The organism is Asticcacaulis sp. AC460 (assembly GCF_000495795.1).
Taxonomy (GTDB): Bacteria; Pseudomonadota; Alphaproteobacteria; order Caulobacterales; family Caulobacteraceae; genus Asticcacaulis.
This window is the reverse complement of the sequence record NZ_AWGD01000002.1, coordinates 1-115,343: the sequence shown is the minus strand read 5'-3', so window position 1 is coordinate 115,343 and position 115,343 is coordinate 1. Positions and strand designations below refer to the sequence as shown.

Sequence of the window (115,343 nt, the reverse complement as noted above, 5' to 3'; positions counted from 1 at the left end):
TCTGCGAAGCGGCCGAAGGCGGCGCCTGCGGTCTGACCTCGCTGAAGGCCGGCCAGCGTATCCGGTTGAAGGTGACCTCGCCTGTCGCGGGACGGCTGATCCTGATCGATCGCAATTCCGGCTTCCAGGTGGTTCAGGTCTTTCCGAACGCCTTTGCTTCGGATGCCGGTCGCGGTTTCATCGTCGCCAACAGTCCGGTGACCTTCCCGGACGAAACCCAGCCCTTCCAGATCCAGGCCCAGCCGCCCTATGGCGCGTCGCAGCTTCTGGCCATTGTGGCGCCGCCGGGCGCCAACCTGGAAGACTTCATCGCCTCGTCGCCGGTCAAGTCCAAGGGGGTCGAGGTGACCTACGAGCCGGGCTGGGATACGGAGACGGGGGCGGATTATTTCGCGGCCAACCTGGCCAACCAACTCAATGCGGAAATTTCCGATCTGCCCAAGGTGGAAGCCGATGCGCCCTTGCCGGGCTGGGGCATGGCGGTGCTGAACTATGAGATAAAGTAGCGGTGTGTTCGTATGCGCCGTGCATTGGCCGATCTCGACCTGAAGTGAGCAGGACTAACCCGGCCATACAGGGGAATTAGCTTGACGAAAAAGGGGCTGAAACCTATTTGCACTGCAATATGACGGGCTTTCGTCTGCCTGCCCCTGGAGTTTTTTATGGCCAAGTTCAACCGCGAGACCGTGCTGAACGTTCATCGCTGGACGGACAATCTGTTCAGTTTCCGCACCACGCGGGACACGGGATTCCGTTTTGACAGCGGCATGTTCGTGATGATCGGCCTGGAGGTCGACAACCGGCCGCTGCTTCGCGCCTATTCGATCGCCTCGCCGGCCTATGCCGAGCACCTGGAATTCCTGTCGATCGTGGTCGAGAACGGCCCGCTGACCTCGCGCCTGCAACACATCAAGCCGGGTGACGAAATCCTGGTCGGTCACAAGCCGACGGGGACCCTGTTGCTGGATAACCTGGATTCCGGCCGTAACCTGTACCTGCTGGCCACCGGCACCGGGTTGGCCGCCTTCATGGGCATCGTCCAGGAGCCGGACGCCTATGAGCGTTTCGAGAAGGTCGTGCTGATCCACGGCGTGCGCAATATCGCAGAACTGGCCTATCGCGACTTCTTTACCTCGCAGATCCAGAACGACGAATATATCGGCGAGTTGGCGCAGGGCCAACTGGTCTACGTGCCGACCGTCACCCGCGAGCCGTTCGAACGCCAGGGCCGGATTCCCGATCACCTGGTGTCCGATGCCTTCTACGACAGCCTGGGCCTGGCTAAGCTGGACCCGGCGCAGGATCGCGTCATGGTCTGCGGCAGTACGGCCATGTTGAAGGACCTGGCGGCGTTGCTGGAAGGCCTGGGCTTCGAGGAAGGCTCCAACGCCAAGCGCGGCCAGTTCGTCGTCGAAAAGGCCTTTGCCGATCAGACGCCGTCGCGTGCGACAGCGGCGGCTGAGTAAGTAAGAGGACCCCTCCGTCTCGACGCGCTTCGGCCCATAGGGGGCCTCGCTTGCTCGCCACCTCCCCATCTTCGATAGGGAGGAGAAGGAAGTAGGCATTTCAGCTCCCGGCCTTGTAAATATCCGGGTGATAGCGCTCCATCAGCGTGTCCGGCCGGGCAGGGGCGTGGAAGCCGAACTTCGCGTACAGATGATGGGCGTCACTGGTCGCCAGCATGAACCGCCGCAACCCTTGCAGGTCCGGATGGGCGAACACGCCTTCCAACAGCGCCGAGGCATAGCCCATGCCGCGGAATTCGCGTTCGACATAGACATCGACCAGGTTGGCAAAGGTGGCATAGTCCGAAATCACCCGCGCAAAAGCGATCTGCTCGCCGCCCAGCCATCCGCCGAAACACAGCGAATTGGCCATGGCCCGGTCGAACAGCTCGCGCGGAATGCCCTGGGCCCAGTAGGACTGGCCGTTGATAAAGGCGTAGACCCGGTCGAAGTCGATGCGGGACGGTTCGGTGATGATTTCGAATCTCATGTGGCGATCGGTAGCACAACCCGAAGGTTGACGGCGATGCCGAATTCCCGGACACTGTGACCTCCATGGAAACGGCCCTGTCCAGATTTTGTTCGCGCCTGACGGTTTTCTGCGCCCTGCTGTGCATGGCGGCAGCGCTGAATGTCGGCCTGGTGCAGGCGCAAAACACAGCCGTGAATCTGCAGCATCTGGTCCAGGGCGAGGTGCAACTGGGCCACGACCATGGGCTCCTGACCTGTGGCGATGGCCAGGATCACTGCGAGAGCGACCGCGACGGTTCGGCCCCTCATCATCACCACCATCAGGCCGGGGAAATGCCGACGGCGCCCTTGCCGCAAAACCTTCAGACGCAGGGTGTTGCCGCCTTTGCCCTGCTGACCCTGAAGCCCGGCACGACCGCCGTGCCCGCCGGCCTGAACGCGCCCACACCCGACCAGCCTCCGCGAGTCTGACCCGTCATCGACGGGGTGCGCCGCCCTCCGGCGCGTTCAGACATTTCGCGAGGACTTATGATCTCCTTCAAAGTGCGCCACAGGTGCGCCAAAACCATCGCCTGGCAGGCCGCCGGGCTAAGCTTGCTCATGGCTGTTCCGGCCCTGGCCGAGACCCTGCCGCTGTCCATGGCCCTGACCCGCGCAGCCCAGGCCGATCCCGCCGCGGACGCCACCTACCAGCGCCGGCGCGCCGCCGATGCCGGTGTCCGCCAGGCCGGAGCCCGGCTGAATCCCGCCATCGGCGTCGATGTCGAGGACGCCCTGGGCTCGGGCGCCTATAGCGGTATCGACCGCATGGAAACCACCGTCACCTACCAGCAGACCCTGGAACGCGGCGGCAAGCGCGACGCCCGTATCGCCTCGGCCTCGGCCCAGCGCGATCTGGTGACCGCCCAGGGACAGGTGCGGGCCTGGAACCTGATGGGTGAGGTCCACACCCTGTGGATCGAGGCCACTGTCGCCGAGACCGAAGTTACCCTGGCCGAAGAACGCCTGACCCTGGCCCGTGCCGCCCAGGCCGAAATCGGCCGCCGCGTCGCCGCGGCGCGCGATCCGCTGTTTGCCGGTTCCCTGGCCGATGCCGATGTCGCCAATGCCGAAATCGCCCGCGACCAGGCCAAGGCGAAGGCGCAGCAACTGAAGCTGCAACTGGCCGCCTATTGGGGCGGGGGTGCCGATTTTGAGCTCGCCCCGGCCTGGCTGGAGGATCTCAGTGCGGCCGGGGCCGAACCGGTCGTGATGGAAACCCCCGACCTTTTCCTGTTGCGCGCCCAGCAGCGCACGGCTTCGGCCGAGATCGCGGTGGAGACGTCGCGCAGCGTCCAGGACCCGACCCTGCAGGCCGGCATCCGTCACTATCAGGCGGACAATGCCTTTGCCTTCGTGGTCGGCGGCTCGATTCCGCTGGGCCGCTACAACACCAACCAAGGCGCCATCGAACGGGCCCAGGCCGAGGCGCAGGGGGCTGCGATCGATCTCGAAGCCGCCGGCCGCATCCGCGACCGTGAGATCGCCGCCAGCACGATCCGCCTGGTCAACCATGCCGCCGAGGTCCGCCGCATCGACAGCCAGGTCATCCCCCAGGCCGAACGCGCGGTCGCCCAGGTGCGTGAAGGGTTTGCCCGCGGCGGTTTCAGCTATCGCGACGTCATGGGCGCCCAGGAGGTGCTGATGGCCGCCAGGACCCGCCGGCTGGAGGTGCTGAAGGCTTTCCAGCTCGAACGCGCCCGACGAGAACGCCTCAGTGGCCAGTGGGTGGCTTTGCTGCCGGAGGTGGGCCAATGATCCGCCGCCATTTCATCCTGGGCAGCCTGGCCCTGCTGGCCGCCTGCGCCAAGCCCGCGCCCGAAAAGCATGAAGACGAACATGGTCATGAGGAAGCCAGCGAACACGCCGAAGACTCAACGACCATCACTGTCGCCGCCGCCCAGGCCGCCGGCATCCAGGTCGAAGAGGCGGGCGCCGCCACCCTGACCGACCGGCTGGACCTGTCGGGCCGGATAGAGACCACGCCCGAAGGCAAGAGCGAGGTCCGCGCCTGGTATTCCGGCCGGATCATGGCCATGACCGCCGAGCTGGGCCAGGCGGTGCGAAAGGGCCAGGTCCTGGCTCGGGTCGAATCGAGCGAAAGCCTGCAGACCTACGCCATCCCGGCGCCGATCTCGGGCATCATCGTCGAAAAGAACGCCAATGTCGGCGGCGTGGCCTATGAAAATCCGCTCTATGTCATCGCCGATCCGACGGCGCTGCACGCCGAGTTCTTCCTGTTCCCGCGCGATGCCGAAAAGGTCCGCGTCGGCCAGACGGTCGAGGTGCGCAGCCTGGACAAGTCGGTGCAACTGACCGCCAAGGTCGAGACCATCCTGCCCAGCACCGATCCGGCAACCCAGACGGTGATGGCCCACATCCACCTGCCGGGCAATGCCGGCGGCGCCTTCCGGCCCGGCCTCGGCATCGAGGGCAGCGTGCTCACCGGCGAACAGGGCGTCCCCCTGGCGGTGCGTACCGAGGCTGTGCAACGCCTTGAAGGCGGCGAGGTCGTCTTTGTCCGCAGCGGCGATGTCTATACGGCGCGCAAACTGACCCTGGGCCGGCGGACGCCGGAATGGATCGAGGTCATCGACGGGCTGCAAGCCGGCGAAACCTATGTCACCAAGGGTTCCTTCGTCATTCGCGCGGACATCGAAAAGTCCGGCGCCGGCCACGATCATTAAAGGGCGGCGCACATGTTGGAACAAATCATCCGCCTGTCGATCCGGCACCGCTGGATCGTGCTTCTCGCCGTGTTCGCCCTGTCGGCCGTGGGGGTCTACAACTTTCACCGCCTGCCGATCGACGCGGTTCCCGACATCACCAATGTCCAGGTCCAGGTCAATACCGAGGCACCGGGGTCTTCGCCGCTGGAGTCCGAGCAGCGCGTAACCTTTCCGATCGAGACCGCTCTGGCCGGCCTGCCGGGGCTGGACCATACGCGGTCACTGTCGCGCTATGGCCTCAGCCAGGTCACGGTCGTCTTCAAGGACGGCACCGACATCTATTTCGCCCGGCAACTGGTCAATGAGCGGGTACAGGCGGCGCGGGCGCAACTGCCGGCGGGGCTGGAGCCGCAACTGGGGCCGATTTCGACGGGCCTGGGCGAAATCTTCATGTACACGGTCCGCGCCAAGCCCGGTGCGGTCAAGGCCGACGGCACCGCCTACACGCCGGAGGATCTGCGCACCCTGCAGGATTGGGTCATCCGACCGCAACTGCGCAACACGCCGGGCGTCACCGAGGTCAACACCATCGGCGGTTATGAGCGCCAGTACCATGTCACGCCGTTGCCGGAACGGCTGGCCGCCTACAGCCTGACCATGAACGACGTGGTGGCTGCCTTGGAGCGCAACAACGGCAACCGTGGCGCCGGCTATGTCGAGCGCGAAGGCGAGCAGTATCTGGTCCGCGTGCCGGGCCAGGCTGAATCCATGGCCGACCTCAGCTCGGTCCTGATCGAGAGCCGGTCGGGCGTGCCGGTGCGCGTCGCCGACGTCGCCGACGTCGTCCTCGGCCAGGAGTTACGGACGGGGGCGGCAACCCAGGACGGCCAGGAAGTCGTCATGGGCACGGTCTTCATGCTGGTCGGCGAGAACAGCCGCACCGTCTCCAAGGCCGTGTCGGTGCGGCTGGAAACCGCGGCCAGGGCCTTGCCGCCGGGCGTGGTGGCCGAGCCGATCTACGACCGCACCAACCTGGTCGAACGCACGCTGCACACGGTCGAAAAGAACCTGGCCGAAGGGGCGCTGCTGGTCATCGTCATCCTGTTCGTGCTGCTGGGCAATGTCCGAGCGGCGGTGATCACCGCGGCGGTCATCCCCATCGCCATGCTGCTGACCATCACCGGCATGGTCGAAAACAAGGTGTCGGGAAACCTGATGTCGCTCGGGGCGCTCGACTTCGGCCTGATCGTCGACGGGGCGGTGATCATCATCGAAAACTGCCTGCGGCGGTTCGGCGAAGCGCAACATCAGCTTGGTCGGCTGCTGACGCGCGAGGAACGCTTCGACCTGGCCGCCCAGTCCAGCGCCGAGGTGATCAAGCCGTCCCTGTTCGGCGTGCTGATCATCACTCTGGTCTATGTGCCGATCTTCGCCCTGACCGGGGTCGAGGGCAAGATGTTCCACCCCATGGCCGCCACCGTGGTCATGGCGCTGACGGCGGCGCTGCTGCTCAGCCTGACCTTCGTGCCGGCGGCGGTGGCGCTGTTCGTCACCGGCAAGGTCGAGGACAAGGACAGCTTCGTCATGCGCGGCGCCCGCCGGTTCTATGAGCCGGTTTTGCGCGCCGCCATGAAGGCGCGGGTGGCAGTCGTTGCGGGCGCGGTCGTCCTGGCCGTGCTGTCGGGCCTGCTGGCGACGCGGTTGGGGGCGGAGTTTATCCCGCAGCTCGACGAAGGCGATATTGCCCTGCATGCGATGCGCATTCCCGGCACCAGCCTGACCCAGTCGGTGGCCATGCAGTCGGCGGTCGAGGCGAAGCTGCGCGCCTTTCCCGAGGTCGAGCGCGTCTTCGCCAAGATCGGCACGGCGGAGGTGGCGACCGATCCGATGCCACCTTCGGTCGCCGACACCTTCGTCATCTTGAAGGACCGTAAAGCGTGGCCTGATCCCCATGAGTCGAAAGCCGATCTGGTGGCGCGGATGCAGGCCGCCGTCGAACAGGTGCCGGGCAATAATTACGAGTTCACCCAGCCGATCGAGATGCGGTTCAACGAACTGATCTCGGGGGTGCGTTCAGACGTGGCGGTCAAGATCTATGGCGACGATCTCGACCGGCTGTTGCGCAGCGGCCGCGATGTCGAAAAGGTCATGGCAGCCATTCCGGGGGCAGAGGACGTCAAGGTCGAGCAGGTCACCGGCCTGCCGATGCTGCAGATCATCCCCGACCGGCCGGCCATGGCGCGGCTGGGGCTGAACGTTGCCGATGTTCAGGATGCGGTAGCGACGGCGCTCGGCGGCACCGAAGCCGGCCAGGTGTTCGAAGGCGACCGGCGCTTCGACGTGGTGGTGCGATTGCCGGAAGCCCAGCGCGGCCGGCTGGATGAGGTCGGCCGTTTGCGCATTCCGGTGCGCAACGGCGGGGGGCTGGGGTTTGTCCCCCTGGCCGATGTGGCACGGATCGAGATCGTCAACGGTCCCAACCAGATCAGCCGCGAGGACGGCAAGCGCCGGGTGGTGGTCACGGCCAATGTCCGCGACCGCGACCTGGGCTCGTTCGTCTCCGAGGTCCAGGACAAGGTGGCGGCGCGGGTCAAACTGCCGGAAGGCTACTGGATCGGTTATGGCGGCACGTTCGAGCAACTGACCTCGGCGGCGCAACGGCTGCAGATCGTCGTGCCGTTGGCCCTGTTGCTGATCATCGGATTGCTGTTCATGCTGTTCGGATCGTGGAAAGACGCGCTGATCGTGTTTTCGGGTGTGCCCCTGGCCCTGACTGGTGGTGTGGTGGCCTTGGCGTTGCGCGGTATTCCGCTATCGATCTCGGCCGGGGTGGGGTTTATCGCCCTGTCCGGCGTCGCGGTGTTGAACGGCGTGGTGATGGTGAGTTTTATCAGGTCATTACGTGCCGAGGGCAGGGGGCTGGACGAGGCTATCTTCGAAGGGGCGCTCACCCGGTTACGGCCGGTGCTGATGACGGCTTTGGTGGCGTCGCTGGGCTTTGTGCCGATGGCGTTCAATGTCGGTGCCGGTTCGGAGGTTCAGCGGCCCCTGGCGACGGTGGTGATCGGCGGGATTGTGTCGTCGACCTTGCTGACGCTGTTGGTGCTGCCGGCGCTGTACAGGTTGGTGCATGGAAGGCGGAGTAAGGCAAGGGCCGAAAAGCTCCCGCGCGAAGCGCCCTCAAATTGATCACGGGTTAGCAAAGTTATCGGCTTGTTGCGCTGTTCATCCGGCTTATCTGTGGATTGAAAAATAGGAGGTTTCAGGTACTCGGATGCCGGGTGACAATCCCAACCGGAATCGCAGCGGGACCTCGGCGAAAGGGTTGTCCACAGATAAGCCAGATAAGCCAGATGGACGGCGTTTCCCGAGATTTTTCTGATAGTTATGAAGCGTTAAGGCGCTTCGCGCGAACGCAAAATAAAAGCCGCCAGGCGATGAACCTGGCGGCTTTCGTGTTCAGGTTTTGAAACCCTTACTGGCCCTTGACGTTCAGGGTCTGGGCGTCCAGGTGGACGATCACTTCCGACACCGGCTCGGTGGCCGAGGTCGCCAGGATCACCTTGTAGTCACCCGCCTTGATGTTCCAGGTCTTGCTGGCCGAATCGAAGGTGGCCAGCAAACGCGGATCGACCGTCACCGTCGCCTTACCCGACTTGCCCGGCTTCAGCGTGATCTTCTCGAAACCCGCCAGGCGCTTGGGGGCTTCCCAGCCGGCATCGCCGACCGGAGAGACATAGACCTGGCCGACTTCGGCGCCGGCGGTCTTACCCGTGTTCTTGATGGTAAAGCTGGCGGTCAGCGACTTGCCCGAAGCCTGAGCCGACAGGCCCGACAGCTGGAAGGTCGTGTAGCTCAGGCCATGGCCGAAGGCGAACAGCGGCTTGGCGCCGCGCTTGTCGAACCACTTGTAGCCGATCGCCGCGCCGTCGATATTGTAATCGCTGTGCGGGTGGCTGTCGTTGTCCAGCTTCGGATCGCCTTCCATGATCGGACGCGGGGTCTGGTCCAGCGAGGCCGGGAAGGTGGCCGGCAGGTGGCCCGACGGATTGACTTCGCCGGTCAGGACGCGGGCGATGGCTTCACCGCCCGACGTGCCCGGATACCAGGCTTCCAGCACGGCAGCGACATTGTCGACCCACGGCATCACCACCGGGCCGCCGGTTTCCAGCACGACTACGGTCTTCGGATTGGCTTTGGCCACCGCGGCAATCAGGGCGTCCTGGCCGTCCGGCAGGTTCAGGTCCGGCGCGTCGATCGACTCGCCCGTCCACTGCTCGGCGAAGACGACGACGACGTCGGCCTTTGCAGCTGCGGCGGCGGCGGCGTTGACGTCCTTGCCGTCGAGATAGGTGACACTGGCCTTGGTGCGGGCCTGGATGCCCTTCATCGGCGACGACGGATACCAGGTCTTGGGACCCGGGAAGCCCTTGCCGAACTCATCGGCCACCGGCGACAGGCCGACCGGATAGACCTGGGAAGAACCGCCGCCCGACAGCACGCCGACATCGGCATGGGCGCCGATGACGACGATCGATTTGGCGGTCTTGGCCAGGGGCAGGACGCCGCCCGTGTTCTTCAGCAGGACGATGCCTTCTTCAGCGCCGGTGCGGGTGATGACGGCGTGGGCGGCGAAGTCGATCTTGTCGGCCTGATCACCCTTGGCGACGTTGTCGAACAGGCCGTTGTCGAACATGGCCCACAGGACGCGGCCGGCCATGTCGTCGATGCGGGCTTGGCTGACATAGCCGTTGTTGACGGCTTCGCGCAGAGCGCCTTCGAAATAGTTGGAGCGGTCGAAGGCCCAGCCCGACTGCTGGTCCAGGCCCTGATTGGCGGCCGGGATGGTCGAGTGGGTGGCGCCCCAGTCCGACATGACATAGCCCTTGAAGCCCCAGTCCTGCTTCAGGACTTCGTTCAGCAGGTACTGGCTTTCGCAGGCGTAAAAACCGTTGACGCGGTTGTAGGAGCACATGACCGAGCCCGGATCGCCGATTTCATAGGCGATCTGGAAGGCCAGCAGGTCCGATTGACGGCCGGCCTGGTCGTCGATCTTGTGGTCCATGGTGAAGCGGTTGGTTTCCTGGCCGTTGAAGGCGTAGTGCTTCATCGTGGTGATGACATTATTCGACTGGATGCCCTTCATGGCATTGCCGGTGATGACGCCGGCCAGGAGGGGATCTTCACCGCCGTATTCGAAGTTGCGGCCGTTGCGCGCGTCGCGCATCAGGTTCATGCCGCCGGCCAGTTGCACGTTGAAGCCTGACAGGAAGGCTTCGTTGCCGATCATGGCGCCGCCGGCGAAGGCGTTCTTCGGGTTCCACGAGGCCGCGGTGGCGATGCCCGAGGGCAGGGCGGTGCGCTGGCGCGGGGTCGGGCCGGTCTGGGTGGCGACGCCGACGCCGGCGTCGGTCTGCCACTGGGCCGGAATTCCGAGACGGTCTATGCCTGGCACGAAGCCGGCCGAGAAGGGCATGCCCTTTTCCGGGTAGACGTAGTTCTTGACGGGCGTCTTCTGCCATTGGTTGTCGGTCGAGAAGTAGCCGAACACCAGGGTCAGCTTTTCCGGCAGGGTCATTTCCTTCAGGACCAGGGCGGTCCGTTCGGAAGCGCTGAGGGAGGTGTTCATCCACGGACGGTTAGCCGTTGATTCGGCGGCGGGTGCATTCTGGGCGAAGGCGGCCGGGGCAATGGCGCCAAACGTCATGAGCGCGGCCAGGGCCGTGGTGGTTGCCAGCTTAAAGGCGTGACGGGACAGGGCGCCGTGGGCGGCGGACGAGGTCGAAGGCATCAGGAAACTCCCAATTATAATTGTGACTGCGGCACCGTGTTCGGCGCTCATGTTTAGGCGGCATAACTGGCTGGCCCTGTTATAGCCGAAATACGTCGCGTCCCAAGCGAAAAATGGTGCGGCCTTATGCCATATCTTTTTTATCCGGAAGGGGTTAGCTATCCGCATGACCGCCGCACACGCCCCTGCTCAATCAAACCAGGTCTCTGGGATGGACCCCAAGGACATCCGCTCCGTCATCATCGGCCTGATGATGGTGATGCTGCTTGCCGCGCTGGACCAGACCATCGTCTCGACAGCGCTTCCGACCATCGGGCGCGAACTGCACGATATCGAGCACCTGCCCTGGATGGTGACGGCCTATCTCCTTAGTTCGACCGTGGTGACGCCGCTGTACGGCAAACTGGCCGATATCATCGGCCGGCGGACCACCCTGCTGATCGCCATCGGGGTTTTCCTGGCCGGGTCGGCCCTGTGCGGGATGGCCGGCAACCTGTATTTCCTGATCTTCGCTCGCGCGGTTCAGGGCCTGGGCGGCGGGGGTTTGATGTCCCTGGTTCAGACCGTGATCGCCGATGTCGTGACGCCGGCCGAACGCGGCCGGCTGCAGGGCTATTTCGCCGCGGTGTTCACAGCCTCCAGCCTGGGCGGACCGGTGCTGGGCGGGGTGATGTCGGAATATCTCGGCTGGGCGTCGATTTTCTGGATCAATATCCCGGTCGGGTTTTTGGCTTTATGGATCGTCTATCGCGGGCTGATGAAGCTGCCGCGCTTTGAACGGCCGCATAAGCTCGACTGGCTCGGGGCCGCCCTGATGGCGATTGCCGCCGTGACCCTGCTGCTGGCCCTGGAAACGCGCGGCAGCCTGCTGGCCGGTGCGCCGGTGTGGGCGGTCTATGCCGTGTCGATCGTCTTCTGGCTGCTGTTCGGGTTGCGTCTGCGCCTGGCGGAAGAACCGCTGATCCCGACCGAGATCCTGAAAAACGGCGATGTGTTGCGCGCCACCCTGATGTCGACCATGGCCATGGGCGCCCTGATGGGGGTGGGGATCTATAACCCGCTGTACCTGCAACTGACCTTTGGTCTGAGCGCCACCGTGGCCGGCCTGTGCCTGGCGCCGCTCAGCTTGGGCGTGGTGACCGGCGCGATTGCCTCGGGCCGGATGATGTCGATGAGCAAGGGGCAGAAGTACAAGACTTTGCCGTTGGTGGGCCTGGCGATCGGGACGATGATCTATGCGGGGCTGGCGGTGTTTCCGCACAGCCTGCCGCTGTGGGGGTATCTCGGCGTGCTGATTGTCGCCAATGCGGCGGTCGGCACGACGTTTCCGGTGTCGATCCAGATCGTCCAGGGCGCGGTCGAACGCCATCAGGTCGGCACGGCCACGGGGGTGATGAACTTCTTCCGTTCGCTGGGCGGGGCGCTGGTGGTGGCGGTGTTCGGTGTGGTGCTGTTCGGCGAGGTCTATGCCGTGATGGGCACCGGCTTTACCGGCGACCTGTCGGTCCAGGTGCTGGATGGGATTGAAAATCCGGCGCTGCTGTTCCGGCCGATCTTTATCGGCGCCGCCATCGTCATGGGGGTGGGGCTGGCAGTGTTCTGGACGGTGACGGAAAAGCCGCTGAGGGCCCAGGATCAGCCCGTCACCCAGGCGGTCGAGGCTGCGGTGGAGCCATTGGAAGGCGCCGATTTGTCGGATACGCCGAAGCGTTAATATTTGGAGAGGCGGATTGCCTTTTCCGGGCAAGCGACGACGCACAGGCCGCAGGCGCGGCATTGATCGCCATGGACGACCAGGCCCTGCTTCCAGCCGTTGAGGGTACCCTTGACCTTGGTCATGAAACCCAGGCCGGTGCGCTGTTCGGGCGGCAGTATGCCCAGGTCGAAGACGTCATAGGGGCAGACATCGACGCACTCGGCCTTGCCGTCGCATCGGCTGGGGTCGATGACGGGCGTTATGACACCGGGGTCTTCGCTGCATTTGCTCATGATGCCGGTGTACACGCCTGATCACGATATGGCCATGCCCTTGAAATCCGGCCGTCAACGGACTATTTGTACAGACGGCGGGTCTTGCTGCGGCTCTCGTGTCAATCACCATATCCTTCTGACCTTAATCACTTAGAACGGGGACTGTCCCTGATCTGGCCCGTGGGCCTAATCACATGGTTCCCACCTGACTAGTCAGGTCTGAGAGGATTTTAACCGCATTGACACGGTTCTTTTGTGGCGCCGCCAACCTCTTTACAGTTGGCTGAATTTGACGCACCTTGTTGCCGGAACCTGGGGGGAACGGGGAAATGCGTTTTTATACGATGATTGCCGGGCTGGTGCTGGGCCTGACTCTGGGCCTGAGCCTGGCGCCGGATAGGGCGGCGGCACAATCCTGCGGCAGCGACACCCACTGCAAGGCCCTCAAGGAAAAGACCCGCCATCTCAAGGCGCGAAACCCGCAAACCGAGGCCGCGGCCGCCGCGCAGGCCGGCGATTATCGTCTCGGGCGCATGTTCCGCTATGGCGATCCGATCGCGATTGCCACCTCCGATTTGCCGGGCCTGCGTTGCCGGATCTGGCCGCGCAGCCTGGTCGGCAAGGAGCACGTCAGCGACGACGTCATCACGCCCGGCGAGGACGAACACGCCGAGGCGGTCTATGAGTTTCTGCGCCGTTACAACCGAACCCTGGTGGCCGCGCCGGGATTTCCTTACGCCGATGTCTGCTCGATCGAAGAGGCGGCGCCACAGGCCCGCTACACCGGCCCGGTCACGACGCCGGCCCAGGCCGCCCGCTCGGGCGATATCGCCCGGTTGGAAGTGCTCAATGCCACGCCGGAGGCGCTCAATGCGCCGGATGAACTGACCGTCACGCCAATGGGCTGGGCAGTGGACAATGAAGACGCCGCCATGGGATTGGCCCTGGCCGATCGCGGCGCCGATCCCAACGCTCTGGGGGGCTTCGATGGACGGGCGCCCGGCCTGCTGGGGCTGCTGATCCTGAAGGGCGACTATGACGGGGCGCGGCGGGTGCGTGACCGGGGCGGCAAGCTGGCGCCTGACACGGGCCTGTGCCCGGAGAGGGAAACGATATTCGATCTGACGGTGCTGCCGCCGTCGACCGGGGCGCCGGATCCCGACGCGGTCGGCGAGGTGGGGGAATGTTCGTGGGCCGGTCTGCTGTTGCGGCGCGGCCAGGTCGACCTGCTCGAACATCTGCTCAAGACCCAGGTGGCGTCCGACGACATCCACGGCATTCCCGAGGCGATCGACCGGGGCGATCTCTATGCCGGATTCTACCAGGCCTTAAGGGCCGGGGACATGGCCCTGGCCGGCCGTCTGTCACCCTATGTGGTGGAGTTGGCCGATGATCCGGGTTTCCTGTCGATCTGGCTGTATCGTCACGGCCAGGTGGAGATGGCGGCCGACAAGGCGCAGACCGTTGCGCGGTCCTCTGTCGAGGCGCGGTTGTGGCGCCGGGCCGTCGATGCCGGCCATCCGCAGGTCTTCGCCGAGCTTTTCGACTATGGTCTGCATCTCAACTATCTGACGGCCGAGCAACTGGCCGATTGCGAAGGCGCCATCACCGGTGGCGACCAGGCGGCGGTGTTCACTCTGTGCATCCGGTCGTCCTTCCTGCGCGCCGAAGGTATTCTGGCGGCGGTCAAGAGCGGCGATATCGACAGGTTCCGCCATGAGCTCGACATCAGTTCCGGCCTGAACGAAATCTACAAGCCGAGCCTCAGCACGATGGTTGTGCGCTATGGTACGGCCCAGATGCTGGACGAACTGAACCGCCGCATCACCTTGCCGGACAACTGGTCCATGCAGGTCGAACCGGTCGACGCCGGCCGGGGTGGTCACCGCGTCCCGCTGCGGCAGATGTACGACGCGCCGCTGAAGGCGGAGATCGATGCCTGGGTGATGCCGCGCATGGTGTATCCCGATCTGCCGTGGCCGTCGGTCGAACCCGCCATGGCGCGGGGCGACCTGGCTATGGTCCGGGCCATGGTTCGCTACAAATATCCGGGAGTCGTCTCCGACATCAGGCGGGGGCTGAATGTCGGCAACGGGCCGGACGGTGTCGTGCCGGGCTATCGCGACGTCTACCCCGATACCCACGACAGCGAACTGTATCCGAACGCGCCAACGCCGGAGCAGATGACGCTGTATGCTCAATACGTGCCGATCCTTGCCGAGGCTGGAGAGCCCAAGGGCTTGTGGGAGATTGTCGCCCACGCCTCGGCCATGGGGTGGAACGACGTCATCGTCCTGGCCCAGGCCAATGGCTTCGATGCCGTGCGCGACGGTACGCCGGAAATCTGGATGCGGCTGTTCAATTTCAGCTCGGTGTGCAAGCCATCGACGGCGGCGCTGCTGCTGAAGGCCGGGCTGCCGTTTCCCAAGGACAATACCAGCCGGACCTATGGTCACGTGCTGTACAGCGCGGTCGCCGTCTGCGCCGATGCGGAAACGGTGCGCGTCCTGGTGCGCGACGCGGGAATTTCCGTCAATGATGACCTGTTTGGAAGCGGCACCACGGCGCTGGATGTGGCGCGCCAGCGCGGGCGGACATCGGTCGAAGCCGTGCTCCTTGAGCTGGGTGGCAAGCCCGGCAAGGAGGTCTGGCCGCAAACCAAGGCGCAGATGCGGGAAGGGCTCGATCCCGACATCTGGGCCGGCGAGGATTAGGCGGTCACGGGCACTTCCCGCGATTTTTACTGAGATGCCACGGCAGGGGATGGAAAAAACATACAAAAGCCGCTAGAGAGCGCCGGGTTTTGCCAGAACGGCAGAATCGACGTGTACTGAGTGTATCAAAAGCGGAGCCGAACCATGTTGGAGCCTGACTGCATGACCATGGCGGATCCCAAGCCGCTCCTGCGCGCCGAAATGAAGCGCCGCCGGGCGCAACTGGCCGCCGCCAATCCGCTGGCCGGCGAACAATTGGCCGGGCGAGCGGAAGACACGTTCGAGGCCTGGCCGCCGCAGGGCGCCGTCATCGCCGGCTACTGGCCGATCCAGAGCGAAATCAATCCCTTCCCGCTGATGCAGATGTTCGAGGACCGCGGCTTTTCTCTCGCCCTGCCGGCCCTGGTGCCGGTGGACGGCGGTTACCGCATGATCTTCCGCATCTTCCGTATCGGCGACGAACTGGTTGACGGGCCGTACGATATTCGTCAGCCTTCGGACGACGCCCAAACCGTTGACCCGGACCTGCTGCTGATGCCGCTGCTGGCTTTTGACGCTGCCGGAATCCGGCTGGGCTATGGCGGTGGCTATTATGACCGCGCCCTGGCCGATCTGCGGTCGCGGGGGAACGTGGCCGCCTGGGGCGTCGCTTTTTCCGGGCAACAGCTTGCCGAAACGCCGTCCGAAGCGCATGATCAGCCGCTGGATGGAATTTTTACTGAAACCGGCGTCATCGCGACACACGCGTAACGCTTACCAGGCGTGGGGCAGCCCCCACCGGATTTGGACCTCGTATGCGATTTGCTTTTTTTGGTGACGTGGTGGGGCGCTCGGGACGGGATGCCCTCAGCGAATACCTGCCCGGCCTGCGCCGCCAGCTCGACCTCGAATTCGTCATCGTCAATGCCGAGAACGCCTCGGGCGGTTTCGGCCTGTCGGAGAACTCGGCGCGCCAGCTGTTCGACGCCGGCGCCGACTGCCTGACCCTGGGCAACCATTCCTGGGATCAGAAGGAAGCCCTGACCTATATCGTGCGTGAGCCGCGCCTGATCCGGCCGCTCAACTATCCGCCGCTGGCCGATGCGCCCGGCCGCGGCGCCAACCTGTACGAAACCCAGTCGGGCAAGCGCATCCTGGTGATGAACGCGCTGGGTCTGGTCCATATGGCGTCGATGGACGACCCGTTTGCCGCCGTCGACAAACAACTGGAAGCTTGCCCGCTGGGTCTGGCGGCCGACGCCATCGTCGTCGACATGCACTGTGAAGCCACGTCGGAAAAGATGGCCATGGGTCATTTCTGCGACGGCCGCGCCACCCTGGTCATCGGCACCCATACCCATGTGCCGACCGCCGACACCCAGATCCTGCCCAATGGCACCGCCTACCAGACCGATGCCGGCGCCTGCGCCGACTATGACAGCGTCATCGGCATGGACAAGGAAGAGCCGCTGCGCCGCTTCACCACGCGGATGCAGAAGGAACGTTACAAGCCGGCTTCGGGGCCTGCGACGGTGTGCGGCGTCTATGTCGAAAGCGACGACCGCACCGGCCTGGCCACGCGGATCGAGCCCATCCGCGTCGGCGGGCGGCTGAAGGAAGTGATACCTCAGGTGGCCGTGCTCGCAGGGGCGTGACAAACGCGTTTTGTCGCGCTAGACCACAGCGCAGCACACCTTCCTATCGAGATACCCATGGCTGGCCATAGTAAATTCAAAAACATCATGCACCGGAAGGGCCGCGCCGACGCCGTGCGGTCCAAGCTTTTCTCCAAGCTGTCGCGCGACATCACCATCGCCGCCAAGATGGGCATGCCCGACCCGAACATGAATTCGCGCCTGCGCCTGGCCGTCGCCATGGCCAAGGCCGAATCCATGCCCAAGGACAATATCGAACGCGCCATCAAGAAAGGCGCCGCCGGCGAAGCCGACACGATGGAAGAAATCCGCTACGAAGGCCGCGGCCCGGGTGGTGTCGGGATCATTGTCGAGGTCCTGACCGACAACCGCAATCGTTCCGCCGGCAATGTCCGTTCCTTCTTCACCAAGTACGGCGGTCAGCTGGCCGATACCGGTTCGGTCAGCTTCATGTTCGACCGGGTCGGCGAGATCAAGTATCCGCTGAAGGCCGGCGATGCCGACAAGATCTTCGAAGCCGCCATCGAGGCCGGCGCCTCCGACGTCGAGACCGATCCGGGTGACGGCGACGAGGACCTGGGCGGCCACACCATCTATACCTCGTTCGAGGACTTCAACGAAGTCGCCGAAGCCCTGGCCAAGGCGCTGGGCGACCCGCAGTCGACCGGTATTATCTGGAAGCCCCAAGCGCTGACGGCGCTGACAGGCGACCCGGTCAAGACGCTGATGAAGCTGCTCGACGCGCTCAATGACGATGAAGATGTCCAGAACGTCTACACCAATATGGACGTTTCCGACGAAGAGCTGGAGGCGTTAGGGGCGTAATTCCCGTGTGGCGCGATTAAGCGTGGCAGAAGGGTTACGCCGGCTGGGGCAATTTGCTACGGGCGTGGATTCCAGGCTTTGACTACCGCCTGAAATGTGCGAAGATGTTTGTTAACCATTTTGAGCACCACGTCCTTTGGGGGATTGCATGAAAGCGTCGATTTTGATCCTGGCCGGTATGTCCGCGGTTGCGGCCGTGGGCCTGACGGCTTGCGAAACCACCCCCCGCGAGCGGACCCGCTATGTCGATGTCCGCACCGAACGTGAGCGCGCCCAGCAATGCGTCGGCGCTTTCGAGCCGGACGGCAAGGCGCCGCAGGTCATGACCTACGACTCCAAGACCGGCACGGAAGTGCACATGAACCAGGACGGCCGCCGGGTGGATGTTACCGCTCAGAATGCGTCGGACAATACGGCCCTGGGGATGGGCGGCAAGGTCGGCGGCAAGATTCCGGAAGCCTGCACGGATGCCGATCCGCTGCCGGGCGCGGCCCTGCCGAAGGATCGTTCGTACAAGACGACCTGGAACTCGCAGAAATAAGCCGGTTGATCGGTTTGAGATTTGAAAAGCCCCGGAGCGATCCGGGGCTTTTTATTTTCAAGAAGGAAGGGGAACCACGGAAGGCGCGGAATTATCTCCCGCGCGAAGCGCCTTCCTACCGTTGGCGTGACTTGGCGCACCTGCATGAGAGCATCCTGAATTCCGTGTTTTCCGTGTCGCCGCGCAGCGGCCTCCGTGTGGTCCGTGTTCCTCTTAAAAACCTCAGACGGACCGGAGGCTTTTAAGAGGAACACGGAAAACACGGAAGCGCCGCCTGCGGCGGCGTGCACGGAAGTCACGGAATTCCGGGTGAAGATACGCCGGTGCACTACTCTAACCGTCAATAGATTAAGGCGCTTCGCGCGGGAGGTGCCGTCACCGGAAATCTGTTGCCCCTCCAAAGCAAAAGCCCCGGAACAGAGTTCCAGGGCTTTGCTCTCACCATCCGAAATCGAAAGCCTTACGGCTTGGATTTCAGATCGTTATAGGGAACCGGACCACCCGGCGCCGTCGTCGCGGCGCCATCGGTCATGGCCACGGTGGCCATGCGCGGCCAGAATTCATCGAACATGTACTGGTCGTTGGCATCGCCCGGCACGTCGAACTCCGAGCCACGATACCACGGCGTACACACCCGCTGCGACGGGTCGACCGTACCCCACTTCAGGGTCGGGCAGCCTTCGCCGTTCGGGTCGATCTGGTTGTCGACGGCGCGGATCTCGCCGGTCGCCGAAGCCAGGATACCGGCCGTGCGGATATTGGCGATCTGGTTGCGGCCGACAAAGGCTTCGCCGTCCTGGACGTCGATGCCGATCTCACTGGCGATGATGGTGTTCTCAATCACCCGGGCGCGGTTCAGGCCCAGCACGATGCCATGGTCGGCGCGCGCGATCAGGGTGTGCGACAACAGGGCCTCGCCGGAGCCTTCGATGCTGACGCCTTGCGAGAAGTACAGCACCTTCATGTCGTTCATGCTAAGGATCGAACCGCCGCTGTCGAGACGAATCTCGATGCCGGTTGCGCCTTCGCCACGCTCAAAGCCATGCCAGTCGGCCAGTTGCTGGACGCTGACGCCCTGCATCTGCGAGTCGCCGTCCAGAACGGCATAGATGCCGCCGGCGGTGGTCGCGATCTGAGAGTTTTCCGCAAACAGTGAGGCATTGTTGACCGCCAGGGCGACCGAACGGGTCTTGGCGATGATGTGCGAATTCTCGGTCAGGTTCAGACGGCCGCCCGACAGGTGGACGGCGGCATCATCGCCCTGATAACGGATCTGGGTGTTTTGGATCGTCAGCTCGGTGTTCGAGCCTTCGATGCCCGGCATGCCGCCACTGCGCGGCGCCGAGATATACATATCCTTCAGGATGACCTGATCGGCGCCCGAGGAAATGCGGATGGCCGATTCGCCCGGAGGCGCCACCAGGACCGGGATCTGCTGCGGGCCATAGCCCTGGCCGACGATGGTGATCGACTTCTTGATGTCCAGGCTGGCGACGCAGGAACGGTTCTTGGCCTTCAGGTACAGAACCCCGCCGGAGCGGATGCGGCCGACCACTTCCTCGACATAGCGCGGATTGGCGCGGTCGCAATCGACCGTGGCGTCGGCCTGGCCGCGGCCGTGATAGCCGTAACGGGAACCGCCCTTGTAGTGGCGCGGGCCGCAGGTGCGCAGTTGCGCATCCAGCAGCATGCCGAAACAGGGCTTCATATAGCCGCTTACCCCGGCGGCGCGGCTGTTTTCGTAGTTGCCCTCACCGGCAGCGGCCTGGGGCACGGAGACGGGCGCCAGCGCCATCGCCACGGCGGCGACAACGCCGAGCCCAAGGCCGGCTCTGACGCGGCCCGAAGGCGAGGTTTCACTGTTCTTGCGCATCCACATGCTTCTTTCCTTGCACCGCCCCGTCCTGCCGGACGGCAGCGGCTACGCTTCAATTACCGTCCGTGGCCGTGGCCGTCCGGATCGTAGGACACCTGGCTCAGGACTTCCTGCAGGCGGCTGGCCGAGGGACGGAAGCCCGAAAGGGCGGCGTCCAACTGCATCACGACCGATTCGGCCTTGTTCTGGTCGGCGACGCCTTGCAAACCCAGGTCGAAATAGGTCGACATGGCATAGCGCGCCTCGGGCGAGCCCTGCTTGTCGGCCTGCTTGTACCAGTAGAAGGCGCGGGCATAGTCGACGGGGACGCCGACGCCTTCGGAATACATGACCGCCAGAACCAGTTGCGAGCGGGAGTCGCCGTTGACGGCGGCCAACTGGATGGCGCGGACCTTGTCGCGGTTCGTCAGGACGGCGCCGCTGGGCTGACCCGTCATGCCACGCAGGGCATCGATCGTCTGTTTCGGCACGTCCTTCGGTTCGAAACAGGCCGTGTCGAGGATATCAAGATAGTCGAGCGCGCGGACGACATGGATGAAGGGCAGTTCGTCCATGCGCGACAGGGCATAGGCGGCGCCATCGTCGCGGACCGATTCGTCGGAGTGCGGCACGCCGCCCGGCGGGGTTTCCGGCGGGTAGAATTCGTAAGGCGCGACCCAACGCTTGGCCTTGGATTCGACGAACGAGGCATAGCGGGCACGGTCGGGGGCCGACTTTTCGAAGTCCTTCAGCAGCACATAGGCACTGACGTCTCCGGTTTCCGATGCCTTGTAATTATAGAGATAGGCGTCGACGTCCGACCGTTCGAACAGGTCGCGGGCGTTGGACAGCCCGTAGTTGGCGCCGCGCATATTGGCGCGGATGGCCTGGGAATTGTCTGCCGGCTCGCCCATCGGGCCATATTGTTTGTCGTAGAGCCTGCCCAGGGTGCGGAAGCCTTCGGCGCCCATGGTCGACAGGACGTAGGTGACGCGGTCGCGAACCTTTTCACGTTCGCCCGAGTCCATCATCGACAACTGGTCGTCCAGCATCTTGTAGGCGCGGGCACGCTCATAGGCGCGGCACTTGTCGAAGCGTGACGCCATGGCGCCGCCGCGCGGATCCATGGCCCGGCTCATCGGGACATAGCCTTCCGGATTGGTCAGGGCCATGGTCAGCCAGACCGACGATTCGACATAGTCTTCGAGATTCTTGTCGCTGGCATTGATGCCGGCGTAGCGGTTGGCCAGTTCCAGCTGGGCGAAGAAGTCGTTCTTGAAGCCCAGGTGGCGGTAGTAGCGGATTTCTTTTTCCTGGCCGCCGAAGCCGCCCTGCTGGAACATGTCGGCGGGACGCGGGCAGGCATAACCGCCGGCGGCCGAGTCCTTCTTACGCCACATGCTGTCCCAGGCAAAACCATCGCAACCGGTCAGGCTGACCATCAGGCACAGCCCGGTGACCACCGCAATCGCTTTGGATGCGCGTCCCTTCTGGCTCGCCGAACCTGGTTGTGCAGCCTTGCGGTGCATAACCGGCCCCTTCTGGTCACATTCTGACATCAGTAATCGCCCCGACAGCCGTCGGCCAATATGGTTAATACAAACTTGTGTTAAGGATTACGGTCACTGTCAAGCCAAGCCCCCCTTCAGGCCATGCAATCTTGGTGAGCGTTGCCGGATTGTCGCGAAAAACTAAGCGCGCCGTAAGTGCCCATATCCCAAACCCCGCAGGCGGACGCCCGCATTAGCATCATGCGTCATATCTGGGCGCTTGGCCAGAAAAAAGTGTTAATAAGGCGGCGTTAAGGTGCGCTTTCGCGCGGAGCGTGCTAGGACGCACGCGGCGGTTTGGCAAATACGCGTGCCAGGAGAATTCTACAGTGCATACCCCTTCGGCCCCTATGGCGGGCTATACGAAAAGCGAAATCTATCAGTATCTTATTCGGGACGCCCGGGCGATTCTCGATGAAGAACCCAACCGTGTCGCCCGCATGGCGACCGTGGTTTCCCTGTGTGCGCAGGCCTTTCCGGACTGGTTCTGGACCGGCTTTTATTGTGTCGATGAGGTTAAGAAGACACAGGGCGTCGATGAACTGGTGGTGGGGCCCTATACCGGGACTCTGGGCTGTCTGCGGATAGCGTTCGGCCGGGGGGTCTGCGGCACCGCTGCGGCCACAAAGACCACGCAAATCGTACCGGACGTCCATGCGTTTCCCGGACATATCGCGTGCGACTCGCGGTCCAATTCGGAGATCGTGGTGCCGGTTTTCGACGGTTCGGGTGAGTTGATTGCCGTGTTCGACGTCGACTCGGAACAGTATGACTCGTTCGACGAGACAGACCGGGATGGGCTGGAGTCGCTGATCGAGGTCGTGTTCGCGTCCTGAACCTGTCTTGGGGCGGCGCTGGCTGTAAGGTGTTCAACCACGGACCACACGGACTTCAGGATTTGCAGGAAGCCGCGGAGCGGCGTTAGAATTGTCCTGATCGGCATGCCCGGCCCGGCCGCCGCCCTGCCGTCGATTGCGCGGGCGGTGTGGGACCGCAAGGCCGTCGCCATACAGTACGAAAGCTGGAAAGGCACACGCGACTGCCGGCTGGGCCGAGGCGGCGAGGATGCGCCATGCGTCGGATCAGGATTTCGGCAGTTCGCGGATTTCGACCACGCCGCCGGCCTCATAGACCGGATTGCCGGCCAGGAAGGTTTGCGCCGCCGCCATGTCCGCCGCTTCGATGCGGATATAGCCGCCCAGGTGCGCCGCCATCGCCGGCACGTCGCCGCGCTTTGAAAAGCAGGCGCCGCCTCCGATGGCGCTGCCGCCGCGCATGACGCCGGCGGTGTTCAGCCGGGTAATGTAGGCATCCCAGTCCGCCGCCGTTTCCAGGCCGGCCGGCAGGGTATGCATCAGGAAAAGGAAGTCCGCCATATCAGCCCTTTCGCCTTGCGAATTGATGTCCCGTCAGTTAAACCGCCCGGCACTTTCCATCTATCGCAAAAAAGGTCCGTTCCGCACATGGCGCAGCAATATATCTTCCAGATGCAGGGCCTGACCAAGATCTACCCCGGCGGTAAGAAGATCTTCGAGAACATCTGGCTCAGCTTCTATTCCGACGCCAAGATCGGCGTGGTCGGGGTCAACGGCTCGGGTAAGTCGACCCTGCTCAAGATCATGGCCGGCATCGACAAGGAATTCAACGGCGAGGCCAAGGCCGCCGAAGGCACCAAGATGGGCTATCTCCAGCAGGAGCCGCATCTCGATGAGAGCATGACGGTCTGGGAAAACGTCATCTCGTGGTGCGAGGAAAAGAAGACGGTCGATCGCTTCAACAAGGTCGCCGAGCTGATGGGCGAAGAATATAGCGACGAACTGATGGAGGAGATGAACGCCCTCCAGGAAAAGATCGATGCCGGTGACCTGTGGGACATCGACAGCCGCATTGAAATGGCCATGGACGCCCTGCGTTGCCCGCCCAACGATTCAGGCGTGACCAAGCTGTCGGGCGGTGAAAAGCGCCGCGTCGCCCTGGCCCGTCTGCTGCTTAGCAAGCCCGACATGCTGCTGCTGGACGAACCGACCAACCACCTGGACGCCGAATCGGTCGCCTGGCTGCAGCATCACCTGGAAAGCTTCCCGGGCTGCGTCATCCTGGTCACCCACGACCGTTACTTCCTGAATCAGGTCACCAAGTGGACCCTGGAACTGGACCGCGGCAAGGGCGTCCCCTACGAAGGCAACTATTCCGGCTGGTTGGAACAGAAGCAGAAGCGCGTCGTGCAGGAACAGTCCGAGTCCGAAGCCCGCCAGCGCGCCCTGACCAAGGAACTGGAATGGGTCCGCTCCGGCGCCAAGGCGCGCCAGGCCAAGTCCAAGGCCCGTCTGGCCGCCTATGACGAGATGGTGCGCGAACAGGAAAATTCCCGCGCTGCCCAGACCTTTGCCACCATCCAGATTCCGCCTGGCCCGCGCCTCGGCAACCTGGTGCTGGAAGTCACCGACCTGGAAAAGGAATATGGCGACAAGGTGCTGTTCAAGGGCCTGACCTTCCGCCTGCCGCCCAACGGCATCGTCGGGGTTATCGGCCCCAACGGCGCCGGCAAGTCGACCCTGTTCAAGCTGATCACCGGCCAGGAAAAGCCCGACCAGGGCACCATCCGTTTGGGCGAGACGGTGAAGCTGGCCTATGTCGACCAGTCGCGCGACGACCTGCAGCCGGATCATACCGTGTGGCAGGCCATTTCCGGCGGCACCGACATCATGGTGGTCGGCAAAAAGGAAATCAATTCGCGCGCCTATGTCGGCGGCTTCAACTTCAAGGGCGGCGACCAGCAGAAGAAGGTCGGCCTGCTGTCGGGCGGTGAACGCAACCGCGTCCACCTGGCCAAGACGCTTGCGGCCGGCGGCAATGTCATCCTGCTCGACGAACCGACCAACGACCTGGATATCGAAACCTTGCAGGCGCTGGAAGAGGCGCTGGAAGAGTTCGCCGGCTGCGCCGTGGTCATCTCCCACGACCGCTGGTTCCTCGACCGCCTGGCGACGCACATCCTGGCCTTCGAAGGCGATTCTCATGTCGAATGGTTCGAGGGCAACTTCGAAATGTACGAAGAGGACAAGAAGCGGCGCCTCGGTACCGACAGCTTGATCCCGCATCGGATCAAGTTCCAGAAGTTCTCGCGGTAGGCGCTGACGGTCTGCAAGCCGTCATCTCGCTGCGATCCGATGCTCACGTACTCAAGTACGCTCCGCTTCGGTTCTCGCGAGCTAACGCCTTTCGACTCGTCATCCCCAACCGCTGCTACGGTGAAAAAGAAGGCAAGCGCTGGTCGAAAGACCGGCGCTTTTTTATTCGAATCCTTCCACGCGATGGGGCTTGAAAGCCAGACGCAGAAGTTTTTCCCGGTCCTCGGGCACTGCGTCTCCCCTGGCGATATAGTCATCGACGGCTTTCATGGCGGCTTGCGCAAAGGGGCCGGACTGCGGAAACACCGCAGACTCGTGCTGTCGGGGACTCAGTTGTTTCCACCGTTCCAAGACGGCTTCGATGAGTCCGTTGAGATGCGGGTTCAGCAGTTCGTTCGTGGTATAAATGTAGTCCGGCGGGAATTTGGCGCGTAGGAGGATTTGGCTCATGATTGAGAGCCCGCCTATGTCCATATGCAAGGTCAGGCCGGTGTCGCTGGATGAGATATCGAAATAGGATGTCATGCGCCAAGGCTAGGGCTGCGGGGTGAAACTGGCAAGCGTTCGGAAGAGACCCGGTCAGAATCGTGTTACGTGATGCGAACATCAGGATATGGAGTTCATAATGGCTGAAGCTCCCCAGACGGCGGCAACCCGCAATGTCGAGCACGAGCAGGCTCTGTGCCAGGCCATAACCGCCGGCGTTCAGGTTATCATCCGCTATGACAATGGCAAGAACGACCGGACCTTCGAGCCCTTCGCCGTCTATTACACGGCGAAGGAACGGACGCGGGTCAGCGTCAGCGGTGTCCAGGTTCGCGACTCCGCCAAGCCGAACGGGCCGTCCACGCCCCAGGCCTTCGACGTGGCGAAGATCACCCGCATCACCGTCACCGGCAAAAAGTTCAGACCCGACCCGCGGTTCACGCCGACCGACCGGCTCTATGCCAACGGTATCCTCTGCTATTTCAAGATTAAATGACGTCCGCCTCTTGCGGCGCAACATAAGCGTAACTACCTCGGTGACAGATTGACCGGAGAGTCCTGCATGTCGCACACGTCGCTGTTTTCCCCCTTTGCTTCGAAGTCGCTTGAGCTCGACAACCGCATCGTCATGGCGCCGATGACGCGCAACTTTTCACCCGGCGGCGTGCCGGACCAGGCGGTCGTCGACTATTACCGCCGCCGTGCCGAATCCGGCGTCGGGCTGATCGTCACCGAAGGCACGGTGATCGAACGCCCGGCCTCCAAGAACGAAGCCAATATCCCGAACATCTATGGCGAAGGCCTGGCCGGCTGGGCGAAAGTCGTCGAGGCGGTTCATGCGGCCGGCGGCAAGATCGCGCCGCAGATCTGGCACACCGGCGCCGCCTTTGGCCGCAATCCGCAGTGGCGTCCGACGCCAATGGATACGCCGTCGGGGATCAGCCTGTCGGATGAGGCGGTCGGCGAGCCGATGACTGAGGCCGATATCGCCGACACCATCGCCGCTTTCGGGCGTGCGGCCGGCGATGCCAAACGGCTCGGTTTCGACGCCATCGAACTGCATGGGGCGCACGGTTATCTGATCGACGAATTCTTTTGGGCCCACACCAACCGCCGCACCGATGTCTGGGGCGGCGCGACAATCGGCGAGCGTACCCGCTTTGCCGTCGAGGTGCTGAAGGCCGCCCGCGCTGCCGTCGGTCCGGATTTCCCCATCATCATCCGCCTGTCGCAGTGGAAGGGCGGTCACTGGGACAACAAGCTGGCCGCCGATCCGGCCGAGATGGAAGCCTGGCTCCAGCCCTTGGTCGACGCAGGGGCGAATATCCTGCACGCCTCGCAACGCCGCTTCTGGGAGCCGGAGTTTGAAGGCTCCGACCTGAACTTCGCCGGCTGGGCCAAGAAGGTCACCGGCGTGCCGACCATCACGGTCGGTTCGGTCGGTCTGAATGGCGAATTTATCGCGGCGTTCGGCGGGGCGGCATCGGAGCCGCAGTCGCTGGATGAGTTGCTGCGGCGGCTGGATCGCGGTGATTTCGACCTGGTGGCCGTCGGCCGCGCGATACTCAATGATCCGGAATGGGTGGCCAAGGTGCGCGACAGCCGCCATGACGACTTGAAAGCCTTTAGCCCGGCGGCATTTGCGACCTTGTACTGAGACTGAGGTTCTCGAAAGGCACGGACAGAATTTCCTCTCCCCGTCAAAAACGGGGAGAGGAAAAAAGGTTACAGCTTGCGCAGATGCGTCACGCTCTCGGCCAGCGAGGTCAGGATCGGCTTCTTGTATGGGGCTTCCTGTTCGACGAACCAGGCCTTGACGCCGACCTCCTTGGCCGCCGCGAAGACTTCGGCCCACTTGACCACGCCCGCGCCGACCTCGACCGAGCGCCAGCCCGAAGCTTCTGCCGGATCCTGGATCATGTCCTTGATGTGCAGCAGGTCGACCCGGTCGGCATATTTGCGGATGGTCGCCGCCGGATCGGCACCGCCGACCGCCACCCAACCGATATCCAGCTCCAGGCGCAGTTGATCCGCCGGCGCCGCCGAGACCAGGATGTCTTCACCGGTCTGGCCACCGCCCAGGTCTTTGAATTCCATCGGGTGGTTGTGATAGGCGAACTTCAGGCCGGCCGCCTTGACCTTGGGCGCCATCTTGTTGATGTGGTCGGCGTTGAACTTCCACTGGTCGGCGTTCATGGACTCGGTCATGGCCACGACCCAGTCCTTCTTCGGATCGAAATTGGCGCCCGGCTTGGGTGACGACGCCACCAGCCATTCTGCCCCCAGCGCCACGGCGTCGGCGATTTCCTTGTCGAAACCGTCGATCAGCTTGGACATGTTGGTGTGGGCCGAACGGATCTTCAGGCCGGCATCCTCGATCTGCTTGCGGTATTCGGCCGGCGAGGCGCCGCGCACACCGGCGGTCTCGATCAGCTCGAAGCCTAAGTCCTTGATCGCCTTCAGCGTGCCAGGAATGTCCTTGTCCAGTTCAGCATTGACCGTCCACAGCTGGATGCCCAGCGGCCAGGAGGCGGTCAGGCCGGCAGAGGCCGGCGCCGGATTATCCTGGGGCTTGCTGCACGCGGCCAGCCCACCAAAGGCCATAGCGCTCAGCAGCATGCCGCGGCGCGTCGTTTCGAACCTGAATGTCATGAAATGATCCCTGCAACACTTGTTTATGCTTTATGCGGGGATTTTTGTAATCGATTACAGAATCTCTGTCAAACCAGGTTACTTTTCAACCGTCGCCTTGTGCAAACTCTTTTCGATGCTGCCCAGCAAATCCTGCAGCGCTTCGAGATACAGCGGCTTGACCAGGTGATGGTGGAAGCCGGCCTCGGCCGTCAGGCGGCGGTGTTCGGCCTCGCCCCATCCCGTCTGGGCAATAAAGACCGTGTCCTTCAGGTCCTGGTCCTGACGCAGCAGGCGGCACAGGTCATAGCCGCTCATCCCGGGCAGGCCCAGATCCATCATGATAACGTCGGGACGATAGCCCTTGACGTCCTCGATCGCCTGTTTCGGCGACAGGGCCAGACGGTAATCGTAGCCCAGCATCTCGACCAGCCATCCTGTGGTCTGGGCCAAAGCCTCATTGTCCTCGATGATCATGACCCGCATGACCGAATTTCCGCCGGAGCCATCAGCCATGGCGGTCCCCATTTCTGCCTAGGTGTTGTGTCACTTTGCTTGCCCTGTGCGCCCAAAAAATCTTCCCCGGCGCCAGAACACAATGAATTTTTTATAATAAGGGTTAAGCGGCGTTCGGCCTAAAGTTTTGTAAAAAAAAAGTAAGTATGATTTTTCTCGTCGGTCAGCCGATCAAATGTCACGCGGTTCGCCGGCCTCGTTCAGCACGCGATTGAGCAGGTCCAGACTCACCGGCTTGGTGACGTGATGGTCGAAGCCGGCATCGAAGGCCTGGCGGCGGTCGCTTTCCTGGCCCCAGCCGGTCTGGGCGATGATGACCAGGTCGCCGCCGCCCGGCAGGGCGCGCAACTGCCGGCACACCTCGTAGCCGTCCATACCGGGCATGCCGATGTCCAGCAGCACCACGTCGGGCTGTTGTTTCCGCGCCGCCTCCAGCGCCGCGAGGCCGCTGTTTTCGACGCGCGGGCGATGGCCGATCAGCTCCAGCATCCACCGCGTGGTGTCGGCGGAGTCGGTATTGTCGTCGACGATCAGCACGTCCAGCGGTTTCGGGCTGGCCTCGGCGTCGCGACCGTCGGGGCGCGCTTCACCCGGCTCGGGCGCCATCGGCAGGCGTACGGTAAAGGTGCTGCCCTGGCCCACGCCATCGCTGGAAGCCACGGTGGTGCCGCGATGCATTTCGACCAGCTTCTGCACCAGGGCCAGGCCGATCCCCAAGCCGCCCTGGGACCGGTCGAGGTGCTGGTCGACCTGGGTGAACAGTTCGAACACCTTGGGCAACATGTCGGGCTCTATACCGACGCCGGTGTCCCTGACGCGGATTTCGATCCGTCCTGCGCTTTCGGTGACGCTGAGCGCGATCTTGCCGCCTTGCGGGGTATATTTGGCGGCGTTGTTGAGCAGGTTTGACACGATCTGGGCCAGACGCGTCAGATCGCCGTCGACCCATAGCGGTGTTTGCGACATCTCTACGGTCAAGGCGTGCCCGCCGGCGTCGATCAGCGGCTTGCTCGCTTCCAGCGCGGCGGCGATCGCTTCCTGGACGGCGACGCGCTCCAGGCGCAGGTCGATCTTGCCGCGGCTGACCCGCGACACGTCCAGCAGGTCGTCGATCAGCCGGACCAGGTGGGTCAGTTGCCGGTCCATCATGTCGCGCACCGAGTCGGCGCGTTCGCCGTCGGGCGACATGCGCAGGATCTGCAGACCGTTGCGGATGGGGGCCAGGGGGTTGCGCAGCTCATGTGCCAGGGTTGCCAGGAACTCGTCCTTGCGCTGATCGGCCTCCTTCAGCGCGTTGGCGTATTTGCGGCTTTCCTTGAGCAGGCGCAGGTTTTCCTCGGCAAAGGCCTTGAGGTTGTCGCGCTGGACGGCGATCTGCTGGCGTTGCAGGTACAGCTCGCAGAACACCGCCACCTTGGAGCGCAGCACGTCGGGCTCCAGCGGCTTTTCGAGGAAGTCGACGGCGCCGGCCTCATAGCCGCGAAAGCGGCGGGTCCGGTCGGTGCTCCCTGCCGTCAGGAACATGATCGGGATGCGGCGAGTGCGCTCATTACCGCGCATCAGCTCGGCCAGTTCGAAGCCGTCCATGTCCGGCATCATGACATCCAGCAGGGCCAGGGCGACATCGTGCTTAAGCAGGATTTCCAGCGCCTCGTTGCCGGAACGGGCCGTCAGCATGTTCAGGCCTTCCCGCCGCAGCAGGGCCTCCAGCGATTTCAGGTTCTCCGGCCGGTCGTCGACCAGAAGCAGGTTCACCGGCGTGACGGTGGTCAGATGGGTCGGCATGGCAGTCATGATACCCCCGCGCGGTGAAGCGCCAAAAGATGGTCGGCAATCGCGTCCAGTGATAGGACGTGGGCATCCGGGACCGCTCCACCCGCCGCGCGCGGCATGTCAGGCGCCCGGGCCTGGTCCGGCGACTGGATGATGGCCTGGCCGCCGGCGGCGCGCACGGCCTTCAGCCCCGCGGCGCCGTCTTCGTTGGCGCCGCTGAGGATGACGCCGACCAGGGCAGGGCCATAGGCGTCGGCGGCGGTTTCGAACAGGATGTCGATGGCGGGACGCGAAAACAGCACGGGTTCCTCACTGGACAAACTCAGGCGGCGGTCGGTTTCGACCAGCAGGTGGTAGTCGGAGGGGGCGAAATAGATGGTGCCGCGTTCGATCGGCTCCTTGTCGTCGGCCTCGCGCACGTTCATAGCGCACTTGGCATCGAACAGGTCGGCCATCAGACTCCTGCGGTCGGGCGGCAGGTGGATGACCACCATGACCGGCAGGGGATAGTCGGCCGGCAGGCGCGGCAGGATGGCCGACAGGGCTTCGACCCCGCCCGCCGACGCGCCGATAACGATAGCTTCCGCCGGATGGTCCTGGGTGACGGCCTTCTTCATGACAGGTCCCGCTTCTGGTATATGCGCTCCTCGCGCGCGAAATCGGAGAAGGCTTCGGAATGGTGCGAGAACCGCAGGGTTTCCTTGGCGCCCAGGCCTAAGAACCCCTTGCGGATCAGCGACGACTTGAACAGGCCGATGGCGCGGTCTTGAAGGGCGCGGTCGAAATAGATCAGGACGTTGCGGCATGAGCACAGGTGGGTCTCGGCGAAGACCGCATCGGTGGCCAGGCTGTGGTCGGAAAAGACGCAGTTCTTGCGCAAGCTTTTGTCGAACACCGCCGCGCCATAGGCGGTGCGGTAATAGTCCGACAGCGACGACTTGCCGCCCGACAGGCGGTGGTTCTCGGTGAACAGCTTCATGCGGTCCAGGCTGTAGATGCCGGCCTCGGCCTTTTTCAGCGCTTCGGGATTGATGTCGGTGGCGTAAAACAGGGTGCGTTGTTCCAGGCCTTCCTCGCGGAACAGGATGGCCAGGGAGTAGAGTTCCTCGCCGCTGGAACAGCCGGCGACCCACACCTTCAGCGACGGATAGGTCATCAGGTGCGGAATGACCTTTTCGCGCAGCATGCGGAAATACTGCGGGTCTCGGAATAGCTCGCTGACCTGGACGGTCAGAAACGGCAGCAACTGCGCCATCAGTTCCGGTTCGTGCAGCACGCGGTTCTGCAGGGCCGAGATGGTGGCGCAGCCGAAGGCAGCCTTGGCCTGGTTCAGACGGCGCTTGATCGAGGCCATGGCATAGCCGCGGAAGTCGTAGTGATACTTCTGGAAGACAGCCTCCAGCAGCAGACGGATTTCGATCTCGTCTGTCCGCCCCGCCGGTTCATGTCCGCCTGCGTTTACTTCGGCATCCATACCCGCACCAGCGATACCAGCTTGTCGACATCGAGCGGCTTGGCCATGTAGTCATTGGCTCCGGCTTCGATGCAACGCTCCTGATCGTCCTTCATGGCCTTGGCGGTCAGCATAATGACTGGCAGCTTCTTCCAGTCCTTTTTCTCGCGAATCTTCTTGGTCGCCGTCAGGCCGTCCATCTCCGGCATCATCACGTCCATCAGCACCAGGTCAATGGCCTGGCTCGGATCGCCCTGGACGCCCTCCAGCACCTCCAGCGCCTCGCGGCCATTGCGGGCGATCGACATGACCGCGCCCAGGGGTTCGAAGATGTTGGTGACGGCGTAGACATTGCGGACATCGTCCTCGACCAGCAGGATGCGGCGGCCTTCCAGCATGGCGTCGCGGTGCTTGGCCTTCTTGAGCAGTTTTTGCTGTTCGGGCGACAGCTCCGACACCACCTGGTGCAGGAACAGCGTCACCTCATCCAGCAGGCGCTCAGGCGACTTGGCGCCCTTGATGATGATCGAGCGTGAATAGCGGCGCAGGCGCTGTTCGTCGTCATAGGAGATGTCGCGCCCGGTATAGACGATGACCGGTGGGAAGGCGTAGGCCTCCTCCTGCGACAGGGTCTCCAGGAGCGAATAACCCGAGGCGTCGGGCAGGGACAGGTCCAGAACCATGCAGTCAAAGGTCTGTTCCTTGAGCTTTTCCAGACATTCGGCGGCGGTGCCGACGGCGACGCATTCGACGTCCTGGGACTGCAAAAGCTTGCACATAGCCTTGCGCTGAACCTCGTCGTCCTCGACGATCAGAACATGGCGCATCTGCTGGTCCAGGCGCGCCTCCAGGCCCTTGAAGGCGTCGACCAGTTCCTCGCGCTTGACCGGTTTCAGCATGTAGCCAACGGCGCCCAGGGACAGGGCGGTATGGGCATAGTCGCCGGCGGAAACCACGTGGACGGGGATATGGCGGGTGCGGACGTCGCGCTTCAACCGGTCCAGAACCGACAGGCCCGAGTGGTCGGGCAGGCCAACGTCCAGCACGATGGCCGACGGCGTATATTGCCGCGCCGTTGCCATGGCGTCTTCGGCCGTATGGGCGACCAGGCACAGGAAGTCGAGATCGTGGGCCAGGTCGTACAGGATGCGGGCAAAGGCGGGATCGTCCTCGACCACAAGGATGCTGCGGGCGCCGGTTGTGATCTTGTCGCGGTCGTCCTGGACGCCGGGTCGCGGTTTGATGGCGGTCGCCAGGTCGACGACGGGCTGAGGCAAGACGGCCGGTTGCGGCGCCGGTGCGACCCGGGTGTCGATGTGGTTTTCGACGTGGCCCAAGTCATAGGCCAGGGGCAGGGACAGGCTGAAGGTCGAGCCACGGCCCAACTGACTGATCACCGAAAGCTTTCCGCCCAGCAGACGCGACAGCTCACGCGAGATCGACAGACCCAGTCCGGTGCCGCCGTACTTGCGGCTGATCGTACCGTCGGCCTGGCGGAAGGCGTCGAAAACCTGGTGCTGATGCTCCGCCGAAATCCCGATTCCCGTATCCTTGACGGCGAAGACAATGCCATCGCTTTCCTTCAGTATGGCCAGTTCGACGGTGCCGTTCTCGGTAAACTTGCAGGCATTGCTCAGCAGGTTCTTGAGCACCTGTTCCAGGCGCTGGCGATCGGTGGTGACGGTTTCGGGTACGCCTTCGCCCAGGCGGGCGGTCATCTTCAGCCCCTTCTGGTTGGCGATGGGGGTGAAGACGCGCTCCATATCCGAAGCTAACCGTTTCAGCGACACGCTTTCCGGATGGATCTCCATCTGGCCGGCCTCGATCTTGGACAGGTCCAGGATATCGTTGATCAAAGCCAGCAGGTCGTTGCCCGACGACTGGATGGTGCGGGCAAATTCGACCTGTTCCTCGCTGAGGTTGCCCTCCGAATTGTCACTGAGCAACTTGGCCAGGATCAGCGACGAATTCAGCGGTGTGCGCAGTTCGTGCGACATGTTGGCCAGGAAGTCGGACTTGTAACGGCTGGACTGTTCCAGTTCGCGCGCCTTCTGGTCGACCTCGTCCTTGGCGCGGCTGAGGTCGTCGCGCTGGGCCTCCAGTTGCGCCGCCTGTTCCTCCAACTGGGTATTGGTCTGTTCCAGTTCGGCCTGCTGCTGCTCCAGGCGGACATGCGATTCCTTGAGGGCGCGGCTTTGTTCTTCCAGCTCTTCGTTGTTGACGCGCAGTTCTTCGCTCTGGCTCTGCAGTTCTTCCGACTGGCGCTGGGTCTCTTCCAGGAAATTCTGCAGGGACGCGCGGTAATTGGCCGACCGGACGGCGACGCTGATCACCTCGGACGCACGCTCCAGCAGTTCGGTCGTGGCCGGCGGATAGGCATGCAGGAAGCCCAGTTCGACCACGGCCTCGATCATGCCGTCGGACTTGGCCGGCAGGATGACGACATGGCGCGGCCGCCACTGGCCCAGGGCGGCGCCGGCGGTCAGGTGGCTGTCGGCGATGTCGTTGACCACCATGATGCTGCCCTCCGCCACCGCCTGGCCCAGCAGGCTCTGGCCGCGGCTGAAGCTTGCCGGCACATCGTCATCGACGGGGACCCCGTAGGTCGCGACACGCTTGTAGGTGCTGCCGTCGGCGGCATAGAAGGCGCCTGCATGGGCTTCGGTATATTTGGCCAGGTTGGCCAGGGCGTTCTTCGCCAGCTGATCCACGCGCTGTTCGCCCAGCAGGGCGGCGCTCAGGGACGCCTGGCCGGTCTGCAGCCAGTCGTTGCGGCGGCGCGCGGCGGCGGTCCGGCTGATCAGCCACGTGATCGCGATGGACAGAATGACGCCGATGATCGACGAAATAACAACACTGACGACCGTCGTGATATAGGCCTGCTGGCGTTCGCCGATGCGCTCTTCGCGTTCGCGCCGGGCTTCCGCCTGCATGTCCGCGATGAGCGTGCGGATCGAGTCCATCGACGCCTTCCCGCGATTGGTCTTGATGGTGAGAACCGCGGCCTCTTCACCCTGTCTCTGGTATTCCCCGATGACCTGGGCCAATTCCGCAAGGCGCACGTCGATACGCGCCCGCAGAAGGTCCATCCGGTCCTTTAATTCGGGGTGGTTGGCGACCTGACGCTCAAGCGTGATGACCTGTTGTTCCAGCGCCGGAATGGCGGAATTGTAAGGCTCAAGATAGCTGGGGTCGCCGGTAAGCACGAAACCCCTTTCGCCTGTTTCGGCGTCCTTCAACAGGGACAGGGTGTTGTTCAGCGCCTGGATTGTGTCGTGAGTGGCGGTGACCTGGGTGATATTGCGGTTGAGATTGCTGAGACTGGCGTAGGACACGAGGCCACTGACGACAAAAAAGACAGCAATCAGGGCGAGACCAAGAGAAATCCCGAGGTCGCTACGAAACTGTCTTTCGGCCGCCGCCTTCTTCCAAAATGTCATATGATCTCAGTCCCCATTATCCAACCGGCCCACCGCATTGCGGTTTGCCGACGATTGACCCTATGGACGGTACCATAAGCATCCAATAAGGAGCGCGCAGGGCCGTATAAGGTTTTAATAAGTCTACGCTTTTTTACTGACGTTCGGCGGCGTCGGCATAACGCCTTGCCAGGATGCTGCACACGATAAGCTGCAATTGGTGGTACAGCATGATGGGCAGCATGATCATGCCCATGGCCGGGTGTCCAGCAAACAAAACGGCGGCAATGGGCGCGCCGTTGGCCAGGCTTTTTTTCGATCCGCAGAAAACCGCGGCCACCTCGTCCTCGCGCGGGAAGTGGAAAGCCCGGGCGGCGAAGCGGGTGGCGGTGAGAACTATGGCCAGCAGGGCGGAGACCATGAGAAGAATGCCCAGCAGAACCAGGGGATTATACTGCGTCCAGATCCCGGCCAGGGTCGACTCACAGAAGGCGGCATAGACGATCAGCAGGATCACTGTGCGGTCAGCCTTGGTGATCCAACTCTTGTGGCGGGCGATGATGTCTTTCAGCAGCGGGCGGAACATCTGGCCGGCGGCGAAGGGGAGCAGCAGTTTCAGGGCGACGTCGAGGATGGCGGGCAGAAGCGGCAAATGCTGGCCTGTGCCGGCGCTGACGACGATGGAGACCAGGAAGGGCGTGACCACCATGCCGATCAGGCCCGACAGGGTGGCGTCGAACACGGCGCCGGGGACATTGCCTTTGCCCAACGCGGTCATGGCCACCGAGGACGAGATGGTCGACGGCAAGGCGCAGAGATAGAAGAAGCCCAGCCGGACATCCTGGGGCAGGAAGGCCTGGGTTCCGAAAAAGACGGCAAACCCGATGGCCGGGAACAGCACGAAGGTGGCGGCATGAACGAAGAGGTGCAGCTTCCAGTTGGCGGCGCCGGCCTTGACGGCGTGGGGCGACAGGTTGGCGCCGTGCAGGAAGAAGACCAGGGCGATGCCGATCTGCGTGACGATATCGAGGTGCAGGATCCCGCCCTTGGCGCCGAACTGCGGGAGCAGCAGCCCCAGCACCACGGCCCCCAGCATGGCGGCGACAAACCCGTCGAGTTTTAAAAACTTCATCCAGTATTCCCACACGGAGCCGCACGCACCCTCCTCCCTACGAAGTGGGGAGGCCGGGTGAGCAAGAGCGTATACGCTCGCAGCGCAAGGAAGCGGTGGAGGGGGATTCTGTAGACGTCGCCGCCGCTCGGCTTCCGTATTAGCTCAATTCTGGCTGATACGGAACGGGCACGACTGCCGGTAAAGATACCCCTCCACCACTTCCTTGCACGGCAAGGGCTATACCCTTGCTCGCTCACCCGGCCTCCCCATGAGATGGAGAGGAGAAGATCAGATGCTCCCCTTAACTTCGGGTGCGATTCTGCAGCTAACCGTAGTTGCCGATGACTTACAAAAAGTTATTCGGCCAGATCATCGTCCGCCACATATGCGCCACCGGCGAACCATCGAACCCCAAACCCTCTTTCGGCGTCTTGAAATGCCGGCCGATGATGTCGTCGAACATCTCCAGATCCGGCAAGGGGCCGTTGTCGAACAGATAGGTGTCGTAGATGGTCACCTGACGCGACGCCATGTACCAGCGATGCCCGCGGGCGAGTTCTGCATCACGACGAATATACTCCGGCGGCACATAGTCCGGACCGAAGAAGCGGTTGTAATTGTCCGGATAGGGATAGCCGTTCGGCTCATCGGCGAAATAACGCAAAGCCTGGTGATACTGCACCGCCCAGGCGACCTTTTCGCTGACATAAGGCGCGATCATCTGGGCGCCCCAGTAGCCGTGATCCGACCGGATCAGGCAGGGCAGCGAAATATCGTGCAGCAACACGGCCAGTACGACATCCTCGTCCAACCCGGCCTCCAATGCCTTCTGGGCCGAGATCAGCAGATGCCGGCCGGTCACGCCCAGCTCCAGCAAGCGATAACGGAAGAATTCCTGTAAGGTCGGCGCCGAAGGCATACGCGGCAGGGCGGGATTATCGCCCATCATAAATACCGCGCCGGTCGCCATCTGCTTCAGGCCTTCGGTCTCGAAATCGGGCAGGTCGGTGCCCAACTGGCCCACGGCCGCCGGCACGATGATCCGCCGCCGCCCCGATTGCGGAAAGTCGTCAAGTTCACACATTCAGCCCGTCACCCTGGCGCGGCATGCCCCGAATCCTATGGACACAAAACCGTCGGCGGTACAACGCCCGGCCAGCCAGACCTCGTCGCCGTCCTCCAGGAAGCGGCGCATCTCACCCGAAGGCAGGTCGACCGGCACCTTGCCGCCGTGGCTCAGTTCCAGCAGGCTGCCAGCCTGGTCCGGTTGCGGGCCGGACAGCGTACCGGTGCCGAGCAGGTCGCCGGTGGTCAGGTTGCAGCCATTGCTGGCATGATGGGTGACGATCTGGGCGGGGGTCCAATACATGGCGTCGCGTGCCGAACTGCGGCTCAACACGTGCGGCGCCAGGCCTTGGTCGCGCATGGCGGCGGTCTGGATATGAACCTCCAGCGCCACGTCATAGACCGTGGTCTCGCCGCGCAGATAGGGCAGGGGCTCCGGGTCGCCGTCGGGGCGCGGCAAGGCAGGAACGCGGAACGGTTCCAGAGCCTCCGCTGTCACGACCCAGGGCGAGACGGTCGAATGGAAATTCTTGGCCAGGAAGGGCCCCAGAGGCTGGTACTCCCACGCCTGAACGTCGCGCGCCGACCAGTCGTTGAGCAGGCACAGGCCGGCGATATGCGCTTGCGCTTCGTCCAGCGGAATGGGCCGGCCCAGGTCGTTGCCGCCGCCGATCCACAGGCCCAGTTCCAGCTCGAAATCGAGCCGTTTGCAGGGACCGTAGACCGGCACATCGCTGTCGGCGGGCTTGGTCTGGCCGTGGGGGCGGACGACCGCCACGCCGGACGGCCGAATGCTGGAGGCGCGGCCGTGATAGCCGATCGGTACATGCTTGTAGTTGGGCAGCAGTGGATTGTCCGGCCGGAACAGAGCTCCGACCGCGCTGGCGTGGTGGATGCCGACATAGAAGTCGGTATAGTCGCCGACGCGCACCGGCAGATGCAGGGTGCAATCGGCGGCGCGGTACAGATAGGCTTGCGCGACCGCACGATACTGCGGATCGCTGAGCAGTTTCGACATCTGGCGGCGCAAAGTTTTGCGCAGGGCCGGCGTGCCCAGAACATCGGCGAGATCGCGCGGCGCTTCGCCGATCAGACCGGCCTCGGCCAGGGCTTCCAGTTCGATGATGTGGTCGCCAATGGCCACACCGGGGCGTGGCGCTTCGTCGGCCGGGCTGAACAGGCCGAACGGCAGGTTCTGGATCGGAAAGTCGTTGTGACCATTTGCGTCGGCCACCCAACTGGTCAGGTTCGGATTGTGGGTCTCATCGATCAAGGGAGTTTCGCTTTCTCAAATCCGCCCCAGCAGGCGTCATAGTCCTTTTGCGCCGTCGTTGCGGCCATCGTGGTGGGAACCAGCACCCAGCGGGTTTCAAACATAAAGGCCATGGTGTCGGCGATGCGGTGCGGCTTCAACTCGGCGGCCACCGCCTTGGCGTAGCTGTCGCGGTCGGGGCCGTGGGCGTTCATGCAGTTATGCAGCGAAGCGCCGCCGGGGGCGAAGCCTTCGGCCTTGGCGTCGTACTGGCCTTCGATCAGCCCCATGAATTCGCTCATGATGTTGCGGTGGAACCAGGGCGGCCGGAGGGTATCCTCGGCCACCATCCAGCGCGGCGGGAAGATGACGAAGTCGCAATTGGCCGTCCCCGGCGTGTCGCTGGGCGAGGTCAGTACGGTGAAGATCGACGGGTCGGGGTGGTCGAAACTGACCGTATTGATCGTGTTGAACCGGCGCAGGTCGTAGCGATACGGCGCGTTATTGCCGTGCCAGGCGACGACGTCGAAGGGCGAATGGTCCAATGTTGTCGTCCAGAAATCTGCCATGAATTTCTGCACCAGGATATGCGGGCCGTCGATATCTTCGAAGGCGGCCACGGGCGCTTCGAAATCGCGCGGATTGGCCAGGCCGTTGGCGCCGATCGGCCCAAGATCGGGGAGACGGAACGGCGCGCCGTAGTTCTCGCAGACATATCCCCGCGATGGGCCGGTGACTTCGACCCGGAACTTCAGCCCGCGCGGGATGACAGCGATCTGCAACGACTCGACCTCCAGCACACCGCATTCCGTCATAATGCGCAACATGCCCTGCTGGGGCACGATGACCATTTCGGCGTCAGCATTGAACAGGACGCGGTCCATGCTGCGGGTGGCCGTGTACAGGCTGATGACGACGCCCGCCTGCGTGGCGACGTCGCCGGTTCCGGCATAGGTCGCCATTCCGTCGAGAAAGTCATGCTCGCCCTTGATCGCCACCGGCGACCAGCGCAGCCGGTTCGGCGTGACCGCGTTGAAGAACGGCGCGCTTTGCCAGCGTTCCGCTGTCTCCATCTGCTGAAACGGCGGATGCTGGGCGCTGGGGCGCAGGCGGTAAAACCAGGTGCGGCGATTTTCGCTGCGCGGCGCCGTAAAGGCCGTGCCGGAAAACTGTTCGGCATAGAGCCCAAACGGCACATGCTGCGGCGAATTACGCCCGACAGGGAGGGCGCCCGGCACCGCTTCGGTGGCGAAATGATTGCCGAAACCGCTCAGATAGGCCGCCATGATGTCCTCCGTTGCGCGCAGCATAGTATCATATGAAACTGTTTTCCAGCCTTCAATTGCCTTGACTCACTGTTCCCACATAGTATGGTTTCTTCATAATAAATGGGATAAACACCAGGGACCGTCCAGATGACCATAGAGCGTTTCGTCGACGCCCACATACATCTTTGGCAGATTCGGCATCTTTGGCAGCTCTCCCACATTCGTTATCCGTGGCTGACCCCGCCGTTTTCGGACGATGGCCCCAATGGTTCCGTCGAATCGATCGCCCGTGACTACCTGCCGGCAGACTATCGCGCCGATGCCGCCGGTTTCAACGTCACCAAGACCGTCCATATCGATGCCGGCGCCCATCCCGGCGACGCCCTGATGGAGACGCGGTGGCTGCAAGGTCTGCCCGGCGGTCCCGACGCGATCGTCGCCTTTGCGGCGCTGAACGACCCTGACGTCGAGCGCCTGCTGGCGGCGCATGTCGAGAGTCCCAAGGTGCGCGGCATCCGCCATATCCTGAACTGGCATCCCGATCCACGCCTGACCTATGGGCCTGACAACCTGTTCGACGATCCGCAGTTGGCCAAGGGCTATGCCTTGCTTGCCAAGTACGGGTTAAGTTTCGATCTGCAAATCTATCCGGTCCAGATGCTGCAGGCCTATGAGGTGGTGAAAAACCATCCCGACATCCTGGTGATGATCAACCATATGGGCATGCCGGTCGACGGTGTCGAACCGTGGCGCACCGGTATGCGTAAGCTGGCGGAATTGCCGCACGTGGCAGTCAAGATTTCCGGTCTCGGTTTCATTGACCGGAACTGGACGACGCAGAGCATCGCGCCACTGATCCAGGAAACCATCGACATCTTCACGCCGGCGCGCGTCATGTTCGCCAGCGACTTCCCGACGGATAAGCTGTTCAGCGGCTATGCGCGGCAATTGACTACCTACGATGAGCTGACGGCAAAGTTCAGCCAGCAAGAACGGGACGCCATGTTCGCGGCGAATGCGGAACGCTTATACAGGATCTGACAACGATATGACTCCAAACCCCTTGGTGGGCGTGATCTATCACTGGCTGGGCGGCCTCGCCTCGGCCAGCTTTTACGTGCCCTACAAACGCATCAAACTGTGGTCGTGGGAGATCTTCTGGCTGACCGGCGGGATCTTCTCGTGGCTGATCGCGCCGTGGCTGTTCGCCTTCTTCATGACCCAGGACTTGGGCGGCGTGCTCAGCCGCACCCCCCAGGACGAGATCCTGAAGTGCATCGCCTATGGCGCTGCCTGGGGCGTCGGCGGGCTGACCTTCGGCCTGACCATGCGCTATCTCGGCCTGTCGCTGGGCATGGCCGTGGCGCTGGGCCTGTGCACGGCGATCGGCACCTTGGGCCCACCCATCGTCACCGGCGAACTGGGTGAACTGGCGGCCAAGCCCGGCAGCCTCTATACCTTTATCGGCGTCGGCCTGGTGCTGGTCGGTATCCTGGTCGTGGCCCGCGCCGGCCATTCCAAGGAAAAGGAAATCCCCGGCGAAAAGGAAGGCCTGGAAGAATTCCACCTGGTTAAGGGCCTGCTAATCGCCATCCTGTGCGGCGTGATGTCGAGCTTCTTCGCCTTCGGTCTGACGGAAGGCGACCAGATCAAGGCCCTGACGGCGGCGGCCGGGACCGGCCCGCTGTGGGTCGGCCTGCCTGTGCTGTGCGTGGTGCTGATCGGCGGTTTCCTGACCAACTTCATCTGGTCGGGTTACCTGATCCTGAAGAACAAGTCGGCCGGTAACTGGATCGGCAAGACGCCGACCGGCGAGAAGGTGCCGCTGCTGCCCAACTACCTGCTGGCAGCGTTTGGGGGGACGCTGTGGTACTTCCAGTTCTTCTTCTACTCGATGGGCGAAAGCCAGATGGGCGCGTTCGGCTTCTCGAGCTGGACCCTGCACATGGCGTCGATCATCCTGTTCTCGACCCTGTGGGGCTTTGCCCTGAAGGAGTGGAAGGGCACGTCGTTCAAGACCCAGGCTCTGGTGTGGCTTGGGATCGGCTTGCTGGTCGGTTCGACGGTGGTGATCGGCTACGGCAATTTCGAAGCCCAGAAGGCGGCGGATGCGGCGGCGAAGGTCGTAGCGGTAAAGTAGGAACTCTTGTCCTTCTCCCTCTCCCCACTTGAGGGGAGAGGGTAGGGGTGAGGGGTTGGTTCGGCCAAAAACTGTAAAAGTTGAACCTCCTCAACCCCTCAGGCTCGCCGCCCGCCCCGTCGCATTCACTTCGTTCCGCTCTCGTCCTCTCCCCTCAATGCCTGCCGGCGAGGCTGGGGAGAGGGAAATTTGTGTTTACCCGGCTGTCACGTCATCCAAGATTTGTTCCAGCCTCTCATCCCGGGCCGTCGTCAATGCCACCCGGTCCAGCACCAGTCCGCGCACATGCCGTGCCCATAGCCCCCAGGCTGGCGTCACCCCGAACATCGACGGTTCCGGATAAGCATCGGCCAACTCGCCGGGCATCTCCACAGGCAAGCCCCCGCCGCGATAGCTCAGCCGCACATCCTGCAGCACCAGATCCTCGACGGGATGCCCGGGCAAACCCATGATCATGGCGCAGTAATCCGCCAGCACATCCTCAGCCGTAAACCGCCGCACCGTCACCCGCCGGATGCCTCCGGGCACAGCCCCTTCCGGCGCGCGCAACCGGGCGCCGACGCGCAGAAACAACGGTGCCGTCGTGACCTCCTGCAAGGTGACATCCTCGACCGTGACATCCTCGATCACCCCGCCGTCGACCGTCTCCAGCGCCAGCCCGCGCGAACGCTCGAAACGGCAGTCGCGGATGGTGATCCGCCGAAAATCCCCGCTCGACTCCGTGCCGATCTTGATCCGGCCGGTCACCCGGTCGCGGTCCGGCGAGAGTTCCTGCGTCCGGCCGAAGGTCCCGTCCACCATCGTCCCCGGATCATAGCCCGACACGACACAGCCCTCGATCAGCACATCCTCGACCGCCCGGCGCTCGCCCAGGGCAAACGACGACTTCAGCACAATCGCATCGTCATTGGGTGTATTGACCCGGCAGCCGCGCACCACCACCCGCTTGCAGCTGTCGATATCCAGCCCATCACGATTGGTGTCCACCGTCAGGTCCTGACAGACCAGATCATCGCACCCCGTCGCCAGCAGGGCAAAATGCCCGCCGCGCACGATGGTTATTCCGCGCAACACGACATTGCGGCAGCGTTTCAGCGAAATCGCCTTGTTGCCCAGACCCTGCATGGCCGAGACTTCGGGCGCCAGTTCAGCCATGACCTCGGCCGACAGCCCGCGCATCGAAAGCGGAAATTCACCGGCCTGCTTTTTCCACTGTGAGCCCGGCCCTTCGCGCGTCAAACCGGCGCCGTCGATCACGCCCTCGCCTTCGATGACGATATCGCGCAGGCCCTCGCCCCAGATCAGGCTGTTGCGCCAGTGCGAATGGCCGAAGTCCTGGTACAGGTCGAACGGATTGTCCTCGGGCAGGTCGTAGCCCTTACCGGGCGCCGCCTCCAGCACCGCACCGGCGGTCAGGTGCAGGGTCACGCCGCTGACCAACCGAAGGGAATAGCTGAGATAACGGCCGGGTGGAAACAGCACGGTACCGCCGCCGGCACAGGCCTGGACGGCGGCATTGATGGCGTCGGTATCCAGGGTGACGCCGTCGCCGGTGGCGCCGAAGTCGCGGACGTTGCGGATCATGCCTTCTTGCGGCTCCGGCCCCACAGGCGCTCGAACTTGAAGCCCGTCAGGTCCTCTACGATCCGCTTGCTATCCTCCGATTCCGGTTCGGTTTCACCGGCCCGCAGACGCTCGACCTCATGGATCAGCACGGCGTGGGTCCTGGCATTGAGGCGGAAATTCCAAGACGCCCAGGCCCCCAGGGCCATCATCAGGATCGGGCCGAAGATGATGACCAGGACGATGGTCTGGATGGCCAGCGGCGTCTGGGTAACGAATTCGGTGGCCTTCTTGGGCGTGGCGACATAACCGCCGGCATTGATCAGCCAGCCGGTGACGATCAGGGCCCCCGATTGGGCGAATTTGCGCGTGAAGGTCATCACGCCGGCAAAGATGCCTTCGCGGCGCAGACCGGTGGCGGCTTCATCGATATCGGGTAGGTAGTTATAGACCGACCATGGCACGAAGTTCAGCGTACCGCGGCCCAGGCCGGCCAGGATGATTGGAATGAACAGCCAGAACAGCAGGACCAGGCTGAGCGGATTGGACAGGAGGTTCAACACATTGCCATTGAGCGGCGCCAGGGCCTGCGCAAACCCGGCGGGCTGGATCAGATAGAAGACCCCGAACAACAGCACCGCGACGGTGACGAAACCGGCGGCAATGCGGTAGGCCAGGGTCGGCCCGGTCCGGATGGCCACCTGAATGGCGATGATGACCGAGATCAGCTGGGCGAAATACATGGTCATCATCAGGGCGCCGATCAGGGTGGTCGCTTCCCCAATGGACACCGCCGCGCCCGCCGTCAGCACGGTGGCGACGAAGATCGGCAAGGCCGTATTGAAGATGTCCTGCGACAGGTAGCCGCCGAGATAGATGCTGATATGCTGACGGAAAGCGCGGATGCGCAGGGTCGAGAACAGGTCGCCGAACATCTTGAACGGGATCAGCAGGGCGGCTTTCAGTGATGGCGGCGCCGGCGTGTGCGCCAGTTCTTCGTCGCTATAGGGCCGCTCCCACGAGAAGATGATGACCAGCACGACGACCAGTGAGAACAGCACGCCGAAAATGGCGGCCATGATCAGGAAGACATGCGGCGAGCCTTCGCCGGCCAGCATGGTGGTCAGGATGGGCATGAACGAGGCGGCAATGGCTGAAGTCTGGGCGACGATCATGCGCGCGCCGGCGAACTTGGCCTTTTCCTTGTAATCCTTGGTCATTTCCGCGGCCAGGGTTTCCCACGGAATCAGGAACATGGTGTAGACGAATTCGAAGAAAATAAAGGCCAGCAGATAGTACCAGAAGGTCTGGCCGGTGACGAACAGCAGGGCGAAGCTGGGCAGCAGCGGCACGGTGATCATCAGGAAGATCTTGCGCCGGCCGATCTTGCGGCCGATCCAGGTGTGGCGCAGATTGTCGGAAATGTAGCCGATCAGCGGGCAGGTGATGGCTTCCAGCAGGCGGGGCAGGCCCAGGATCAGGCCGGCCTCACCGGCGTTGAGCCCGCAGAAGGTCGTGAAGAAATAGAACAGCCAGCCGGTAACGACGGCCTGCGCGCCGGCGCCGAGGAGATCACCCGACCCCCAGCCCCAGTAATTGACCCAAGACGGCTTGCGCGCCTGCATGACGGTACTCCCTGTAAACCCCCTCTCCCCGTTTACGGGGAGAGGGTAGGGGTGAGGGGCTTCCTTCCGGCGCATAGCCGTCGTCGGAAGGCCCCTCACCCGATCGCCTTCACTTCGTTCGGCTCTCGTCCTCTCCCCTCAAGAGGGGAGAGGTAATTCTTATCAGATAAACCGGTGCGTAAACTCACCCAGCGCCAGCAGGGCCATCGACTGGCCATACGGCATGCTGGTCAGCGGGATGTCCTTGTATTCCTGGATGGTGTTGAACACCGGCGTGCCGAACGAGGTCTGCTGCAGCTCGCCGTCATCCGAGATATGGCCTCGCACGGCCTTGACCGCCTTGATGCCCATGGCCTCGTAGGACTTGTCGATATAGCCCTTGCGCACCGCCTTCAGGATGCCGAAGGCGAAACCGGCCGAGGCCGAAGCCTCCTCATACGACGTCTCGTCGTCCAGGATGGTCCGCCACAGGCCCGACGGCGCCTGGTATTGCGCCAGGGCCTTGATCTGGGCCTCCAGGGTCTCGACCAGGAACAGGCGCAGGCCATCTTCGGCAGGCAACTCCAGCAGTTCGATAAATTCCGGAATGGCGATCGTCACCCACGAATTGCCGCGCGCCCACAGGGCATTGGCGAAGTTGTGCCGGCCGTCGAAGGTCCAGCCGTGGAACCACAGACCCGACTTGCGGTCGGTCAGATATTTGATATGCAGCATGAACTGCCGCTTGGCTTCCTCGACATAGTGCGGCCGGTCCAGCAGCAGGCCGATCTTGGCCAGGGGCAGGACCGACATCATCAGGGTATCGTCCCACATCTGCTGGTTATTGACCGAGTTGAAGACGATGTGCTGAAAGCCGTTCTCTTCGGTGCGCGGCAGGCCGTCCATCAGCCATTCGGCCCAGATGTCGAGATAGGGCAGGTAGGTGGTGTTGCCGGTGCGCTCATAAAGATAGGCGAGGGTCAGGAACGGCGCCATGGTGTTGATGTTCTTCGACGGCGTGCCTTCCTTGAAGCGCGCCTCGAACCAGTCGACCATGATGTCCCAGGCGGCTTCGTCGCCCGACACCTCCCAGTGCTTGTAGATGCCGTACAGGCCGACGCCGTGCGTCCATTCCCAGCCGGCCCAGCCTTTGGTGTCGATGACGCGGCCGTCGTCCAGGTGCAGCAGGAACTGACCGGTTTCGTCCTTGATATTGACCAGGTTGTGGATCAGCCGGCGAATGGCGTCATCATAGTCGGCGCGGGTGGCGCCGAGCGAAGCAACATGGTGGGCAAGCAAGGACATCGGAGTCAGCCTATCTCTGGTTTTTACTGGGTTGAGGGACGGGTTCCACCGGCACGCCGCCGCGGACATTACGCAGCACGACCAGTTTCACGGGTTCAGGGGCGTTCTGCGGCTTGCCGTCGGTGGTGACCGCGAACGTCAGGGTGTTGTCGCCATTGGCATTGAGAATGCCGGGCGGCAGGATGAAGGTCTTCTGCGGCCCGATGTGCGACAGGAAGTTGCCGACATGCCAGCCGTTGACGAAGATCAGGATGCGCGTCCGGTTGACGGTGCGCGGCACATCGGGATCGCCGAAGACCAGGCCGATCTGGGTGTCGTGGTCCTTGGGCAGGTCCAGCTTGAAATTGGTCCGCAGCCAGTAGGTGCCCGGTCCCGGCGGATCGTCGTCGAAGGTACCCGCTTCCCATCCCGTGGTGTCGGCGAACGGGGCGACCGGCAGGTACCAGCCCTCGCGCTCACCGTACAGGCCGCCGTTGTTCATCGGCCCGCGCACCAGGTCGGAAATGAACTCGCCGCCCTTATTGCCCTGAATCTTCCAGTTAATGCGAAGTTTCCCGAGCTCGACCGAAATCAGCCCGCGCGCTTCCTTATGCTCATCATCGGCGCCCAAGTCCCAGTTGTGCGCATTATTGCGCACCATGATTGAGACCGTGTGCTCACCGGGACGCAGGGCGGGGATATAGAGGTGCGACTTCATCGTCGTCTTGGGCCGCGCCTCTCCGGCCGTGCCCTCGCGCTCGCCGATGAAGCGGCCGTCGATCCACACCTGGGCCACGCCGGCCGGGCCGCCATTCCAGGTAAAATTAAGGGTTTCCGGCGACTGGCCCGTCACGCGGAACTTGCCGCGGTACCAGACGTCGCCGTGGTGAAAGCCGTAATCGCTCATGGCCAGGACCGGCGCGCCCGGGGGCGGCTGGGTATCCAGGGTGGCGGCGGATTCCTTCAGGTCGGCGACGCGCCACTGGCTGTCGTCGAACTTCGGATCGGCTTCCTGGGAGTCCTTGCGGCGAACCCATTGTAATTCCATCAGGTTGGGCACGGAGGCCTCCTGGGGACCGGCCAGGCCGGTGGTCCACAGGGCGCCTTCCATGACCTCGAACTGGGCCGGCTGGCCGTTGAAGGTCAGGGTCTGGACCGGTTTCGGCGCCCAGATCTCGATCGTGCTTTCCTTTTCGGTATCGCCGGTCAGGTGCAGGGCGCCGTTGTCGAACTTTGCGGTTCGGATGAGGGCGTTGCTGCGTTCCAACACCGGTCCGTCCGGGGTGTCCTGGCGCCAGAAGGTCTTGGCGACCTCGTCCTCGGCCAGCAGCAACTCCAGGCGTTCGTTCGGGGCCGTCTCGATGCGCACCCGGTTCATGGCGGCATGGACGTAGTTCAGCCGCAGGGTCTTGGTCTTGGCGTCCCAGACGTTGGTGACATTGCCGCTCAGGATCGTGACCTTCGGCTTTTTCGCAAAGCGCAGCACGGTTTCGCCGTCCTCGCCGCGTGGGCCGTAGAACAAAGCGATATCGCGGTCGCCTTGGCGCAGGTGGGTCTGAAGCTGCGATGTCGAATAGACGACATGCTGGCGTTCCAGGGCATAGTCGGCGACCAGCAGCTTGGCGTCCTGGCCGTTGAGGCGCAAGGTGCCCTGCTGCGGCACGCGGAAGGTACCGTCGCGGGTGGTCAGGTCGAAGCTGAACGGGTTGTCGCCGAATTCGTCGGTCGGCTCGTGGATGGCGAAGATCAGGTCGCCATGCTCTTGCGGGCTGCGATTGTGGTACAGCTTCACCTTGGGCGAGGACGAGGTCAGAACCTCCGCCTTGTCCATGGCGCCCAGCAGCGGTTCGGCCGCCTGGACGAACTGGCCCATCTGTTTCAGGGTATATTGCTTGTCGCGCAGGCCGCGGGCTTCGTCGATGCCGGCGCCGTAGTCGTAGGAAGTGTAGACCACGCTGGCCGGGGTCCAACCCCAGGAGGTGCCGCCGAAGGCCATGTAGATCGAATGGATCGACAGGCCGTTGATCAGGCTGCTGCCGAAGAAGGTCTTCACATACTCGGAACCGATGCGCTTCGAGGTGCAGTCATAGCTGCCGATGCTGCCCCAGAAGTCGAACCAGCCGCTGCCGATTTCGGCGGCAAACCCCGGCGTGTTGGGTGAGGTCAAGGCGCCGATCTTGACGGGGTTCTTCGGATCGGGCGCGGTCGCGCCTTCCGGAATCTCGGCATACATGCCCCAGTTGGGCACCTTATTGGGCTTGCCGATGTCGTGGGTATTGGTGCAACCGCCGCCGGGATAGCCGTCGAAGGCGTAGATGTCGACCGGACCCGGCACCGACCACGGCGTAGACGAATTTTTCGGCGTCCAGTTGGGCAGGCGCGACTGGGCATTATGGAAAATGGGCACGGTGATGCCGTCCGCCTTGGCCTTGTCGTACAGGTGCTGCATGTAACGCTGGTGCGTCGGGGTGGTCAGGCCCAGCTCGTTTTCGATCTGGTACAGGATGACCTTGCCGCCGCCATTGGTGATCTGGTGGCGTTCGACAATGGCATTGATCTGGGTCATCCACTGGTCGACGTCCTTCAGGTATTCGGGATCGTCGGTGCGGGCCAAAGCCTTCTGCCGCGCCAAATAGCCTGGGAAGCCGCCCATGGTCAGTTCGGCGTTCACATAAGGACCCGGCCGGATGATGACATACATGTCGAGCTCTTCGGCCATCTCGATGGCGCGCTCGATGTCACGGACGCCGGAAAAGTCGTACTGGCCCGGCATGGACGAGTGGTAACCCCAGTCCATATACAGGGCGACGGTGTTGAAGCCCGAGGCCTTCATCTTCTGCAGGACATCGCGCCACAACGACGGCGACGGCAGGCGGAAGGGATGGAATTCACCGGCCCAGACCATGGTGCGCTCACCATCGATCATCAGCGAGTGCTTATCCCAGGTAATCTGCTTGCCCTTGACCGAAGGCGCGGTGGCGGCCTCGACCGTGGCGGTCGGTTCGCTCAAAACCGTGAAATGGCGCACGGCGCCGGAGACGCCGCCCAGTTCCTGGCGCGGGGTCCAGGTCTTCAGCCAGTCGTAGCTGTCGGAATACCAGTAGCGTTTGGTCAGGTAGTCGTCGAAATAGATGCGAAAGCCAGGCTTGCCGTCCTTGTCCTTAATGGAAACCAGGGCGGGGCCTTCGATCCAGTCGCCCCAGCCGGCCCAGTTGCCGCGCCGCAGGACCTTCCACGGGCCGGTCAGCTTGTCGGCCGAGACCAGTTCGAGGGTTTTGGTCGTCTCGTTCTTGGTGACGGCGACATAGGTCTCACCCCACGGAATGGTGAAGGTGTCGATATAGTTGCCTTGCAGGCCTTCCATCGGCACGGGCGTGTCGAACTTGGCTGTGGCCAGGTCCACCGCTTTGATCAGATGGGCGCCGAACGGGCCCTTGGTGCCGCCCTTCGACAGCGACACGACGACATAGATGCTGCCGTCCTTGTCGCGATACCATTCCGGCGCCCAGGTGTTGGTGACGCCCGGCAGGGTGACTTCGGCGTCGCCGACATGGTCCCAGGTCTTCAGGTCGCGGCTGCGCGCCACGCCCATGCGGTTGCCGTCCCACGCCGTGGTGTAGACGATATAATAATAGCCGTCGGCGGCGTGCAGCAGCGACGGATCGCGCAGCAAACCCTTGGCGGGCTTGTAGGCGTCCATGTTGAGCGTGGTGAATTCGATGCCGTCATAGGACTGGTACAGGCTCATCCGGTCCTGGGACGTGGCGTCGAAGGCCGACATCAGGAAGGTCGTGTCGCCGCGCCGGCTGACCACCGGGGCGGCCGCCTGGGCGTCGGTATTTCCCTGGGTCTTGCGTTCGTTCTGCGCGGTCAGGCCGAAGCTATCCATCACCGCATCGCCGGTCGTCGGAGTCTGTTGCGCGTACGCCGGGGCCGACAGCAATCCGCCCACCGCTGCGCCCAGCAGCAGGACCTTGCGCATCGGACGGCCGGAACGGGATTGCATGCACCTCACCTGAACGGAATCGCCGCCCTTTTGCGAGGCCGGTCTTGCCGGCAACTTGGCATTGACAGCCCGGAAGATCAATGAAAAAATATCATTATAAGTCACAATCGAGCACAAATTCAGGCCTCCGTGATCAAAAACAATCAAACTTTTGGGATTTCGCTGGCGGTGTGTGTTTTCACCCTTGTGGCGTCAACCGCACTTGCCCAGACTACATCCATGCCGCAAAGCTTTACCCTGTCTTCTACTGAACGTCTCGCCTATGACGCGACAAAAGGGCAGGGATATGTCTCAATCGCGGGCGGTAACGAAGTCGCCTTTGCGATCGCCGCAGCCCCGGGGGATTACCGGGTCACGGCCACGGTTGGCGCCGGGCGTACCACCCTGTGGGCTGAGGATCGCCGGCTGGTGACCGGACCGGTGGTGGTGCCGGCGGGGCAGACACGTGATGTCAGCTTTATCGTCAATGTGCGCAACGCGATCATGGCGACCGCCGAGCAAGACGCGACCAAAGCGCCACGCGTTGGTTTGAGGGGGGATGAACCTGACGGCCGGAACTGGGACGACATGCTGACGGTGTCGGCGTCGGGTCCGGACAAGGCACTGCTGGCATTGAAGGTTGAGCCGGTCCAGGTCCGACGGATTTTGCTGGCCGGCGACAGCACGGTGTCGGACCAGGCGGGTTCGGACTTCGCGTCGTGGGGCCAGATGCTGCCGCGTTTCGTTGGTGGCGATGTCGTCGTCGCCAACCATGCCCGTGGCGGCGAGACCATGAAGTCGTTCGTGACCTCGCTGCGTTGGGACAAGCTGCTGAGCGAAACCCGCGCCGGCGATATCGTCATCATCCAGTTCGGCCATAACGACGAAAAGAAGCAGTGGCCGCGGACCTATCTCGGCGCGGACGGCGCCTATGGCGCGTACCTGGCGGCGTTTGTCGCCGAGGTGCGGCAACGCGGCGCGCAGCCTGTGCTGGTGACGCCGGTGGCGCGGCGGTTCTTTGAGAACGGCAAGATCAGAAATACGCACGAAGGTTATGACGCGGCTGTGCGCGACACGGCGCAAAAGCTGGGCGTGCCGGTGATCGATCTGACGGCTTTGTCGACGTCGTTTTATGAAACGCTTGGGTCGGAGCGATCGGCCCTGGCCTTCGGCAATCGCGGCCAGGACAAGACCCATCATAACGCTTATGGCGCCTGGGCGATTGCCTGTCTGGCGGCGGGTGAACTGAAGACGCTGGATCTGGGGTTGGTGATCGATGCGCCGGACTGCGCACCCGCTCCGAAAGACTTCGAAATTGGCGCCGGCGACTGGCCGCTGATGCGCACACCGGAACAACCGAAACAGGCGGCTGAGCCTGTGCCGGTGAAGTAAGTAAGATACCCCTCCACCGCTCCGCGGTCCCCCTCCCCACTTCGTAGGGAGGAGAGGAAGGGAGTGGTGTCAACGATTGGAGATTTATCTTGGAAACCATCGCCTTCACCATGCAGCTCAAGCCCGGCTTCGAAGCCGAGTACCTGAAGCGCCACGACGAGATCTGGCCGGAGTTGTCGGACCTGCTGCACGAAACCGGCGTTTCCGACTATTCGATCTTCCTGGACGAAAAGAGCCTGACCCTGTTCGGCGTGCTCAAACGTACCGAAAACCACACCATGGACGACCTGCCCAACCACCCGGTGATGAAACGGTGGTGGGCGCATATGGCCGATATCATGGACTCCAATCCGGACAACTCGCCGGTCGTAACGCCGCTGAAGTCCGTCTTCTACATGGCCTAAACCATCTTGCCTTCACACGGCGGGCGGGCTTAATGGCAACCCCTCTGATGGAGATGCTCATGACTCGCCCGCTATGGACCTTTGACGAACTGGCCAAGGCCACGGGCGGCACCCTGACCGGCGTCGGTGGCATCACCGAGGCCAATGGCATCAATTTCGACAGCCGCGGCCTAGAAGCCGGCGACGTCTTCCTCGCGCTGCAAGGCGCACGCGACGGCCACGACTTCGTGCCCCAAGCGTTTCAAGCCGGCGCGGTCCTGGCTGTCACCCGCCGGCCGATCGATGGTGGCGCCTGCCTGCTGGTGCCCGACGTGCAAAAGGCCCTGGAAGACATCGCTGTCTTCGCCCGCAACCGCGCGCCCGATGCCCGCCGTGGCGCCGTCACCGGCAGCGTCGGAAAGACCAGTGTCACTCAGATGGTCATGCAGGGCCTGCAACAGGCCGGCCGCGCCCACTCGGCGATCAAGAGCTTCAACAACCATATCGGCGTGCCCCTGACCCTGGCCCGGATGCCGGCCGATACCCAGCGCGCCGTGTTCGAGATCGGCATGAACCATGCCGATGAAATCACGCCGCTGTCCGAGTTCGTCGCGCCGCATGCCGTGGTCATCACCACGGTCGGCGCCGTCCATACCGAAAACTTCCCGGATGGCGAGGCCGGTGTCGCTGCCGCCAAGGCCGAAATCTTCGACGGCCTGGTCCCGGGCGGCCTGGCCATTCTCAATGCCGACAACCGCTGGTTCGAGTATCTGAGCACGAAGGCACGCGGTTCCGGCGCCCTGGTCGCGGCCTTTGGCGAAAGCGGTGGCGTCGACGCGCAACTGATCGAACACCGCGTCAATGGCGACCGCGCCTCGGTCGCCGCGCGTTTCCATGGCCGCGATATCGTCTTCAGCCTGTCCCACACCGGCCGTCACCAGGCGGTCAATGCCCTGGCCGCCCTGCTGATGCTGGAGGCGCTGGACGTCGACCTCGACACCTCCCTGCTGGCGCTGGAATCCTTCGCCACGCTGGAAGGACGCGGCCGGGTGATCACCAAGCCGTTCAAGGGCGGCGAACTGACCATTATCGACGAAAGCTACAACGCCAATCCGGTGTCGATGACGGCGACCCTGGCCAGCCTGGGCCAGCGCGAGACTGCCGGCCGCAAGGTGGCGGTGCTGACCGACATGCTGGAACTGGGCGTTGACGAAGCCGCCCAGCATGCGGGCTTGGCCGAAGCTGTGGTGGCGTCGGGTGTCGACAGGGTCTATCTCGCCGGGCCGCTGATGCAGAACCTGTGGGATGCCCTGCCAAGCGGCTTGAAAGGCGGCTATGCGGCGACGGCGGCCGATCTGCTGCCGGCGGTCACCGACGGGTTACAGGCCGGCGATGTGGTCATGTTGAAGGGCTCCAACGGGTCGAAAGCCGGCCTGATCGCGAGGGCATTACTGGCGGGGTAGGGCGTTTCCCACATATGTGAGCCGCTTCCCTCACGCCGTGCTTGAGCCCAAGGCCCCTGTGCGATAAGGGGTGTCAAACGGCGCACCCGGGGAAAGTGAGTCGCAACAAGCCGCTCTTAGACGGCGTTCACAAAGGCGTTGAATGTTTTATTTCCTGTATGAGCACGTCACGGCATCGGGCGAGCACTGGCCGCTGATCAATCTGATGAAATATCAGACGGTGCGCATCTTCCTGGCCATGATCACGGCCATGATCGTGGCCGTCGCCATGGGCTCACGCTTTATCCGCTGGATGCGCGCCAAACAGGGCAAGGGTCAGCCGATCCGTGAGGACGGCCCGCAAAGCCACCTGCTGACCAAGAAGGGCACGCCCACCATGGGCGGACTGATGATCCTGGCCGGCATCGCCGTCGGCACCCTGCTGTGGGTCGACCTGCATTCTGTCGCCGCCTGGGTGGTGTTTGGCGTGACCATGGCTTACGGCCTGCTGGGCTTCATCGACGACTATGCCAAGGTGACCAAACAGACCTCGGCCGGCCTGTCGGGCCCGCAAAAGCTGATCGTCCAGGGGCTGATCGCCGTCGCGGCCGTCGCCGCCCTGGTCTATCTGGCGCCCCAGCATCCCGACGCCCTGCCGGGCCTGAACACCACCCTGACCTTCCCGATCGCCAAGAACTTCATGTTCAATCTGGGCCTGTTCTACCTGGCCTGGGGCGCTTTTGTCATCGTCGGCGCGTCCAATGCCGTCAACATGACGGACGGTCTGGACGGATTGGCCATCGTGCCGGTGATGATCGCCGCCGGCGCCTTTGCCCTGATCGCCTACCTCGTCGGCAACTACAACTTCTCCAACTACCTGATCATCCATTTCGTGCCGGGCGCCGGCGAAGTGGCGGTGATCTGCGCCGCCATCATCGGCGGCGGCATGGGTTTCCTGTGGTACAATGCGCCGCCGGCCAAGATCTTCATGGGTGACACGGGTTCGCTGGCCCTGGGCGGCGGCCTGGGCGCTGCCGCCGTGGCTATCAAGCACGAGATCGTCCTGGCCATCATCGGCGGGCTGTTCGTCATGGAAGCCCTGTCGGTCATGATCCAGATCGGCTATTTCAAGCTGACCAAGAAGCGGGTCTTCCTGATGGCGCCGATCCACCACCATTTCGAAAAGCTGGGCTGGGCGGAATCGACCGTGGTCATCCGCTTCTGGATCGTCGCCGCCATGCTGGCCATGGTCGGCCTGGCCACCCTGAAAATCAGATAATCCGGAGCTATCGCCGTGATCCCCGTCAAAGGTTTTGAAGGCAAGCGTGTCGCCATTTTCGGCCTGGGCCGGTCGGGCCTGTCGGCAGCGCGGGCGCTGAAAGCCGGCGGCGCCGAGCCCGTGCTGTGGGACGACAAGGTGGCTTCTACCGCGGCGGCCATGAAGGAGGGCTTCACGGTCGAGGACCTGAAGAAAGCCGACTGGGCCGAGTTCGATGCCCTGATGTTGTCGCCGGGGGTGCCACTGACCCATCCGGAGCCGCACTGGACGGTGAAGGCAGCCAAGGCTGCCGGCGTCCAGGTGCTGGGCGATATCGAGCTGTTCGCGCGCACTCTGGCGCGGTTCCCGGCGCGCAACCGCCCCAAGACCGTGGCCATCACCGGCACCAACGGCAAGTCGACGACCACGGCGCTGATCGGCCATATCCTGAAGTCGGCGGGCAAGAACGTGCATGTCGGCGGCAATATCGGTATCGGCGTGCTGGACCTCGAAGAGATGCAGCCGGGCGCCGTCTATGTCATCGAAACCTCGTCCTACCAACTGGACCTTTCGCTGACCTTCAAGCCCGATGTGTCCATCCTGATGAACCTGTCGCCGGACCATCTGGACCGGCACGGTGGCATGGACGGCTATATCGCCGCCAAGAAGCGTATCTTCATGAACCAGGACAAGGGCCAGACGGCCGTCATCGGCGCCGATGACGACTATACGGCCGACCTGATTTCACAGATGCGGGTCAGCCATCCGGTCAAGCTGGTCGCCATCTCGTCGCGCCGCGTGGTCGGCGATGGTGTCTATGCGCTGAACGGTGAACTGTATGACGCGACCGGTGAGCGCGCGCGGCATATCATCGACCTGAAGTCGGTGCGCACCCTGACCGGCCGCCACAACTGGCAGAACGGCGCCGCGGCCTTTGCGGCCTGCAAGGCGCTGGGGCTGACCAATGAGCAGATCGCCGCCGGCATGCGCTCCTTCCCGGGCCTGGCCCACCGCATGCAGGAGATCGGCCGTATCGGCAAGGTCCGCTTCATCAACGATTCCAAGGCGACCAATGCCGATGCCGCGCGCCAGGCGATGTCGAGCTTCGACAAATTCTACTGGATCGCCGGCGGTAAGGCCAAGGCCGGCGGCATCGACGAACTGCGCGACCTCTATCCGCGCATCAAGCACGCCTTCCTGATCGGCGAAGCGGCGGAGCTGTTCGAAAAGACGATCGGCAAGGCGGCACCGTGCACCCAGTCGCGGCTGCTGTTCACGGCCACCGCCCAGGCCTATGCCGAGGCGGAGAAGTCGGGGAAAGAAGAGATTGTGCTGTTCTCGCCGGCCTGCGCCAGTTTCGACCAGTTCACCGATTTCGAAGCCCGCGGCGATGCCTTCCGCGATGCGGTCAATGAGATCGCCAAGTCGGTGGCCGTCGCCGGCGTGCAGGATATCGGAGCTTAAGATCGGGGTTCATAACCGATTGTAATATAGGGTGTATTGGCTGAATTTTCGTTGTGGCTTTGCGACCAGGTCAGCATGACTAGCAGGTTGTCAGCTATCCATTTGCATTTGTAAAGCACGCTGACGTCCGGATAGGGGCTGATGTCGCCGCATTCCGTTGGCTGACCGTATTGCGATGTGAGCACCCCTTTCAGGAGCTGAGACCGAACCTCGTTGACCGCCATCGACGGTTTCGCTTCGATATTCAAAAAAATGCTGTAAAGAGCGCCGTCTTTGAAAAAGAAGCGTGCCTCGGACGGATAACTTTCAACGTCTATTCCTGACAGGTCCAGAATGGTAACTTTCTTCTCCGGGTTGGATGGTCCGACCTTGGCGGCAGGGAACTTCTTCTGGGTCGCAGCCATGCTGTCGCCGCGTACGGCTTCACGCCACAGGGTCTGGGCGCCCGCGGGGCCGGCAAACGGGGCCACAAGCGCTGTCGCCAGTATCAACCATTTCACCATCCGCATGCGCCGCCTCCTGAAGTTGAAGCCCGCAAGCTGCCACGTGTTAGCTGCAATGAAAAGGGTTAAGGTGCTGCAAATTTCGTCGCCCAGGCACCCGGCTCGTCCGCCATCTCCAACTCCAGCGTCCCGCCCTTGACGATTTCCTTGTGGGTCAGCCAGGCGCGGTCGATCGGCTTGCCGTTCAGTTTTGCGCCGACGACATAGAGGTTCGTTGCCGACGTCCCCTTGGCCACCACAGTAAAGGTCTTGCCGCCCTCCAACTGGATCGCGGCGCTTTCGAACACCGGCGAGCCGATATAGTAGAAGGGCTGGCCGGCATTGGGATAGAGCCCGATGGCATTCCACACATACCACGACGACATGGCGCCGGAATCGTCATTACCGGGCAGGCCGCGCGTGCCGGTCTTATAGCGCCCGGACATGATCGCCCGCACGCGCTCCGCCGTCCGGTCGGGGCGGCCGGCGTGAATGTAGAGGAAGGACGCCAGGATATCCGGCTCATTGCCCTGGTCGTAGTGATGGCCGTCGAAGAACCGGTCCAGCCAGGCGACAAACCCGGCCTCGCCGCCATTGACCTCGATCAGGCCTTTGACGTCATGCGGGACATAGGTCGAATACTGCCAGCCCGAACCCTCATAGAAGGGATGATCCCACCAGCCGGCGGTCTTGTCGGGATAGGTGTAGTCGCAGCGGTAGTTCTCCAGCCACGCCCCGTCGGCATAACGTGGCCGGATACACTGCAGGTCGGAATCCCACAGGTTGCGCCAGTTGCCGGCCCGCTTCAGATACTTGGCGGCATCGGCCTTGTGGCCCAGCTTCTGCGCCACCACGCCTGCGACGTAGTCGTTATAGGCATATTCCACCGTGCGCGATCCCGACCGCGCCTCGCTCAGCGGCATGTAGCCCAGCCGGTCGTAGTCGGCCAGAACCCGGCCGACATTCATCGGGTCGGGGCTTTCGACCTCGGCGTCCTTTTTGATCGCCTCATAGGCCAGGTTGACATCGAACCCGCCGAGATCCTTGACAATGGCGTCGGCCAACAGGACGTCGCCGTTCGATCCGCCCTGGGTCAGGCCGTTGCCGCCGGCGGTACGCGCATCGGGCAGCCAGCCGGTGTGCTTGTAGGTATCCAGCAGCGACCGCACCATGCCGCGCTGGCGGTCGGGCTGGATCAGGGTCATCAACGGATGCATGGTCCGGAAGGTGTCCCAGATGGCGTAATAGTCCTCGTAATGCGGCTCGTCCGAGCTCCACCAGACATTGTCACCCGAGACGTCATGCGGCATCGAGTGGCTGCGGTAGAGGGCGGAATAGAAGACCTCGCGCTGGGCGTCCGTGCCGCCGGTGACTTCGATCTTCGCCATGGCACTGGCCCAGGCCGCGCGCGCGGAATGATGGATCAGTTCGAAGTTCCACCCCGGTGCTTCGTCGAGATTGTATTTCGCCTTTTCGATGCTGACAAAGGAGACGGCCAGTTTCATCTGGACATCGGTATCCGACGCCGTGTCGAAACTCAGATAAGCCCCCAGGCGCTGCGAACGGTCCTTGTCTTGGTCGCCGCCGTCCTTCACGCCCACGCCTGGAAACAGCGCCGACTGGCCTTGACTGGCCGTCCAGATACCGACGGCAGCCGGCTTGCGGTCGACCACGGCATGGAAATATAACTTGTAAGGATTGGCGTTCCAGCCGCCGCGAAACGATGCCCAGCCTGAAATCGAGCCGTCGTCATTGACCTCGACATGGCCGCCCGTGGCGTGCGGTCCACCGCCCATCAACTGCACCGACGAGGTCACATCGATCAGGATGTTGCCCTGTCTGTCCTTCGGGAAGGTCAGTTTCTGGAAGCCGCTCATCCGTGTGGCGGTCAACTCGACCTTGATCTGGTCTTCCGGCCGGTTGCCCAACAGCACGGTGTAAAGACCCGGGGAGGCCTGTTCGTCATGGCGTTGATAGGCCAGGTTCCGGGGATTGACCGGGCCTGTCGTCGGCGTGACGCGGAAATTGCCGTACTTGGAATTGCCACCCGTGCCCGACACATGGGTGTAGGCAAAACCCGTCACCGGCGACCAGCCGTCATAGCCGTTGGTATCGCCCTGGGTGGTGTCGGGGCTGAAATTGACGAAGCCGAACGGCACGGCCGCACCCGGCACGGTATTGCCGCCGCCTTCGGAGCCGAAGAAGGGATCGGCGATTTCGACGGGTGTATCGGCGACGGCCGGGGTCACCAGGGCCAGGGCGAACAGTGCAGCGGTCCATATCTTCATGCCAGCCTCCCGAATTTCGTCCGACTTTAAGCGGAACCGGCGGTTTGGCAAGTATCGCCCGGTAGCGGGTTGCTTTTCCGTTACCGCCGCGCCGCCGGGTTAAGGCAATATTAACCGTGATGGGTTGAATCCTGACCCTTGGCTGTTCGTGTACTCAGGTTGCGTTATGACCCAGGCCTATGCCCACCCCTTTACCCGGACTGACCGTTCGCCGACCGCCATGTGGTGGTGGACGCTGGACCGCGTCACCTTGGCTCTGGTCCTGATCCTGCTGATGCTGGGCTTTTTCTTCTCGTTTTCGTCCAGCCCGGTCGCAGCCCCCCATACCGACCCCTACGACGCCTTCTATTACACAAAACGGCATTTTCTCTTTGCCATCCTGACCGCGGCCGGAATGATCACCGTGTCGATGCTGTCGCTGAAGGGCGTCAAACGGGTCAGCGTGCTGGTCTATGCCGGCGCCATCTGCATCATGGCGCTGCTGCCGGTCATCGGTCACGAGGCCAAGGGCGGCACGCGCTGGCTGAACTTGGGGCCGATCGCGTTACAGCCGTCGGAATTCCTCAAGCCGGCACTGATCGTGCTGATCGCCTGGATGTTCTCCGAAGGCCAGAAGGGCAAGGGCGTTCCCGGCGTTACCGTTGCCTTCTTCCTCTATGCCGTCGCCATCGGCCTGCTGCTGATCCAGCCCGATGTCGGCCAGTCGATCCTGATCACCTGCGTCTTCGGTGCCTGTTTCTTTATCTCCGGTGTGCCGTTCCGCTGGATCATTGGCATGCTGGCCACGGCGGGCACCGGCCTGGTCGGGCTGTTCTTCATCCAGCCGCATTTTCGTAACCGCCTGCTGGGCTTCTTCAATCCTGACGCCGACAGCGGCTACCAGGTCAACAGCGCCAAGGCGGCCATCGCCAATGGCGGCCTGTGGGGCGAGGGCCTCAACGAAGGCATCATGAAGAAGCGTATCCCCGACCTGCATACCGACTTCATCTATTCGGTGGTCGGCGAGGAATACGGCCTGTGGCTGACCCTGATCCTGATCGGCATTTTCGGCTTTTTGATTGTGCGCGGCCTGCTCAAATCCATGGCCATGCAGGATCCCTTCCGCCAGATCGCGACCTCGGGCCTGTACATCATGCTGGGGACACAGGTGCTAATCAATGTCAGCGTCAATCTGGGCCTGATCCCACCCAAGGGCATGACCCTGCCGTTTATTTCATACGGGGGGTCCTCGATGCTGGCTATGGGGCTGACCCTCGGCTTCATCCTGGCCCTGACGCGCAAACGCCAGGAAGAGATTCCGCAGGACGATCCGACGAAATGGTGACTCGACTCCGATAGCGGCGTAAGATGACGCTGTTATCTGTGGGAGGATATCGCCATGACTGCCTTCAATGCCGTCCGTTTCAAGGTCAAGCCGGGCCGCGAGGACGACTTCCTCGACGCCCATCGTACCACCGTCGCCGACTGGCCGGGGCTGCGCCACGCCAATATGATCAAGACCGGTGAGGGCACCTACTGCATCATTGCCGAATGGGATAGCATGGACGCCATGGCCGGCGCCCGGCCGCAGATGATCGCCACGCTGGATTCCTTCCGCGACACCCTGGAAACCCTGGACAATGGCGGCGTTACCGATGCAGTGTCGGGAACCGTGGTCCTGCCGCTGAAATAACCGCCGACCGATTGCGGCGGGCCGCGATTCACGGCTACAAGATCGCCGTACCCGTTTCGCGAGACACAAAGTGGCCAAAGCCCCCAAACCCCGCCGCAAGGCCTCGTCCTTTTCCGAAACACCGCTGGCCGTGGTGGCCGCCGGCGGTACCGGCGGGCACATGTTCCCGGCCGAAGCGCTGGCGCGCGAACTGATCGCGCGCGGCTGGCAGGTGGTGCTGGCCTCGGATGCCCGCGGCGCCGCCTATGCCGAAAAATTCCCGGCCATCGAACGGCTGTCGCTGGAAGCTGCCACGTTCAAGGCCGGCGACCCGATCGGCATGGCCCGCGCCGCCATCAAGATCGCCATGGGCACGATGCAGGCGCGCAAGGCGTTCGCGCGGCTGAAACCCTGGGCGGTCATCGGCTTTGGCGGCTATCCGTCCTATCCGGCGCTGCTGGCGGCGCTGGGGCGCAAGGACGTCACCCTGATCCACGAACAGAATTCCGTACTGGGCCGCTCCAACCGGCAACTGGTCAAGAAGGTCGACGCCGTGGCCTGCGCCTTCCCGGTGCTGCGCATGGCGCCGGAGGAACTGGAAGGCAAGGTCCAGGTGGTCGGCAATCCCGTCCGGCCGGACATCCAGGCTCTGTACGAAGAGCCCTATCCCGCCGTCGAAAAGACGATCCGCATCCTGGTGACCGGCGGTTCCCAGGGCGCCAAAATCCTGTCGGAACGGGTGCCTCAGGCCCTGGCGTCATTGCCGATCTCGATCCGCATCAATCTCCAGGTCGAACAGCAGGCGCGGGCTGAACAGGCCGAGGCCGCCGTGAAGCTTTACCAGAACGCCGAGATCCATGCCGAGGTCTCGCCCTTCTTCTCCAACATGGCCGAACGCCTGGGCCGGGCCCATATTGTCATCGGCCGGTCGGGGGCTTCGACCGTGTGCGAACTGGCGGTGGCCGGCAAACCGGCGATCCTTATCCCATTGAAGATCGCGGCCGACAATCACCAGACCTACAATGCCGAAGTGCTGAAGGAGGCCAAGGCCGCCATCGTCATCCCGGAGGACGAGGCCACGGTCGAGCGCCTGGCCGAAGAGATCCGGACGATGATCGAAGGCGCCGCCTTGCTGCCTATGCGCGCCAAGGCCGCCAAGTCCGTCGCCCGGCCGGATGCCGCCAAGCTGCTGGCCGATCTGGTCGAACGCACGGTCGAGAAGGTAAGGCGGGCGGAAGTCTAACCCTCGCCTCGGTATCCGGGGAATCGGCGCTGACGGGTTATAATCCGTTATTGTCGGTGCTGTCTTTCAGTTTTACGCACTGGTCGAAATTACGCAACTCGTAAGACAAACTAATATAGGTATCTGACAGACTGGCGCCCTCTGCTGACAGCTGGATGTCGGCAATCTCATTTGAAGCGTCGAGCGGAACTGACCAAAACGAAGCTAATGTCCTTTCGTTCTTGTCGAGTGAGGCGGCAAAATCTTCACTGTCCTTCCAGAGAGCACCACTGGACAGAAAATCGTAGTCTTTGGGTTGTCCATATTTTTGGCTGAGCGCGGACTTCAATTTGTCGTAGGCCGATCGAACGGAAGTGCCGTAGCGGTCGTCTTCATAAGTTTTTCCTATTGCAAGAACCTTGCAGACACCGGTTTGCGGCGTAAGGACGATCATATAGCTTTCGAATTCTGAGTTGGGCTGGGGAACAGATATGCTGTAGGCCTCCCAGGGGGCGCTCATATCGTGCTTCTCAACGACTTTCAGATCTTTGACCTGAGCGCCCATCTTTATCCCGAATGGTCCCGCGAAAGCGGCCGTCGCTGCCAGCAACACGCTGGTCGCAGTGGCGGCTGCCAAGATAACTTTCCGCATAATCCCAAAACCCTCCCTATGCGCAGGACAAAAAGTGAACAAAAGATCCAGCTAAAGTCAAGAACAATCTCAGGATGTTGTCACCAGCCTGGTCCTGACCCTTATGGAGATCGCTAGCGATACAATGGTCCTGAACGAGGACGAGGCGGCCAAGTCCGTCGCGCACTCGGCGCCGGAACCCGGACATCGTAGGATTTGACCGGGCCGGAGTCGTCGAAAACCTCGACGACCGTCAGCTTCTTTAGCGGTGTTCCCATTTTTACACCAAAGACACTATCTGCGGCAAAGGCTGGAGTGCCCACTGTCAGGCATGCCACAATCATCCAAACGCGGATCCTGATCATCACCTTGCCTGCTAATCACCGTTGCGGAAAAATGAATATTGGAAAGCTTTCTGTAGATGTTCCCGCCGGTTAGCGGCAGGCTTTGGGGGCATTTTTGAAGTCATACTTCAGCACCAGTTGGGTCTCTGACTCGCTGGAGGCCTGGACGGCCAGCATGATGTTCAGGATATTTTCCGCACCAGGTTTGCGGCTGCCGAGCCACATCATGTAGACGTCCCGCTCTTCGTGAAGAACCGAGGCGGCGAAGTCGGCGTCATCCTTCCAGACCGCACCGGCTTTGAGCTCGTTCTGGCTGTCCATAGGCATGCCGTATGTTTCTGCCAGGGCCCGGGAAAGCCTGTCGAAGGCCGCCATGACCTTCTGTCCGTCGTGATCGTCCTTATAGGTCACGCCTACTGCGAGAATATTGCAAACCCCGGCCGTCTCCGAGACGCTAACCATATAGAGCTCAAACTCCGGGTCGGGTTGTGGAACTGTGACCAGCGCCTCCTTAACCAGACCGGAGACCCCGATCACCTGCTGGACCTGAAGATCCTTAAGCCGCGTACCCATCTCGATGCCGAAGGGCCCGGCCAGTGCGGCGTTGGCGCTCATCAGAATGGTCGCAGCCGCTATCATAAGTGCCTTGTACATCCTGTTCTTCCTCACATTAAAGGCCGCTATTATCGCTCTGCTCGGCTATCTGGTTGCACTTATCGTAGTTCTTGAAGCCATAGGCGATCGTCACGCTCGTGGTGTCGTCGGCATTGGAACTGATCATCATGGTGACCGAATTCATATTTCCCGGCCTTTCGTCAAGCCGCCATCCGACGGCCACGACGCGTTCTTTCCGGTAAATCGATGCTGCAAAATCGCTGTCCTTGTTCCACAGGGCGTCAGGGAGCAAAGCGTACTGGTCCGAAACGGGGGGACCATACTTCGTGGTCAAAACCGACTTCAGTCGTTCGTAGGGGGGACGAACGGCGTTTCCGTATCTGTCATTATCGTAGAGCCGGCCGAACCCGACGACGGAACATACGCCCGTCTGCGTCGTCAGGGTGACGACATATCTTTCGAATTCCGAATTGGGCTGGGGCGCCGTGACGTAATAGGTCTTGACGGGGCCGGACCCGTTCATCAGGTCCGGGTCTTTCAATTGACTGAGCGGCGTCCCCATCTCGATGCCAAAAGCACCGGCAAAAGCCGGCGTTGTAACCAGACATCCGACCGCCATCGCGAACAATAACTGTTTTAACACTTCAGCTCCCCTCGTTCTCTATGTGGTGCAAGGAACCAGGCCACGGAAGGCGATGATAATCATAACCCCTTATCGCCGGCGTCGGGAACGGATTCATCCAGGCACTGACTGAAGTTTTTCATCTGATAGTTCAGGATGATATATGTGTCCCGGCCTTTTGGTGATCCGGCGATCAAAGCGATGCTTTCGATCTGTGATGCTGGGTCGATGCTGTCCCAACCGCTTGACAAATGACGCTGGTACTTGCTCAGCGAGGCGGCAAACTGGTCATGTCCGGTGAGCACGGCGCCATCGTTCAGACCCTCAAGGGTATCCGTGGACGGGCCGTACTTCCGGCTGAGAGCGGTCTTCAACGTCGTGAAAACGGCGCTGACCCTGGCGCCGTCCAAATCATTCAATTGCTTATGTCCAAAAGCGGTGATGACGCAGACTCCCGCTTTTTCCGTAAGTTCGACATGATAGTCGGAAAATTGGTCATTGGGTATCGGCGGTATAACGCCGTAGGTTTGTACGGGGTTATCGCCGCTAATTGGCTCTTTCGGTGAAAGGGCGAGATCCTCGAGCCTGGTCCCCATGGCGATACCGAACGGGCCGTCAGCAGCCCATGACGGAGCCGTCATCATCAATCCGACTACGACCGCCACTCCCGCCTTGTGCAACATTACCATCCACCCTTGCTGTTGTGGACAAATCATGAACACGGGGCGCGGGCCTTGTCAACCGCATCTTCGGGTTGAATGTCACTTACGGCTTGCAAGTTGAGACGCGCTGTGGAGTCGTGAGGCCTGATCGAGTCGGGATGAGGTGGTGAGTATGACAAATGACGGTCTGACACGCGGGTTCATGCAGAGGGTGGGCTTTGTCATCCTGGCGGTGGCGGCGACCTTGCTGGCCTATCACCTGATGAACCTTTGGGTCCTAATCTTCGGCGCCATCGTGATCGCCGTGGTGCTGCGCGGCATCGCCGAGCCTTTGATGAATGTCTTCAAGCTCAATGCGCCCCTGGCCGTTCTGGCCGCGGTCCTTCTGGTCGTCGGCGTGGTCTTCACCACCTTCTATCTGTTCGGCCGCGATATCGTCGCCCAGGTCCAGATCCTGTCGAAACAACTGCCGGTCGCGTGGGCCGAACTCCAGACCCGCCTCGAAGCCGCAGGTCTCAATGACGAGGTCCAGGCCCAGATCGATGCCCTGGGTGACCAGGCGGGCGGTGTCGCCTCCAAGATTCCGCAACTCGCCGGCAATCTCCTGTCGGGCGTGGCCAATTTCCTCGTCGCCCTGATCGCTGGCATCCTGCTGGCCATTCACCCGGCCATGTACCGCGACGGCATCGTCTTCCTCTCCCCGGAAAGCTACAAGCCGCGCGTCAAGGATTCGCTGAACATCGCCGGCAAGGCGCTGCAGCTGTGGTTCCTGGGCCAGTTCATCTCGATGATCGTCGTTGGCGTCATGACCGGCGTCGGCCTGTGGGTCATGGGTGTGCCGTCGGCCCTGGCGCTGGGCATGATGTCTGGCCTGGCCCAGTTCGTTCCCATCGTCGGTCCGGTGATCTCGGCCGGTCCCGGCCTGCTGCTGGCCAGCGCCGCGGGTCTCGACAAGTTCCTCTACGCCCTGGTGCTCTATGTCGGTGTGTCGCAGCTGGAGAGCAACCTGATCACGCCGGCGGTGCAGAACCGCATCTCGTCGGTGCCGATGGTCCTGACCCTGTTCGCCGTGGTTGGTTTCGCGGGCCTGCTGGGGCCGGTCGGCATCCTCTACGCCATGCCGCTGACGGTCGTGCTCTACACCCTGGTCATGCGTTTCTACAAAGGCGAGGACGTCAGCAAGAAGGAAGAGCAACCCGGATCGGGGCCGGAATCGGCGCCGAAGAAACCCCGGCGGCGCGCCGGCACCTGACGTTCACGCACAATTATCTTTCCCTTCGCGTCAAGTTTTGTTAGGCTCGACCCAACAAGATAAAATGACCAAAGGGAAACGCCGTGCTCGGATTGATGATGGATGGGCCTCTGCTCATTTCCGCCGTACTCGACTATGCCGCCAAGTATCATGCCCATAAGGAGATCGTTTCCCGCAACGAGGATTCGAGCCTGCACCGGTACACCTATGCCGATGCCGGGCGGCGGGCGGCAAAACTGGCCCACGCACTGAAAAGGCTGGGTCTGCAGCCGGGCGACCGGATCGCCACCCTGGCCTGGAACAATTACCGCCATTTCGAGCTCTATTATGCCGCGCCCGGCGCCGGTTTCGTCTGCCACACGGTCAATCCGCGCCTGTTCCGCGAACAGATCGAATTCATCGTCAATGACGCGAAAGACCAGTACATCTTCACCGATCCGTGCTTCGCGCCCCTGGTCGAGGCGATGATCCTCAACCTGCCGTCGGTCAAGGGCGTGGTGGTGATGGGCAGCCGCGACCAGATGCCGGGCAATATCCTGCAGCGCGCCCTGTGCTACGAAGATCTGATTGCCAATGAGCCCGACCATTTCGACTGGCCGCAGTTCGACGAACGCACGGCGGCCGGCCTGTGCTACACCTCGGGGACGACGGGCAACCCGAAGGGCGTGCTCTATTCGCACCGCTCGACCGTCTTGCATGCCATGGGCCTCAACCAGCCGGGCCTGTTCGGCTTCACGCCGGAAGAAACCGTCCTGCCGGTGGTGCCGATGTTCCACGTCAATGCCTGGGGCGTGCCCTATGCCGCCGCCCTGGTCGGGGCGCGGCTGGTCCTGCCGGGACCGCGGCTGGACGGACCGGGGCTGCTGGAGATCATCCGCGGCGAAGGGGTGACCATCTCGGCGGGCGTGCCGACCATCTGGATGAACCTGCTGAACCACTGCGACCAGGCGGGTCAGTCCGTGGCGCCGCTGCGCCGCGTGGTCGTCGGCGGCGCGGCCTGTCCTCAGACCCTGATCGAACGCTTCGCTGCCCACAAGGCCTTGGCTGTCCATGCCTGGGGCATGACGGAAACCTCACCCCTGGGTTCGGTCAGTGTCCTGTCGTCGAAACAGGAGACCCTGGACGCCGACGACCGGATGAAGCTGATGCTGAAGCAGGGCAGGGCGCCCTTCGGCATCGAGATGCGCATCACCGGTCCGGACGGCAAGGGCCTGCCGTGGGACGGCGTGGCGCGTGGCGAGCTGGAGGTGCGCGGACCGTGGATCATCTCGGCCTATTTCAATAATGCCGAAAGCGACCAGTTCACGGCCGACGGCTGGTTCCGCACCGGCGACATCGCCACGATCGACGGCGACGGCTTCATGAACATCGTCGACCGGTCCAAGGACGTCATCAAGACCGGGGGCGAATGGATCAGTTCGATCGAGCTGGAGAATTTGGCGCTGCAGCACCCCAGCGTGCGCGAGGCGGCGGTGATCGCGCGTATGGACTCAAAGTGGAGCGAACGGCCGCGCTATATCCTGGCCCTGCACCCGGGCAAAACCATCACGGGGTCTGAGTTGCGTAAGGTGATCGAACCCCATGTCGCCAAATGGTGGATCCCGGAGGACTACATCGTGGTCGATGAGATCCCGCACACCGCGACCGGCAAGATCCTGAAGACGAAGCTGCGCGAACTGTATGGGATGGAACATCACCCCCAGGCACAGAAGCTTTAAACGATCCCGCCGGCCAGTTCGGTGCGCGCCTTGCGGGTGTCGGCCTTGTGGGCGCGGTAACCGCTTTCGCGATAGGCGGCGATCGGGTCGATCGCCCCGCCCATCCGCACCCGCGCCATGGCCAAGGCCGCGCGGACATCGCTTTCAAACGCCAGGCGCAGGCAGTTGTGTGCCATGATGACGTCATTGTCTTCCTGATAGGCGCGCATGGCGTCGCGGTCGACGATCAGCGCCTTGACATAGGCGCCGGCGATCGCCCGCGCTGAGTTCAGCAGGCTCTCGATCGGGTCGGTGACGTTGTGGGTCTGGTCCATCATATAGGACGGGGTAAACCGCGTACCGGTACGTTCTGCGCGCTTTTCGGCCGAGACCAGTTCGTTGAACACCAGGAAGAGCTGGAATGGATTGATCGAGCCCGAATCCAGGTCGTCGTCGCCATACTTGGAATCGTTGAAGTGGAAGCCACCCAGCTTGCCGAACTGCGACAGGCGGGCCACGATCATCTCGATATTGACGTTGGGCGCGTGGTGGCCCAGGTCGACCAGGCACTGCGCCTTGTCGCCCAGGGCTTGGGCGCACAGGATCGAGGTGCCCCAGTCCTGGATGACCGTCGAATAGAAGGCCGGCTCGTACATCTTGTGCTCGATCAGCAGCCGCCAGTCGTCCGGTAGCTGGCCATAGACCGTGCGCAGGCTTTCGAGATAGCGCTCCAGCGTGTCGGTGAATTCGACCTGGCCCGGGAAGTTGGAGCCGTCGCCGATCCACACGGTCAGCGCCTTGGAGCCTAGCTTCTTGCCTATATCGAGGCATTCCAGGTTATGTTCGATCGCCTGTTGCCGCGTCGCCAGTTGCGAATGCGACAGGGAGCCAAACTTGTAGGACCGCTTCTGGCCGGTCTGGTCCTGGAAGGTGTTGGAATTGATGGCGTCGAAGCCGATGCCGAGCGTCTGGGTATACTGGCGCAGGGCTTCGTAGTCGTCGCACTTGTCCCACGGAAAGTGCAGGGACACCCGCGGGGTCAGGCCGGCGAGCTGATTGACGACGGAGCAGTCCTCGACCTTTTCGAAGACATTGGTGGGTTCGCCGGGCAGGGGGAAGCGGGCATACCGCGTACCGCCCGACACCATACCCCACGATGGCAGGCCGACGGAAAAGGCCATCAGCTTTTCGACCAGGTCTTCGATGTCGATATTGACGCGGACCAGACGCGCCGCCAGGGCGTCATAATCGGCCAGATGCGCATCCATCAGTTTCGCATTAGCGCGCGCGATAACTTCCTGAGGTATGGTCGCGATTTTTCTGTCGACTGCCAGAAAACCCATCTGAATCCACTCCCGTTACTTTGTCTGTTTTTCCAGACCATCGCGCGAAGTCGGCTTTTCGTCAATTCAACTGCTTATCATGGTTGCGCTACCATGGGTACAGTCCGCGTGGACCGTTACAGATATACGACAGGATTTGGTTAACGCAGCAAAGGTTTGCCTAAGAGAGCAGCCGGTGAAAGAGGCCGTCGGCCATTTCGACGGTGCGGGTATCGAAACGGTCGGTCTGGGGTGGGCGGGGTGGCTTGTTGGCCAGGACCCGGGTGATCAGTGCGTCAAGAACCGGCTGGCGCGGCAGGCGGTCCTGCTCGCCCGCCGCATGTTTCAGCGCGAAGAGCTGCGCCATGGCGGGACGCTCGTCCGTCAGGTTCAGGCCGGCGCACAGCGACGCCACATCCATCGGCGGCAGGTCCTCGCGATCCCGCAGCCACAGCAGCATCAGGACGGGACGCAGGACGTAGCAGTAGCGCTTGATTTTAACGCTGTCTTCGTCGCCGATCTGTTCCCACGCGCCGCGCGCCAGCCGGTCGTAATGGTAGGCGTAGGCCGCCGGATCGGCGGTGGCCTTCACGAACCAGCGGATATCTTCGCGCAAGGCGTCGTCGCCGGCGTAGAGGATGGGCGAAACCAGCCATTCGTGCAGGATGGGATTGGAATTGATGGCCAGCCGCAGGGCCTTGCGCAGGTCCCAGCCGTTGAGGTCGAACGGCACGCCCAGGGTTTCATCTTCGACGAGCGGTGTTTCGATAACGTCGCGATAGTCGCGCACGGACAGGTATTGTGCCTGGGTGCGGGCATAGACGAAGCGGATGTCATAGTCGCTATCAGCCGAGGGAAAGCCCCAGGCCCGGCTGCCGGATTCGATGGCGAACAGGATGCGCACCTGCCGCTCGGCTTCCAGTTCGGCCAGCCTCTGGCGGATATAGGCTCGCGCCTCGGCGGTCACGTGGGAAGGGACGATCATGCCATCACCACCCGGCGATACAGCGCCGCCACGAAATCGTCGGCCCGGCCGGCATCGGCGCTTTCCGGAAGATCGGTGCGCAGGGCCGCCGCTTCGACGTCGGTCAGCAGGGTTTCGATCTCTTCGGCCACAACGGCGTAAGGGATCTCGCCGCATTTGATCGCCAGCAGGTGGGCCGCATTCGGCCGCGGGAAGGTGATGTGGCGGGTATCGAGGAACTCGATCGCCTGGTCTGCGATGCGCACGGCGTGGGTCATGGCTTTCCAGTCGACGCCCTGATTGTCCTCGGCGGCGCGGGTGCGGGCGCCGAACTCATCGAACAGGGTCTGGGCCAGGGTTCGCGCGCCCTTGATCGAGGCCGAGAAGATCGCCTTCTTGCCGGCGATGTCGAAATAGGTGGCCGGACTGCCGTCGGCATGTGGCAGGACGACGATGTCGAGCAGGTCATGGGCGGCGGCCAGGGCGCGGATTTCGGCTTCTGCCGTGCCCAGCTTGGCGTTGGCGCCGTAGGTCTCTTCGATGGTTTTCAGTCCGTCCAGCGCCAGGCGCACGGCGGCGAGACGCGCACCCTTGACGCCGTATTTGCGCGCCTGCTGGCGGCAGTAGCTGACGAAGGCCGTGGTTTTGCGGCTGAACAGGTGCGGCGCCAGGGCTTTGATCTCCGCCCAAACCGGATCGGGCGGCGACAGCAGCATATCGTCAGGCGCGAACAGCATGTCCAGCGCCACGGTCTGGCCGTCGGCCAGCAGGTCGAGGAACTTGGCCGGGCTGTAGGCTTCGAAGTCGGTATCGTCCGACGTGTTCTTTTCGCCGCGTGCCTTTTCGCGGACGATATTAACCGACGGCCTGACCCTCTGCAGCAGGATATCGCGCGCATCGGGCAGGTAGACGGCCTTGATGTCCAGGTCCGATTGCGGTGTCGCCGTGCCGTACAGGTGCGAGCCGAACTTCATTTCCACCAGAGTTTTCATAGGCTTCCTCATGCCTCAACGCGCGTCAAAAAGCCAGAGTTCCTTGTGGTGCAAGCTACCTATCAAAGCTTACTATCTTTTAATGTGATAGTACCTTGCGTTAAAAGGTAGCTTGTTTTATACACCCATCAACGCCGGGGATGTTCCCGGCTATAACGGATGGAGGGCCAATGCCTGAAACCATAGACATTCAAATGAAGAAAGGCGTGCTGGGCCTGTGCGTGCTGGCGGTGCTGGCACGGGGCGAAAGCTACGCCTATGAGATTGCTTCGCGTCTGTCCGATGCCATCGGCATGGGCGAGGGCACGATCTACCCGCTGATGCGGCGCATGCAGACGGACGGCCTGGTCGAGACCTATCTGGTCGAAAGCACCGCCGGTCCGTCGCGCAAATATTACCGGCTGACCAAGGCCGGACACCGGGCGCTGGAAGACCAAAGTGCGGAATGGCGCGGGTTCACCGACGCCGTCGACGCCCTGTTGGACCCGCAGCCGATTGCCCCTCAGGAGGCCTGAATAGAATGACGAAAGAGCAATTCATCGAACGGCTGCGGGCGGGCCTTATCGGCCTGAAAGCCGAAGCCATAGCCGACATTGTCGCCGATTATGAGGCGCACTTTGCCGATGCCGCCGCCGCCGGCCGCAGCGAGGCCGAGGTGGCCGCCGCCTTAGGCGATCCGGGCCGCCTGGCCCGCGAGCTGAAGGCCGAGGCCGGCATGAAGAACTGGGAATCTGCGAAAACTCCGTCCGCGGCTGCGGGGGCGGTTCTGGGAATCATCGGGTTAGGCGCTCTTGATATCCTGGTTCTGCTGCCCATCCTGGGTGGGGTCGTGGGGGCGCTGATCGGGGTGTTTACCGCCGCGATCGGCATCTTCATCGCCGGTGGCGTCCTGTTTGCCGCCGGACCGTTTACGCCGCTGCCCGGCGGGGTGGCTGCCGCCATGCTGGGCGGGGTCGGCATCATGTCCGGCGCCGCGGCGCTAGGCGCCTTCACCGCTGTTCTCAGCGTCTGGCTGGTCAATGGCCTGATCTGGTACGGCCGCCTGCATTATCGGGTGCTCAAGCCCGCGCTCGAAAACTGATTTCGGATTGGGAGGAATTGATCATGATCCGCACGCTTTTACTTATCACGGGCTTCGGCACCGCCATCGCCCTGGTCTGTCTGACCGCCGCCGCCAGCATTGCCGGCCACGACATCAGCAATGGCTACAGCATTTCGTTCAGCGAGAACGACAACCACATTGGCTTCCGCAAGGACCAGGAGGTCAAGACGGAACCGGTCGAGACGCGCACTCTCACCTGGGCCGGCGGCGAGGTCCTGACCATTTCGGCGCCGGTCGAGGTGGTCTACACCCAGGGGCCGACCGTGTCGGTTTCGGCAACGGGGCCGAAGTCGCTGCTGGACCGGCTGGCGCTGGATAACGGCCGGCTGTGGTTGAAGGACGGCCCGGGGGTGGTCAAGACCATCAGCCTGAAGCTGAATGAGCACGGCCTTGATGTCGACGGTGGTGACGATTCGGTCCGGGTGACGATCACGGCGCCGTCGGTGAAGCAATTCGAAGTGGCCGGGGTCGGCGACCTGACGATCCATGGCTATGACCAGCCGAAGCTGGACCTGCGGATTTCGGGCGCCGGTGAGGCCGAGGTGTTCGGCAAGACGGCCGCTCTGGAGCTGGATATTTCCGGCAATGGCGACGCCAACCTGGAGTCGCTGAAGGCCGGGGATGCGGACATCAGCATCAGCGGCGCCGGGGATGCCGATATCGCGGCGACCGGCAAGGTGTCGGTGGACGTGTCGGGAATGGGCAATGTCACGCTGAAGACCAAGCCGGCGAGCCTGAGCACGGATATCTCCGGCGCAGGTGAAGTCACGCAGGAATAAACTTATGGGGTCGAGGGGTCTGCGCCCCCTCGCCTTTCCTTTCCAATAAAAAGAGCCCTCGCCCCTCTTCGGGGCGGGGCTTTTTTATTGGATAAGAAGAAGATGTGGGGCCGCAGGCCCCACGCCCCATAAATTACTCCTGTGTTGCCTTCGGCTGCCGCCAGATCAACCGCGCGATGATCATGATCGGCGGAATCACCACCCAGCACCATTGCGACAGGCGAATCTCGCCGAGACCGGCCAGATAGACACCAACAGCAAACCCGATCCCTGGCCCAATTCCCTGGATCGTCCGGGCCACCAGTTCCCGTCCACTCATGGGCGCGACCAGCAGCTTGCCGCCGCCACGCGACACGACCAGCATCATCAGAGTCAAGGCCACGGACGAGGCCGCATTGACGCCCCAATAGATCTGCCACGCCGCGCCCAGTCGGACATTCTCACCAAGGACCGAGGCTGCGAACGGCGCCACCGACACAGTAAACAGGAACAGCAGGTTCATAATCGCAGAGGGCCAGTCGAATTCCTTCAGTTGGCGCGTCACCCGCATGTGGATCGACCACCACATGCCGACCAGGGCGAAGCTGACCGCATAGGCGAAAAGAACCCTCCCCAGATGGGCGATCCCGTTCCACAGTTCCGCGCTGGTCTCGCGCTCCGCGCCCACGGCCTCGACCACCGGTGCGTGCAGCTCCAGCACCATGATGGTCAGGACGATGGCGAAGACCGCGTCCGAAAAGAACAGCATCCGGTCGACCATGCGGCCGTCATGACCGCGCGCATTGCTTTCGTGATGTGACATACCACTCCCCAGAAAACCCAATGAATAACCAGGATTGGAAACTATAGCGGGCAGGGAATTTGTCAAACCAGGTTATTCGGCGAGGCTAGCCCTGCGTACCCGCTAACTTTTCCGCTTGATCATTGCCTTACGCCAGGGCGCCCAAACGGGTAGCGCGATTTTGCACGTCCTTGCCTACCCTTCTCCCGTCACTATCGCGTCAAGGAGTACGCATCATGGCTACCACTGGCTACAACAACTCGACCGAAAACGGCAACAGCACGGCGATCATCGTGCTGGCCCTGGTCGTCCTGGCAGCGCTGATCATCGGCGCCGTCTATTTCATGAACAACCCGGTCACCACCACAACCTCGACCACCAGCAACACCACCGACCGCACGGTGATCGAGCAGGTACCGACTCCGTCGGTTCCGGACAGCACCACCAATCCGCCGGCCCAGACCGTTCCGGCGACGGAACCCGCCCCGACCCCGGTTGAGCCGGCTACGCCGGCCCAATAAGGCGGCGAACCTCGAGATCGGAATAGACCGCTTCCAGCGGCGCCATCTGTCGAAAGCCCACGCTGCCCTTGCGCGGCGTGGGCTTTTTGCTGTCGTCCGCCCAGGTGAGGACGGTCAGGTCGTTGATGCTGAAAATCACGCCGGCTGTGGTTTTGACGAGTTTCATCCGGTAGGGCTCGCGCGTCATGTCGGCAATGTCGGGCAAGGGATCGGCGCCCTGGGCCAGCAGTTCGAAGCCCGGCGCCCGGCGCAGGTTGCTGACGTGGAAGGCGCGCTCTTCCGGCCAGCGGCGGCGGAAATAGGCGATCTGGAGCGCGGCCACATCGGACTGGGTATACTGGTCGTAGATGCCGGCGCGCGGTTTGAGCGAAGGGGCGAGAATGTGTTGGCCATCGACTCCGCCGGCGGCGAAGAACAGGATGGCCAGGCCAGGCTCGACTAGAGGGCGGAATTTCCAGGTGATGGCGACGTCGCCTTCGAAGACTTTGGGGTTCCAGAAGACGAAGTTGGACGCCTGGCCCTGGTCGGGGGCAAGCTTGTTTTTCAGGCGCATCCTGCCCGTGTCGAAGTCGACCGAGGCCTCGCCTTCCATCTTCCAGTTGGCGATGTCGGAGGGCTTGCTGAGCGGATTGGCGTAGATCAGGTCGCTGTCCATGGCGTGCGCCGGGAGGGCTGCGGCCGCGGCTCCGGCAATCAGGACATGGCGACGATCCAGCATCAGGGTGACCTCTGTAGGGGACGGTCAGTGATAGCCGACAAATTTGTTGGAGGATAGCGCCCTTGGAACGTCTATCCAGACCTACTTAATTTCCACCCGCGTACCCAGCGCAAAGGCGCCCAGCGCTGCATCCCATGTCTGCCCTTTGGCTGTGTTATCGGCATTGGCCAGGCGGATCGCATAGCGCGTGTCCGTCCGGATGCGGCTGTCCGCGTCCGGCAGGGCCAGCAGGACATCATAGGTCCCAACAGGCAAATCCGAAGGGATGGTAAAGTTGAGGGTCTGAGACGTTTCCGCGCCCGGCAACCAACGGCGCGGATCGCCGCCCGTGGTTTCGATCCGGCGAACCGTCGCACCGTTGCGCAACAGAATTTCGATTGGACGCGGATTGTACAGGCGCGCCCAGCCGGCATCGCGCACCGCGATATCGACCGTAAGGGCACTGCCGCGGGTCGCTGTGGCGGCATGCTCAGCGCGGGTCAGGGCGAAACGGTAACCCATGTTGCGGCGGACTTCCGCCATGCAGCCGTTCTTCGTCCATTTGTCGTGAAACAGTCCGCGATAATAGCCATCGTTCAGGTAGGTCAGGTTGAAACGCGCACCTTCGGATAGAATGTCGCTGCAGGCGGTGCGTGGTGTCGGCGAGGCTTCGTCGGCCGGATTGCAGGTTTCACCGCCGAACGGGGCCAGGTCGCCCTGAGCGTCGTTATAGGCCTGTTGCGTGGCCCGGGTGGTGGCGTCTTCGTCATAGGTGCCGACGTCGGTCTGGCTGGCCAGGAAGCAGTCGTTGTGGAAGCCCGCGCGGAAGTTTCCGGTCAGGGCTGCGTCGAGCGCGGGCAAGGTCGGGTACCAGTCGTGGACATAAGGCGGATAGCGGAACTGGATGAACCGCGTCGAAGGCACAGCGTCCAGCAGCGCGTCCTTGATCGCTGTGCGATTGGCCGGCGAGGTCAGGTCGTTCGACGAAGTATGCCATTCACCCCAGGCGCCGATAAATCCCGCCTGGACGAAGGCAATGACGTCGGCATTGTTGTGGAAGATGGGTTTGAGCTGGCTCAGGTGACCCAGCGCGCGCGACAGCGAGGCATCTTTGGCGTCGCGGTATTCGGTTTCGCCACGCGGATAGTTGTAGGTGGCGCGGACGATCAGCTTGATACCGCCGGCGCGCGCCTTGGCGAAAGCGGTTTCAAGACGGTTGAGAAAGGCCGGCGGGAGGTCGCTGTCGCGGTAGGCTTCCAGGTTGATCCTTGCATAGACCAGGCGGTAACCCTGCCCGTAGGCGTCGGCGATATAGGCCGCGGTGAGTTTGTCCAGGTCCGTGGGCGCGGCTTCGTAAAAGCCGCGTTCCGGATTGGCGAAGTCGGTGTCGGTGGCGGTGAAGGTTGTTGTTACAGTCGTAGGCGCGGTGGGCGGCGCCGATTGTGCGGAGTCCGTGCCGCCACCGCAGGCGACCAGGGTCGAGGCGAGCAGGATCGAGAGGCCGCGCAGGCGTTTTAGAGACGTGAGTTGCATCGGGCTTTCGTCGTTAAAAAGGAAGGAAGTCGCCCCACCACCACATCTCACGCGCTGCGCCTTCGGCGGGGCGCGTTCGTGCGGTCCCCCTCCCCGCGAAGAGCGCGGGGAGGTATCAGATTAAGATCAGAACCTGTAGCTGGCGCCGATCTTGAACGAACGGCCGTAGCGGTAATAGCCCTGCGGTAGCAGCGGGTTGCCGTTGATGCTGTAGGTCTGGGCCTCGTCCAGAAGGTTCTGGCCCTCGATGGTGATGTCGAACCGGTCGGTGATCTTGTACGACGCATGCCCCGTCACCCAGGTGATTGGATCGGCCTCTTCGTTGTAACCGCCGCCCAGCACATTGGTCGCCGTCACGAAACCGTCCGTATGGTCGGCCGACAGACTCAGCGACACCGGACCCTTTTCATAGAAGACACCCAGCGAATAGACCGACGGCGCAATGCCTTCCAGCGGACGTTCCTGATCGCCGACCCAGCTCTTGGACCAGTTGCGGGTATATTGCGCCCGCAGGCCGAAGCCGTTCTCCAGGAAGTGCTGCAGTCCGATTTCGAGGCCGTTGACCTTGGCGTAATCGCCGTTGATCGGCCGGCTGACATTGAACAGGTAACCCGGCACGCCGATATCGACGCCGGTTTCCCAGCTGCTGGTGATCTGGTCGGTGATCTTCTTGTGGAAGCCGGCGATGTTGAAGATCGAGTTCTTGCCGAAATACCATTCCAGCGAGACGTCGAACTGGTCGGCCGAATAGGGTTTCAGCTCGGCATTGCCGCCATAGACCTGGGTGAATTCACCCCACGACACGCTTTCGGTCGTGCTGGTCGGGGCCAGCATCTCGACCGACGGCCGCGCCATGGTCCGGGCGGCACCCAGGCGCAGGCGCAACTGTTCGGTGATTCGGTAGTTCAGGTTGGCCGACGGCAGGATGTAGGTGTAGTCATTGTCCTGCTCGACCACCGACGGATCGTCATAGACGGCGGTGTAGTTGAAGGCGCCGTTCTCGATGATCTCCAGGATCTCGGCGGTCCAGGCCTGGGCATGAGTCTTGGTCTGGACGATGCGGACACCGACATTGCCGGTCCAGCGATCGGCCGCCAGGTTGGCCTGGACATAGCCCGACCAGGTCTTTTCGGTGACGCGGTAGCTTTGCAGCGGGTTCCACACCGGGGCGGCGGCGGCATATTCGTAAGGGTCGCCGTCCGGGCGGATATGGCCGTCATAATCGGCCAGGGCATCCTGATAGGCCTGGATGTCGAAGGCCAGGAAGGTGCGCGGGAAGTTCGAATGCACCTCGCTCATGAAGTTGGGCAGGGTGAAGCTGTGCGAGATGACATTGCCCAGGTCGCCGACATTGATGGCGTTGTCGCCGGAATAGTAGTCGGCACCGCCGGTCAGGCCGTTATTGACCAGGTCGCGCGTCTTCTTGCGGTCGGTCAGGTTGACGCCGAACTGCAGGTTCTCGAACCAGCCCTTGCCGGCATACCAGGTGCCGGCGAACGACGCGCCGTTGATCTCATCGTCGATATTGTCGCCGGCCAGCGAGAAATAGTGGGTGTTGAAATCCTCTTCCGAGAAGGCGCCGCTGGCCAGGCCGGCGCTTAGCTTGCGCCCGTCATCGAAATTGACCTCGACATTGGGGACGCGGTCACCGGTCAGGCTGATATGAGCGCTGTTCGGCTGGTTCATGCGCAGAACGACATAGCTGTCCTGGCCGCCGGAATGACGCTTCGAGGTCGAACGGTAAAGGTCGCCGGTCAGGGTCAGGGTCTCCGACAGGTCCCATTTGGCGTTGACGCCGAACAGGTCGGTTTCGACGACGCGGTAGGAGGTCTGGTTCAGCAACTCCGGGTTCATCCGCATCTCAGGATCGGGATTGTTCATGTCGAAAGCGGTGACGATGCCGTCCTCAATGACCATGTTCGACCAGCGGCCCGGGGCGTACAGCGGATAGTAGGACTGCTGATAGCCGACCTGGGGCGAGTCAAGCTTGGTTGTGAGGCCGTCGATGGTCAGGCGAAAATTGTCGGCCGGACGCCATTCGAACTTGCCGGTAAAGGCGGTGCGCTTCTTCTGTTCCAGGATAGAGCCGACGCGGAACTGGCCCGGGCCGATCAGGCCGTATTCGTCCTCGTCCAGCACGCCGTTGTCGTTGGGGTCGATCGAGCCGCCCCAGGCATTGCCCCACATCCAGGTTTCGTCGGTCGGATCGGCATTGCGCGTCCAGCCGCCGTCATTGCCGGCGACATCGGTGCGGTCCTCGCGTTCTTCCAGGACGACACCGAACAGGACGCCCATGGTGTCGTTGTTGAAGGTGGTGCTGTAGACGCCCGACAGCTTCTTGCCGTCCAGTTCCGACATCCCGTTACGGTCGCCTTCAAGGCGGACGATGCCGTGCTGGCCGCGCTTGTCGAAGGGGCTGGCCGAACGCAGGTTGATCAGGCCGCCGATGGCGCCTTCGGTATTGGCGGCCTCGGCCCCCTTGATGACGTCGGCGCCGCTGATCACATCGGACGGCAGGACGTCATAGGCAAAGTCGCGGCCGGCGCCGTCAGTGGCCAGGATACGGCCGTTGAAGGTCGAGAGGGTGTATTCAGGACCTAAGCCGCGGACGCTGACCTTCTGGCCTTCGCCGCCGGCGGTGCGTGAGATCGACACGCCGGTGATGTGGCTGAGCGAGTCGGCGACGTTGTCGTCGGGGAACATGCCCAGTTCCAGGGCGCTGATGGAATCCTGCACCGTGGTGGCGTCGCGCTTGAGCTTGACGGCGCGGGCAACGCTGCCGCGGACGCCGACGATAACGACTTCGCTATCGGCGGTCTCAGGGGCTGTCGGCTGCGTTTCTGCCTGGGCGAAAACGGGTCCCGCGGTCAGCAGGGCGGCTATTCCGGCGCTGGCCAGTGCGGTGCGGCGGAGAGTTTGACGACGGGACATGTGCGATCCTTTTCCACAAGGTGTTCAATCGGCTGGCTTTTTTGCTTTTCTGACGTCGAAACCTGGCAATACGTTTCGATTTCCACCATTACCGTTTCAAAAGCGTAACATCACTTTCGCAAAATCGTCAAATCGAAACTTAACGAAAGTAACAATGTGGAATAGGGGCGTTGCATAAATGCCGTCCGCACAAGCGGCCGGGGCGTTGGCAGGAACGCGAAAACGTCGCAATGCAGGAATGATGGTTTACTTGCTCATCCGGCGGCGCGAGGGCAGCTTGTCCTCGGACTCGAGATAATGCACCACGTCTTGCTCGGGCATGGGTCGGGCAAAGTAGTAGCCCTGGACATGGGTACAGCCCAACTGTGTCAGGGCCTCCAGTTGCGCCGCCGTCTCTACCCCTTCCAGAACGCAGGCCAGATCCATGTCGGCGCACAGGGCGCTCAGCGACTTGATGATCTTGTGCGACACCGGATTGGTGGTGACGTCGGCGACAAAGCTGCGGTCAACCTTGATCTTGTCCAGGGCCAGGCGGTGGACGTGACTCAGCGACGAATAGCCGGTGCCGAAATCGTCCAGTGAAATCCCGACGCCCAGGGCCCGGAAGGCGATCACTGCCGCGCGCGCCTGCTGGAAGTCGTATGAGATCGAAGTCTCGGTAATCTCGAAATCGATCCGTTTGGGTGATACGCCGCTGCGGTTGACGAGGGCGATGATCTGGATGACGCTCTCGGCCTGGGAAATATCGTGCGCCGACAGGTTGAACGAGATGCGCACGGTTTCGGGCCATTGCGCGGCTGCCCGCAGCGCCTTGCCCAGCAGGACCAGGGTCAGGCCGCGCACCTGGCCGGTGCGTTCGGCCACGGGGATGAAGTCGCCCGGGCTGACGGCGCCCAGGGACGGGTTATTCCACCGCGCCAGGGCCTCGAAAGTTGACGCCCGGCCCGTGCGGATATCGACGATCGGCTGGTAGACCAGGGACATCTCGGCTTCGAAATCGGCCGCCTGCAGCGCCTGTTCAATGACGCCGTGGCTGCGGATCTGGTCTTCGAGGCGGCTGGAAAACACCGTGACCTGGCCGCGGTGATTGCGCTTGGCGTGGTACAGGGCGTAGTCGGCGCGCTCGAACAGCGATTCCGGGGTGTCGGCTGCGTCGGGATAGATGGCGACGCCGATCGAAGCGCCCAGGGCGGCATGGCTGCCGCCGATGGCAAACGGCAGACGCACCGTCTCGATCAGGGCCGAGCCGAAGGCTTTCAGCCGCTCCTCGGTCGGGGAATCGTTCATGATAAAGCCGAACTCGTCCCCACCCAGGCGGGCCAGGGCGACGCTGTCGCCGCCGGTCTTGCTGAGCCGCCGGCCGACTTCGCTCAGGACCTTGTCGCCGGTCATGTGGCCGTAGGTGTCGTTGACCGGCTTGAAGCCATCCAGGTCGATGATGCCGACGGCGAAGCCCGTGGCTTGCGCGGCGGCCTCGGCATGGCGGCGTTCCAGCTCGGCGAAGAACCAGCGCCGGTTGGGCAGGCCGGTCAGGGCGTCGAGATTGGCGATGCGGAAGTTTTCGTCCGACAGCCGCCGGGTCTCGGCCTGGGATTCGACCAATTTCGCGAAGTCGCGCGAATAGACGAGCAGGATCATGATCATCGCCACGGACACCAGAGCCAGGTTGACGGCGATCGCCTTCAGACTGCCATGGCCCTCCAGGAAGAAGAAGAGGATGAAGGGGCCGTTGGCGAATAACGTCACCGAAAGGGCTGCCGGCCGCAGATGCATCAGGCAGAAGACGCAGCCGATAACCGTCAGGGCCATACAGAACACGACCTGGCCGCGGGCGTAGGCGTCGCCGTAAGGGTACAGCAGCAGGCCCCAGATTGTAAAACCAAAGGTCAGAAGCGCCGCCAGTTGTGAGGTGGCGCGCATATGCTTGATAATGAAGGCATCATCGAAGGTTTTATTGCGCGCCCGCCACCACCACAGGCAGCGCACGCCGCACAGGGTACACAGGGCGGTCGGAATATAGACGGCCAGCCAGGCCGGGGCGAATTTGGTGAAGGTCCAGGCGGCGGCCAGGGAGTTGGTCGTCAGGATGAAATAGAGCAGCGGGATCTGTTTGGAAAAGGCATCGAACTGCGCCCGGACCAACGGCATGTTGTCGGTCGGGACGCGGAACAGATTCAGAAAGGCAACGAAATGACGCTTCAAACGCGGATCCGGGCAGGTTAGGTCATGTCGGGGAAGCCTATCAGTCCAGCGTAACTATTCGGTTAGTGACCGGTGATATTTTCCGCCTTCAAACCGCCGGATTGCCGTGGGACAAACCCATGGGCGTGGGGAGAGTCCATAATGCGAAGCCTTGTGATTTTTTGGCTTTGCGTATGGCTGGCCGGCGCCGTCCCTGCCCATGCTGGCGACGGCTATACCCGGGTGACGGTCGATCCGGCTAAGGATCATCTGAGCTTCCACTGGAAGGACGCCAAGGGCCGTCGCATCGGCTCGCTGTCGGCCCTGGACGCCCGGGTGAAGGGGCAGGGGCGGACCCTGGTCTTCGCCACCAATGCCGGGATTTTCGCGAAGGACTTCACGCCGCTGGGCCTGTTCATCGCCGACGGCAAGGTGCTTCGGCCGCTGAACACGGGATCAGGCGGTGGTAACTTCTTCCTTCAGCCCAACGGCGTATTCTATGTCGACGGTATGGGCGGTCACATCGTCCGCACCCAGGCGTTCAAGCTGACGCCGGGGATTACCCTGGCGACCCAATCCGGGCCGATGCTGGTCGAGAAGGGTGCGATCAACAGCCAGTTTGCGGTCGATTCGAAGAACAAACTGATCCGCAGCGGGGTAGGGATCAATCACGATGGCAAGTTGGTCTTCGCCATCTCGAACGGGCCGGTGAGCTTCTACGACTTCGCGGGTTATTTCCGCGACACGCTGGATTGCGACGATGCCCTGTACCTGGATGGGGTGATTTCGCGCATGTACGCCCCCGCCCAAGGCCGCCGCGATTCCGACGACGACTTTGTCGGCATGATCGCCGTGACCAAGTAGTTAAGCCGCCAGATTATCCATCTCGCGCTTTACCTTCTCCGACTCCGCCTGGACATCGGCGAAGGTCGCCGACATGGTGTCCAGACTGTCGTTGATGTCGCGCACGGCGCCGACGGCAACCTGCATGTTGTGGGTGATCTCATGCGTCGCCGCTGTCTGCTGTTCCAGCGTCCCGGCCACCGAGGTCACATTGTCCAGAACCCCGGTCAGCGACTCCGAAATCAACCCCAGCGAACCTACCACTTCACCGGTGACCGACTGCATGGTGGCGATCTCGCTGGCGATGGTCTTGGTCGAACTGGCGGCCTGGTTGGCCAGGTTCTTAACCTCCGACGCCACCACGGCGAAGCCGCGGCCGGCTTCGCCCGCCCGCGCCGACTCGATGGTCGCGTTCAGGGCCAGCAGGTTGATCTGTCCGGCGATATCCTGGATCAGGGTGACGATATTGGTCATGGCGGCGGCCGACCGGTCCAGCGCCCCGGCCGAAGCGCTGGCCGTCTCGGCGTGGCGGAAGACACCCTCGACGCTGCCGCGGGCCTGGCCCATGCTGTTGGCGATGTCGCGCACGCTCTGGCTCAGCTCCTCGGCGGCGGCGGCGACCGAATTGATCATGGCGCCGGTATCGTTGGAAGCGGCCGCGGCGGTGCCAGCCTGGCGGGTTGCGCCCGAGATGCGCTCGACCACGGCGCCCAGGTTCTTGTTCAATTCGGCGCTGCGGTTGCGGCGCTGGACGCTCTGAGTGATGTCGGTGGCGAACTTGACCACCTTCACGACCATGCCGGTATCGTCGAACACCGGATTGTAGGTCGCCTGGATATAGATTTCCCTGCCGCCCTTGCCCAGGCGTCGGTATTCGGCGGCGCGGTATTCGCCCCGGCGCAGCGCTTCCCAGAAGGCGCGGTAGTCGGCGGACGCAGCATAGTCGCCATCACAGAACAGGCTGTGATGGCGGCCCTTGATTTCGTCGAGGCGATAACCGACCGCCTTCAGGAAGTTTTCGTTCGCGGTCAGGACCTCGCCCTGCGGCGTGAACTCGATCACGGCCTGTGCGCGGTTGATGGCGTCGACCTTGCCGGCCATATCGAGATCGCGTGCCTTTTGCGGGGTGATGTCGGAGGCAAACTTGACCACCTTGACCACGCGCCCGGAACGGTCACGGATGGGGTTATAGGTGGCCTGCAGCCAGATGACCCGGCCGCCCTTGCCGAAGCGTTTGAAGACATTGGCGGTGAAGTCCCCGCGCGCCAGGTCGTCCCAGAAGGCGCGGTATTCGGCTGAGGCGGCATAGGCGGGATCGCAGAACAGGCTGTGATGGCGACCGGAAATCTCGTCCAGGCTATAGCCGACCGCCCCCAGGAAGTTGCGGTTGGCCGTCAGGATACGTCCGTCCGGCGTAAATTCGATGACGGCCTGCGACGCGTCCAGGGCGTCGAGAACAGCATGATCGGTTGAGTCTGTCTTCTTGAAAAACATACGCTTCTACCTTTCCAAGACCCAATTGTCTGCGCAATGGATGGCGGGTCATGGTATCCCTCAGACACAGGGATCGCGCTTTTAGGTTAATAAGCTATTTATTGAAGTTTTCGTGATTTGGCTTAATTGGACAGCGAACGGCTTAACCTTAAGACTCGTGCTGCTTGTGAAAGATGACATCGCCGCGTATCTGATGTTTAGACGTCATATAAAAGGTAATATGTGAATAGAAAAAAATTTCTCCGCAGGAAATGCCTTCGCGAAGATTGAACACCTATTACGGAAATTCTCCGGTAGGTAGAAAGCGGCTTACCTTGCGGCAAGGTTGTTGCGCCGCAATAATACCGTAACTTTCGGTTGTATTTATGGCTTTGTCCGTACCGGCGGCAATGCATTGCATAGATCCAGCGCACCGGCGGCCTTGACGAAGAAGGCGCCGCTGCGATTGGCCCGCGCCGACAGCCAGGCATCGAAGGTCGGCGTGTCGCTGTCCAGGATCTGCCAGTGCGGTTGGTCGCCGGCGGGCAGGTCGGCAGCCATGCGGGCCGAGACGATCTTTACCCGTTCGGCATCAGTCTTGTAGAAGCCCAGCGCCTCTGTGCCGCGGGGGCGGGCGGTCAGGTGTTCCACGCCGGAGACAATGCGCCCGACCACGGCCAGGTTGCGGTCGAGATGGCGTGGGGCGTGGCCCATGATGGTGTAAAGCTGGGTGGCCGAGCCGGTGTCGGGCGCGACGTCGCGCGCCACGCCGATCAGGCTGTAGCAGTGGACCAGCCAGCCGGTCTTGCCGTCGCTCGCCACCGGCCATGAGGCGATGTGACCGGCCTGTTTCGCATAGGCATCGCGCCACGGCAGGGGCTTGAACTTCTGACCCTTCAACGGCCACTCGTATTCCGCCGGCGGGGTTTCGTCGATACCTGCGGGCTTGGTCGGATCCTCGTCCGGACGGCCCCACTGGACGACATAGTTGTCCTGGACGCGCAGGATGACGGCACCGTCGAAATAGCCGCTGCGCACGAGCTGGCGGATATTAGCGACGTGGACGGGCGCGAAGTCGGGCGCCAACTGGTAGATGACCTGGCCGCCGTCGGCCAGCGTCATGACCACCAAGTCCTCGGCGGGAATATTGCGCCAGGACGCCGCGCCGGAGCGGTCGAGAATATCCTGGGGCGACGGCGGCTCGGCAGGCTTGTTCTGTGCCATCGCTGGCCCGGCCAGCGCCGCCGTCAAGATCATGCCTGCCCAGATTTTCATGCCAGCCTCCGCAACCGTTTCATCGGCAACTTAACCGTTCGCGCGCAGGGCGCAAGGTGAATTGTCGTTCCGGAAATTTTCAGATCACCGCGGCCTAAAACGGTATTTTCGCGCACGGTTTCTATGGTACTGAGGCTGAATAGCTTGGGGGCTTTCATGACATTTGCAGTATCCGGCGGCAATCCAAAAGGGGCCGACATCAACGGCGGCGACGTTCCGTACTATGACACCACCGTGCCTGTGCTGGTCGACGTTCCCCTGGAGGGGGATATCTCGTCGGAATCCGATCAGGACGGTTACCTGTTCAATCTGGTGGGCGGAAAAACCTATGTCTTCAGCCTGACCGGAACGGGCACCGATCCTCTTGGCGATCCGGAATTGTTCCTGAAGGACAGCAGCTACGGAAATGTGATTATTTCCGACGACAACAGCGGTACGGGCAAGAATGCCCAGGTGGTTTACGGGCGGTCCTATGGCAATGCCGCATTTCTTGTCGGCGTGTCTGGTGTCGGGACATCAACAGGCCGTTATCGTCTGAGCATAACGGAAATTCAGCCGGACAACATCATCGGCAATGCGACGACAACCGCTACGATCGCCTTAGGTCAGACGGTGTTCAGCACGCTGACAGGCGAGGATGCCAATCGCAATGCTGACGTCGACTGGTTCGCCGTGCAACTGACGGCCGGTGTGGTTTACGATTTCACCCTGGCCGGCGCCACGGTGGAGGGACTGACGGGGATCGACAGCGCTTACCTGCAGATCATGGGCTACAACGCTACCTACAATGCCTATGAGCGGGTCTCCGGAAACGCGACTTCTGACGGCGGGAGCGCCCATAGCTTCTACCGTCCGACAACCAGCGGCACCTACTATGTTGCGGTCAATGCATGGGGTTCAATGCCTTCACTGTACGGCGGTTACGCCGTCACCTTCAACACAGACGTCAATGATATCGACCGTAATGGCCCGGTCGCGGCCACGATCGGTACGGCGATATCAAGTACGCTTACCGGCTATGAGACCGATACGTTCGTCTATCAGCTGGTTGCCGGCCAGACCTACAGCTTTTATTTCGATGACGGCATCTTCAATTATAATCGTATGTCGATCGGCGGCATTACGTCGGAGAGTGAAGGCTATAACGAGAGGATTGCCTACATCTTCTTCACGCCGACGGCCACCGGCAGCTACAACCTCGTCATCGGCGGCGGGGCGCAAAGCGACTACATCGTTCGCAGCGAACGGGTCCCGGACGATCTGGCTGCCAACGCGACGACGACGGGCACCCTGACGGTGGATGTGACGACACGCGGTCATGTCAACGGCGTCAATGACGTCGACTGGTACGCGGTCACGCTTACGGCCGGTCAGTCGTATTTCTTCAGAGTCGACACGCAGTTCTCGCGCTTTAATCAGGATCGCATACAGCTGGTTCAACCGGACGGTACGGTTCTGGCCGGCGGCGGCACGCCGGGGTTCGCACTTGCCGAAACCTTCGCCTATACCGCTTCGGTCACTGGTACCTACTATGTCTATGTGCGTGGTGGGACGACGAACGGCTATTACAACCTCATTGCGGAAGTCAATTCCGACTCGGTCGGCGATACGATATCCACTGCCGTGAAACTGCCCGTCGGTCAGGTGACCCAGGGCACAATCGAATACAGCAGCGATGAGGACTGGTACGCGATCGACGTGGTCGCCGGGAATACCTACTCGGTGTCCAGGCCCGGGTCGGACGGAACACCGCTTGCCCTTGTGAGCGGTCCTTACGGCCGGACCATGAACGCCGAAAACTATCTGCAATTCATGGCGATGGAGACCGGAACGGTTTATTTCCGCGCCGGCGGCGGATACGGCACACCCGACAACACCAACCTGATCATGCGTGACTATCAGCTGGATGTGCGTCTTCTGGATTCCATGCGGGACAATACCTCCACTTCGGGTCACCTGACGCTGGGCCAGGAGGTTGCCGGTTCCATTGATTTCCGCGGTTACTTCGACAGCCCGCCTCAGGACGCCGACTGGTATGGCATCGAACTCGAAGCCGGGCGCGCCTATACGTTTACCGCCAAACATACCGGCACGGGTATATTAACGACGGCGAATTTCGCGCTCAAGGTTTTCGATGCGAACGGCCAGGTTCTGGCGAATCCGAGCGGACTGCCCGAAAACACCCTCTCCTTCTACAGCGCCACAGGCGGGCAGTATTACGTCAGCATCAGCCATGGCTATCTGGTCGGATACACCCTGCGCGCGGAGTACGATAACGACGTCTATGGGAACAGGAGTACCTACAGCACCCTGGCCATGGACGAAACTGCCCACAGCCGGCTGGAGCGAAATTTCGACGAGGACTGGTTCCGCGTCGAGCTGGTAGCCGGACAGAGCTACGTCTTCTCGGTGACGCCGGAAGGCGACCAGCCCCTGACCTATTCCCAGGTCAGCATCATCGCGGGCACCAGTGCGCCTTATCCTTACAGCGACATACTCGCGCTCAGCAAGGACGGTCCTGGTACGCAGGATGCGGTCGTGCGCTTCACCGCGAAGACGAGCGGAACCTATTATGTTTCGGCGGCCAGTGCGAACAACCAGACCGGAAGCTACGCGATCACCGCCCACGCCGTCGCTCCACAGGATCCGGTGGACGCCATCACAGGCAACAATGGTGGCGACGGGATTTTTTCGGTCTATTTCGCCGGCCAGGGGCAATCCTTTGCCGGCAAGACCTCGACCCTGGGCTGGTCGACCGATGAAGCGAACGGTTTCCTGCTGGCCGGCGCCACATGGGGCACCGTCACCAATGTCAGCTTCAGCCGGACCAACTCGTCTGCCACGGCCGATCTGATCATCCTCTATGGCGACACGGGTCTTAACGCGGAAATGGCCGGCATGGCGGGTTCGGCGCGCGTCATCGTGGTCAATGATCGTGACGCCGACCTGTACGGTCTTGCCGTGGAATATATGCAGGCAACCGGCCTGGCGCTGGGTCTGGTTCAGCCGGCCTGGAACGCCGGCAACGAGCCTTTGGAAGGTTTCATGCCGTGGCCGCCACTGCAGGACGCCTACATTCTCGACGATCGTCGCAACACCGTCATGTCGGATCAGGAGCTCTGGTCCGTCACTCTGCAAAATGGCTGGTACTATCCAGGCCATCCCTCAGGCCCCGGCGCGCTCGATATCGCTGCCGTCCAAAGCCGGTATGGCGTCCGCGCCGCCAATGCCGGCGATACGGTTTATACGGCGACATTCAATTCTGCCTTCACCGTGATTTGGGATACCGGCGGCAACGACACCCTGTCGGCGGGCCAGGCTTCCGGTTCGATCGACCTGCGCCCGGCAACTCTGGACAACACGTCGACGGGCGGCGGCTATTGGTCGCTGATCGGTGGCGGCTTCGCTATCGCAAACGGCGTGATGATCGAAAATGCCGCCGGCGGCGCGTTTAGCGACCGGCTGTACGGTAATGATGGTCACAATGTCCTGTCCGGCAATGGCGGCGCCGACACCCTTTGGGGCGGTGCCGGGGACGACACGCTGAATGGCGGCGAAGGTGTGGACCGGGCCGACTTCACCTTGGCTACCAACGCGGTTACCATAGACCTGACGCAGACCGCGGCACAGAACACCGGCGAAGGCACGGACGTCTTCAACAGTATTGAAGCCGTTTCGGGTTCGCGTTTCGATGACACCATCCGCCTTGCGGCCGGGATGTCAGCCAATGGCGGCACCGGCAGCGACACCCTGGTGCTGTCCGGCAACTATGCCGATTACACCGTGGCTCGCGACTATAGCGGCAGTGGTCGCGCCTATGTACTGACCTCGGCAGCGGGCGCCTTCTCGTTCGACAATTTCGAATTCATCCGATTCGATGATCGCACGGTGGCTGAAGCCCAATTGGTGAATGATGCTCCGGTCTTGACGGGCGACTTCCGCGGCCTCGTGACATCGGGCGGAACCTATGTACTCACCACAGCGGATCTGAATGCCACTGACGCCGATGGCGACACGCTGACGTTTACGGTCGGGCAGAAAGCCGGCGGCGGCATCTTTGTCAATGGCGTGGCCGCGACGCAGTTTACCCAGGTGCAACTCGCTGCCGGTCAGGTGGCCTTCCGTCAGAGCGGGGCGGGGGCGAACGCTTGGTTCGGGTTCGTCATCAGCGACGGCCAGGTGACGATCCCGTACGGCTCACCTCAATACGTGACAATCGACCTGTTCACCGGTGCGGTCTTCGAAGACGACAATGAAGGCCATGTCCTGAACGGTACCTCCGGAAAGGACCTGTTCCTGGCCAATGGCGGCAATGACCTTGTCACCGGGGGTGCTGACGATCAATTGTGGGGTGGAGACGGTAACGATACGCTGACCGGCGGGGCTGATAGCCAGCTTCAAGGCGGGGATGGCGATGATATGTTGTTCGCTACCGCGAGTTCGGTAGCGGCCTACGGCGGTAACGGTGTCGATACCCTGAGCTACGCCAAGGCTACTCAGGGGATTCAGCGCGGGGTCGGTGAGTACTTCGAGCTTGAGCACCTGGTCGGCTCGGCTTTTAATGACACACTGTTCGGCAATGACGCAAACAATCTCCTCGATGGCGGGAAGGGGAAGGACGCCCTGTCCGGCGGCGCTGGCGATGATACCTATATCCTCGATCATATCGAAGACTCCGTTTACGAGGAGGCCGGCAAGGGAACGGATACTGTCTACAGCTCCGTTTCGGTTTCGCTGCTCCAGATGGTGGACATCGATCGCTGGATCCTTCAGATAGCCAACACCGAACGTCTGATCCTGACAGGACAGAACAACATTGATGCGACGGGCGACAGCCGCGCAAACGACATCACGGGTAACGATGGGGCCAACCGCCTGGATGGTGGTTGGGGCGCGGATACTCTGACCGGTGGGTTGGGCAACGATACCTATGTCGTGGATTCGTACCTGGATGTGATCGCCGAACAGGCGGGCGGCGGCAGCGACACGGTCGCGTCACTGATCCACTGGACGCTCGTGGAAAATTTCGAAAACCTGACACTAACAGGGGCGCTCGACGTCAATGGGACGGGCAATGCCCTGGCGAACGCGCTGACCGGGAATACCGGCAACAACCGGCTGGACGGCGGCGCCGGCGCTGATACCCTGGCCGGCGGCCTGGGCAATGATACCTATATGCTCAATACCAGCTCGGACGAGGTGGTCGAGAACGCCGGGGAAGGCAACGATCTGATTGTGGCCTCGTTCAGCTATTCTCTGGTCGGGCTCAACATTGAAAACCTTACCCTCACCGGCGCCGCCAATTTCAATGCGACCGGCAACAACGTCAACAACCTGTTGACCGGCAATACCGGCAACAACCAACTGGATGGCGCCGCCGGCAACGACACCCTGGTCGGTGGTTTGGGCAATGACAGCTATGTCGTCGATGCGGCGGGCGACGCGGTGACCGAACTGGCCGGTGAAGGCACGGACACGGTGCTGGCGTCGCGCAACTATAACCTGGGCGCGAACCTTGAAAACCTGACCTTTACCGGCATTGGCAACTTTACCGGCAACGGCAACAGCCTGGCCAATGCGATCAGCGGCAATGCGGGCAATAACTGGCTGGAAGGTGCCGGCGGTAACGATACCCTGACCGGTGGCCTGGGTAATGACACCTATATCGTCGATGCCGACGATGTCATTGTCGAAGCGGCCGGCGAGGGCACCGAATGGGTGCTGGCCGCGCGCAGCTACACCCTGGGCGCCAATCTCGAACACCTGGGCCTGACCGGCAGTGGCGATTTCAACGCGACCGGCAACAGCGGCAACAATATCCTCGGCGGCAACAGCGGCAAGAACCTGTTGAGCGGCGGCGAAGGCAATGATCGCCTCGACGGCGGTACAGGCGCCGACCGCATGCTGGGCGGGCTGGGTGACGACACCTTCTATGTCGACAATGCCGGCGACAGCGTCGGCGAGAACCACCTGGAAGGCACCGACACTATCATCAGTTCGGTGAGCTATTCCCTGCTGGGCCGGGCGGTGGAAATCCTGACCCTGACCGGAACGGGCAACCTGAATGGCACCGGCAACGGGCTGAACAACACCCTGACCGGGACCAGCGGCAACAACGTCCTGGACGGCGGCACGGGCGCCGACAAGCTGGTCGGGGGTCTCGGGGACGATACCTACTATGTCGATAACGCGGGTGATAACGTCCAGGAACAGCACCTTCAGGGGACCGATACCATCATCGCGTCGGTCAGCTATTCGCTGTTTGGCCGGGCGGTGGAGGTGCTCAGCCTGACGGGGACTGGGAATCTGAACGGTACCGGCAACGGGCTGGCCAATACCCTGACCGGGACCAGCGGCAACAACGTCCTGGACGGTGGTACCGGCGCGGACAAGCTGGTCGGCGGCCTGGGCGACGACACCTACTATGTCGACAATGTCGGCGACAATGTTGTCGAGCAGCATCTGCAAGGGACGGATACAGTCTTCAGCTCGGTGACCTATTCGTTGCTGGGCCGGGCGGTCGAGGTTATCACCCTGACGGGTGCCACGCACATAAACGCCGCCGGCAATTCGCTGAACAACGGTCTGACTGGCAATTCCGGCAACAACCGGCTGGACGGCGGCGTCGGCAATGACACCCTGACCGGCGGGCTGGGCTCGGACGTCTTTGTTTTCCTGACCGGCACCTGGAAGGACACGGTCACCGACTTCAGCGCGGCCCAGAATGACAGCATCGACATCCATGCCGTGACCAATGGCGTGGCCAACAGCGCCCTGGTCGCCCAGGCCGGCGCCAATGTCCTGATCAACCTAGGCGGCGGCAATACGATTCTTGTCCTCAATACTTCGGCGGCGGACCCGAATTTCCTTGGCCACATTAACTGGTAAGCGCTTTTACGGTGTCGACATACAGGCCGCGCTGTCCTTCACGGGACGGCGCGGCCTTTTTTAAAGGCTACAGCCTTCACGCGAAAGCTTGCGCTGCGCCGGCAAATTCAGGTATGGCGATTGGGGAAATATCCCGCTATTTTTAATCATACTCACCTGATATAACGGCCGCCATGATTTCAGCTCTCTCCCGACTCAAGATCAGCTCCGTCATGGCGGACGCGATCAAGCAATCCCGCCCGCACTTTATCAATGCCGCGGTGTTCAGCTTCTTCATCAACATGCTCAGCCTGGCGCCGACGCTTTACATGCTGCAGGTCTATGGCCGCGTAGTGTCGACCGGGAGCATGACGACCCTGGTCTACATTACCATGATGCTGATCGCGTCGCTGGTCGCCCTGTCGTTTCTGGACAGCGTGCGGTCGCGCCTGCTGATGCGGTCGGGGATGCGCCTGGACAAGGTCCTGGTCGGCAATGTGCTGAACCATCTCTATGCCCGGATCGGCAATGGCCGTCAGGCGACCAATGCCGCCCTGCTGCGTGAATTCGACACCTTCAAACAGACCCTGTCGGGCCAGGGCATGGTCGCCCTGTTCGACCTGCCGTGGATATTCCTGTTTGTCGGACTGTGCTTCATCCTGCACCCGGTCCTGGGCTGGATGACGGTCGGCGGCGGCGTCCTGCTGGGCATCATCACCTGGCTGAGCGAGCGCGCCTCTTACCGCTATATCACCCAGGCCGCCGAGAACATGCAGAAGGCCTATGCCCGCCAGGAAGCCACAACCCAGCGCGCTGACGTCGTCCGCGCTCTGGGCATGCGCCGCGCCCTGGTCAACCAGCAGCTCGATGAACGCCATTCGGCCCTGGACGACCAGATCAAGGCCAATCTGAGCGTCGGCGGCTACGCCACGACCTCGAAATTCCTGCGCCAGCTGCTGCAGTCGATCTCGCTGGGCGTCGGCGCCTATCTGGCGGTTAAACAGGAAATCTCGGCCGGCGCCATCTTCGCCGCGTCGCTGCTGATGGCGCGCGCCCTGATGCCGATGGAACAGGTCATTTCCAACTGGCGCAGCCTGATTCGCGGCTACAACGCCTTCCGCACCGTCGACAAGGCCCTGAGCGAAGACGCCAGCAAGACCGTGACCAGCCTGCCGCGTCCAAAGGCGGTGCTGGAGGTCGAGGGCCTCAGCATCGTCCATTCGGAGCAGAAGGCCTACATCCTGCAAAACATCACTTTCCGGGTCGGTCCGGGCGAGATGCTGGGCATTGCCGGGGTCTCCGGCGCCGGCAAGTCGACCCTGGCCCGCGTCCTGGTCGGCTGTGACGGCTACGAGATCGGCACGATCCGTGTCGACGGCGCCGAACGCAAGGATTGGGATCCCGAAGTCCTGGCCAAGTATATGGGCTACCTGCCCCAGGACCCGACCCTGTTCCCGGGTTCGGTCCGCGACAATATCTGCCGTTTCGAAACCGGAAATTCCGACGAAATCGACGAACTGGTCATCACCGCCGCCAAGCTGGCCGGTGTCCACGACATGGTCCTGCAACTGTCCAACGGTTACAACACCGTGCTGAACATGAACGGCCAGGGGCTGTCCGGCGGTCAGGCGCAACGTGTCGCCCTGGCGCGGGCTCTGTACCGCGACCCGCCGATTCTGGTGCTGGACGAACCCAATGCCTATCAGGACCAGGCCGGCGAAATCGCCCTGATCAACGCCATGAACGGTGTCTGCGCCCGTGGCGGCGCCGTCATCGTCATCGCCCACCGCGCCATGGTCCTGGACCGTGTGACCCGTCTGATGATGCTGGCCAACGGCCGAGTCGCCTTCCTCGGCACGCCGGCGCAATACGCCGAAGCCATGAAGAAACAACAAGCTTCCAACGCCGCGCCGCCGACAAGCCTGGCGCCGATTACCGGCGGAAAGGCCGCCAACTGACATGCCCGATAGCACCCATTTCGACACTGCCGCCCCGTCCCCTGAAGCCAAGACTCCGCCGTCCGGTGGCGGCATCGGCGCCCTTCTGGGTGTGACCGGCGCCAACGGTTCGGACGACCCGCGTAACGACATCCGTTTCGGTCTGCTGGTCGTCTTTATCTTCTTCGGCGTCCTGCTGGGCTGGGCGACCTTTGCCCGCGTCGACGCCGCCGTCTATGCCAGCGGCCAGATCGCCGTCATCGGCAACCGCCAGGAAGTCTCCCATAAGGAAGGCGGCATCATCGCCGCCCTGCACGTCAAGGAAGGCGACATGGTCCGCAAGGGCCAGGAGCTGATCACGATGTCGGGCGACGAAACCGAGGCCAATGCCAACGCCCTGATGGCTCAGTATATCGACCTGAAGACGCGCGAGGCGCGCCTGTTGGCCGAGCAGGGCCAGCGCGGCGGCTTCGCCGAACCGGTCGAGTTCGCCGACTTGCCGGAAGCCTTCCGTCCCGTGATCGATGAGTCGATGAACCTGCAACGCCAGACCATGGCGTCGAACCGCACCTTCCTCGCGTCGCAGATGTCGGTCTTGCAACAGCGCGTCGCCCAAAGCGAACAGCAGATCATCGGCAACCAGGAGCAGATGACCTCCAACCAGACCCGTCAGGCCCTGACCAAGGACGAACTGAAAGGGGTCGAGGACCTGAATGCCCGCGGCTACGCGCCGACCACTCGGGTGCGCGCCCTGCAGGAATCGATCGCCGGCATGGAAGGCGAATATGGCGCCCTGAAAGCCCAGGTCGCCGCTGCCAACGCCCAAATCGGCGAAACCCAGATGCAATCCGTCGGCATCCGCAAGCAGTATCTCGACAATGTCATGGCCGACCTGAACGACACCCAGGGCCGCCTGAAGACCATGGAACCGCAACTGGTCGCGGCGCGCGCCGCCTATGACCGCCTGCATATCCGCGCCACGGCCACGGGCAAGGTGATGGGCCTGCAGGTCTTCACCGTCGGCGGCGTCGTCCAGCCGGGCCAGAAGTTGCTGGACATCGTTCCGGAAGCCACGCCGCTGGTCATCCAGGTGATGGTGCCGGCCAAGAACGGCAACGACATTCATCCGGGCCAGGTCGCCCAGGTGCGTTTCGTCTCGCTGCACGAACGTAACTCGCCGATCCTGGAAGGCAAGGTCCTGGACGTGTCGGGCGACAGCTTCACCGATAAGGAAGGCCACAACACCTTCTATACGGCGCGGGTTCAGATCTCGCCGGAAACCCTGGCGACCTTGTCGCGAATGGGCACGGAAAAGCTGAAGCCGGGCCTGCCGGTGGAAGTGGTGGTGCCGATGCGCGAGCGCACGGTGCTGCAGTACATCCTGGAACCGCTGAACCAGTCGCTGTGGAAGACCTTCCGCGAAACCTGAGGCCAGGTCACATCAGACAAAAAATCCCGGATGGTTCCATCCGGGATTTTTTTATGCCGCCGAGAAGACCAGACCGGCCGGACAGTTCTCAGGAAGACTCAACGCGGCAAAGGCACCGGCGTATTGCGGTCTTCGGCCGTGCGTTCGGCGATGCGGACATCGATCCCGGCATCGCGCAGCCACTTGACCGCATCCGGCGCAATCCCGTCATCGGTGATCAGCACGTCGATCTTGTTCAACGGACATACGGCCAGCGACCCGGACGCATTGATCTTGCTCGAATCGGCCAGCACGATGATCTCGCTGGCGCGCTCCATCAGCCGACGCTCCGACTGGACCAGCAGACCGTCCGTCTGCAGCAAACCGTTGCGCGTGATCGCCTGGCAGCCGATGAACATCCGCGCCGCCGTGAAATGCTGCAGGATGCCGTCCTCATACGGGTTCAGAATAATGCTTTGTTCGCGGAAAAACTCACCGCCGGGCAGGGTCACCTTGACCTTCGGCCGGGCGATCAGGCCCTGCAGGATGGCGATCGAGGTGGTCAACACATGATAGGGCTCGTTCGGCATCATCGACGCCATTGTGTAGGTCGTGGTGCCGCCATCGATGATCATCGACAGGCCTGGCGTCAGGAACTCCAAAGCCGTGCGGGCGATGGCGCGCTTGGATGCGGCATTGCTTATGACGGTATCCAGGAAGCCCGGCTGGCCCTGAAGGCCCTCGCTGCGGCGTTCGTCCGAAGCCTGCTTGTAGGCCTTGCTCTCCGCGCGCATGGCGCCGCCGCGCACCCGCAGCAGATAACCCAGGCCGTCCAGTTCGTTGAGATCGCGGCGGATGGTGGCCGGCGACACCCCCAGACGCTCGGTCAGTTCGTCCACCGAGGTCACGCGATCCGGGCTCAGCTCGTCGATAATCCGCTTCCAGCGATCCTGAAAATGCATGCGTTCTCGTACCTCTTGCGCGAATCGTCACCGCGCGATGATCGATAATGATCGATCTATACGAAGGTTCCAGAGATTTGTCGATACAGCCTCGCGCCGAAAAGTGGCCAGACAATTTCCTGGGCACTTTTCGGCCAAGAAACGTATATTGGCGTGAGGCGTCAAAAAAGAATTTATGCAGCCAGTTCCGCTGACACCCGTCCGCGCCACAGTTCGCGATAACGGCGAATGTCGTCGCGCAGCACCGGCGCCACCACCTGTCGGATGCGGGCGCGCGGGGCGGGACTGTCGTAGAAGGCCAGGCGCGCCGCCCCCAGGGTCACGGCGTTGCGGTTATCCTCGACCACGACCTGTCCGGGACGCAGGGCGGCGATCAGACCGCACAGCAACGGGTTGCCGGCAGCTGGACCTTCTATGAGCACCTGGTCCGAGGCCCGGACCAGGTCCAGGCAGGCCGAGGTCATCAGGGCGACATACAACAGTCCGATGGCGGCCTTTTCCCGAGCGGTTTCACCGCTCACCGGCACCTCCCCGTTCAGGCCGGGACAGACGCCGGGCGTATCGAGAAACACCGGCAGGGCGGCGGTGCCTTTGCGCATCACGGCGCGCAGGGCGGCTTCGTCGACCGTGGTCCCGTTGCCGACGATGCTGTCATAGACGCGACCGCCCATGAAGCGGGCGCACGGCACCGGCCGGCCGTAGACATCGACATTGGCCAGGCAGTCGCGCTGCGGCACCAGGTCTTCAGGCGAGGCGCCGGGCGCCATGGCGATGTACCAGGTCCCGGTGGACAACAGGGCCGGTGAGTCGTCGCTGTCGACAATGACGCTGGCCAGGGCTGCATTGGTGTCGTGGGCGCCGACGCAGACCTTGACCGACGGTGGCAGGCCTGCCGCCTGGGCCAGGTCGCCGCGCAGGGTGGCGACGGGCTCCCAGGCGGGGTGCATGGGGGGAAACAGTTCGGCCCAGCCCTGCTTGACGGCCAGGGACGAGAAATCCTTGCGCTCGGGGCACCATAGGTCGGTGTGGCAACCCATGGAGGTGACTTCGTTGCACAGGGCGCCTGTCAGCCGCCACACCCAGTACTGCGGATAGTTGAGGATCCAGCGCACCCGGGCGAACAGGGTCGGCGCGCGGCGCGAATGCCAGAAGATCTGGCAGCCCAGGTTGAGGCCCAGCGGCAGGGACGGCGACTGGGTTTCGTCAAAACCGGGGCGGATGCGGCCGTAGGCGCGGACATATTCCCCCGGCACGGCGGATTCGTAGTCCTGGACGGGCTGGACCAGTCTATGGTCCTCGTCCAGAAAGGCGCAGGTGGCGCCATGGGTCACGGGAATGATGCGGTCGATGGCGTAGTGGCTGCCCAGATCCCGCAGTTGCTCCATCAGCCAGTCATGCAGGGCGTCGACGTCGAACGCCCTGTAAAGCGGGGTATCGACATGCGGCGTGGCGCGCCGGCGTTCGATCCATATCCGTCCGTCGCTGTCGACGACGCTGACCTTGGCGAAGGTCTTGCCGACATCGAATACGACGCACTTGCCCTGATGCTTTTTTGGCATGTTTTCCCGTTCAACCCTGTGCCGAAGTCGTTGCGGGCAAACCCGTCAACGCCTCGTGCTTTTTCTTTATTTGTATGACTATATCCCACGCCGGGCGCAAATCAAGCCTTTGTGACACCGGTGACATGGAAGCGCGGCGGGTGTTGCCGAATAATGACGATTTCGTTGCAGCGGAGAATCGCATTCGCGCTGTCTTGCGGTCAGGGCTTCGGACAACTTTCGGCAAATTGTGCGTCTTTTGATCGAAATTGACGCTCATTCTCAAATATACGCGATTGATCTCATAATGTGGCAATACAAAGCGCCGAATGGTGATCATTTACGATTGATTGTAATCGTTTGGGATTGTATTTAGAAAGGTACGATTGATAACAAAGTACAGGTTGGGGTTTCGAATGGGCGTGTCGCAGGTGACACCGATGGAGGTCCGTACGCAGGACGGCGCGGTGTGGGACGATGCTCACCATGCAACCCTGACGCCGCCGCAAAGCCTGCTCTATCGCTCCAACCTGCTGGGCCGTGATGCGACCGTCACCAATTTCGGCGGCGGCAACACCTCGGCCAAGATCATCCAGCCTGACCCGCTGACCGGTGAACCGGTCGAGGTCCTGTGGGTCAAGGGGTCGGGCGGTGATCTCGGTTCGATGAAGCTGGACGGTTTCTCGACCCTGTATCTCGACCGGGCGCGCGGCCTCGAAAAGCGCTATCGCGGCCTGGTCCACGAAGACGAGATGGTCGACCTGCTGCCCCATTGCGGCTTCGGCCTCAATCCGCGTCCGGCCAGCATCGACACGCCGCTGCATGCCTTCCTGCCCCATGCCCATGTCGATCACCTGCATCCCGATGCCGTCATCGCCATCGCCGCGGCGCACGACTCTGAACGCCTGACGCACCTGATCTATGGCGACAGTGTCGGCTGGATCGGCTGGCAGCGTCCGGGTTTCGACATGGGCCTGCGCATCCGCGACGCTGCCGCGGCCAACCCGCACTGGCGCGGCATGGTCATGGCCGGCCACGGCCTGATCTGCTGGGGCGATACGTCGGAGGCCTGTTATCGCAACAGTCTCGACCTGATCCGCCGCGCCAGGGACTTCATCGATGTTCGCGCCGCCGGCAGGCCGACCTTTGGCGGCGTCAAGATCCGTCCCCACACGCCGGCCGACCGTTCCGCCCTGTTCGCCCGCCTGACCCCGGCCCTGCGCGCCAAACTCAGCGCCGACCGGCTTAAACTGGTTCATGTCGACGACAGCCCCGCCGTGCTCGACTTCGTCTGTTCCCACGATCTCGACCGCCTGGCGGCGCTGGGCACCTCCTGCCCCGACCACTTCCTGCGCACCAAGATCCGGCCGCTGGTCCTGGCCGCCGATGCCGATGGCGCCGCCATCGATGCGGCGCTGGACGCCTACCGCGAGGGCTACCGGGCCTATTACGACCGCTGCCGGCGCCCCGACAGCCCTCCGGTCCGTGACGCCAATCCGGTCGTGGTCCTGATACCGGGCCACGGCATGATCACCTTCGCCGCCGATAAGGCCACGGCGCGCATTGCCGCCGAATACTATACCAACGCCATCCAGGTGATGCGCGGCGCCGAAGCGCTCGACCGCTATACCGCCCTGCCGGAACAGGAAGCCTTCGACATCGAATACTGGCAACTGGAGGAGGCCAAGCTTAAGCGCCAGCCCAAGCCCGGCCTGTTTGCCGGCCAGGTCGCCTATATCACCGGCGCGGCCGGCGGTATCGGCCGCGCCATCGCCGAAGCTGTCCTGCAACGCGGTGGGCATGTCGTCCTCACCGACATCGACGGTGGCCGGCTTGAAGCCCTGCGCGCCGATCTCAGCGCGGCCCATTCCGCCGATCGCGTTCGCGCTTACGAGGCCGACGTCACCAACGAAGCCGCCGTGCTGGACTCCTTTACCTATGCCGCGACCCAATTCGGCGGGGTCGACCTGTTCGTTGCCAATGCCGGCATCGCCTCGGCCGCAGCGATCGAAGACACCTCGCTGGACCTGTGGCGGCGCAATTTCGCGGTCCTGAGTGATGGCTATTTCCTGGCCGTACGCGAAGCCTTCAAGGCGATGAAACCACTGGGCGGCTCGATCGTCTTCGTTGGCTCGAAAAACGCCCTGGCGCCGTCGGTCAATGCCTCGGCCTATTCCTCGGCCAAGGCGGCGGAGCTGCACCTGGCGCGCTGCCTGGCGGTCGAAGGCGCGCCGCATGGCATCCGGGTCAATGTCGTCAATCCGGACGCCGTCATCCGCGGTTCGCAGATATGGAACGGCGCCTGGCGGGCCGAACGCGCGGCGGCCTATAACCTGGACGACGCCGAGCTCGAGGATTTCTACCGCAACCGCAGCCTGCTGAAACGTTCGGTCTTCCCCGAGGACGTGGCGGAAGCGGTGATCTTCCTGGCCTCGCCGGCGGCGTCGAAGTCGACCGGCAATATTCTGAACGTCGACGGCGGCAATGCCATGGCGTTTACACGCTGATCGCTACCTGGTTTTCAACGACGGATCGCCGATCCCCATGTCATGCAATACTATTTCGTCGCCGGCCATTCGCCGCTTCGACTCCTGTGTCGCCTGGTCGACCACCAAGTTCGCCACCCGGCGCACTGTATTCTGATCATGGCTTGTAGAACACGAAGCCCGCACCGCAGGCGATCAGCGTGAACCCGACCGCGGTCTGCCATTTCAGCGCTTCGCCGAGATATAGCCACGAAAACAGCACGAACACGACCAGGGTAATGACCTCCTGGATGGTCTTGAGCTGCGCCGCCGAAAAGGTGCCGTAGCCGATCCGGTTGGCCGGCACCATCAGGCAGTATTCGAAAAAGGCGATGCCCCACGACACCAGGATCACCACCCAAAGCTTTTCCATCTTGAACTTGAGATGGCCGTACCAGGCAAACGTCATGAAGATGTTGGACGCAACCAGCAGCAGGATCGTGGACAGGGCGGGGGATATGGGCATGACGCCACGCTTGAAATGAATCGCTTAAGAAACGGTATTCAGACCCCGCTTATCAGGCCCTGAGTTTGCTCGCCTGGTCGCGGATCGCCTGGTTCAGCCGTTCCAGCTCCGCCGCCAGTCGTGCCACGCCGGGCTGAGCCGCCTGGTCCAGCAATGTGTGCAGCAGCCGCGTCATGCCGTCTTCATACAGGCTGATGATCTCATCCTGGGCGCGGACCAACTGACGCAGCGACCTGGCCTTGGCGCGGATGCGGTCTTCCTCGCGCGCGCTGCGCAGGATGTAGGCCAGCTTGTAGGACAGCACCTTCCAGTTCAGCGGCTTCTGGGCAAAGGCCGTCGCGCCGGCGGCATAGGCGCGGTCGATGGCCTTCATATCGTCGCGGCCGGTGATGACCACGATCGGCAGATCGCACAAATCCTCATCGCCGCGCACCTGGCGGATCAGCTCAAAGCCATCCATGACCGGCATGTCGAGATCGACCAGCACCAGGTCGATGCCGCCCTGGCGCAGGCGCGCCAACCCTTCGCCGCCATGACAGGCCAGTTCGATGGTGACTTTTTGGCTGGAGAGCTGGGCATGGGCGAATTCGCGCAGGATGGGATCGTCGTCGATCACCAGCAACTGCGCCGCTTCAAGCCAGGCCTGACCTTCAGCTTCCATGAAACAACGCCACTCCGGTACGAACTCTTTCCGTACCCGTCATAGCGTGCAATCGATTAAGATCGCTCTAATTTTAGCTCAAACGCAGCCGCGCGCTGTTGGCCCAAATGAGCCAAACTCATCCGTGCTTATACCGCCTACGCCCCGAACCGGCATTTCTCTGTTCTCAGGCGCCGAACCGGCTGGCATCTTTCGCGGCGTTGTCGGCCATGGCCTTCAGCCCCGGATGTTCCGGCTTCAGCGCCGACAGGTCGGCGAACACCTTGTGAGCCTTCTTGTACAGCGGCCCGGCCAGATCGAAGGCGCCCAGCATTTCGCGCGCCTGGGCCAACCGCGCCAGGGTGATGGCGTGCGAGGAGCGGGCGGCTATGTCGTCGGGCTTCAGATAGGCTGTGGTTTCGTGCAGCCGGGTCAGTTCTTCCAGCGCTTCGGCGCCGGCGGCGACATTGCCGGCCTTCATCTGCAACTCGGCATAGGGCGTCAGCAATTCCGTGCGGACGGCCGGATCGCTGATGACGCCAAGGGCGCGCTCGATCACCGGCGGCAGCTTGGCGGCCTCGCCGGCCATCTGGTAGCGGCGAGTCAGATACAGGTGGATGTTGGCGTCGGACGGATCCAGTTCGGACACCCGGGCATAGGCGGTCATGGCCCGGCTGTCGTCGCGGCCCATATGCAGGGCGCCGTAGACGCGCCACAGTTCAGCGGCGGCCGACGCGTGGCCGTCCTGGGCCAGGGCGTCGGCATGGACCTGCAGCGCGCTGGCGGCGGCGCTGAGATCGCCTGAAGCGATCAGGTCGAAGATACGGCGGCTGTGGGCGTCGCGGTCATAATAGAGATGCGATACGCGAACGCTCAGCTCATCGGCGGCGATGGCGCGGGTGGCGTCCGGCCACACCGACAGGGCAGTCTGGACAGCCTGGCGAATCTCGGCCTCGCCATTGACCACGGGCGCCGTTACGTCTTCGGCCGGGGCGGCATCGATAAAGCGCATGGCCGACGAAATGACGGCATGGATGTCGCTTTGCGGCGCCGGACGTGGCGCCGCGGTCGGCTCAGCCAGCAGGGCGGCCTCGACGGGATCCGGCAGGGTCTCGACGACCATCTCCGCGACCGGCTGGGCCGGTACGGCGATGTCGGGGCGAATCGGAATGACCTTGGCGCCTTCGCCTTCCGGCGCCGCGCGGACAACGTGCAGGCCGTGGGCTTCGGACAGGGCGGCATTGGGGTCGAAGCCCGGCGCAGCGGCGGGCGTCTGGCTCAGAAAGGAATCCGAGGCATTGTCATGGAAGATGGCCGGCTCCAGGGACGGCATCTCGGCCACATGAACCTCCGCGAACAGCGGCGCGGTGACCACCTCTTCCTCGACCGCCGCAGCCGAAACGGCGTTCAGGCGATGGGCGTCGAACTTCAGGCTGCCGCGGGTGTCGCGCTGCGGCATGACGGTCAGGCCTTCGGAGGTCGGAACGTTGAGGTCTTCGCGCGCGTCGGGGACATAGGACGGCATTTCGACGGCAGCGGCAGGCGCGGCCACAACGGGGGCCGCCACGGGCGCTTCGCGGCGCGACGTCTTTTCAGGACGCGGCGCCTTTTCGGCCTTGATCTTCTTCGGCCCGGAGAACAGCCGCAGTACCATACCCAGCAGACCGATGACGGCGAACACGGCGGCGCAGGCAAAGATACCACCCCACACCTTTTCGGCGCGGACCCACAGGAACCAGTCGTCCGGGCGGTTGGTCAGGATCGGCGCTTCACCGCGCATGGCGGCCAGGGCGCACACCACCAGCGCCGTGATAACCAGGGCGACAAAGGGTGTCATCTTCGGTTTCGCCGGAGGATAGGCCTCCAGGGTCGAATTCGTGCTGCTCATTCAGGCCCCCGTTACTGTAACCTTCATAAAACCTTAACCCCAGCTTTGGCGTTATGGCAATCTTAACTTCTTCATCCCGTCCCGGAATGGTGAAATAAGGCGGCCGCCGCGACTGTTGTGCAACTTTTCGGCCAAACGGTGTTTTATGCCTTCCGGCGACTTTTTTGTAAAACTTGCTGACACTTTCGCCAAATGTGGCTAAATCGAACATATGATGAACAGAGTTAGAATTCTCGGTCTTGACCCCGGCCTGCGCCGGCTGGGCTGGGGCGTGATCGATGCCGAAGGCGCGCGCCTGTCGTGGGTGGCGCATGGCGTCATCGCACCGCCCCAGGACGACGACCTGGCCGTACGGCTACTCAACCTGTTCGAAGGCGTGACCGCGGTCATCGCGCAATGGCAGCCCGACGAGTCGGCTATCGAGGAAACCTTCGTCAATATGAACCCGTCCTCGACCCTGAAGTTGGGCCATGCCCGGGCGGCGGCGATGCTGGCGCCGGCGAAGGCCGGGTTGCCAGTGGCGGAATATGCCGCGCTCGATATCAAGAAGTCGGTGGTCGGGGCCGGTCGTGCCGAAAAGGACCAGGTTCTGTTCATGATCAAACGCCTGCTGCCGATGGCCGGTAAGTCGGAAGCCGGATTGCCGGCCGATGCCGCCGACGCCCTGGCCTGCGCCGTCACCCATGCCCACAAGCGCAAGATGAACGGTTTGAAACAGACGCTGGCCTTGACCGCGCGGAGCGCTCCTGGCGCCGAACTGCGCTCAAGGAGCGAAGCGTTAGCGCACAAAAGAGCTTCGTCATGATCGGACGTCTGCGCGGACCTCTGCTCGAAGCCGGCGATGAAGACGCGCTCGTTGAAGCCGGCGGGGTCGGTTACATCGTCCGCTGCGGCGTGCGGACCCTGGCGGCCATGCCGAAACCCGACACCGAAGTCATTCTCCACATCGAAAGCCAGACGCGCGAGGACGGCACGCGGCTGTACGGCTTTCTCAACAAGGACGAGCGCCAGGCCTTCCAGGCGTTGCTGACCGTCCAGGGCGTCGGTCCCAAGGCGGCGCTGGCCGTGCTCGATGTACTGACGCCGGGGCAACTGGCCCAGGCGGTGGCCCATGACGACAAGGCCTCGGTCGGGCGCGCCAACGGGGTCGGACCGAAACTGGCCCTGCGCATCGTGGTCGAACTCAAGGGCAAGGCCCTGACCACGGCGACCTTCGAGCCCCTAACGCTGAAACCGGCCGAACCGTTGAAAGCCTCGGTCAATGGTGAAAGCGTCGCCGCTCTGATCGGGCTCGGCATCTCGGAAACCCAGGCCCGCCTGGCCGTCGAGGCGGCGATACAGACCCTGGGCGCTGATGCCGCTCTGCCGGCAGTCATTCGTACCGCACTGAAAAATCTGGGTAAGTGAGTATGGCAAGATTAGTGTCGGGCGAATCCGAGGGCGATTACGAGGAAAAGGCTCAGGACCGCGCCTTGCGGCCCCAGACCTTCGACGATTTTGTCGGCCAGGCGCCGCTGAAGGCCAATCTCAAGGTCTTTGTCGATGCCGCCGCGCAACGCCGCGAAGCCCTCGACCACGTCCTGTTCTACGGCCCACCGGGCCTGGGCAAGACCACCCTGGCCCAGATCGTCGCGCGCGAACTGGGGGTCGGCTTCCGCGCCACCTCGGGCCCCGTCCTGGCCAAGGCCGGCGACCTGGCCGCCATCCTGTCGAACCTGGAACCCAACGACGTCCTGTTCATCGATGAAATCCACCGCCTCAACCCGGCGGTCGAGGAAATCCTCTATCCGGCCATGGAAGACTATGTCCTGGACCTGATTATCGGCGACGGGCCGGCAGCGCGCACCGTGCGTATCGACCTGGCGCCCTTCACCCTGGTCGGGGCCACGACGCGGGCGGGCCTGCTGTCGACGCCGCTGCGCGATCGGTTCGGGATTCCGTTGCGGCTGGAATTCTATACGCCGGAAGAACTCGTCCGCGTGGTTATGGGCACCGGGCGCAAGATGGGCGCCGTCCTGTCGGAAGACGGCGCGCTGGAGATCGCCTCGCGCTCACGCGGTACGCCCCGGGTGGCCGGGCGGCTGCTGCGGCGGGTGCGCGACTTTGCGACGGCCGATGGCACGGCTTTGATCGACAAGAAGGCCGCCGGCAAGGCCCTGGCGCGGCTGGAGGTTGATCCGGTCGGCCTTGACCATTCCGACCGGCGCTACCTGAAGGCGCTGATCGAGAACTACGGCGGCGGGCCGGTGGGGCTGGAAACCCTGTCAGCGGCGATCGCCGAGGCCCGGGACGCGGTCGAGGACATGATCGAACCCTACCTGTTGCAGCAGGGCTTTATCCAGCGCACCCAGCGCGGTCGCATGGCGTGCGCGCGGGCCTATCTGCACCTGGGCCTGACCCCACCGGCAACGCCGACCGCTTCGGGCGACCTGTTCGAGAGCTGATCAGCGCTTGCGCCCCAGCCAATGATCCACGCTGAACAGCCCGCCGCCATTGGCGACGATGGCGAAGCTGAGCAGGAGCAGGAAGTAGTTCTCTGCATAGTCCGGATAGACAAACAGCGTGACCACCAGGGTCATGACGAACAACCCCGCCGCCGCAAACCGGCTCAACAGGCCCAGGACCAGCAAGACCGGCAGGCTCAACTCGGCCGTCGTCGCCATGGCCGCGGCCAGTTCCGGCGGCAGGACCGGCACCTTGTACTCGTCGGCGAAGAGCGCCACGGTCGTCGACCAGCTCTGGATCTTGGTCAGGCCGGCGAAAAAGAAGAACTGCGCCAGATAGATGCGGATGGCCAGAAGCGACAGGCCTTTCAGCCAGCCTAGGCCGAGCAGGCGGGTTTCGAACTGATTATAGGCGGTCAGAAGGGCGGTCATGACAAGGTCTCCGGGGCAATAACGAACAGTCCATGCTGCACCAGCCGCGCAAGCAGCGTCTGCAGCAAGGAAAGATCGTCGGGGGTGGGATTGAGGTGGTCGAGTACGGTCATTAGCGACTGTTCGCGAACCACCAGACGAAGGAACTCGGCCTCGAGCGGGGCCAGGCACAGGTGCAAAATTTCGTCGTCGGGGGCGCGTCCGATCAGGGCGTCGCAGACCAGGCTGCGCACTGCGGGCGGGGCTTCACCGGCCAGGGCGGCGGCGTAGGCCGCCTTGATATCATGATCGAGCTGAACCAGCTGCACCGACGGATGCAGGCTCACGCACGCGTCCGGATCCAACAATGCCTCGAAGCCGCAGGCTTGCGCATCGTCGGCGCAACCGGCCCGGTGCAGCGCCCACTCATAGCGCGCCAGGGCCGGCAGCCAGGTCACCGGCATGTGCGGATGCCGCGTCAGAAAGCCGGCAAACTCTTCGCCATAGCGGTTACGGTCGCCATGAAGCTGGGGATGGCCGTGGATGTAGTCGCGGGCGAAGGCCCGAAACGCCTCTTCGCCCAAAACCGCCTTTGCCGCCGGATAGACGTCTTCGAGGCAGGCGATCAGACCCAGGAACCAGGTGTCGTGATGGACGCGTAAACCTGGATGCTCGGGCGCTTTTACCGCCGTCACGGCGTCCAGGAAATCGCGCTGAAAATCGCTTAGGGAACGGGTGTCAAACATGGGCCGGCACCTTCGCACGGTGGTCGGCACGGGCGGCCTCGCCCAGCAAGACATCAAGCGGCGGAATATCGCTGTCCCACTCGATCAGGGTCGGTCGGTGTCCGAACTGCGCAAGCGCGCGGTCGTACAGCGACCATACCTCCGCACAGACAGTAGCGCCATGCGTATCCAGCAGCAGGTCGCCCGACCGGATATGACCGGCGAGGTGATATTGCCGCACCGCCTGGGGATCCCGGAGTTCCTTCAGATACACTAGGGGATCGTGGCCGAGATTATGGGCGCTGACGAAAATATTGTTCAGGTCCAGCAGCAGGCCGCAGCCGGTCCGCTGCGCCAGCAGCGATAGGAATTCCGGTTCGTCATAGTCCAGCCCGTCAAAAGCAACATAGTTGGACGGGTTCTCGATCAACACCTGCTGGCCTATAAGTTGTTGAAATTCATCGATATGCTGCGCAAAAACCGTGAGCGCTTCATGGGTGAACGGCACCGGCAGCAGGTCGGGCACGGCGACATGGCTGTAGGCCGACCAGCTTAAGTGTTCCGACACCAGGATGGGATCGAAACGCTTCACCAGGGCCGCCACCTGGCGCAGATGATCCTTGTCGAGACCGTCGGCCCGGCCCAGCGACAGGCCGACGCCATGAAAGGACAGGGGATATGTCTCACGCAGCCGCTCCAGGGTTTTCAGCCGGGCGCCACCGCCGAAATAGTTTTCGGTATGGACTTCGAGAAACCCGACCGCCGGGCATTGTTCAACGATCTGCGCCACGTGCGGTGCGCGCAGGCCCATACCGGCAGGGAGGGAAGAAGGGGGCATGGCTTAGCTTTTTCTGATACCTCCCCGCGCCTCTTTGCGGGGGGAGGGGGACCATGAGCGCAGCGAAATGGTGGTGGGGCGACTTGCTGTCATTTCCGCAAATACAGGCGTCTCAAGCAAAGCCGCCCCGAAGGTGCTTAGCTGACGACCTTGCCGCCGGCCAGCTTGGCGCAGGTGCCGGTCGGCAGATAGACCCATTCGGCCGGATCACGGTCGGCCTTGGCCTGGCCGGCGCAGGAATGGGCCTTGGTGGCGCAGTCGTTCATGCGCGCCTTGGCGACGCCGGCGCACTTTTCGAAGCCTTCCTTGGCCGAGGCGGTGCTGGCGACCAGGGCGGCGCCACCGACCAGGGCAGCCAGGGCGGCGGTAACTTGCAGGACGCGAATGGGGGACGTGGACATGGGGTGGTTTCCTCAGACAGGGTTGCGGGAATGCAGCAGCGCATCCTGGCTGAGAGTTACGCAGGCCGGATACAGCCGGTTACATCGCGGTGGTGGAAATTTTCGCTGGCCTGATGCCGCCGGTGCAGATTACAAGCGCTGAACAGGCGATCGTTCGAAAAACGATCCGGCGGTGTAACCTGATCGGTCATGAACACGTATAACTCGGATGAATGGCAGGGGTGGATGCGTGCGGCGCTGAACGGCGACGCAGGCCTTTACCGCAAGCTGCTGGCCGCCCTTCGGCCGTGGCTCCTGTCCTATTTCCGCCGCCGTCTGCACGGCGGCGATTGTGAAGACCTGGTACAGATGACCCTGTTGAGTTTACATGAAAAGCGCCACACCTACGACGTTACCGCGCCCTTCATGCCGTGGATCGCGGCGATCGCGCGCAACAAGCTGATCGACTATGTCCGCAAGGCCGGCCGCCATGTCCATGTCGAGCTGGACGAGGCCATGGGCGTCGACGACGGCCTGCGGCCCGACCTGGCGGCGCGCGACGTCAAGGTGCTGCTGGGGCAACTCCCCAAGGATCAGGCGCGGATCATCAGCCTGCACAAGCTGAATGAGCTGAGCGTCGAGGAAACCGCCGCCGCCACGGGTAAGTCTGCCTCCGCGGTCAAGGTCATCGTCCATCGTGGCCTGAAAAAGCTGCAGGGCCTTGTCGGGATCAAGGGAGGCGCCGATGAGTGACACCCTGATCGACGACCTGACCAAGGATCTCAAGCCCGTCAAACCGTTGCGCAACTGGCCGATGTGGCTGGGCGCCGGTGTCGGCTTCCTCCTGGCCGCCGCCTATGTCATCGGCTTCTACGGCCTGCGTCCTGAACTGGCCGGCGCGCCGATGAAATTCATGGCGGTGGGCAAGCCGCTGCTGTTCCTGGTCACCGGCGCCAGCGCCCTGTGGGCCGTATCGGGCCTGGCACGGCCGGAAGGCTGGCTGAAATGGCGCCATGTGCTGCCGATCGCGGTCATGCTGGTCCTGGTCACCGGCGCGCTGGGGCTGGATATCGGCCGCTCCGGCATGGCGGCCGTGGCCGACGGACTGAATGGCGGCATGCGGCTGTGCTACATCACCATCCTCTGCGGCGGCGCCGCCGGGCTGGTCGCGTTGTGGCGACTGTGGCTGCGCCGCACGGCGACCTCCCATCCGGTGACTCTGGGCGCCATGGCCGGGCTGGCGGTCGGATCCTTCATGGCGGCGGCCTATTCGCTTCACTGCACCATGGACGCGCCGGTCTATATCCTGGCGGTCTACGGCCTGTCCGTGGCGATCCTGACGGCGGCGGCCGCCCTCATCGGCGGGAAACTGCTGCGCTGGTAGTCAATTTTGGACGCCTCACGTTTATCCAAAAAGTGGCAATCCACTTTTTGGCGCGAGGCTAACCCAAACGCCGCGGCCATAACAGCCACGCGACATAGCCCATCCACACCAGGACGCAGCCCCCGGCCATGGCCAAATCCAATCGCGGCAGCAGGGCCAGCGGCCGCAAATGGTGTGCCCAGAAGGCCCAGGCCAGGCCCAGCGTAAAGACGCAGAACCCGAGATAGGCGTTCTGCGACGACCGCCGCCCTTTGGCCTCGGGGGGATCATACGGATCCATATGGCGCGGTGCCAGATAGTAGAAATAGACCGCCTGCTGGGCGACGGCGACCAGGGCGGCATAGAGCGCCAGGTCCGTCCGGAACAGGGTCAGCAGCCCGCTCAGCGCGATCACCAACGCCCCCGCGGTCAGATAGGCGGTCTGATAGCGCGGCCAGAACGGTCGTTGTTTGCCCTCGACTGCGTCCAGGGCGACATCCATAAACTCATACCGCATCAGCAGCCGCGCGGCATACAGCCCGGTCACGAGGTAAAACACAGCGGCAATATACAGTAACAGCATACAGGCTACGGATAACGAATATCCGCGACTGTAGCGAATGACAAATACTGAGAGGTTGGCCTTAGAGCGCATCCCAAAAAGTGTGACGCACTTTTTGGATTAAGATGCGCGTAAAAACAAAAACTTAGAGCGCCGATCCGATTCTACCGGATCGAAACGCGCTCTAAGGCTTAAAAAGCCCACTCCGATCCGGCATTGAACGCACTCCAGGCGCCGCCCAGTGCGACCATCAGGCCCAGAATCACGAATATCAAAAGGCGCGGCCGTTTCATCAGTTGGTCTTCATCAAGGCTTCGCGGATCGGCAGGAAGCGGTCATTGAACGGCAGGATCCCCGCACCGCGCGCCGCGGCGTCCTCGGCCAGCTCGGCGCGCTTGACCGGCGCGATGCTCTTGATGCGGTCGCTCATGCCCTGCATGCGCTGGTTCAGCCGTGTGCACAGCTGCTCGATAAACCGCGCCGGCATGCGGCCACCGATAAAGTGCGCCTCGGGATTGATGGCGCAGTTCATCACCAGCAGCGGCTCGAACAGCAGGTCGGCGGCGCGGTCCAGCCACGCCTCGACCCTGGCCAGACCCAGCGACGGCAGGTTATCGAGATCCTCCGGCGTGGCGACCTGGAAGCCGGCCTTGCGCAGGTATTCGTACAGCGCATATAGCGACACCATGTCTTCCAGGGCGCGGGTCTGGCCGTTTTCGTCCTTCACCGGCAAGAATCCGATTTCGCCCGACCGGCCGTCGGCGCCGCGGTAATAGTGGCCGTCGATGACCAGTCCGCCGCCCAGGCCCGCCGAGATGATGGTGTAGATGAAACTGCGCGTCTGCAGGCCGTGGCCGAACTGCATTTCGCCGATCGAGGCGGCGGCGGCGTCGTTTTCGACATATACGGGCACCGGGACGGGCAGGGCGTCGGCGACCAGCGAGGCGACGTCGACGGTCGACCAGGCTTCGTAAGCATCCGGCCGGTTGGAAACCGGCACCCGGCCCAGATCGTCGGGAATGCCGATGCCGATGCCGATCAGCCGCTCGATATCGATCGCCCGGCTGGCAACGATCTTGTCGACCTCGGCCTTGAAGAAGGCGATGACGTCCTGGGGCATGGCGAAGTGAACCTCGCGGCATACCCGGGCGCGGACCTGGCCGACGAAATCCAGCGCCACGATGGCGATATGGTCGCGGTCGATGTTCAGCCCGATGGAAAAGGCGCCGTCGGGATTGACGACCAGCTTGGTCGCCGGCTGGCCGCGGCCGCCCAACTGGCGTCCGGCCTTCAGGATCATGCCGTCATTGAGCAGGCGCTTGGTGATATTGGCGATGGCGGGCGCAGTCAGCCCTGTCAGGTCGGCAATTTCGGCGCGGGTGATCGGGGCGCCGGCAGCGCGTACGGCCTGCAGCGTCACGCGCTGGTTATGGTCGCCGGCCCGTTCGAGATTGGTGCCGGACAGCGAATCGCCAAGGGCATGGACGCGCGGCTCCGCGCGGTGCGAGCCGTTCCGTTCATCAGCCATCTACGCCCCCTCCTGGGGAAGTCTTTCCGCCCCCTTGCGGGGGTTATTGTCATCATGCGGGTCTTTTGCCCGCTGGGTTCTTTGGCGGTTCCGCCCGACCATTCCTGTCCCGGCAGCGCATGTCGCCATCCCTAGCTATAGGTCCTATCGCGTGAAAAGGTAAGATAAATCTCTGGCGGTTGAAAATCTTATTCGACCAGCGCTTCCGTAAAAACAAAGGTCTCAACCTTTTTCTGGCTTTCGCCGGCGGTTAGAAAACGGCGCACGGAAATCCCCCAAGGTAAGAGCCTTACCTAAACCCCTTGCGCCGTCTTGCGTCAATCACCCCTTCGGACGGTAGCTGACGAAGGCGATCTTCTTGCTGTCGGGCGACCACGACGGCACATTGATCGTGCCCTGGCCGCCGAACAGCTTCGCCAGCACGACCGGCTCGCCGCCTGCCGCCGGCATCAGCTTCAGCACCACATCCTTGTTGGCCGGGTGATCGCCGACCGCGACATCGGTGCCGAACGCGATAAAGGCGATCCACTTACCGTCGGGCGACGGATGCGGGAACCAGTCGCGGCTGCCGTCGCCGAAGCTCAATTGCTCGGCGCCGCTGCCGTCGGCCTTCATCCGCCAGATCTTCATATTGCCGCTGCGCACCGAGTTGAAATAGATCCACTGGCCGTCGGGCGAATATTCCGATCCGTCGTCCAGCCCCGGCGTGGTGGTCAGCCGCGTCTCCGCTCCGCCCTCGACCGGGATGGTGTAGACGTCGTAATCGCCGCCGCGGTTGGCGATATAGGCCAGGGTCTTGCCGTCCGGCGACCAACCGTGCCAGTAGGACGGCCCATTCGGCGTGACCAGGCGCGGTTCACCGCCCGCCGCCGGCAGGATATGGATGCGCGACTGGTTGTCGGGCTGGGTCTGGTCGCTGACCACGATCCATTGGCCGTCCGGCGAGAAGCCGTGGTCGTTGTTCATCTTGCTGAGCGCACCGGTTTCCCGCTGTTCCGGTGTCCCGCCGGCAACAGGCAGGGTGAACAGGTGTCCGCCGGAATTGTACAGCAGGTACGACCCGTCATGCGACCAGTTCGGCGCCTCGATATGGCCGGTGGTATGCCAGACGATGGTGCGGTTGTGGTTGCTGATCTCCAGCGTTTCCAGGGTGCTCTCGACCGGGGTCTGCGGCGTCGGCGCCGGTTGGGCCGCCAGGGCGCCCAGCTCGACGTGGGAAAACACCGCCGTCTCGCTGACGGCGTTGTTGTGCGCGCTCAGCGCCAGGCCTGCGAAATAGCTGCCCTCCAGCGGCAAACGGACGCCCCCGCCGACATAGCGCGTCTGACCATCGGCGCCGGACAGCGACATCCAGGCATAGCCGTTGCGGTATTCCAGCTTGACCCGGGTGGCGCCCTTCTGGTTGGCGGTCACCTGATGGGTTTCCCCGCCCTGGGTCTCACGGAACTGCAGCGACACCAGCCCGTCGCCATGGACCATGATGTCGATATAGGGGCTGCCGGCGTCCAGGCTCTGGCGCAGCATGACGCCCGCCTTGCGGTGGGGATCGACGCCCTGGCCCTCAAACTTGACATCGGCGGCGATGACGACGTCACCGGAGACCGGATTGGCGGCATAATGAAAGGCGTCAACGGCGCCCCAGATATTGGCTCCGCTGGCCGTCAGAGTGTAGCTGCCGTCCTTGAACACGGCCTTGCCTGGGATGGCTGTGGCGCCGATATCGAGGTGTTTTGCGAAGGTTCCCAGGGCATCTCCGGCGAAGGCCGGCGCAGCAAACAGGGTCAGGACGGCCGCAGCCGTCGCAGCTTGGAATTTCATGACTGTCTTCTCCCACACGATTGCCGCGATCTTGCACGCCACGGCTATTGTAATCGATTACGAAGGTTAACAGATGCAAACTCGGTAGGGAAGGGCTCTTCGCGTGACCGGCCGGACAATCTCGCGCCAGAGACGAATATGGCGCCGAATCCCGAGAACCGCGTTCGAATCCGGCTTCCCTCTACGGCAGGACTGACATAGTCTGCCGCCGCCTTAACTTATAAACACACCTGACCAGCCCCGGGGGGAAGCCATGATCAAACTGTCCGCCACGCGTGATGACCTGAACCTGTCCGCCCTCCAGGCGCTGCCCCAGCCCGACTCCGTCGTCTTCCTCGGCACCCCTGGCAATGACACCTTTAGCGGCTCGGAATCGGCTGATGCCCTGTCCGGCAATGACGGTAACGACTTCCTGTCCGGTGGTGGCGGCGACGATGAAATCTTCGGCAATGCCGGTCATGACCGTCTCGACGGTGGCGACGGCAACGACCAGGTCTGGGGCGGCGCCGGCAACGACGTCATCACCGATGCCGCCGGCGGCGGCTACCTGTCCGGTGATGACGGCAACGACACGGTCATCGGCGGCAGCGGCAACCACAATGTCTGGGGCGGCGCCGGTGACGACAGTCTGATCGGCGGCGGTGGCGACGATACCCTGAATGGCGGTGACAGCCTCAATCCGGATGCCGGCCACGACACCCTGTTCGGCGGCGACGGCAACGACGTCCTGCTGACCGGCGGCGGCATTGACAGCTTCGATGGTGGCGCCGGCGACGATGCCCTGGTGTGGCGCCGCACCGATACGGTGGCCGGTGCCTATGACGGTGGCGACGGCACCGACACCTTCCGGTACGAATCCGGCGACATCTTCGGGACTGTCTCCGGCTTTGAAGTCCTGGATGGCGGCGCCAACGAGGTCCGCGCCACGACCGGCTTCATTTCCGGTTTCGCCACGGTCGCGGGCACACGCTTCCTGCTGACCGACGGCGGTTCGCTCAACCTGTCCGCCATCGCCAACGGCATCCAGGTGACGGCCGGCGGCGGCGCTGTGGCCATCACCTCCGGCGCCGGTAACGACAGCCTGTTCGGCGGCAGCGGCGCCGACAGCCTGACCGGTGGTGCGGGCGACGACGCCTATCACGTCGGCGAAGGCGATTGGGTCAGCGAAGCCGAAGGTGGCGGCAGCGATACCGTTTTCACCGCCCTCAGCTACGTCCTGGGTGACAACCTGGAGCGCCTGGTCCAGGGCGGCAGCGACCATGTCACCGCCACCGGCAACGGGCTGAACAACACGATCGAAAGCAACAGCGGCAATAACTGGCTGGACGGCGGCGCGGGGGCGGATACCCTCAGCGGCGGCCTGGGCGACGACACCTATGTCGTCGACAATGTCGCGGACCAGGTGGCCGAAGCCGCCGATGGCGGCAGCGACACCATCCTGGCGTCGGTCAGCTATACCCTGTCGGCCGGAGTCGAAAATCTGACCCTGACCGGTGAAGCCTCCCTCGACGGTACCGGCAACGCGTCGGCCAACATCGTCACCGGCACCGCGGGCCATAACCGTCTGGATGGTGGCGCCGGCGGCGATATCCTGGCGGGCGGCCTGGGTGACGATACCTATGTCGTCGACGCCGTCGACCTGGTTGTCGAGGCCGAAGGCGGTGGCACGGACCTCGTGCTGTCTTCGGTTTCCTATACCCTGGTGGCAAACGCCGAAAACCTGATCCTGACGGGCGACACCAATCTCAACGGCGCGGGCAACGACCTGGCCAATCGCCTCACCGGCAACAGCGCCGGCAACAGCCTGGACGGCGGCGCGGGCGCGGACAGCCTGGACGGTGGCGCCGGTGCCGACACCCTGGCCGGCGGCCTGGGCGACGACACCTTCATCGTCGACGGCGCGGACCTGGTCGTGGAGGCCGAGGGCGGCGGCACGGACCTCGTGCTGTCTTCGGATTCCTATACCCTGGTGGCGAACGTCGAGCACCTGACCCT

Annotated in this window: 92 protein-coding genes (1 of these 92 running past the window's edge); 43 read left to right on the top strand and 49 right to left on the bottom strand. The window is 62.9% G+C overall.

Going from position 1 to position 115,343, the window contains the following annotated elements; genetic code table 11:
* Together ABAC460_RS26535 and ABAC460_RS26530 are read left to right on the top strand one after the other, a co-directional pair.
* On the top strand, nucleotides 1-506 hold the final stretch of the coding sequence (locus ABAC460_RS26535) for a trypsin-like serine protease (protein WP_023451596.1). Its footprint begins 1,036 nt before the window's first position; the window shows 506 of its 1,542 coding nt (coding positions 1,037-1,542); its start codon lies off the left edge, out of view; it ends in the stop codon at nucleotides 504-506.
* A gap of 156 nt (nucleotides 507-662) precedes the next feature.
* Nucleotides 663-1,466 (top strand): ferredoxin--NADP reductase, encoded by an 804-nt coding sequence (locus tag ABAC460_RS26530; protein ID WP_023451595.1) that lies wholly within the window; start codon nucleotides 663-665, stop codon nucleotides 1,464-1,466.
* Between the two features lie 100 nt (nucleotides 1,467-1,566).
* On the opposite strand, the gene ABAC460_RS26525 is transcribed toward ABAC460_RS26530, so the two are convergent.
* Nucleotides 1,567-1,995: a GNAT family N-acetyltransferase gene (locus ABAC460_RS26525; RefSeq protein ID WP_023451594.1), complete on the bottom strand. Its 429-nt coding sequence runs from the start codon at nucleotides 1,993-1,995 to the stop codon at nucleotides 1,567-1,569.
* Between the two features lie 65 nt (nucleotides 1,996-2,060).
* On the opposite strand from ABAC460_RS26525, the gene ABAC460_RS26520 reads away from it, so the two are divergent.
* Genes ABAC460_RS26520 through ABAC460_RS26505 form a run of 4 tightly spaced genes read left to right on the top strand, consistent with a single transcriptional unit; the run spans nucleotide 2,061 to nucleotide 7,873 of the window.
* Nucleotides 2,061-2,447 (top strand): hypothetical protein, encoded by a 387-nt coding sequence (locus ABAC460_RS26520; RefSeq protein WP_023451593.1) that lies wholly within the window; start codon nucleotides 2,061-2,063, stop codon nucleotides 2,445-2,447.
* A gap of 57 nt (nucleotides 2,448-2,504) precedes the next feature.
* On the top strand, nucleotides 2,505-3,773 hold the full coding sequence (locus ABAC460_RS26515; protein ID WP_023451592.1) for a TolC family protein: 1,269 nt from the start codon (nucleotides 2,505-2,507) through the stop codon (nucleotides 3,771-3,773).
* Complete coding sequence (locus tag ABAC460_RS26510) at nucleotides 3,770-4,702, top strand: efflux RND transporter periplasmic adaptor subunit (RefSeq protein WP_023451591.1); 933 nt, start codon at nucleotides 3,770-3,772, stop codon at nucleotides 4,700-4,702. The genes ABAC460_RS26515 and ABAC460_RS26510 overlap by 4 nt, the downstream gene beginning before the upstream one ends.
* A 12-nt stretch (nucleotides 4,703-4,714) precedes the next feature.
* Complete coding sequence (locus ABAC460_RS26505; protein ID WP_023451590.1) at nucleotides 4,715-7,873, top strand: efflux RND transporter permease subunit; 3,159 nt, start codon at nucleotides 4,715-4,717, stop codon at nucleotides 7,871-7,873.
* Between the two features lie 286 nt (nucleotides 7,874-8,159).
* Here the strand turns inward: ABAC460_RS26505 and ABAC460_RS26500 are convergent, their stop codons facing one another.
* Nucleotides 8,160-10,475: a glycoside hydrolase family 3 C-terminal domain-containing protein gene (locus tag ABAC460_RS26500; RefSeq protein WP_023451589.1), complete on the bottom strand. Its 2,316-nt coding sequence runs from the start codon at nucleotides 10,473-10,475 to the stop codon at nucleotides 8,160-8,162.
* A gap of 211 nt (nucleotides 10,476-10,686) precedes the next feature.
* On the opposite strand from ABAC460_RS26500, the gene ABAC460_RS26495 reads away from it, so the two are divergent.
* Complete coding sequence (locus tag ABAC460_RS26495) at nucleotides 10,687-12,189, top strand: MDR family MFS transporter (RefSeq protein WP_023451588.1); 1,503 nt, start codon at nucleotides 10,687-10,689, stop codon at nucleotides 12,187-12,189.
* Here the strand turns inward: ABAC460_RS26495 and ABAC460_RS26490 are convergent.
* Nucleotides 12,186-12,464 carry a 4Fe-4S dicluster domain-containing protein gene (locus tag ABAC460_RS26490; protein WP_031236256.1) on the bottom strand — a complete coding sequence of 93 codons (279 nt, stop codon included), beginning with the start codon at nucleotides 12,462-12,464 and terminating at the stop codon, nucleotides 12,186-12,188. The genes ABAC460_RS26495 and ABAC460_RS26490 overlap by 4 nt on opposite strands.
* Before the next feature lie 311 nt (nucleotides 12,465-12,775).
* Here ABAC460_RS26490 and ABAC460_RS26485 point away from each other — a divergent pair, with 311 nt between their 5' ends.
* The 5 genes from ABAC460_RS26485 to ABAC460_RS26465 all read left to right on the top strand — a co-directional run bounded on the left by ABAC460_RS26485 (nucleotide 12,776) and on the right by ABAC460_RS26465 (nucleotide 18,160).
* The gene (locus ABAC460_RS26485; RefSeq protein ID WP_023451586.1) at nucleotides 12,776-15,160 is read left to right on the top strand and encodes a hypothetical protein; all 2,385 of its coding nucleotides are present in this window, start codon (nucleotides 12,776-12,778) and stop codon (nucleotides 15,158-15,160) included.
* A 144-nt stretch (nucleotides 15,161-15,304) separates the two neighbouring features.
* Nucleotides 15,305-15,910, top strand: a complete 606-nt coding sequence (locus tag ABAC460_RS26480) for a 5-formyltetrahydrofolate cyclo-ligase (RefSeq protein WP_023451585.1) — start codon at nucleotides 15,305-15,307, stop codon at nucleotides 15,908-15,910.
* 44 nt (nucleotides 15,911-15,954) lie between these two features.
* Nucleotides 15,955-16,794: a TIGR00282 family metallophosphoesterase gene (locus tag ABAC460_RS26475; RefSeq protein ID WP_023451584.1), complete on the top strand. Its 840-nt coding sequence runs from the start codon at nucleotides 15,955-15,957 to the stop codon at nucleotides 16,792-16,794.
* Between the two features lie 57 nt (nucleotides 16,795-16,851).
* A complete protein-coding gene (locus ABAC460_RS26470; protein ID WP_031236255.1) occupies nucleotides 16,852-17,619 on the top strand; it encodes a YebC/PmpR family DNA-binding transcriptional regulator in 768 nt (255 codons plus the stop codon).
* 148 nt (nucleotides 17,620-17,767) lie between these two features.
* Nucleotides 17,768-18,160 carry a hypothetical protein gene (locus ABAC460_RS26465; protein WP_031236254.1) on the top strand — a complete coding sequence of 131 codons (393 nt, stop codon included), beginning with the start codon at nucleotides 17,768-17,770 and terminating at the stop codon, nucleotides 18,158-18,160.
* Between the two features lie 460 nt (nucleotides 18,161-18,620).
* Here ABAC460_RS26465 and ABAC460_RS26460 read toward each other — a convergent pair whose 3' ends face one another.
* Both ABAC460_RS26460 and ABAC460_RS26455 read right to left on the bottom strand, forming a co-directional pair.
* The gene (locus ABAC460_RS26460; RefSeq protein ID WP_035425813.1) at nucleotides 18,621-20,033 is read right to left on the bottom strand and encodes a right-handed parallel beta-helix repeat-containing protein; all 1,413 of its coding nucleotides are present in this window, start codon (nucleotides 20,031-20,033) and stop codon (nucleotides 18,621-18,623) included.
* Between the two features lie 59 nt (nucleotides 20,034-20,092).
* Nucleotides 20,093-21,544 (bottom strand): tetratricopeptide repeat protein, encoded by a 1,452-nt coding sequence (locus tag ABAC460_RS26455; protein ID WP_023451580.1) that lies wholly within the window; start codon nucleotides 21,542-21,544, stop codon nucleotides 20,093-20,095.
* A gap of 371 nt (nucleotides 21,545-21,915) precedes the next feature.
* Between ABAC460_RS26455 and ABAC460_RS26450 the strand changes: the two genes are divergently transcribed.
* Nucleotides 21,916-22,401, top strand: coding sequence for a GAF domain-containing protein (locus tag ABAC460_RS26450; RefSeq protein ID WP_023451579.1), 486 nt, complete (start codon nucleotides 21,916-21,918; stop codon nucleotides 22,399-22,401).
* Nucleotides 22,402-22,647: 246 nt separating this feature from the next.
* Here ABAC460_RS26450 and ABAC460_RS26445 read toward each other — a convergent pair whose 3' ends face one another.
* Nucleotides 22,648-22,941, bottom strand: coding sequence for a YciI family protein (locus ABAC460_RS26445; protein ID WP_023451578.1), 294 nt, complete (start codon nucleotides 22,939-22,941; stop codon nucleotides 22,648-22,650).
* An 87-nt stretch (nucleotides 22,942-23,028) separates the two neighbouring features.
* Between ABAC460_RS26445 and ettA the strand changes: the two genes are divergently transcribed.
* The gene (ettA, locus tag ABAC460_RS26440; protein WP_023451577.1) at nucleotides 23,029-24,696 is read left to right on the top strand and encodes an energy-dependent translational throttle protein EttA; all 1,668 of its coding nucleotides are present in this window, start codon (nucleotides 23,029-23,031) and stop codon (nucleotides 24,694-24,696) included.
* A gap of 162 nt (nucleotides 24,697-24,858) precedes the next feature.
* Here ettA and ABAC460_RS26435 read toward each other — a convergent pair whose 3' ends face one another.
* Nucleotides 24,859-25,221 carry a hypothetical protein gene (locus tag ABAC460_RS26435; protein ID WP_023451576.1) on the bottom strand — a complete coding sequence of 121 codons (363 nt, stop codon included), beginning with the start codon at nucleotides 25,219-25,221 and terminating at the stop codon, nucleotides 24,859-24,861.
* 100 nt (nucleotides 25,222-25,321) lie between these two features.
* On the opposite strand from ABAC460_RS26435, the gene ABAC460_RS26430 reads away from it, so the two are divergent.
* Together ABAC460_RS26430 and ABAC460_RS26425 are read left to right on the top strand one after the other, a co-directional pair.
* On the top strand, nucleotides 25,322-25,678 hold the full coding sequence (locus ABAC460_RS26430; RefSeq protein ID WP_023451575.1) for a hypothetical protein: 357 nt from the start codon (nucleotides 25,322-25,324) through the stop codon (nucleotides 25,676-25,678).
* Nucleotides 25,679-25,744: 66 nt separating this feature from the next.
* Nucleotides 25,745-26,839, top strand: coding sequence for an NADH:flavin oxidoreductase (locus ABAC460_RS26425; RefSeq protein ID WP_023451574.1), 1,095 nt, complete (start codon nucleotides 25,745-25,747; stop codon nucleotides 26,837-26,839).
* Nucleotides 26,840-26,907: 68 nt separating this feature from the next.
* Here the strand turns inward: ABAC460_RS26425 and ABAC460_RS26420 are convergent, their stop codons facing one another.
* The 10 genes from ABAC460_RS26420 to hmgA all read right to left on the bottom strand — a co-directional run bounded on the left by ABAC460_RS26420 (nucleotide 26,908) and on the right by hmgA (nucleotide 39,691).
* Nucleotides 26,908-27,834, bottom strand: a complete 927-nt coding sequence (locus tag ABAC460_RS26420) for a sugar phosphate isomerase/epimerase family protein (protein WP_023451573.1) — start codon at nucleotides 27,832-27,834, stop codon at nucleotides 26,908-26,910.
* Between the two features lie 78 nt (nucleotides 27,835-27,912).
* The gene (locus tag ABAC460_RS26415; RefSeq protein ID WP_023451572.1) at nucleotides 27,913-28,329 is read right to left on the bottom strand and encodes a response regulator; all 417 of its coding nucleotides are present in this window, start codon (nucleotides 28,327-28,329) and stop codon (nucleotides 27,913-27,915) included.
* A gap of 171 nt (nucleotides 28,330-28,500) precedes the next feature.
* On the bottom strand, nucleotides 28,501-30,123 hold the full coding sequence (locus ABAC460_RS26410) for a response regulator (RefSeq protein ID WP_023451571.1): 1,623 nt from the start codon (nucleotides 30,121-30,123) through the stop codon (nucleotides 28,501-28,503).
* Nucleotides 30,120-30,719, bottom strand: coding sequence for a chemotaxis protein CheB (locus ABAC460_RS26405; protein WP_023451570.1), 600 nt, complete (start codon nucleotides 30,717-30,719; stop codon nucleotides 30,120-30,122). The genes ABAC460_RS26410 and ABAC460_RS26405 overlap by 4 nt, the downstream gene beginning before the upstream one ends.
* On the bottom strand, nucleotides 30,716-31,576 hold the full coding sequence (locus tag ABAC460_RS26400; protein ID WP_023451569.1) for a CheR family methyltransferase: 861 nt from the start codon (nucleotides 31,574-31,576) through the stop codon (nucleotides 30,716-30,718). The genes ABAC460_RS26405 and ABAC460_RS26400 overlap by 4 nt, the downstream gene beginning before the upstream one ends.
* A complete protein-coding gene (locus tag ABAC460_RS26395; protein WP_023451568.1) occupies nucleotides 31,561-34,995 on the bottom strand; it encodes a response regulator in 3,435 nt (1,144 codons plus the stop codon). Before ABAC460_RS26395 ends, ABAC460_RS26400 begins: the two co-directional genes overlap by 16 nt.
* Nucleotides 34,996-35,128: 133 nt before the next feature.
* Complete coding sequence (locus ABAC460_RS26390; protein ID WP_023451567.1) at nucleotides 35,129-36,106, bottom strand: bile acid:sodium symporter family protein; 978 nt, start codon at nucleotides 36,104-36,106, stop codon at nucleotides 35,129-35,131.
* Between the two features lie 328 nt (nucleotides 36,107-36,434).
* On the bottom strand, nucleotides 36,435-37,172 hold the full coding sequence (locus ABAC460_RS26385; RefSeq protein WP_023451566.1) for a hypothetical protein: 738 nt from the start codon (nucleotides 37,170-37,172) through the stop codon (nucleotides 36,435-36,437).
* The gene (gene fahA / locus ABAC460_RS26380; RefSeq protein ID WP_023451565.1) at nucleotides 37,173-38,426 is read right to left on the bottom strand and encodes a fumarylacetoacetase; all 1,254 of its coding nucleotides are present in this window, start codon (nucleotides 38,424-38,426) and stop codon (nucleotides 37,173-37,175) included.
* Nucleotides 38,423-39,691 carry a homogentisate 1,2-dioxygenase gene (gene hmgA, locus ABAC460_RS26375; RefSeq protein WP_031236247.1) on the bottom strand — a complete coding sequence of 423 codons (1,269 nt, stop codon included), beginning with the start codon at nucleotides 39,689-39,691 and terminating at the stop codon, nucleotides 38,423-38,425. Before hmgA ends, fahA begins: the two co-directional genes overlap by 4 nt.
* Nucleotides 39,692-39,820: 129 nt before the next feature.
* On the opposite strand from hmgA, the gene ABAC460_RS26370 reads away from it, so the two are divergent.
* Together ABAC460_RS26370 and rhaT are read left to right on the top strand one after the other, a co-directional pair.
* Nucleotides 39,821-40,714 carry an amidohydrolase family protein gene (locus ABAC460_RS26370; RefSeq protein WP_023451563.1) on the top strand — a complete coding sequence of 298 codons (894 nt, stop codon included), beginning with the start codon at nucleotides 39,821-39,823 and terminating at the stop codon, nucleotides 40,712-40,714.
* 7 nt (nucleotides 40,715-40,721) lie between these two features.
* Nucleotides 40,722-41,813: an L-rhamnose/proton symporter RhaT gene (gene rhaT, locus ABAC460_RS26365; protein WP_035425796.1), complete on the top strand. Its 1,092-nt coding sequence runs from the start codon at nucleotides 40,722-40,724 to the stop codon at nucleotides 41,811-41,813.
* Between the two features lie 195 nt (nucleotides 41,814-42,008).
* Here the strand turns inward: rhaT and ABAC460_RS26360 are convergent, their stop codons facing one another.
* The 4 genes from ABAC460_RS26360 to ABAC460_RS26345 form a co-directional block, all read right to left on the bottom strand.
* Nucleotides 42,009-43,397: a rhamnogalacturonidase gene (locus ABAC460_RS26360; protein ID WP_023451561.1), complete on the bottom strand. Its 1,389-nt coding sequence runs from the start codon at nucleotides 43,395-43,397 to the stop codon at nucleotides 42,009-42,011.
* Entirely contained in the window at nucleotides 43,394-45,001 is a 1,608-nt protein-coding gene (locus tag ABAC460_RS26355; protein ID WP_023451560.1) for an MFS transporter, read from the bottom strand. The genes ABAC460_RS26360 and ABAC460_RS26355 overlap by 4 nt, the downstream gene beginning before the upstream one ends.
* 162 nt (nucleotides 45,002-45,163) lie before the next feature.
* Nucleotides 45,164-46,285 carry a beta-galactosidase BglB gene (gene bglB, locus ABAC460_RS26350; RefSeq protein WP_023451559.1) on the bottom strand — a complete coding sequence of 374 codons (1,122 nt, stop codon included), beginning with the start codon at nucleotides 46,283-46,285 and terminating at the stop codon, nucleotides 45,164-45,166.
* 10 nt (nucleotides 46,286-46,295) lie between these two features.
* A complete protein-coding gene (locus ABAC460_RS26345) occupies nucleotides 46,296-50,270 on the bottom strand; it encodes a beta-galactosidase (protein ID WP_031236245.1) in 3,975 nt (1,324 codons plus the stop codon).
* Nucleotides 50,271-50,489: 219 nt separating this feature from the next.
* Here ABAC460_RS26345 and ABAC460_RS26340 point away from each other — a divergent pair, with 219 nt between their 5' ends.
* The 5 genes from ABAC460_RS26340 (at nucleotide 50,490) to murD (ending at nucleotide 56,188) form a co-directional block, all read left to right on the top strand.
* Nucleotides 50,490-51,641 (top strand): rhamnogalacturonan acetylesterase, encoded by a 1,152-nt coding sequence (locus tag ABAC460_RS26340; protein ID WP_023451557.1) that lies wholly within the window; start codon nucleotides 50,490-50,492, stop codon nucleotides 51,639-51,641.
* 89 nt (nucleotides 51,642-51,730) lie between these two features.
* Nucleotides 51,731-52,045 (top strand): L-rhamnose mutarotase, encoded by a 315-nt coding sequence (rhaM, locus tag ABAC460_RS26335; RefSeq protein WP_023451556.1) that lies wholly within the window; start codon nucleotides 51,731-51,733, stop codon nucleotides 52,043-52,045.
* A gap of 59 nt (nucleotides 52,046-52,104) precedes the next feature.
* Nucleotides 52,105-53,487 (top strand): UDP-N-acetylmuramoyl-tripeptide--D-alanyl-D-alanine ligase, encoded by a 1,383-nt coding sequence (locus tag ABAC460_RS26330; protein WP_023451555.1) that lies wholly within the window; start codon nucleotides 52,105-52,107, stop codon nucleotides 53,485-53,487.
* Between the two features lie 142 nt (nucleotides 53,488-53,629).
* Nucleotides 53,630-54,745, top strand: a complete 1,116-nt coding sequence (mraY, locus tag ABAC460_RS26325; RefSeq protein ID WP_023451554.1) for a phospho-N-acetylmuramoyl-pentapeptide-transferase — start codon at nucleotides 53,630-53,632, stop codon at nucleotides 54,743-54,745.
* Nucleotides 54,746-54,760: 15 nt separating this feature from the next.
* On the top strand, nucleotides 54,761-56,188 hold the full coding sequence (gene murD / locus ABAC460_RS26320) for a UDP-N-acetylmuramoyl-L-alanine--D-glutamate ligase (RefSeq protein ID WP_023451553.1): 1,428 nt from the start codon (nucleotides 54,761-54,763) through the stop codon (nucleotides 56,186-56,188).
* Here the strand turns inward: murD and ABAC460_RS26315 are convergent.
* Both ABAC460_RS26315 and ABAC460_RS26310 read right to left on the bottom strand, forming a co-directional pair.
* Nucleotides 56,185-56,697 carry a hypothetical protein gene (locus tag ABAC460_RS26315; protein WP_023451552.1) on the bottom strand — a complete coding sequence of 171 codons (513 nt, stop codon included), beginning with the start codon at nucleotides 56,695-56,697 and terminating at the stop codon, nucleotides 56,185-56,187. The two genes, murD and ABAC460_RS26315, sit on opposite strands and share 4 nt — an antisense overlap.
* Nucleotides 56,698-56,756: 59 nt before the next feature.
* Nucleotides 56,757-58,958 carry a GH92 family glycosyl hydrolase gene (locus ABAC460_RS26310; RefSeq protein ID WP_023451551.1) on the bottom strand — a complete coding sequence of 734 codons (2,202 nt, stop codon included), beginning with the start codon at nucleotides 58,956-58,958 and terminating at the stop codon, nucleotides 56,757-56,759.
* Between the two features lie 166 nt (nucleotides 58,959-59,124).
* Between ABAC460_RS26310 and ABAC460_RS26305 the strand changes: the two genes are divergently transcribed.
* The 3 genes from ABAC460_RS26305 (at nucleotide 59,125) to murG (ending at nucleotide 61,852) form a co-directional block, all read left to right on the top strand.
* Nucleotides 59,125-60,282: an FtsW/RodA/SpoVE family cell cycle protein gene (locus ABAC460_RS26305; protein ID WP_023451550.1), complete on the top strand. Its 1,158-nt coding sequence runs from the start codon at nucleotides 59,125-59,127 to the stop codon at nucleotides 60,280-60,282.
* Between the two features lie 54 nt (nucleotides 60,283-60,336).
* Nucleotides 60,337-60,630 carry an antibiotic biosynthesis monooxygenase family protein gene (locus ABAC460_RS26300; RefSeq protein WP_023451549.1) on the top strand — a complete coding sequence of 98 codons (294 nt, stop codon included), beginning with the start codon at nucleotides 60,337-60,339 and terminating at the stop codon, nucleotides 60,628-60,630.
* A 70-nt stretch (nucleotides 60,631-60,700) separates the two neighbouring features.
* Nucleotides 60,701-61,852: an undecaprenyldiphospho-muramoylpentapeptide beta-N-acetylglucosaminyltransferase gene (gene murG / locus ABAC460_RS26295; RefSeq protein WP_023451548.1), complete on the top strand. Its 1,152-nt coding sequence runs from the start codon at nucleotides 60,701-60,703 to the stop codon at nucleotides 61,850-61,852.
* A gap of 37 nt (nucleotides 61,853-61,889) precedes the next feature.
* Here murG and ABAC460_RS26290 read toward each other — a convergent pair whose 3' ends face one another.
* From ABAC460_RS26290 to ABAC460_RS26275, 4 genes are all read right to left on the bottom strand, one after another.
* Nucleotides 61,890-62,468, bottom strand: coding sequence for a hypothetical protein (locus tag ABAC460_RS26290; RefSeq protein WP_155914538.1), 579 nt, complete (start codon nucleotides 62,466-62,468; stop codon nucleotides 61,890-61,892).
* A 428-nt stretch (nucleotides 62,469-62,896) separates the two neighbouring features.
* A complete protein-coding gene (locus tag ABAC460_RS26285; protein WP_023451545.1) occupies nucleotides 62,897-63,460 on the bottom strand; it encodes a hypothetical protein in 564 nt (187 codons plus the stop codon).
* Nucleotides 63,461-63,476: 16 nt separating this feature from the next.
* Nucleotides 63,477-64,064 (bottom strand): hypothetical protein, encoded by a 588-nt coding sequence (locus ABAC460_RS26280; RefSeq protein ID WP_155914537.1) that lies wholly within the window; start codon nucleotides 64,062-64,064, stop codon nucleotides 63,477-63,479.
* A 59-nt stretch (nucleotides 64,065-64,123) separates the two neighbouring features.
* Nucleotides 64,124-64,726 carry a hypothetical protein gene (locus ABAC460_RS26275; RefSeq protein ID WP_023451543.1) on the bottom strand — a complete coding sequence of 201 codons (603 nt, stop codon included), beginning with the start codon at nucleotides 64,724-64,726 and terminating at the stop codon, nucleotides 64,124-64,126.
* A gap of 151 nt (nucleotides 64,727-64,877) precedes the next feature.
* Here ABAC460_RS26275 and ABAC460_RS26270 point away from each other — a divergent pair, with 151 nt between their 5' ends.
* Complete coding sequence (locus ABAC460_RS26270; RefSeq protein ID WP_023451542.1) at nucleotides 64,878-65,957, top strand: AI-2E family transporter; 1,080 nt, start codon at nucleotides 64,878-64,880, stop codon at nucleotides 65,955-65,957.
* 83 nt (nucleotides 65,958-66,040) lie between these two features.
* Nucleotides 66,041-67,675, top strand: a complete 1,635-nt coding sequence (locus ABAC460_RS26265) for a long-chain fatty acid--CoA ligase (RefSeq protein ID WP_031236241.1) — start codon at nucleotides 66,041-66,043, stop codon at nucleotides 67,673-67,675.
* Here ABAC460_RS26265 and rhaI read toward each other — a convergent pair.
* The 3 genes from rhaI to ABAC460_RS26250 all read right to left on the bottom strand — a co-directional run bounded on the left by rhaI (nucleotide 67,672) and on the right by ABAC460_RS26250 (nucleotide 70,932).
* Nucleotides 67,672-68,997 carry an L-rhamnose catabolism isomerase gene (gene rhaI / locus ABAC460_RS26260; RefSeq protein WP_031236240.1) on the bottom strand — a complete coding sequence of 442 codons (1,326 nt, stop codon included), beginning with the start codon at nucleotides 68,995-68,997 and terminating at the stop codon, nucleotides 67,672-67,674. The two genes, ABAC460_RS26265 and rhaI, sit on opposite strands and share 4 nt — an antisense overlap.
* 160 nt (nucleotides 68,998-69,157) lie before the next feature.
* Nucleotides 69,158-69,961, bottom strand: a complete 804-nt coding sequence (locus ABAC460_RS26255; RefSeq protein ID WP_023451539.1) for a nucleotidyltransferase domain-containing protein — start codon at nucleotides 69,959-69,961, stop codon at nucleotides 69,158-69,160.
* Nucleotides 69,958-70,932, bottom strand: a complete 975-nt coding sequence (locus ABAC460_RS26250; protein ID WP_023451538.1) for a DNA polymerase beta superfamily protein — start codon at nucleotides 70,930-70,932, stop codon at nucleotides 69,958-69,960. The genes ABAC460_RS26255 and ABAC460_RS26250 overlap by 4 nt, the downstream gene beginning before the upstream one ends.
* Before the next feature lie 170 nt (nucleotides 70,933-71,102).
* On the opposite strand from ABAC460_RS26250, the gene ABAC460_RS26245 reads away from it, so the two are divergent.
* The 3 genes from ABAC460_RS26245 to ABAC460_RS26235 are packed head-to-tail and all read left to right on the top strand — an operon-like array spanning nucleotide 71,103 to nucleotide 72,813.
* A complete protein-coding gene (locus ABAC460_RS26245) occupies nucleotides 71,103-71,447 on the top strand; it encodes a PadR family transcriptional regulator (protein ID WP_031236237.1) in 345 nt (114 codons plus the stop codon).
* Between the two features lie 5 nt (nucleotides 71,448-71,452).
* Nucleotides 71,453-72,013 carry a DUF1700 domain-containing protein gene (locus ABAC460_RS26240; protein WP_023451536.1) on the top strand — a complete coding sequence of 187 codons (561 nt, stop codon included), beginning with the start codon at nucleotides 71,453-71,455 and terminating at the stop codon, nucleotides 72,011-72,013.
* A 23-nt stretch (nucleotides 72,014-72,036) separates the two neighbouring features.
* Nucleotides 72,037-72,813 (top strand): GIN domain-containing protein, encoded by a 777-nt coding sequence (locus ABAC460_RS26235; protein WP_023451535.1) that lies wholly within the window; start codon nucleotides 72,037-72,039, stop codon nucleotides 72,811-72,813.
* 133 nt (nucleotides 72,814-72,946) lie between these two features.
* On the opposite strand, the gene ABAC460_RS26230 is transcribed toward ABAC460_RS26235, so the two are convergent.
* On the bottom strand, nucleotides 72,947-73,615 hold the full coding sequence (locus tag ABAC460_RS26230; RefSeq protein ID WP_023451534.1) for a TMEM175 family protein: 669 nt from the start codon (nucleotides 73,613-73,615) through the stop codon (nucleotides 72,947-72,949).
* Nucleotides 73,616-73,830: 215 nt separating this feature from the next.
* Here ABAC460_RS26230 and ABAC460_RS26225 point away from each other — a divergent pair, with 215 nt between their 5' ends.
* Nucleotides 73,831-74,115, top strand: a complete 285-nt coding sequence (locus ABAC460_RS26225; protein ID WP_023451533.1) for a hypothetical protein — start codon at nucleotides 73,831-73,833, stop codon at nucleotides 74,113-74,115.
* Here ABAC460_RS26225 and ABAC460_RS26220 read toward each other — a convergent pair.
* The 4 genes from ABAC460_RS26220 to ABAC460_RS26205 all read right to left on the bottom strand — a co-directional run bounded on the left by ABAC460_RS26220 (nucleotide 74,099) and on the right by ABAC460_RS26205 (nucleotide 81,478).
* Nucleotides 74,099-74,833: a DUF1961 family protein gene (locus ABAC460_RS26220; RefSeq protein WP_023451532.1), complete on the bottom strand. Its 735-nt coding sequence runs from the start codon at nucleotides 74,831-74,833 to the stop codon at nucleotides 74,099-74,101. The genes ABAC460_RS26225 and ABAC460_RS26220 overlap by 17 nt on opposite strands.
* 81 nt (nucleotides 74,834-74,914) lie before the next feature.
* Nucleotides 74,915-76,345 carry a DUF4832 domain-containing protein gene (locus tag ABAC460_RS26215; protein WP_023451531.1) on the bottom strand — a complete coding sequence of 477 codons (1,431 nt, stop codon included), beginning with the start codon at nucleotides 76,343-76,345 and terminating at the stop codon, nucleotides 74,915-74,917.
* A 126-nt stretch (nucleotides 76,346-76,471) separates the two neighbouring features.
* Complete coding sequence (locus ABAC460_RS26210; protein WP_023451530.1) at nucleotides 76,472-79,276, bottom strand: TonB-dependent receptor; 2,805 nt, start codon at nucleotides 79,274-79,276, stop codon at nucleotides 76,472-76,474.
* 246 nt (nucleotides 79,277-79,522) lie between these two features.
* On the bottom strand, nucleotides 79,523-81,478 hold the full coding sequence (locus ABAC460_RS26205) for a putative bifunctional diguanylate cyclase/phosphodiesterase (protein ID WP_023451529.1): 1,956 nt from the start codon (nucleotides 81,476-81,478) through the stop codon (nucleotides 79,523-79,525).
* A 153-nt stretch (nucleotides 81,479-81,631) separates the two neighbouring features.
* Here ABAC460_RS26205 and ABAC460_RS26200 point away from each other — a divergent pair, with 153 nt between their 5' ends.
* Nucleotides 81,632-82,321, top strand: coding sequence for a phosphodiester glycosidase family protein (locus ABAC460_RS26200; RefSeq protein WP_162150286.1), 690 nt, complete (start codon nucleotides 81,632-81,634; stop codon nucleotides 82,319-82,321).
* On the opposite strand, the gene ABAC460_RS26195 is transcribed toward ABAC460_RS26200, so the two are convergent.
* On the bottom strand, nucleotides 82,322-83,794 hold the full coding sequence (locus ABAC460_RS26195) for a methyl-accepting chemotaxis protein (protein WP_023451527.1): 1,473 nt from the start codon (nucleotides 83,792-83,794) through the stop codon (nucleotides 82,322-82,324).
* 363 nt (nucleotides 83,795-84,157) lie between these two features.
* Entirely contained in the window at nucleotides 84,158-85,048 is an 891-nt protein-coding gene (locus ABAC460_RS26190; RefSeq protein ID WP_023451526.1) for a peptidylprolyl isomerase, read from the bottom strand.
* A 156-nt stretch (nucleotides 85,049-85,204) separates the two neighbouring features.
* Between ABAC460_RS26190 and ABAC460_RS50675 the strand changes: the two genes are divergently transcribed.
* The 3 genes from ABAC460_RS50675 (at nucleotide 85,205) to ABAC460_RS26180 (ending at nucleotide 95,281) form a co-directional block, all read left to right on the top strand.
* A complete protein-coding gene (locus tag ABAC460_RS50675) occupies nucleotides 85,205-91,936 on the top strand; it encodes a beta strand repeat-containing protein (RefSeq protein ID WP_023451525.1) in 6,732 nt (2,243 codons plus the stop codon).
* A gap of 212 nt (nucleotides 91,937-92,148) precedes the next feature.
* Nucleotides 92,149-93,873, top strand: a complete 1,725-nt coding sequence (locus tag ABAC460_RS26185) for a type I secretion system permease/ATPase (protein WP_023451524.1) — start codon at nucleotides 92,149-92,151, stop codon at nucleotides 93,871-93,873.
* A 1-nt stretch (nucleotide 93,874) separates the two neighbouring features.
* Nucleotides 93,875-95,281, top strand: a complete 1,407-nt coding sequence (locus ABAC460_RS26180; RefSeq protein ID WP_023451523.1) for an HlyD family type I secretion periplasmic adaptor subunit — start codon at nucleotides 93,875-93,877, stop codon at nucleotides 95,279-95,281.
* A gap of 98 nt (nucleotides 95,282-95,379) precedes the next feature.
* Here ABAC460_RS26180 and ABAC460_RS26175 read toward each other — a convergent pair whose 3' ends face one another.
* Together ABAC460_RS26175 and ABAC460_RS26170 are read right to left on the bottom strand one after the other, a co-directional pair.
* A complete protein-coding gene (locus tag ABAC460_RS26175) occupies nucleotides 95,380-96,222 on the bottom strand; it encodes a DeoR/GlpR family DNA-binding transcription regulator (protein ID WP_023451522.1) in 843 nt (280 codons plus the stop codon).
* 173 nt (nucleotides 96,223-96,395) lie between these two features.
* Nucleotides 96,396-97,781: an FGGY-family carbohydrate kinase gene (locus ABAC460_RS26170; RefSeq protein ID WP_023451521.1), complete on the bottom strand. Its 1,386-nt coding sequence runs from the start codon at nucleotides 97,779-97,781 to the stop codon at nucleotides 96,396-96,398.
* 419 nt (nucleotides 97,782-98,200) lie between these two features.
* On the opposite strand from ABAC460_RS26170, the gene ABAC460_RS26165 reads away from it, so the two are divergent.
* Nucleotides 98,201-100,267, top strand: coding sequence for a bifunctional rhamnulose-1-phosphate aldolase/short-chain dehydrogenase (locus ABAC460_RS26165; RefSeq protein WP_031236232.1), 2,067 nt, complete (start codon nucleotides 98,201-98,203; stop codon nucleotides 100,265-100,267).
* 136 nt (nucleotides 100,268-100,403) lie between these two features.
* On the opposite strand, the gene ABAC460_RS26160 is transcribed toward ABAC460_RS26165, so the two are convergent.
* The 3 genes from ABAC460_RS26160 to ABAC460_RS26155 form a co-directional block, all read right to left on the bottom strand.
* Complete coding sequence (locus ABAC460_RS26160; protein WP_023451519.1) at nucleotides 100,404-100,751, bottom strand: DMT family protein; 348 nt, start codon at nucleotides 100,749-100,751, stop codon at nucleotides 100,404-100,406.
* 52 nt (nucleotides 100,752-100,803) lie between these two features.
* Complete coding sequence (locus ABAC460_RS0124045; RefSeq protein ID WP_023451518.1) at nucleotides 100,804-101,412, bottom strand: response regulator; 609 nt, start codon at nucleotides 101,410-101,412, stop codon at nucleotides 100,804-100,806.
* 166 nt (nucleotides 101,413-101,578) lie between these two features.
* Nucleotides 101,579-103,279 (bottom strand): hypothetical protein, encoded by a 1,701-nt coding sequence (locus ABAC460_RS26155; RefSeq protein ID WP_023451517.1) that lies wholly within the window; start codon nucleotides 103,277-103,279, stop codon nucleotides 101,579-101,581.
* A gap of 211 nt (nucleotides 103,280-103,490) precedes the next feature.
* Here ABAC460_RS26155 and ruvC point away from each other — a divergent pair, with 211 nt between their 5' ends.
* From ruvC to ruvB, 3 genes are read left to right on the top strand one after another with little or no spacing between them, the layout of a single operon-like run.
* On the top strand, nucleotides 103,491-104,084 hold the full coding sequence (ruvC, locus tag ABAC460_RS0124040) for a crossover junction endodeoxyribonuclease RuvC (RefSeq protein ID WP_235075742.1): 594 nt from the start codon (nucleotides 103,491-103,493) through the stop codon (nucleotides 104,082-104,084).
* Complete coding sequence (ruvA, locus tag ABAC460_RS26150) at nucleotides 104,081-104,686, top strand: Holliday junction branch migration protein RuvA (protein WP_023451515.1); 606 nt, start codon at nucleotides 104,081-104,083, stop codon at nucleotides 104,684-104,686. Before ruvC ends, ruvA begins: the two co-directional genes overlap by 4 nt.
* Nucleotides 104,687-104,688: 2 nt before the next feature.
* Nucleotides 104,689-105,723 carry a Holliday junction branch migration DNA helicase RuvB gene (ruvB, locus tag ABAC460_RS26145; protein ID WP_031236227.1) on the top strand — a complete coding sequence of 345 codons (1,035 nt, stop codon included), beginning with the start codon at nucleotides 104,689-104,691 and terminating at the stop codon, nucleotides 105,721-105,723.
* Here the strand turns inward: ruvB and ABAC460_RS26140 are convergent, their stop codons facing one another.
* The 4 genes from ABAC460_RS26140 to ABAC460_RS26125 form a co-directional block, all read right to left on the bottom strand.
* Nucleotides 105,724-106,155: a DoxX family protein gene (locus tag ABAC460_RS26140; protein WP_023451513.1), complete on the bottom strand. Its 432-nt coding sequence runs from the start codon at nucleotides 106,153-106,155 to the stop codon at nucleotides 105,724-105,726.
* Entirely contained in the window at nucleotides 106,152-106,880 is a 729-nt protein-coding gene (locus tag ABAC460_RS48030) for an HvfC/BufC N-terminal domain-containing protein (protein ID WP_023451512.1), read from the bottom strand. The genes ABAC460_RS26140 and ABAC460_RS48030 overlap by 4 nt, the downstream gene beginning before the upstream one ends.
* Nucleotides 106,873-107,697: an MNIO family bufferin maturase gene (gene bufB / locus ABAC460_RS26130; protein ID WP_031236225.1), complete on the bottom strand. Its 825-nt coding sequence runs from the start codon at nucleotides 107,695-107,697 to the stop codon at nucleotides 106,873-106,875. The genes ABAC460_RS48030 and bufB overlap by 8 nt, the downstream gene beginning before the upstream one ends.
* A 137-nt stretch (nucleotides 107,698-107,834) precedes the next feature.
* Complete coding sequence (locus ABAC460_RS26125) at nucleotides 107,835-108,098, bottom strand: BufA1 family periplasmic bufferin-type metallophore (RefSeq protein WP_023451510.1); 264 nt, start codon at nucleotides 108,096-108,098, stop codon at nucleotides 107,835-107,837.
* Nucleotides 108,099-108,287: 189 nt separating this feature from the next.
* Here ABAC460_RS26125 and ABAC460_RS26120 point away from each other — a divergent pair, with 189 nt between their 5' ends.
* Together ABAC460_RS26120 and ABAC460_RS26115 are read left to right on the top strand one after the other, a co-directional pair.
* Entirely contained in the window at nucleotides 108,288-108,830 is a 543-nt protein-coding gene (locus tag ABAC460_RS26120) for a sigma-70 family RNA polymerase sigma factor (protein ID WP_023451509.1), read from the top strand.
* Nucleotides 108,823-109,461: an NrsF family protein gene (locus ABAC460_RS26115; RefSeq protein ID WP_023451508.1), complete on the top strand. Its 639-nt coding sequence runs from the start codon at nucleotides 108,823-108,825 to the stop codon at nucleotides 109,459-109,461. The genes ABAC460_RS26120 and ABAC460_RS26115 overlap by 8 nt, the downstream gene beginning before the upstream one ends.
* Before the next feature lie 58 nt (nucleotides 109,462-109,519).
* On the opposite strand, the gene ABAC460_RS26110 is transcribed toward ABAC460_RS26115, so the two are convergent.
* From ABAC460_RS26110 to ABAC460_RS26100, 3 genes are all read right to left on the bottom strand, one after another.
* On the bottom strand, nucleotides 109,520-110,023 hold the full coding sequence (locus ABAC460_RS26110; RefSeq protein WP_023451507.1) for a hypothetical protein: 504 nt from the start codon (nucleotides 110,021-110,023) through the stop codon (nucleotides 109,520-109,522).
* 271 nt (nucleotides 110,024-110,294) lie between these two features.
* Nucleotides 110,295-111,530, bottom strand: a complete 1,236-nt coding sequence (locus ABAC460_RS26105) for an ROK family transcriptional regulator (RefSeq protein WP_023451505.1) — start codon at nucleotides 111,528-111,530, stop codon at nucleotides 110,295-110,297.
* Between the two features lie 321 nt (nucleotides 111,531-111,851).
* The gene (locus ABAC460_RS26100; RefSeq protein ID WP_023451504.1) at nucleotides 111,852-113,348 is read right to left on the bottom strand and encodes a TolB family protein; all 1,497 of its coding nucleotides are present in this window, start codon (nucleotides 113,346-113,348) and stop codon (nucleotides 111,852-111,854) included.
* A gap of 253 nt (nucleotides 113,349-113,601) precedes the next feature.
* Between ABAC460_RS26100 and ABAC460_RS51100 the strand changes: the two genes are divergently transcribed.
* The coding region (locus ABAC460_RS51100; protein WP_023451503.1) for a calcium-binding protein at nucleotides 113,602-115,343 on the top strand (1,742 nt) is incomplete at its 3' end.

Bases quoted from the DNA above. Each gene is read 5' to 3' on its own strand.
- ABAC460_RS26345 (WP_031236245.1), bottom strand. From the start codon at position 50,270: ATGCAATCCCGTTCCGGCCGTCCGATGCGCAAGGTCCTGCTGCTGGGC.
- ABAC460_RS26520 (WP_023451593.1), top strand. From the start codon at position 2,061: ATGGAAACGGCCCTGTCCAGATTTTGTTCGCGCCTGACGGTTTTCTGC.
- ABAC460_RS26230 (WP_023451534.1), bottom strand. From the start codon at position 73,615: ATGTCACATCACGAAAGCAATGCGCGCGGTCATGACGGCCGCATGGTC.
- ABAC460_RS26180 (WP_023451523.1), top strand. From the start codon at position 93,875: ATGCCCGATAGCACCCATTTCGACACTGCCGCCCCGTCCCCTGAAGCC.
- ABAC460_RS26300 (WP_023451549.1), top strand. From the start codon at position 60,337: ATGACTGCCTTCAATGCCGTCCGTTTCAAGGTCAAGCCGGGCCGCGAG.
- ABAC460_RS26450 (WP_023451579.1), top strand. From the start codon at position 21,916: ATGGCGGGCTATACGAAAAGCGAAATCTATCAGTATCTTATTCGGGAC.
- ABAC460_RS26185 (WP_023451524.1), top strand. From the start codon at position 92,149: ATGGCGGACGCGATCAAGCAATCCCGCCCGCACTTTATCAATGCCGCG.
- ABAC460_RS26505 (WP_023451590.1), top strand. From the start codon at position 4,715: ATGTTGGAACAAATCATCCGCCTGTCGATCCGGCACCGCTGGATCGTG.
- ABAC460_RS26390 (WP_023451567.1), bottom strand. From the start codon at position 36,106: ATGAAGTTTTTAAAACTCGACGGGTTTGTCGCCGCCATGCTGGGGGCC.
- ruvB (WP_031236227.1), top strand. From the start codon at position 104,689: ATGGCAAGATTAGTGTCGGGCGAATCCGAGGGCGATTACGAGGAAAAG.
- ABAC460_RS26460 (WP_035425813.1), bottom strand. From the start codon at position 20,033: ATGCGCAAGAACAGTGAAACCTCGCCTTCGGGCCGCGTCAGAGCCGGC.
- ABAC460_RS26485 (WP_023451586.1), top strand. From the start codon at position 12,776: ATGCGTTTTTATACGATGATTGCCGGGCTGGTGCTGGGCCTGACTCTG.
- ABAC460_RS26315 (WP_023451552.1), bottom strand. From the start codon at position 56,697: ATGCGGATGGTGAAATGGTTGATACTGGCGACAGCGCTTGTGGCCCCG.
- ettA (WP_023451577.1), top strand. From the start codon at position 23,029: ATGGCGCAGCAATATATCTTCCAGATGCAGGGCCTGACCAAGATCTAC.
- ABAC460_RS26340 (WP_023451557.1), top strand. From the start codon at position 50,490: ATGCCGCAAAGCTTTACCCTGTCTTCTACTGAACGTCTCGCCTATGAC.
- ABAC460_RS26455 (WP_023451580.1), bottom strand. From the start codon at position 21,544: ATGCACCGCAAGGCTGCACAACCAGGTTCGGCGAGCCAGAAGGGACGC.
- mraY (WP_023451554.1), top strand. From the start codon at position 53,630: ATGTTTTATTTCCTGTATGAGCACGTCACGGCATCGGGCGAGCACTGG.
- ABAC460_RS26530 (WP_023451595.1), top strand. From the start codon at position 663: ATGGCCAAGTTCAACCGCGAGACCGTGCTGAACGTTCATCGCTGGACG.
- ABAC460_RS26110 (WP_023451507.1), bottom strand. From the start codon at position 110,023: ATGCTGTTACTGTATATTGCCGCTGTGTTTTACCTCGTGACCGGGCTG.
- ABAC460_RS26255 (WP_023451539.1), bottom strand. From the start codon at position 69,961: ATGATCGTCCCTTCCCACGTGACCGCCGAGGCGCGAGCCTATATCCGC.
- ABAC460_RS26235 (WP_023451535.1), top strand. From the start codon at position 72,037: ATGATCCGCACGCTTTTACTTATCACGGGCTTCGGCACCGCCATCGCC.
- ABAC460_RS26190 (WP_023451526.1), bottom strand. From the start codon at position 85,048: ATGAAAATCTGGGCAGGCATGATCTTGACGGCGGCGCTGGCCGGGCCA.
- ABAC460_RS26490 (WP_031236256.1), bottom strand. From the start codon at position 12,464: ATGAGCAAATGCAGCGAAGACCCCGGTGTCATAACGCCCGTCATCGAC.
- ABAC460_RS26240 (WP_023451536.1), top strand. From the start codon at position 71,453: ATGACGAAAGAGCAATTCATCGAACGGCTGCGGGCGGGCCTTATCGGC.
- ABAC460_RS26435 (WP_023451576.1), bottom strand. From the start codon at position 25,221: ATGACATCCTATTTCGATATCTCATCCAGCGACACCGGCCTGACCTTG.
- ABAC460_RS26160 (WP_023451519.1), bottom strand. From the start codon at position 100,751: ATGCCCATATCCCCCGCCCTGTCCACGATCCTGCTGCTGGTTGCGTCC.
- ABAC460_RS26525 (WP_023451594.1), bottom strand. From the start codon at position 1,995: ATGAGATTCGAAATCATCACCGAACCGTCCCGCATCGACTTCGACCGG.
- ABAC460_RS26470 (WP_031236255.1), top strand. From the start codon at position 16,852: ATGGCTGGCCATAGTAAATTCAAAAACATCATGCACCGGAAGGGCCGC.
- ABAC460_RS26360 (WP_023451561.1), bottom strand. From the start codon at position 43,397: ATGATCCGCAACGTCCGCGACTTCGGCGCCACCGGCGACGGCGTCACC.
- ABAC460_RS26475 (WP_023451584.1), top strand. From the start codon at position 15,955: ATGCGATTTGCTTTTTTTGGTGACGTGGTGGGGCGCTCGGGACGGGAT.
- ABAC460_RS26410 (WP_023451571.1), bottom strand. From the start codon at position 30,123: ATGACTGCCATGCCGACCCATCTGACCACCGTCACGCCGGTGAACCTG.
- ABAC460_RS26270 (WP_023451542.1), top strand. From the start codon at position 64,878: ATGACAAATGACGGTCTGACACGCGGGTTCATGCAGAGGGTGGGCTTT.
- ABAC460_RS26495 (WP_023451588.1), top strand. From the start codon at position 10,687: ATGGACCCCAAGGACATCCGCTCCGTCATCATCGGCCTGATGATGGTG.
- ABAC460_RS26285 (WP_023451545.1), bottom strand. From the start codon at position 63,460: ATGTACAAGGCACTTATGATAGCGGCTGCGACCATTCTGATGAGCGCC.
- ABAC460_RS26420 (WP_023451573.1), bottom strand. From the start codon at position 27,834: ATGACATTCAGGTTCGAAACGACGCGCCGCGGCATGCTGCTGAGCGCT.
- ABAC460_RS26250 (WP_023451538.1), bottom strand. From the start codon at position 70,932: ATGAAAACTCTGGTGGAAATGAAGTTCGGCTCGCACCTGTACGGCACG.
- ABAC460_RS26510 (WP_023451591.1), top strand. From the start codon at position 3,770: ATGATCCGCCGCCATTTCATCCTGGGCAGCCTGGCCCTGCTGGCCGCC.
- bglB (WP_023451559.1), bottom strand. From the start codon at position 46,285: ATGTCCTTGCTTGCCCACCATGTTGCTTCGCTCGGCGCCACCCGCGCC.
- ABAC460_RS26125 (WP_023451510.1), bottom strand. From the start codon at position 108,098: ATGTCCACGTCCCCCATTCGCGTCCTGCAAGTTACCGCCGCCCTGGCT.
- ruvC (WP_235075742.1), top strand. From the start codon at position 103,491: ATGATGAACAGAGTTAGAATTCTCGGTCTTGACCCCGGCCTGCGCCGG.
- ABAC460_RS26165 (WP_031236232.1), top strand. From the start codon at position 98,201: ATGGAGGTCCGTACGCAGGACGGCGCGGTGTGGGACGATGCTCACCAT.
- rhaI (WP_031236240.1), bottom strand. From the start codon at position 68,997: ATGGGTTTTCTGGCAGTCGACAGAAAAATCGCGACCATACCTCAGGAA.
- bufB (WP_031236225.1), bottom strand. From the start codon at position 107,697: ATGCCCCCTTCTTCCCTCCCTGCCGGTATGGGCCTGCGCGCACCGCAC.
- ruvA (WP_023451515.1), top strand. From the start codon at position 104,081: ATGATCGGACGTCTGCGCGGACCTCTGCTCGAAGCCGGCGATGAAGAC.
- ABAC460_RS26155 (WP_023451517.1), bottom strand. From the start codon at position 103,279: ATGAGCAGCACGAATTCGACCCTGGAGGCCTATCCTCCGGCGAAACCG.
- ABAC460_RS26170 (WP_023451521.1), bottom strand. From the start codon at position 97,781: ATGCCAAAAAAGCATCAGGGCAAGTGCGTCGTATTCGATGTCGGCAAG.
- ABAC460_RS26310 (WP_023451551.1), bottom strand. From the start codon at position 58,958: ATGAAGATATGGACCGCTGCACTGTTCGCCCTGGCCCTGGTGACCCCG.
- rhaT (WP_035425796.1), top strand. From the start codon at position 40,722: ATGACTCCAAACCCCTTGGTGGGCGTGATCTATCACTGGCTGGGCGGC.
- ABAC460_RS26225 (WP_023451533.1), top strand. From the start codon at position 73,831: ATGGCTACCACTGGCTACAACAACTCGACCGAAAACGGCAACAGCACG.
- ABAC460_RS26515 (WP_023451592.1), top strand. From the start codon at position 2,505: ATGATCTCCTTCAAAGTGCGCCACAGGTGCGCCAAAACCATCGCCTGG.
- ABAC460_RS26385 (WP_023451566.1), bottom strand. From the start codon at position 37,172: ATGTGTGAACTTGACGACTTTCCGCAATCGGGGCGGCGGCGGATCATC.
- ABAC460_RS26115 (WP_023451508.1), top strand. From the start codon at position 108,823: ATGAGTGACACCCTGATCGACGACCTGACCAAGGATCTCAAGCCCGTC.
- ABAC460_RS26400 (WP_023451569.1), bottom strand. From the start codon at position 31,576: ATGGATGCCGAAGTAAACGCAGGCGGACATGAACCGGCGGGGCGGACA.
- ABAC460_RS26395 (WP_023451568.1), bottom strand. From the start codon at position 34,995: ATGACATTTTGGAAGAAGGCGGCGGCCGAAAGACAGTTTCGTAGCGAC.
- ABAC460_RS26100 (WP_023451504.1), bottom strand. From the start codon at position 113,348: ATGAAATTCCAAGCTGCGACGGCTGCGGCCGTCCTGACCCTGTTTGCT.
- ABAC460_RS26405 (WP_023451570.1), bottom strand. From the start codon at position 30,719: ATGAAGAAGGCCGTCACCCAGGACCATCCGGCGGAAGCTATCGTTATC.
- ABAC460_RS26275 (WP_023451543.1), bottom strand. From the start codon at position 64,726: ATGTTGCACAAGGCGGGAGTGGCGGTCGTAGTCGGATTGATGATGACG.
- ABAC460_RS26355 (WP_023451560.1), bottom strand. From the start codon at position 45,001: ATGCAGGCGCGCAAGCCGTCTTGGGTCAATTACTGGGGCTGGGGGTCG.
- ABAC460_RS26445 (WP_023451578.1), bottom strand. From the start codon at position 22,941: ATGGCGGACTTCCTTTTCCTGATGCATACCCTGCCGGCCGGCCTGGAA.
- ABAC460_RS26105 (WP_023451505.1), bottom strand. From the start codon at position 111,530: ATGGCTGATGAACGGAACGGCTCGCACCGCGCGGAGCCGCGCGTCCAT.
- ABAC460_RS26370 (WP_023451563.1), top strand. From the start codon at position 39,821: ATGACCATAGAGCGTTTCGTCGACGCCCACATACATCTTTGGCAGATT.
- ABAC460_RS26210 (WP_023451530.1), bottom strand. From the start codon at position 79,276: ATGTCCCGTCGTCAAACTCTCCGCCGCACCGCACTGGCCAGCGCCGGA.
- ABAC460_RS26480 (WP_023451585.1), top strand. From the start codon at position 15,305: ATGTTGGAGCCTGACTGCATGACCATGGCGGATCCCAAGCCGCTCCTG.
- ABAC460_RS26465 (WP_031236254.1), top strand. From the start codon at position 17,768: ATGAAAGCGTCGATTTTGATCCTGGCCGGTATGTCCGCGGTTGCGGCC.
- ABAC460_RS26305 (WP_023451550.1), top strand. From the start codon at position 59,125: ATGACCCAGGCCTATGCCCACCCCTTTACCCGGACTGACCGTTCGCCG.
- ABAC460_RS26430 (WP_023451575.1), top strand. From the start codon at position 25,322: ATGGCTGAAGCTCCCCAGACGGCGGCAACCCGCAATGTCGAGCACGAG.
- ABAC460_RS26500 (WP_023451589.1), bottom strand. From the start codon at position 10,475: ATGCCTTCGACCTCGTCCGCCGCCCACGGCGCCCTGTCCCGTCACGCC.
- ABAC460_RS26245 (WP_031236237.1), top strand. From the start codon at position 71,103: ATGCCTGAAACCATAGACATTCAAATGAAGAAAGGCGTGCTGGGCCTG.
- ABAC460_RS26140 (WP_023451513.1), bottom strand. From the start codon at position 106,155: ATGACCGCCCTTCTGACCGCCTATAATCAGTTCGAAACCCGCCTGCTC.
- ABAC460_RS26330 (WP_023451555.1), top strand. From the start codon at position 52,105: ATGACTCGCCCGCTATGGACCTTTGACGAACTGGCCAAGGCCACGGGC.
- ABAC460_RS26120 (WP_023451509.1), top strand. From the start codon at position 108,288: ATGAACACGTATAACTCGGATGAATGGCAGGGGTGGATGCGTGCGGCG.
- ABAC460_RS26195 (WP_023451527.1), bottom strand. From the start codon at position 83,794: ATGTTTTTCAAGAAGACAGACTCAACCGATCATGCTGTTCTCGACGCC.
- ABAC460_RS26220 (WP_023451532.1), bottom strand. From the start codon at position 74,833: ATGCTGGATCGTCGCCATGTCCTGATTGCCGGAGCCGCGGCCGCAGCC.
- ABAC460_RS48030 (WP_023451512.1), bottom strand. From the start codon at position 106,880: ATGTTTGACACCCGTTCCCTAAGCGATTTTCAGCGCGATTTCCTGGAC.
- hmgA (WP_031236247.1), bottom strand. From the start codon at position 39,691: ATGGCGGCCTATCTGAGCGGTTTCGGCAATCATTTCGCCACCGAAGCG.
- ABAC460_RS50675 (WP_023451525.1), top strand. From the start codon at position 85,205: ATGACATTTGCAGTATCCGGCGGCAATCCAAAAGGGGCCGACATCAAC.
- ABAC460_RS0124045 (WP_023451518.1), bottom strand. From the start codon at position 101,412: ATGGAAGCTGAAGGTCAGGCCTGGCTTGAAGCGGCGCAGTTGCTGGTG.
- ABAC460_RS26175 (WP_023451522.1), bottom strand. From the start codon at position 96,222: ATGCATTTTCAGGATCGCTGGAAGCGGATTATCGACGAGCTGAGCCCG.
- ABAC460_RS26215 (WP_023451531.1), bottom strand. From the start codon at position 76,345: ATGCAACTCACGTCTCTAAAACGCCTGCGCGGCCTCTCGATCCTGCTC.
- ABAC460_RS26415 (WP_023451572.1), bottom strand. From the start codon at position 28,329: ATGGCTGATGGCTCCGGCGGAAATTCGGTCATGCGGGTCATGATCATC.
- ABAC460_RS26425 (WP_023451574.1), top strand. From the start codon at position 25,745: ATGTCGCACACGTCGCTGTTTTCCCCCTTTGCTTCGAAGTCGCTTGAG.